Source organism: Arthrobacter sp. D5-1 (assembly GCF_017357425.1).
Classification (GTDB): domain Bacteria; phylum Actinomycetota; class Actinomycetes; order Actinomycetales; family Micrococcaceae; genus Arthrobacter.
The window spans coordinates 4,170,488-4,282,181 of the sequence record NZ_CP014571.1; the positions used below are offsets into that span (position 1 = coordinate 4,170,488).

The following is a 111,694-nucleotide window of genomic DNA, read 5'->3' on the forward strand; positions in this document are numbered from 1 at the left end:
GGCCTCAGCGCCTGAACCCAAGCACCATGAAGCCGCAGCTGCGGCAAACTTGTAACCCAGTACTAAAGGAGAACGCAATGAAGCGCACAACCCTCGCCGCAATCGCCCTTGCGGTGACTGCAGGGCTCGGACTCACCGGCTGTGCCGGCGCTGCCGGTCCCGCCGAACCGCAGGCGGCCGAAGGCAAGACCCGGCTGACCGTCTCGGTCTGGAACTACGAGGGCACCCCGGAGTTCAAGGCCCTCTTTGACGGCTACGAGGCCGCCAACCCCACCGTGGACATCGAACCCGTGGACATCCTTGCTGATGACTACCCCCAGAAGGTCACCACCATGCTGGCCGGTGGCGACACCACTGACGTGCTCACCATGAAGAACGTGATCGACTACTCCCGCTACGCCAGCAACGGCCAGCTGCAGGAGATCAACAGCGTGGTGGACAAGGTGGGCAAGGACAACCTCGCCGGCCTGGACGCGTTCGACATCGACGGCAAGTACTTCGCTGCTCCCTACCGCCAGGACTTCTGGCTCCTGTACTACAACAAGGACCTGTTCAAGGCTGCCGGCATCGAGGAGCCGAAGGACCTGACCTGGGAGAAGTACACGGAGATCGCCAAGAAGCTCACCACCGAGGCCGGTGGCAAGAAGACGTACGGCACCTACCACCACATCTGGCGTTCCGTGGTCCAGGCCATCGCAGCAGCCCAGAACGGCGCTGACCAGAACAGCGGCGACTATGGCTTCATGGAGGACCAGTACAACACCGCCTTGGACCTCCAGAAGTCCGGCACTACCCTGGACTTCGGCACCGCCAAGAGCCAGAAGACCAGCTACCGCACCATGTTCGAGACCGGCCAGGCTGCCATGATGCCCATGGGCACCTGGTACACGGCGGGCATCCTGCAGGCCAAGAAGGACGGCAAGACCAACGTCAACTGGGGCCTGGCTCCACTGCCGCAGAAGAACGATGACGGCAAGGTCACCACGTTCGGTTCGCCCACGGCCTTCGCCGTGAACAAGAACGCCACCCACTCCGATGAGGCAAAGAAGTTCATTGAGTGGGCCGCCGGTGAAGAGGGCGCCAAGGCCATCTCCAAGATCGGTGTTGTCCCGGCGCTGCAGAACGAGTCCGTCACCGCTGAGTACTTCAAGCTGGACGGCCTGCCTACGGACGAGCTCTCCAAGAAGGCTTTCGCCCCGGATCAGACCGCCCTGGAAATGCCCGTCAGCGACAAGTCTGCCGCGACGGACAAGATCCTCAACCAGGAGCACGACCTCATCATGGTCGGCGAGCGCTCCGTCAGTGATGGCCTCGCCGAGATGGGCAAGCGCGTCACCAGCGAAGTCCTGGGCAAGTAAGGCCAGGCAAGCCACTGGTTCCGGTGCTGCGTCCCTGGACGCGGCACCGGACCCGGACCTTAATTCTCCGGATCCTGAAATGGAGGAACGCCCCCGACGCCGGGAGCGGTCATCATGACTACAGAAACAATCACCCAGGCACCTGCCCCCGTGCACAGCCGCGGCAACAGGAAGCAAGCCAGGCGCAACACGCTGATCGGCTGGACGTTCATCCTTCCGAACTTCCTGGGCTTCCTGGCCTTCACCCTCATTCCAGTCGTGGCCGCTTTCGCGCTCTCCTTTATGGAATGGACCTCATTCAGCGCTCCCAAATGGGTTGGCCTGGCCAACTTCGAGCGCATGTTCGCATCCGACTCCTTCTGGATCGCGCTGCGGAACACCCTTGTCTACGCTTTGGGCCACGTCCCGCTCACCATGGCCTTGGCCCTCATCCTGGCCATGCTGCTGAACCGCAAGCTCAAGGGCATCGGCTTCTTCCGCGTTGCCATCTTCTTCCCGTACATCACCTCGCTGGTGGCCGTCGCCGTCGTCTGGAACATGTTGTTCAGCCCGGACAGCGGCCCCATCAACCAGTTCCTCGGCGCCATCGGCATCGCCAACCCGCCGGGCTGGACCTCCAGTTCCGATTGGGCCATGCCCGCTGTCATCATCACCAGTGTGTGGCGCGACATGGGCTATTACATGGTCCTCTACTTAGCCGGCCTGCAGGCGATCCCCACCGAACTGGATGAAGCCGCCGAAGTAGACGGCGCCAGTGCTTGGCAGCGCTTCTGGAACGTCACCATCCCGTCCCTGCGTCCCACCACGTTCTTTGTGGTGGTCATGCTGACGGTTTCCAGCTTCAAGGTGTTCGACCTCATTGTGGTCATGACCAACGGTGGCCCAGGCCGCTCCACCACGGTGCTGTCCCAGCTGATCTACCAGGAGGGCATCGGCGAAGGGAAGTTCGGGTACTCCTCTGCCATTTCGCTGGTCCTGTTCATCATCGTGCTGACGGTTACCGTCCTGCAGTTCAAGATCCAACAGCGGAGGGAACGCTGATGACCAACATGGCCGAAGACCTTAAAGCCACTCATGTGACGGACGCAGCACCGCTCCCAAACGGCGCACCTACTGCGGAAGACCGCCGTCGTACTGACCGTCAGCGTTCCCCGCGCGAGCAGAAGAAGCGGACCGCGAACATCGTGATCTACGGTGTCCTGGTGGTCCTGGTGGCGGCGCTGATGGTGCCGTTCATCTGGATGCTTTCCTCGTCGTTGAAGGAGAACAACCAGGTCCTCACGGTTCCCATCCAGTGGATTCCGCAGGAGTTCGTGTGGAGCAACTACACGGACATCTGGACCCGTATCCCCATGATGGGCTACCTGCAGAACTCGCTGTACCTCGCCGTGATCATCACCTGCCTGCAGGTCCTCACGGGCTCGCTGGCTGCCTACGGTTTCTCCAAGGTCCGCTTCCCGGGCCGCGACGTGCTGTTCCTCGCGTACATCGGTACTATCGCCGTTCCGTGGCAGGCCTACATGGTGCCGCAGTACATCATGATGCAGAACCTTGGCCTGACCAACAGCTTCAACGCCCTCATTCTCTTGCAGGCGTTCGGCGCGTTCGGCGTGTTCCTGATGCGCCAGTACTACATGACCATCCCGGACGAGCTCTGCGAAGCGGCCCGCATCGATGGCTTGAGCGAATACGGCATCTGGGCCCGCGTCATCCTGCCCCTGTCCAAGCCGGCCCTGGCCAGCCTTGCCCTGCTCACGTTCGTGAACACGTGGAACGACTACATGGGTCCGTTCATCTACCTCACGTCCAACCGACTCTGGACCGTCCAGCTGGGCTTGCGGTCCTTCGTGGGCCAGTTCGACGCCGAGTACGCCATGATCATGACCGGCTCCGTGATCTCCGTGATCCCGATCCTCATCATCTTCCTCATCGGCCAGCGCTACTTCATCCAGGGCATCGCGACCAGCGGGATGAAAGGATGAGTGTTGTGGCTGGGCAGAAACGACGGCGGTGGGCCGGACCGGGATTCGAAACCTTCGGGAGCATCTTCGGGTTCATCTACACGTTCCTGGCCGGCAACGCCCTGCTCGCCGTGGCCAACGCCCCGCTGGTCCTCAGCCTTTCCCTGGTGGCCGACCCCGCCGCTGCGTGGCCGTTCTTCCTGGCGCTCTCCGTCACCATTGCGCCGTCGCTCGCCGGCATCTTCGCTGCCTTCAAGGCGTTGAACGACGACGGCGGCGCGGTCAAGCCGGTTGCCGCTTTCCTTCGGGGATACAAACGCAGTTTCGCGAAGGCCGCGGTGCTGGGTGTGGGCGCTGTGGCCCTGCTTCTGTTCCTCGGCGTGGACCTGGCCGTCGTCCAGAACAACGTCCAGAACCTTCCTGGGGCTGCGCTGCTGGTGCCCGTGATCGTCGTAGCGGCCGCCGTGACGGTGAGCCTTGCCGTCACGGCGATTGCCGGCGTCGTACTTCTGCCTGAGACGAAGCTGAAAAGCATCCTCAAGGCTTCGCTTTATCTGGTGGCGCAGCGCTGGTACCTCAGCGTGGCCATGCTGATCCTGCTGGGGATCATCGTGTCCGCCTCCGTGATGCATCCGGTCCTGGGTATCGCGTTGGCGCCGGCACCGCTGCTGTTCGTGATCTGGAGCAACGCCGCGTACGCTTTCCACGCCGTGCTGCGTTCCGCGTAGACCCTGTTAGGACCTTTCTTGAGCACCTTCGCAATCGGCGATCAGGACTTCCTCCTGGACGATCAGCCGTTCCGCATCCTCTCCGGAGCCATCCACTACTTCCGGGTTCACCCCGATCTGTGGGCCGACCGGATCCATAAGGCCCGGTTGATGGGTTTGAATACCATCGAAACGTATGTGCCCTGGAATGAGCACTCGCCCGAGCCTGGTTCGTTTGTTGCCGACGGCGGGCTGGACCTGGGTCGCTTCCTGGACCTGGTTGCCGCTTCCGGGATGCACGCCATTGTCCGCCCCGGCCCCTACATCTGCGCCGAATGGGACAACGGAGGGCTGCCCGCCTGGCTGTTCACCGACCCCACCGTGGGTGTCCGCAGCAGCGAACCGGGCTACTTGGCGGCTGTCTCTTCCTATATGGAGTCTGTGCTGGCTTTGGTGGTGCCTCGACAGATCACTCAGGGCGGTCCAGTGATCATGCTCCAGATTGAGAACGAGTACGGCGCCTACGGGAACGACAAGGAGTACCTGCAGCATCTGGTGGACCTGTCCAAGCGCTCGGGTGTTGATGTTCCGCTGTTCACCTGCGACCAGCCGTTCGGGACCATGATCGAGGACGGATCATTGCCCGAACTGCACAAGACGGGAACGTTTGGTTCGCGTGTTGAGGAGCGGCTCGGCTTCTTGCGGGAGAGGCAGCCCTCGGGGCCGCTCATGTGCGCAGAGTTCTGGAACGGCTGGTTCGACAACTGGGGAACACACCACCACACCACCGACGCCGCTGCTTCCGCCGCCGAACTCGATGCTCTGCTCACCGCCGGGGCTTCAGTGAACATCTACATGTTCCACGGCGGCACCAACTTCGGCTTCAGCAATGGGGCGAACGACAAAGGCATCTACGAGCCCACCATCACCTCGTACGACTACGACGCTCCCCTCTCCGAGGACGGGCATCCGACGGCCAAGTATTTCGCCTTCCGGGACGTCATTGCCAAGCATTTCCCGGTTCCGGCCGAGGTGCCGGCTCTCCGGGCGCCCGTCCCTGCTTCAGTGGTGGCGGTTTCTTCGACGGCTCCTGCGCTCTCCGACGCCGTAGTTACGTCTTTGGTACCAGGAACCGTTCCGCCCGTCGAGGTGACGGGGCAGTACCGCGGCTTCTATTTGTACGAGGCCTCACTTCCTGGTGGCGGGGTCCTGTCATTCACAGAGGTCCGTGACAGGGCACAGTTCTTCCTGGACGGCGTGCCCGTGGGGGTGCTGAGCCGGGAACTGGGCGAGCGCTCGGTTGTCATCCCCGGTGGTGGCCGCCTGCAGGTTCTCCTTGAGGACCAAGGCCGGGTGAATTACGGGCAGAGAATCGGCGAAGCCAAGGGTTTGATCGGACCGGCGCTGCTGAACGGCGCGGAGGTTGTGGACTGGGAAGTGGGTGCCGTGGACCTGGGCTCGCTGGAGGCATTCCGGTCGGCCGCGGCGCCGCTGCCACCCGGCGATGCTGCGGCCGGCGTGGCTGGTCCGTTCGTTTCCTTTGCGACCTTTGACGCCGATGGCCCGGGAGACCGATTCCTCCGCCTCGATGGCTGGACCAAGGGTGTTGTTTTTGTGAACGGATTCAACCTTGGCCGTTACTGGAGCCGCGGACCGCAGCGCACGCTGTACGTTCCCGGTCCGCTGATCCGCGAAGGCGCCAACGAGCTCGCCATCCTGGAACTCCACGGAAGCGCGACGCGCGAGGTGGGTTTCGCCGTCGGGCCTGACCTGGGCCCCGACGAAAAGTAGCCATCTCTCACATTCCAAGCCCTTCCCGTCCGCCCTCTCTCACTTTCTCCAGGAGAGTGAGAGAGGCTTCCTTCCAAGGTGACGGGATATGAGAGAGCGTTTGCGGCATACAGAAGGGACCGGTCGATCAACCGGTCCCTTCTGTATGTTCAGCCCTGTATGTTCAGCGACTGCGTGTTCAGCGCGCGGGCGTCATTAGCCGCGGCAGAGCTCGCCGTACTTGGTGCCGGCTTCCTGGAAGGCCGAGTTGGCCTCGTCCAGCTTTGCCTGGTGCTCCGCCTTCTTGCCATCGTCGGTCGGCTCCTTCTCGGCCAGAGCATCCAGGTATCCCAGGATTGCCGTGACAACCGGCTTCATGTCGTTGGAAGCCACGGACTCGATGGGCCGGACCGCATTGGCAGCACGGTTCGCTGCAGTCTGGCTCGGGCTCTGCGGGAAGCTGGGTACCACGACGTTAACGCGGTCGCAGGTTTCCGCTGTGGTCAGCTGCTGCTGGGCGGAACAGGCGGATGCCGAGGCGATGAGCCCGGCAGCGATCAGGACAGTGGTGAGTTTCTTCATGATTCCCTCAGTGGTCGACGTCCCTTTGATTGTAATCAGAGCCGGGGCCCGGCCACGCATCGGCCACCACCCGGAGGCGAATCTCCTCTACAGCGCCGGCGTCCGGGGCGGAGTCGTGCGCCGCGAGCCCGTCGCTTCGAAAGCGGCAGCCAGCGTCAGCAGTGCCGTGTCGTCGTAGGCGCGGCCAGCAAAGGTGAGGCCTACGGGCATGCCAATGTCTGCCATCGTTCCCATCGGCACCGTGACAGTGGGGATGCCGAGGTGGCGTGGGACGAGGTTGCCGTTGGACACCCAGACCCCATTTCGCCAGCCGAGGTCCGCGGAGGCAGGGTTGACGTCCATGTCGGCTGGTCCGACGTCGGCCGCGGCAGGGAACAGGACTGCGTCCAGTCCGAGCCCGTCCATCCAGTCCTCCAGGTCAACCCGCCGGGTCTCTTCCAGTCCGCGCACTCCGCTTTCCAGCTCGGGGATCTCAGTGAATTGGGATACGCCGTATTCGCGGACATGCCGGGGATATTCGGAGATGTGGTCGTCGAATCCGGTGTAGCGGTCTGCCAGGGCGCCCTTCGGGTGCGGGAAGATCGCAGCGCCGTCAACATCGGCAAGCCTGTTGAGGGCAGGATCACCGTTGGCGCGCAGGAAATCGTCCCACGCCCAGGCCGAGAGGTCCTCGATTTCACGCTTGAGGTACGCGGAACTGACCAGGCCGCGGGTGGCGATGGTAGGCGCTCCCGGCCGGTCGCCTTCGTAATTTGAGACCACGGGGAAGTCCACCAGGACGACCTCGGCTCCCGCGGACTCAAGGTCCCGCTTGGCGGCTTCCCACAGGTCAATCACGGAAGCCCGCGTTTCGATTCGCTGCCCGGTGGGGCCACCGATGCCCGGCTGCTCGCTGGTCCCGGCGGCCGGGTCTGCGTTGATGTACATGCGCGGCACTCCGAGGCGCTTACCCCGCAACGCCAGCCGTCCGGCGTCGAGCGTTTCCGAAGCGAGCGCAACGTAAGACTCCGGCCGGACCTCAGACGATTTAGGGATCTCAACCCACGGCTGCGCGCGCCAAAAATCACCGCGGGACTCGGCGTCGTCGGCCACAATGACGTCCAGCAGCTCGAGCATGTCGGCCATGGTGCGCGTGTGCGGGACTACGACGTCCATGGTGGGGACCAATGGCCAGTTGCCGCGCACCGAGATGACGCCGCGCGAGGGCGTGTAGGCGCACAAGGCATTGTTCGACGCCGGTGCGCGGCCACTTGACCAGGTCTCCTCACCCAGGCCGAAGGCCGCGAAGCTGGCCGCCGTCGCGGTTCCGGAACCGTTGGAGGAACCGGAGCCGAAGGCGGCCGTCAGGTACTCAGCGTTGTACGGGCTTTCGGCGCGGCCATAGACGCCACGCTGCATGCCGCCGTTGGCCATCGGCGGCATGTTGGTGAGGCCGATCAACACCGCACCGGCATCCCGAAGCCGCTCGATGGTGAACGCATCCCGTTGCGCCACCAGATTCTCAAAGGCCGGCGAGCCGGCCGCGGCAGTGAGACCCTTGGCCAGATAGCTGTCCTTGGCTGTGTAAGGAATACCGTCCAGAGGGCCGCGCACAATCCCCTGCGCCCGGCGTTCATCCGAAGCCCTGGCGTCCGCCAAGGCCTCGGGGTTCATGACCACCATTGCGTTGAGCTTGATGCCATTGCGGTCATAGGCCTCGATGCGCTCGAGGTAGGCCTTGGTGAGCTGTTCGCTGGTCACCTCGCCTGCCTCCAGGGCCTCGCGCAGTTGCGCGATGGAGGCTTCTACGACGTCGAAGTTGGCCATTACGCCTCATCCCCGGCGAATTGCGCCCTGCTGAGGCGCGGCTGCTGCTGGGTGATGCAGTGGATGCCGCCACCGCGGGCCAGGATCGGTCGGGCATCCACGGTGACCACGCGGCGGCCGGGGTAGGCCTCGGCCAGGATCTCGGCCGCGAGGGAATCGGCACGTTCTTCACCGTAGCCACAGGCGATGACGCCACCATTGACCACCAGGTGGTTGACGTAGCTCCAGTCCACAAAGCCGTCTTCGTCGCGCAAAGTTTCCGGCGCAGGCAGCGGCACAATCTCGAACGGTTTGTCCGATGCATCCGTCTGGGTTTCCAGGAATGCCTGGAGCGTGCGGCTGACTTCGTAATCCGGGTGCTCCGGGTTGGTCTGGGAGTGCAGCAGGATACGGCCGGGGGTGGGCAGGGTGGCCACCATGTCGATGTGGCCGCGTGTGCCCAAGTCCTCGTAGTCGCGGGTCAGTCCGCGGGGTACCCAAATGACTTTTGTGGCGCCGATGGTGCGGGCCAGCTCAGCCTCAACTGCGGCCTTGTCGGCGAAGGGGTTCCGACCCGGATCCAGCTGCACGGTTTCGGTAATCAGCACGGTTCCTTCGCCGTCCACGTGGATGGCGCCGCCCTCGTTGACCAGCAGCGAGCTGACCAGTTCGGCACCGGACTGTTCCGCGACGAAACGGCCCATGCCGGCACTCTTCTGCCACTCGGACCACGCCGGCGCACCCCAGCCGTTGAAGATCCAGTCCACAGCACCAAGCACGCCGGGACGTTCATCGTCCAGCACAAAGGTGGGTCCGACGTCGCGCATCCAGAACTCATCCAGCGGCGCCTCAATCTGTTCGATCCCGCCGCCCAGCATCCGGGCGGCGCGTTCGCGCTCGCTCGGGTCCACCACCATGGTGACCGGTTCGAATTCCGCCACTGCGTGGGCGACGGCGGTCCAGGCCTTATACGCCTCTTCGGCCGAGGCGGCGTCGTCGCCAAGGGTCAGGCCGGTGCGGGGGAACGCCATCCAGGTGCGCTCATGCGGTGCGGTTTCGGCCGGCATTCTCCAAGCCATGGGTGACTCCTTCGTCTTCAGTGCAATCTCTTGTTGATCATACGATCAACAATGCTGAAAAGGTAATCTAGACTGGTCCTTGATGTCAAGCACTCCACAGAAGCGCGCACTCCGGAAGTCACCGGCAGAACGCGCCGCAGAAATCACCGAAGCCGCCCGCGAGCTCGCCCTCGAGGCGGGTCTCACCGCACTCACGCTGCGCAATGTTGCCGCACGCGTGGGCGTCGCTTCCGGCCTGGTGGCGCACTATCAGCCCAATATGGATGCGCTGGTCTCCAGCACATTCGCCAGCATCGTGGCCGCGGAAACCCAGGAAGTTGCAGGCCTGCTAAGCCAGCGTCCAGGCCCCTCGGAACGGCTCGGACTGCTGGTGGACACCCTCCTGGACAACAGCAGGCTCGACGTCACGGCAATCTGGGTGGAAGCCTGGACGCTGGGACGGCGCAACGAGACGCTGGCCGCCTCGGTCCGCGAGCAAATGGATGCCTGGCAGGAGGTCTTCCAAGGAGTAGTGGAGGACGGAAACGCGAGCGGAGCGTTCAACGTTTCCGATGCCGCCGCCGTCGCCTGGCAGATCCTCGGCATGGTGGACGGCCTGAATGCGCAGGCCTTGGTCCGCTGGGATGGCGTCAACGATCGCGGCACGCACCTGGCCCGCGCGGTGGAGGGGATGGTGGGCGCTGCCCCGGGCTCCCTGGCTTCGAAACCCGGCGCTTAGGGAAGCCGGTCAGCCCGCTGGTCTTCGGGAGCCGCCACACCCTGCCCTAGGCTGGAGACCATGGCGATCATTCACAAGGCAAACCTTTCCCCGTCCAAGCTCGAACTCATCGCCGGCTACCTGCCGAAGCAGCCCTGGTTCATCCAGGATGGCACGCCGGAGCTTATTGGCGCCTACCGTTTTGACGATCCCGCCGGCGAGGTCGGGATCGAGACACACGTGGTCGCCGCGGGCGATCGCATCTACCAGGTTCCCCTCAGCTATCGGGGCTACGAGCTGGCCGGCGCTGAGGAGTGGCTCATCGGCACCATGGATCACTCGGTCCTGGGCAAGAGGTGGGTGTACGACGCCTGCGCTGACCCCATTTACGTCAAGGCTCTCGCCACCGCCATTTTGACGGGCCAGGAAGAGGCCCAACTGATCGTTGACGGCGAGCCGGAGCCCCGCCCCAGCTCAGTGACGGTCAAAGGCAGCGGAAAGCTCGACGGCGGCGTCCCCGCCCTGAGTGCCTCGGCACCGGTTTCGGGCAGCGGTGTGACCATCATTGATGCCGGCGAGTTGCGGTTGAAAGTGACCCGGGTGGTTGACGTGGCAGCGGACGCTTCCGCCAACTCGGCCGCGGCTCCGGAACTGCACAGCGAGCTGACCCTCAGCGGTCAGTGGGCTGGGCTGGAGAGCCCGGTGGAGTTGGCTGCCGTAGTCCGCGACTGACCCGACTGCGCCGGTGGCATCTGTTGGACACAAGGGCTCCGGCGTAGGCTGGCTAACGGGGACATCTACGCTTGGAGGGGTGCACTATGTACAAAGCACAGAACATCATTCCCGCCGCGCAGGATCTGGCCCGGGAGTGGGTATCACACGCGGCGGACGGCACGTCGTCCCAGGCCGATGCGGTGGTGAAGTGGGCCTTGGCCCGCATCAATCATGCCGATGTTCCGTCGGTGGTTCACGGCGTCATGCTTACGCTGACGGGCAACAAGAAGGCCGCCAAGGAAGCCCAGCGCGCGGCGGCCAAAGCTGTGACAAGGACAACGCAGGCCCTGAAGCGGAACAGCCGGCAGCGCGCTCCGCGCCTGTCCGGGTGGATGATCGGCCTGCTCATCGGGGCTGTTGCCGGCGCGGGCGCTGTCCTGGCGTGGCGCATGATGGTTCCCCCGGGCGAACCTGAGCCCGTGAAGCAGCCTGAGGCTCCGGTCCAGCCGCCCGTGCCGCCGGTTCCCTAGGGGACGTCCCCGCACCAGCATCACTATCGCTGAGTGCCCGAGTCGAGTGCCCGAGTCCGCCGGGCCTGAGGGCTAAGGTACGGGTTCGCCGTCGTGCCTTCCAGACTTTCTCCGAAGCGAGGTCCCGGACAGCAACCAATACGCCCCGCCGCTGGCCAGAAGGATCCCAGCACGCCCAAAACAACAAGCTGGGTGATGATCCCGGCGATCACTATCGCAAAGCCACCTAAAACGGCCAGACTCCCGAGGATGGTGCGGGCAGCCTGTCCCCGGGGCCGGCCCGATGTCAGCTCGGATGCGAGATCCGGATCGGTCGAAGCGAGTTCCCGCTCCAGCTCTTCCAAGCTCCTGCGTTCTTCATCGGACAACGACACCGTCATCACCCTCACGATGATCGAGCCATCAGCACGCGCGCTGCTTGCCGTGCCATGCCTACATTATCTGCCCGTTTTGGCGATCAAGCCACAGGTCCAACTCAGCATGCTTACGATGGTGTGGCGGGTTACGGCCTGCTCATGCACGGACTACCTATCGCCGACGGAAAGTTGAACTCCCCATGGCACGAAGAGACTCCACCAAGGCAAACCTCAGCGGAACGGGTTCCAAACGGCGCGGTCCCGGCCGCACCCTCTGGCTCATCGCAGCAGGCCTCGTTGCCGGAATCGCCGGCGGAGCTTTCGCCGTCCGGATGCTGGCTCCGAAAACTCCAAACCCCGAACCTTCGCAGCCCGAACAGCCCGAACAGCCCGACGAGATCCTGGTCCGCGAAGAACCGGTGGAGATTTCCACCAGAATGCGGCCCGGCGAATGGACTGAAGCGTCGCTGCAGGAGCATCTTGAGGATTACCGGCGGCAGATCCGTGCCATGGGTGCCAAAGAATCGCAGATCGTCACCAACGTGGAACGGACTGAAGAGGGTGCAGCCCAGGTTGTGGTGAGCTGGGACCGAAGCCGCGCGTAGCTGGCTACTCCCCGACCCGCGGCCGCCACACCACAACGGCCTGCGATCGCGCCCGCGGCCTCTGCCCTCGGGCCAGGCTGACGACGTCGCCCGCCGCGCCTGCCGCGAAGATGCGCGCGTCCACGGGTGAGCGACGGCGGGACAATTCTTCTGTCAGCTCGGCCACCCGGTACTGCAGCGCAGCTACCTGGTTTTCGAGGTCGAGGATGCGTTTGATGCCTTCAAGCGAGACGCCGGACTGCGAGAGGCGCTGGACCTCCCGCAGTTTGTTGACGTCGTTCTGCGAGTAGCGGCGGGACTTCCCGGGCGCACGGCTGGGCGAAACGATGCCCAAACGGTCGTATTGGCGCAACGTCTGCGGATGCATATCGGCAAGCTCCGCAGCGACGGAGATGACAAATATCGGCTGGTTGACGTCGATAGCCATGACCGCCTCCTTACAACCGGGCCTTTGCGGCCAGGTCGTGACGCGGGTCGGCGTCGGTGGTGGCGGCAGCGAACGCCTTCACGGCTTCCTCCGCTTCCTTGTTCAGGTTCTGGGGGACCGCGACGTCGATGGTCACCAGCAGGTCTCCGGTGGCTTTGGACGTTTTCACGCCACGGCCCTTGACCCGGAGGGTACGGCCCGACGGTGTTCCGGCCGGAACGCGTACCTTGACGGTGTCGCCATCGAGCGTGGGAACCTCGATGGTGGCGCCAAGCGCCGCCTCCGCGAACGTGACGGGCACGTGGATGCGAATGTTGTCGCCGTCGCGGTGGAAGAAGTCATGCGGCTTCACGCTCACCGTGATGATGAGATCGCCATTGCCGGCCGGGCCAACGTTGCCCTTGCCGCGCTGACGGACCTTCTGCCCGTCCTTGATTCCGGCCGGGATCTTGACGTCGATCACGTTGCCGTTGCTTTCGCGCAAGCTCACTGTGGTGCCCTTGATGGAGCCGGCAAACGAGATGGACGTGGTCGCCGTACGGTCCGATCCCTTCTGCGGAGCCCGCTGGAATCCGGTCTGGCCGGCGCCACCGAAGCCGCCACCGAACAGGTCGGCAAACTCGGGCGGGATACCGCCGCCCGCAGGCTGACGGGCACCGGGACCACCACCAAACAAACCACCGAACAAGTCCTCGAACCCACCGTTGGCTCCCGCACCACCGCGGCCGGCACCGGCACCCGGAGCAAACCGTGCACCGCCCATGGCACGGATGGCGTCATACTGCTGCCGGTCCTCAGGACTCGACAACACCGAGTAAGCCTCGGAAATGTCCTTGAACTTCTTCTCCGCAGCAGCATCCCCCGAATTCGTATCCGGGTGGTACTGCCGGGCAAGCTTGCGGTAAGCCTTCTTAATATCCGCGTCGGACGCGTCCTTGGCAATACCAAGGATCGCGTAAAAATCCTTTTCAACCCAGTCCTGGCTGGCCAAGAGCGTTTCCTTTCAAATCAATAATGAGTACGGCCCATTCAACTCACCTCAGGCGAGCTTACAGCGGGCGCGAAACCGGATATGGGGCGGCGGTGTGGAGGGCACCGCCCCATATCCGGTGTAGCGACAAGGTGGAACCTACGCCGGGACAGCCACGATGACCTGGGCCGCACGCAGGACCCGCTCGCCTGAGCGGTATCCGGAGCGCAGTACCTGGCTGACCGTGTCAACCTCGATGTCCTCGCCGGGCTGCTGGATGAGTGCCTCGTGGATGGTGGGGTCAAATTCGACTCCGGTGTCCGCGATGCGTTCCAGTCCGTACGTCTTCAGCGCATTCTCCAGCTTGGTGGCGATGGCGGCGAAGGGGCCGTCTTCGAGGTCACCGTGCTGGCGTGCGGCGTCGACGTCGTCCAGCACCGGGAGCAGGGAGTTCAAGACGCCGATGACGGCCATCTCTCCTGCTACGGCGCGGTCGCGTTCGACGCGCTTGCGGTAGTTGACGTACTCAGCCTGAAGGCGGAGGAGGTCGTTACGGAGCTCCGCTGCCTGGGCTTCAGCCGCGGCACCGGAGGCTACCGATTCCTCGGCCGGCACCTCTACCCCGTTGAGGATTTCCTCAGCCTGGGAGAGGGCGTCGCCGTCTGTGGGAGCGGCGTTGCCGTCGGTGGGAGCCGCAGCTTCGCTGTCAGGCTGACGTGCCTCGCCGGTCTCCGGGTCAACCTTGCGGTTGTCCCGAATGACTGGCTTGCGCGGCTCGTTGCCTTCAGAGTGCTCTGCTTCGTTGCCGTGGTGAGGCATGGCTACTTCTTCGCTTCGTCTTCGTCGATGATTTCGGCATCAACGATGTCTTCGTCGTCAGCAGCCTTTTCACCGGCAGGAGCACCTTCAGCACCGGCACCCGGAGCATCAGCTGCGGCGGCCTGCGAGTAGATGGCTTCGCCGAGCTTGGTCTGCGAGGCCTGGAGCTTCTCGAACGCAGTCTTTACGGCTGCGTCGTCCGTGCCTTCCAGCGCGGACTTGAGGGCGTCGACGTCGGCCTTGACCTCGGTCTTGACCTCTTCGGGCAGCTTGTCGTCGTTGTCGGCGATCAGCTTGTCCACCGAGTAGGCGAGCTGCTCTGCGGAGTTACGGGTGTCCGTAGCTTCGCGGCGGGCCTTGTCCTCAGCGGCGTGCTCTTCGGCCTCACGAACCATGCGGTCAATGTCGTCCTTGGACAGTGCCGTGCCACCGGTGATGGTCATGGACTGTTCCTTGCCGGTGCCCTTGTCCTTGGCGGACACGTGGACGATGCCGTTGGCGTCGATGTCGAAGGTGACCTCGACCTGCGGAACACCACGCGGTGCCGGAGCGATGCCCGTCAGTTCGAACGTGCCCAGCGGCTTGTTGTCGCGGGTGAATTCACGCTCGCCCTGGAAGACCTGGATGGCCACGGACGGCTGGTTGTCGTCAGCGGTGGTGAAGGTCTCGGAACGCTTGGTGGGGATAGCGGTGTTGCGCTCGATAAGGTGCGTCATCACGCCACCCTTGGTTTCGATGCCGAGGGACAGCGGGGTGACGTCGATGAGGAGGACGTCCTTGCGTTCGCCCTTCAGGACACCGGCCTGCAGAGCGGCACCAACGGCCACAACTTCGTCCGGGTTGACGCCCTTGTTCGGCTCCTTGCCGCCGGCGAGTTCCTTGACGAGCTCGGAGACGGCAGGCATACGGGTGGAGCCACCGACGAGCACGATGTGGTCGATGTCGGAAACCTTGATGCCGGCTTCTGCGATGACGTCCTGGAACGGCTTCTTGGTGCGGTCCAGCAGGTCCTTGGTGAGGTCCTGGAACTTGGCGCGGGTCAGCTGCTCGTCCAAGTGAACCGGGCCGTCGGGGGTGACGGACAGGTACTGGAGGGAGATGTTGGTGCTGGTGGAGGAGGACAGTTCCTTCTTGGCCTGCTCTGCAGCTTCACGGAGACGCTGGAGGGCGATCTTGTCCTTGGAGAGGTCGATGCCCTTGACCTTGAGCTGGCTCAGGAGCCACTCGACGACGCGGTTGTCCCAGTCGTCGCCACCGAGGCGGTTGTCACCGGCGGTTGCGCGGACCTGGATGGTGGAGAAGTTGTCTTCGTCTTTGCCAACCTCGAGGAGGGAGACGTCGAAGGTTCCGCCACCGAGGTCGAAGACCAGGATGAGTTCGTCTTCCTTGCCCTTGTCCAGGCCGTAGGCCAGTGCAGCCGCGGTGGGCTCGTTGACAATGCGGAGGACGTTGAGGCCTGCGATTTCGCCGGCTTCCTTGGTGGACTGGCGCTCGGCGTCATTGAAGTAGGCCGGAACGGTGATCACAGCGTCGGTGACCTTTTCGCCCAAGTAGCTCTCGGCGTCGTTCTTAAGCTTCATGAGGATACGCGCGGAAATTTCCTGCGGCGTGTACTTCTTGTCATCGACGGCGACATTCCAGTCAGTGCCCATGTGGCGCTTGACGGACGCGATGGTGCGGTCGATGTTGTTGACAGCCTGGCGCTTGGCGATTTCACCAACCAGGACTTCGCCGGACTTGGAGAACGCAACGACGGACGGCGTGGTGCGGCCGCCTTCTGCGTTGGCGATAACGGTGGGCTCGCCACCTTCGAGAACAGAGACCACGGAGTTGGTGGTTCCGAGGTCGATACCTACTGCACGTGACATATCTTGTTTCCTTTCAATGGCCGATGTTGGAGATTGCACCTGGCAGTGGTCCGCTGTGCGTTTACCTGCCGGAAGCCTGCTCAACAATCGGCTAGTTGAGCGTTCTGCACTCAACTGTACTCAGCCTCAGGGTTAAGTCAATCGTAACTTGAGCGAAGTGCACTCAACTTTGAAGATTTGGCTGGGAAATTCCCCGGTATCACGGGGCGCAAGGGCTGGTTTCGCCGACGGTGAACTGTCAGACTGGCGCGATGGAGATCACTGAATACGTGCCTCCGGACGAGTTCTGGGCGATGAACGACCGGCTAGACCAAGAGGTCCGCGACGGCGTGCACCTTCTCCCACTGTTCTGTCTAGAGGCCTGGGACGCCCCCCTCACGCTGGGATCCTGGCAACTCGACGGAAGTGAGGGCAGCGTGGTGCACGGCGATGCCTTCTCGCCCACAGGCCCTCTGGTTGACGTGATCACAACAAACCAGGATCCCGGTGAGACTGCCAGAAACCGATGGCGCGCCTCGGCCGGAATCCCACACAGCTTGGATGAGCTCCATCGCCAGGACGCAACCTTCAAAGCCCTCGTGGCCGAGCGATTCACCATCACCGTTGAAGGCATCCCCGCCGATTTCACCCTCTGGCCGGGAACCACCTCGTGGCTGGCGGCCGGCTCCGTGGGCGGATTCGGCGTCGTGATTGATGCCCAAGGCACCCCGAACCCACCGAAAGCCGTCCGCCTAACCCGGGTGCCCGACGTCGAGCCCTTGCTTCAGGCCCGGCGTGCCGCACTCAAGGCGCTACGCGGCGAAGCCTAGGAGTCTCCGCGTCAGCAGGAGCGTCGAGCGGCTCCGGCTTGTACACCCACGCCACCAGCACCACGGAAATGATCATGAGCAGGAACCAAGCCAAAAGCTTGTCGATGGAGACCGCCTGCCAGCCCTCCAGCTGGTTCGGGTACAGCCATGCACGGGACCACGTGCCGATGTTCTCGGCGAACCAAATGAAGAGGGCCACCAGCAGGAAAGACACCAGAATGGGCATACGGAAGCGACGGCGGAACACCCTGAAGTGCATCACGCACCGCCCATACACAAGCACGACGGCGGCCAGCAGCACCCAGCGCGCGTCGAAGATGTAGTGGTGCGAGAAGAAGTTCACGTAGATCGCGGCAGCAACGAGGGCCGTGATCCACCGGCGGGGGTATCGATCGAAGCGGAGGTCGAACAGCCGGAAAACCCGCACCATGTAGGACCCAACGGCGGCGTACATGAACCCGCTGAACAAGGGCACGGCGCCGATCCGCAGGACGCCCTCCGCCTCATAGGCCCAGGATCCGACGTCCGTCTTGAACAACTCCATCACCGTGCCCACCACATGGAACAGCAGGATCACCCGCAGTTCCCGCAGTGTCTCCAGCTTGAAAGCGATCATCAGGACTTGAATGACGACGGCGGCAAGGGTCAGGAAATCGTTCCTGGCCAGCCCTGCATCCGAGGGATACCAGAGACGGGCCCCTATGATCACGGCGAGCAACGCAGCGCCGAACACGCACGCCCAGGCCTGCTTAAGTCCAAAGACCACAAACTCGGTGAGCCCGGCCTGCAGGCGGCCTCCCCGGAACCGGTCCAAGTAGCGGTGGGCAAGGGCGTCGATGGACTCTTCCACCGAGGTGGAACTACGCATGCGGGACCTCGGCTTCCACAACAAGCCGGCCCAGATAGTAGTCGCGGGGCCAGTGCCGGATCCTCTCCGGCAGCCGCGGATAAACACGGCCCATCATCCGCATGGTCCGCTCGAACCGGCGGGCTTGGCCGGCACTCCACTCAAAACCGAAGCCTTCACGCAGATGGTCCGGCAACAGGCCAGCGGTCAGGAAGCGTGCCAGCGGCATCACCAGCCGCAGGAACAGCGGTCCACCAGCAGGATAGAGCAGGTCCCGGGCAACCCTCAGCACTTTATCGTCGGGGTGGAGTCCGCGCACCTGATCGTCCCAGTAGGCAGCGAACGCAGCACGGTCGGCCGGCCACCTGTCCGCCGGAAGCTGCAGGGCTGTCCCGATCCGCGCGTACTCGCGGTAAATGCGGTCGGCGGTGTCGTCGTCGAGCTTTCCGTGGATCTGCTCGTAAACGGTGACAGCGGTCTCGTAGAGGGTGGCGACCACCCACAGCTGGGACTCGGCGTCGAAAGCGTTGTATCCCTTGGTGGCGCCATCGGGTTCCCGGCGAACCGGCGCGTGGGCGCGGTTGACGGCGCGACGAACGGTTTTGAGCTGCTCCTCTGACCCGTAGACCACCGCGTAGACGTACGTCATGGTGGCGCGCAGCCGGTCCATGGGACGCTCAGCGAAATTGCTGTGCTCAGCTACGCCGTGCCCTACTTTGGGGTCGGCGATTTGCAGGAGAATGGCGCGTCCGGCACCGGCGAGCAGGACGCCCTCCGCACCGATGTCTGCCAGCCCTCGAACCATCTGAATACTGTAGCGCCCTAGCCTTGGAGCCCCACCACACCCTGGAGGACGCTCAGCTGGTGGTCGAAGAGCTCATCGCGGGCGGCGAAGGTATCGCGCCCGTACTGCCCGAAAACCTCAAAACTAATGGCCCCAAACACGGACGTCCACACCAGGACGCCCCGCGCCAAGGTGGCGTCGGGCGCGGCGAGATTCATCTCGCCGCGAATGGCTGCCAGGTCCGCGGCCAACCCTTCGGGAACCACGACGGCGGGACTCACCGCGGCGTTGAGCGCGCCTGCCCGGTAGGCGGCATCGAGGATACCGACGAGCCGAACAATGACCCGGGTTCCCGGGACGGTAGTGCGCTCACCCGGGGCTTGATATCCCGGCACGGGACTGCCGAAAAGGAGGGAATAGCTGGCCGGTTCGCGGATGGCCCACGTACGCACCGCCCGGGCCAGCGCCCTGAACTGCGCTGTGAAGTCATCGTGCGCTTCGGCATTCACTGCTTCATCGACGGCGTCGCCAAGCTGGTTGTAGGCGTCGATCAGCAGGAGCGTGAGGAGTTCATCCCGATTCTCCACGTAGCGGTACACGGCAGAGGACACGACGCCGAGATCCCTCGCCACTGCGCGGAGTGAAAGGGCGGCCGCACCATGAACAGCAAGGTGTTCGCGTCCGAGCCGGATGATGTCGGCGATCGTCTGCGTGCGGGCACGTTCGCGGGGCGTGAGGGGCTTGCCCTTACCTTTGGCGGCGGCGGGTTCAGCAGAAGTCATGACCACAGCTTGCCACAATCGAGAGCGCTGTCAACAAATGAGAGCAGTGCTCTTGACATTCCGACGATGAACGCTCATTCTGATTGAGAGAGCAGTGCTCTCGCTTTGATCTTTGCGACATCAACCCCGGAAGAGGACCCCATGTACGTCGTCACAGGAGCAGGCCCCGTTGGCTACACCGTCGCGGAGCAACTGGCAGACCAAGGGCATCAGGTACGCGTTCTGACGCGCTCGGGCAGCGGTCCGGAGCATCCCCTTATTGAGCGGGTCCGGGCGGACGTCTCGGACCCTGCGCAGTTGAATCAAGCAGTGGAAGGTGCGAGCGCCGTCTTCCACTGCATCCACGGATCCGCCTACAGGGCAGCAGCGTGGGCCGCCGAACTCCCCCACGCCGAGCAAGTGGTGATGGACGCAGCGGCGGCCGCGGGCGCCGTCGTCGTCTTCCCCGAAAGTCTCTACTCGTACAGCGAGCCGGACCGGATCATGACGGAATCGAGCCCGCGGGAAGCAACCGGAGGCAAACGCGGCATTCGGACTGCGTTGCTGAAGGCGCGGCAGGCCCACGCAACCAACACGATCAGCGTGGTGGCCGGCGACTTCTTCGGGCCACGCGTGAAGACAGCTCATGCCGGCGAGCGCATGGTCACGCCGATTCTGGCGGGCAAGGCCGTGCAGTTCATCGGAGCTACGGACCAGCCCCACTCCTTCACGTACGTCCCGGACCTCGCAGCGGCCATGATTGCAGCTGCCCGGAAGCCCGAACTCTGCAACAGCGTGCTGCATGCCCCCACCGGCCCGGCTGTGACCCAACGGGAAATGGCAACCGCGCACGCTAACGCCGCTGGTGTTGCTGCACCCAAGGTGGGTGCCATACCGGGTTGGGTACTGCGAGTGGCGGGCATCTTCTCCACGGACATGCGCGAGCTGGCCGAACTCCTGTACCAGTTCGAGCGCCCGTTCGTGATGGACTCCTCGGAAAGCCAGAGACTTCTGGGGATACACCCGACTCCCCTGCCGGAAGCTGCAGCGGCAACAGTGGCGTGGTGGAAGGGTGCCGAGCGGTTGGCAAGGTAGCAGCAGTCCAGGAGCCGCGGCGGGCTAGAGTCCGTCGTCGTCATTCCAGTGCTCCTGCCAGCGCCAATCGATGGGTTCGCTGAGACGCTGGTAGCGGCATGTACTTGACCCTGCGGGTCACGGGCAACCTCATCTGGCCCATGATCATGCACGCCCTCTACGACCCCACACTCTTCCTGTCCACGGGCGGTATTGACCAGGCGGCTTCGGGACCCCAGAGCCCGCTGGTGTTGCTGGCCGGCCCGGCCAATATGGTCTACATAGTGATCGCTGTCATCGCACTGATCGTTGTGCGGGGACGGGCGCAGCCCGCGCCGCTCGCGGAGCCGGCGGCACTTTAGGGCAGGCAAAAACGGAAGCGTTCGACGGCGGGTGCGTACCGCCGTCCCAGCACGAACCAGGGCGGTAATCAACACCACCATCACGACGGCGACATACCCCGCCGCGGCTGGCATACTCAATCCCATCGCACCACCCATCCCTGAACCGACTCAACGACGGGGGCCTGAGTGCCAAACGAGAAGGACCAAGCCGGGGCTGCCGTCCAACAAGCACCTGCAGCGCAAGGGCTCAGCACTGCCGAGGTCGCCGAGCGGGTTGCCGCCGGACAAACCAACGCGTTCGTCCAGGACACCAGCCGCAGCGTGTGGAGCATTGTCCGCGCCAACGTGCTGACCCTGTTCAACGGCATCATCCTGGCCTGCTTCATTGTCCTGTTCGCGATCGGCCGCTGGCAGGATGCCCTGTTCGGGTTCAGTGCCATTGCCAACGCGGTGATCGGCAGCGTCCAGGAGTACCGGGCCAAACGTGCCCTTGACCGCCTCGCCCTCCTGAACGCCCCGCACGCCAGGGTGATGCGCAACGGCTCCGAGGCCGAAATCGATCTGGACGACGTAGTGCTGGATGACACCCTGGTCCTCCGGGCCGGTGACCAAGTGCCCGCCGACGGGCTAGTGGCCGGATCACGGGGCCTCCAAGTGGACGAGTCCATGCTGACCGGGGAGTCGGACGCCGTGGAAAAGGCCGACGGCGATCGCGTCCTGTCCGGGTCCGTGGTGGTGGCCGGGGAAGGCACAGCGGTGGTGGACCGGGTGGGCGCGGATTCCTTTGCGAATTCCCTCGCGGCCGAAGCCAAGCGCTTCTCCCTGGTGGCCTCGGAACTTCGGTCCTCCATAGACCGCGTCCTGAAATGGGTCACGTGGTTCGTGGGTCCCGTGGCGTTGTTGGTTCTGAACGCCCAGATGATTGCCCAAGGCGGGTGGGCTGAGGCTTCGGCGAGTGGCGCTTGGCGTGACGCGGCGACGGCGACCATTGCCGCCGTCGTCGCCATGGTCCCATTGGGGCTGGTGCTGATGACCAGCATTACCTTCGCCGTAGGCGCGGTGAAGCTCGCCCGGCAACAGGTCCTGGTGCAGGAGCTACCCGCCGTCGAGGGCCTGGCACGCGTAGACATCATCTGTCTCGACAAGACCGGGACGCTCACCCAAGGCGACATCATTTTCGACACCGCGTATCCCCTGACCAAACGCCCCGGTTGGGAGGCCGTGCTCTCCTGGTACGGAGTGCAGAACGATGCCAACGCAACCGCCCGCAGCCTTGCAGGGCACTTCACCACTCCGCCCCCGGACGCGCCAACAGACCGTGTGCCGTTCTCGTCAGCGCGCAAATGGAGCGCGGTGATTTTCGACGACGGAATGTGGATCCTGGGCGGCCCCGAAATGGTGTTCCCCGGGGACGATTCCACCAACCCGGAGCGGCTGCAGCTGGCCACTCAAGCCGCAGAGTTGGCCACCACCGGTCGCCGCACCCTGGTCCTGGCCCACGGAACGCCCACCGACGACGAGACCGTACCATCGGACGCCGTCCCGGTTGCGCTCCTGACTTTCAAGGAGAACATCCGCCCTGATGCTGCGGAGACGCTCACCTACTTCGCGGCACAGGACGTGGATGTCCGCATCATTTCGGGTGACAACCCGCAGACAGTAGCAGCCATAGCCCGGGAGGTCGGGCTCGATGCGCCGCACGGCTTTGACGCCCGCGAGTTGCCGGATAATGACCAGGAATTCCTGGACGTCATCAACAACAACGTGGTTTTCGGCCGGGTGACCCCGGACCAGAAGAAGCGGATCGTGGTGGCATTGAAGGCGGCCGGCCGTACGGTGGCCATGACCGGAGACGGGGTGAACGATGCCTTGGCCATCAAGGAGGCCGACATCGGTGTCGCCATGAACTCCGGTGCGGCAGCTACCAAGGCGGTGGCCCGGTTGGTGCTCCTTGACGGAAAATTCTCGCACCTGCCCAGCGTGGTGGCTGAAGGCCGGCAGGTCATCGCCAACATCGAGCGCGTCTCCATGCTGTTCTTGACGAAAACCGCCTACGCCACGTTCCTGGCCATCGCGTTCGGCATTCTCCTGCTGCCTTTCCCGTTCCTTCCCCGGCAGCTCTCAGTCACTGATGGTTTGACCATCGGCATTCCGGCGGTCTTCCTGGCCTTGCTGCCTAACGCCCAGCGTTATATTCCGGGTTTCCTCCGGCGATCCTTGACCTTCGCCGTGCCGGCGGGTGTCTCCGTGACCCTGGGCCTTGCCTCCTACGCCCGCCTCGCCGCCAATCTGCAGATTCCGGAAGCCGAAATAAGGACCGGGTCAACCCTCATCCTGACAATCATCGGCATCTGGATCCTTGTGGTGCTCTCACGCCCTGTCACGCGCTTCAAGGGGCTGGTCATCGGCGCCATGATGATCGGGCTGGTCCTGGTCTATTCAGTTCCGATCGCCCGGGACTTCCTGCAATTCACCGACCCAACGCTTCCCACGGCACTCCTGATCCTGGGAACGTCCGTAGCCTGCATCGCGCTGATTGAGATCGTCCGCTTCGTTCATCGCCGCGTTGCCTACCGGGATGCCCAGGAGGCACTGCATCAGCGGGTCTCGAAGTAGCGGCGTCCGCGTCCGACCCACAGCGGCACCAGCACGGCGACCGCGGCAATGGACTGGGAGATGACGGCCGACCAGTCTCCATCCCCGGCAATGATGAGGTCCAGCACGGCAAAGACCAGCCCCAGCAGCATGACCGCCGTTGCCCCACGGCGTGCCGCGTTGCTTCCCCGCGCCACGCCGGAGGCAAGTCCAATGACAAGCAGCCCGAACAGGATCATTCCGGCACCCAGCAAGGTGATGGGCAAGGCGATGCCGCCGGACTGGGCTTCCGGGGTGTACCGCAGGAAAATCGTCAGGATCCCGAGAAGGATCTGGGCAATGCCACCGATGTACATCAGCACCACCGAGAATGTCACCACACCCGGCCGCTGAGGGCGCTCCCCCTTGATCATGAACTGAGCATAGACGAGCCTCCCTGCGGGCAGACACCGCCCCGGGGTGGGGTGACACCTCTTGTCACACAATTAACCACGCATTCACGCCGTCCTTGGGTCCAGTCAACCCCGGTTTCCTAGGGTCGGTCTTATGGAAAAAATCTCCCGCAGGTCCCTCATCTCAGCCGGCTTGGGTGCCGGACTCGCCGCCGGTGTGTCAGCCGCCCTGCCGCAGGCCGCCGTCGCGGTTTCAACAGCGGACGACGCCGGTCTCCGCACCGATCCGTTCACGCTTGGCATCGCGTCGGGCGAACCGTGGCCCGACGGCTTTGTCATCTGGACCCGCCTGGCGGTGAACCCCGTGGCCGAGGACGGCCTGGGCAGCATGCCTTCCCGCCCCGTCGCCGTCGCCTGGGAAGTCGCGGAAGACCCGGCGATGCGCCGGGTAGTAGCCCGCGGCGTCGAACATGCCAGGATCGAAACCGCCCACTCGGTGCACGCAGAACTCAGGGGTCTCCGGCCGGGACGGGAGTACTTCTATCGTTTCCGCACCGGGCGGCACGTGAGCGAGGTTGGCCGCACTCTGACAAGTCCGGCGCCCGGCGAGACCCCCGCGGCGCTGGCCATGGCGTTCGCCAGCTGCGCCCAGTACGAGCACGGCTATTTCACGGCGTACAAGCGGCTGGCCGAGGACCACCCGGACCTGGTGCTGCACCTTGGCGACTACCTCTACGAATACAAGAAGGGCAGCTACGTGATCGGCGGCGGCAACCCGCGCGATCATGAAGGACCCGAGACCAGCACCCTGGCGGGCTACCGCCAGCGGCATGCCCAGTACAAGTCCGACGCCGATCTGCAGGCAGCGCACGCGATCGCACCGTGGCTGGTGGTGTGGGATGACCACGAAGTGGACAACAACTGGGCGGATGAGATCCCCGAGAACAACGACGCGAGCCAGCTCAACGACACCACGGAACATTTCCGGCAGCGTCGCTCGGCAGCGTTCCAGGCTTACTACGAGAACATGCCGCTGCGCCGGTCATCAGTCCCCGCCGGGTTCGACATGAAGATCTACCGCACTATCCAATGGGGCCAGCTGGCCAACTTCCACATGATGGACACGCGCCAGTACCGCGACGACCAGCTGGCGGGCGATGGCTGGCGGAAGAACGTGGCCGAACGCCTGGACGAGAACCGCACCATCACCGGCGCCGAGCAGGAGAAGTGGCTGCTGGACGGCTTCAAGAACTCCACGCAGCGGTGGGACATTCTGGGCCAGCAGGTCTTCTTCGCCGAGCGGGACCGTGACAAGGCGCCGGAAATCGACGACGTCTCCATGGATGGCTGGGACGGTTACGCCGCTTCCCGCCGCCGCATCACCCAAGGCTGGGTGGACGCAAAGGTCCGCAACGCCGTCGTACTGACCGGCGACGTTCACCGCCACTGGGCCACCGACCTCAAGGTGGATTACAAGGACCCGGCGGCAGCTGTGGTGGGCTCGGAACTGGTGTGCTCATCCATCACCTCTACGGGCAATGGCACGGGATCCACCACCGACCCCACCATGGCCTGGAACCCGCACCTGAAGTTCTACAACGACAACCGCGGCTACGTGAACACCCGCATCACCAAGGACGCCATGACCGCGGACTTCCGTGTGCTGGACTACGTCACCACACCGGGCGCTCCGGTCAGCACCAAGAAGTCCTACACGATCACCGACGGAGTCCCCGGCCTCGCCTGAGCGTGGTTCACCCAAGTAGGTGACAGCACGTGCTCCAATGAGCCCTCATTGCGACATGTGCTGTTACCTACTTGGGCTTGAATCCCAGTGACTACGGGGAACGGCGGGAGTAGCCTAGTTCCAGTTGAATTAGTGGATCTCTGTCCGGCTGGGGTTCTGCCGTGGGCCATGTGCGTTCGTCGCTGTCCGACCTCCTGGGGGTACTTTCCGACGCCGTCGCCCCTCAGCATGTAAGGTTCGACGACGGCTCCCCCACCGCCGTCGTTCCCCCACCTGACGCTCCGGTCACCGTCCGGGCCGTCACGCTCAACCGCGTGGGCAGGTCCCGGCGCGAAGGGCCTGTCCTGGACCTTGAGCTGAGGGTGGCGGTGGAATGCCACGGTCCGGAACAGCTGGACAACATGGAGCAATTGCTGCTGGCCGTGGAACTCCACAGCCAGTACTCCGTAGTGTCCAACGGCGAATTCCGGCCCGAGGAATACTCCGGGGCCATCCAGCAGGGTCTGGGGTTCCTGGTACGCATCCCGGTATCCCTCCGGTTCGAAGAACCTTCCGACCCTCCCGCCCAACCTGCCCCGGGCAAACCAGCTGCTGGCCGCCGGATCCGGGGACGGCTGGTGGACTCACACAACAAGGGCATCCCCGACGCCTATATCCATGCCCATTCATCGGCTACGGCCGCCGTCAGCGATGCGACAGGGCACTTTGAGGTTTTAGCGTCCGCTGAGGAGCTTCAACACTTCGCTGTTGCGGTGGACGGCACCGAGCGGGAAGTTTCGGCCAGCACCAAGAGACTTCCTGTCATCATTCGCTGGGTTGTCTGAAACCATTTGCCCGGCCGGGCCGGTGCCATGAAAAGATCAACCATGCGTCCGATGCAGCACTCCAGCAAACTCCAGAATGTCCGCTACGAACTCCGTGGACCCATCCTCCAAGCGGCCAAGGCCATGGAGGCCGAGGGGCATCGTATCCTCAAGATGAACCTTGGGGACACGGCGCCGTTTGGGTTGGAGGCGCCGGAGTCCGTTGTGGTGGACATGATCCACCACCTCCGCGGAGCCCAGGGGTACAGCGACTCCAAAGGCATTTTTTCCGCCCGAACCGCCATCTCGCAGTACTACCAGACCCGCGGACTGATGACCATCGGCGTCGAGGATGTTTTCATTGGCAACGGCGTCAGCGAGCTCATCTCCATGACCCTGCAGGCCTTCATGGAGAACGGCGACGAGATCCTTATCCCTGCCCCGGACTACCCTTTGTGGACCGCGGCCGTGACGCTCACCGGCGGCAACCCCGTGCACTACCTGTGCGATGAGGATGAGAACTGGTGGCCGGACATGTCCGACGTCGAAGCCAAGATCACCCCCCGCACCAAGGGCATCGTCATCATCAACCCGAACAACCCCACCGGCGCCGTCTATCCGCGCCACATTCTGGAGCAGTTCGCCGCGCTTGCCAGGAAGCATGACCTCGTCCTGTTCTCGGATGAGATCTACGAGAAGATCCGGTACGTGGACGCACCGCATATTCATACGGCGGCTGTTGCTGACGACGTCTGCGTCCTGACGTTCAGCGGGTTGTCCAAGGCGTACCGCATGCCCGGATACCGGGCAGGTTGGGTTGCCGTCACCGGCCCGTTGACGGCCACCGCGGCCTATCGGGAATCCTTGGAGCTGCTGGCCTCGCTGCGATTGTGCGCCAATGTCCCAGCCCAGCACGCCATCCAAACCTGCCTGGGTGGATACCAAAGCATCGAAGCGCTCATTCGTCCCGGCGGCCGGCTCCGCGATCAGCGGGATCTGGCATGGAAACTCCTCACCGCGATCCCGGGCGTCAGCTGCGTTCCGGCAGCCGGCGCCATGTACCTTTTCCCGAAGCTGGATCCGGAGATCTACCCCATTGAGAGCGACGAGAAGTTTGTCCTCCAACTCCTGCAGGAGCAGAAGATCCTGGTCTCACACGGCACCGCCTTCAACTGGCCCACGCCGGACCATTTCCGCTTCGTGATCCTGCCCGCCGTGGAGGACATCGAGGAAGCAGTGCGCCGGATCGACCATTTCCTCGCCGCCTACCGGAACCGCCCTGCGAACGCTCCCAAATAAGTCGCAATTAAGCGCGTTCTGATCGCTCAAAACGCGCTCTGCTGCTACTTCCTTGGGCGCCCGCGCCCCTTACCGGGCAGGGTCCACCATGGTCATGCCGGCAGGGTTGGCCTTGTCGAAGCCCGGCAGCAGTGCAGCAGCTTCTTCCAAGCCAATGGTGCGTTCGATGAGCATCTGCGGCTGGAGGGCACCCTGTTCAATGAGCGACATCATGCCCGGATAATCCACCGCAGCCATGCCGTGGCTGCCCAAGAGGTCCAGTTCCCAACCGATCACACGGGCCATGGGCACTTGCGGGTTGCCGTCGATGGACGGCAACAAGCCGATCTGCACATGCCGGCCTCGTCTGCGGAGGCTGAGGATCGCGTCGGCGCAGGTCTGTTCACTTCCGACGGCGTCCACCGCCACGTGGCTGCCTCCGCCGGAAAGGGCATTGATTGCGGCCGGAATATCCGTACCATCAGCGAGGACAGTATGTTCGGCGCCCAAGCGTGCAGCGACGGTCAGAGCCTCGGGGTTCCGGTCCACGGCAATCACTCGTGCGCCCATGGCCTTGGCGATCATCACAGCGCTCAACCCCACACCGCCCGCGCCAACCACAGTGACCCATTCACCGGCTTTCACCTGCGCACGGGCTGCCAACGCTCGGTATGCCGTGGCGAAGCGGCAACCGAGGCTTGCCGCCGTCGTATATTCAATGCTGTCAGGAATGGCAACCAGGTTGCTGTCGGCGGCGTGCAGGGCCACAAATTCGGCGAAGGAACCCCAATGGGTGAAACCGGGCTGCTGCTGGTCCGGGCAAACCTGGGCATCGCCGGCCAAGCACCATTCGCACGTGCCACATCCGCAGACGAAGGGCACGGTGACGCGGTCGCCCACCTTCCAATGCTGGACGCCTTCCCCGACCGCGTCGATGACACCGGCGAGCTCGTGACCCGGCACGTGGGGCATTGCGATGTCATCGTGGCCGGCCCAAGCGTGCCAGTCGCTGCGGCACATGCCTGTCGCCAGCACTTTCACCACCACGCCTCCAACGGGAGCCTGGGGCTTGGCTACTTCCCTGACGTCGGGCTGGGTCCGGACCTCATCAAAAACTACGGCGCGCATCGATCGACTCTAACAATGTGCCGCAGCTGTCACACTTTCGGTCCAGCATCCGACATCCCTGATGTAAGGCACCATCTCTGAAGGGACGTCAGCATGACCCGCATCAATATCGGCCGCAGCAACAAACTCGGCTACGCCGCCGTCATCGGGCTGGAAGGCTATGCCCGCAAGTCAGTCGATCCAGATCTGTATGAACTGATCAAGCTCCGCGCCTCCATACTCAACGGCTGCGGCTTCTGTGTGGACATGCACGCCACGGACGGCCGGAAGCGCGGAATTCCGGAGAGGAAGCTGCATGCCGTGGCGGCGTGGCAGCATTCGAAAGTGTTCTTCGACGCCCGCGAACAGGCCGTACTTGCCCTGACGGATGCCGTAACCCAGCTGGGCCCGGAGACAGTCACGGACGAGATTTGGAACGCTGCTGCCACCCACTTCGACGACAGCCAGATGGGCGGCCTGATTCTCGCCATCTCCACCATCAATGTGTGGAACAGGATTGCCGTCAGCACGCAGATGGAGCCGCCGGTAGATGAGAAGAACCCGATCGTCTGAAAGGTAGCGTTGGCAGCATGACTCTTGCGGTGTCAGCCACGTCGGCGTGGCAGAGTGAACGGAATCGCCTCCTCGGAATCGCTTACCGAATGCTGGGCGACTTCGGGCATGCGGAGGACGTGGTTTCCGAGGTGGCGATCGACGCCGTGCAGCGGGAACGCAAATCCGAAGCGGCCAGCGTGGATTCCTGGCCGGCGTGGCTGACAACGGTGTGTGTTCGGCGCTCTGTTGATCGGGTACGGCAACTCGCCGCAGTGCGCGAGGAGTACACCGGGCCTTGGCTGCCCGAACCAGTGGATGTGTCCAAACTTCCGGAAGAAACCATAGCCAACCGCGAACTCCTGTCCTTGACCCTGCTGCATCTGGCCGAACAATTGGCGCCTGAGGCCAGGGCGGCGCTCGTGTTGCACCGGGCCTTCGCAATGTCCGCCCCGGAAATTGCGGACATCCTGGAAAAATCCCCTGCCGCCATCCGCCAGATGATTTCACGGGCCGAACGTCGCCTGGAGATCGATCCTGAAGCCCCCGCTCCCCGGGCCAAGGATCGCGCGGCCTTGGAGAAGCTGGTTCGTGCCATCGAGCAGGGTGAAATCGACACGGTTGTCGCCATGCTGGATCGGGACGCCGTCCTCTGGGCCGACGGCGGCGGCAAGGTCAAGAGCGCCATGAACCCGCTGTTCGGGGCGGCCAGGATTGCACGGTTTTTTGCGGGCATCCTCGGCAAGGCGGTGGTTTTCGATCCTGCGCAGCCGGTACGTGCTTGGGTCATCGAGGTCAACAGCGATGCGGCCTTGGCGCTCAGGCATCATGGCCGCTCCGACATCCTGGTGATCGACACCGCCCCGGATGGCAGAATCCGTGAGCTGCGTCAGGTGTCCAACCCGGACAAGCTGACACGGGTCTCGCTGGACGGGTAGCTCAGGCGTTGCTTCCTGACCTTCTTTGGATTCCGTGTTGAGTGTTCTCAACCTGCTCTGGTTGAGTTCCCGCGGCCACTCCGGCAAACAGGGTCAGGACGCCACAGCTGCCCGGCGCCGCAGGCGTGCTACCAGCGTGGCGGCGAGTAACGCCGTCGTGATTTCCAGTCCGATGACCAGCAACAACCCGGCAGAGCCGGAGGAAACAACTGTGCCGGACGTATCACCAACGTTCGACGACGGCCTGCCGCCGTGGGCGTGGCCGGCACCGCCTGCTCCGAAGAGCAGGACAGCGTGAAGTCCCACCATGGCCACAGCGGACATGGTCACTTGATGCAGGGCACCAACCCGGCTGTGCCGCCAAATGTGGACCGTGCACGGGACGCAGACCGCCGCCAACCCGATCATGAGGATGCCCAACCAGGCGTCGTGGTGTCCCGAGACGGCGAGCCACAGGTGCACCAGGCAAGAGACAGCCGTGAGGGCCGCGCACATCCGGGGGTGCAGGACAGGCCCGGATGCCCGGACCTGTCCCGCGACGATTGCCATTATGGGTGTCCAGATGCGCTTTAGTGACAGTGCCCGGCGGGCTTGCCGTGTTCTTCGGCGGAAGCGGCGGCCTCGGCGTGGCAGCTCGAACCCGAGGCACTGGCCGGTACGTCCAACACCGGGCTGCGGTCGAAGAACCCTTCGGGGCGCAGTTTGAAGCCGACGGTGTCCACGGGCATGATCGGCCAGTCCTCCACGCGGGGGAAGTGCGTAAGGCCGAACGTGTGCCAGAGGACGATGTCCTGGCCGTCGATGTCGCGATCCTGGGCAACGTAGGCCGGCAAACCGGCACCGCCGGAGTGTTGGTTCACGAAGTCGCCCGTGGGGTAGCGTTCCTCGTCGGCGTAGCGGGTGACCCATACGTCCTTGGTGGCGAAGGCCGCGCGCTTCGCTATGGAGGAACCGGGGTCGGCCAGCAGCGTGGGCTGGTTCTCGGCGTGGAGTTTGTAGCCGACGGGTTCGCCGAGGCGGTTCTTCGATTCCGGGTTGGAAATGATCCAGGTGCGGCCCGCGCGTGCGTCTGCTTCGCGGACGGCCTCGGACTCTTTGGTGAGGACGGTGCGTTTGCGGGAGAACGCATTGCCGCGCTCATTCCCTTCGCCCATGGCTTGGCGGACCACATCTTCTTCCTCCACACGGTTGGTGAAGCCATCAATGGCCATGTCCAAGCGGGCGCTGAAGAGGTGCTGGTGGAAAGGGGCACCTAGGCCGGGAGCGAGCTGGGAGATGTTGTCCGAACCGCCCTCCGGGAAGGCGCTGGTAAACACGACGCCGGTGGCCTTGGCTTCGAATTCGATGGTGCCGTCCAGGTAGAGGTACCAGTAGAAGCCGTAATCGTAGTTGCCGATGGTGGTGAAGAAGGAGATCACCAAGCGGCGGTTGCGGCGGGTGTAGTTGATGCCGGACCAGAGGTCGGAGTGCTTGGAGAGGATGCCCCAGTCTTCCTCGTGCATGCAGATGGCGTTGCGGATTTCCCGGGGGTTGCCGAAAGCGTCGCTGATGACCGGGCTCAAGTAGGTGATGTCACCCAGGCAATCGCAACCGAGTTCCAGGGAGTTGGCGTACTGGCCCACCAGGTACTCGCCGGTGTCGAAGTAGTTCTGCCAGGACCGGATGGGAGAGGGATCGCCGTAGGGAACCACCATCTCAGCGATCGAGGCACGGTTGATGATGGGGCGCTTCTTGTCGCCATCCTTGAACGACAGGTTGTGGAGGACAACTCCTTCCCGGACATCGAAGCCGACGTCCACGCTCCACTTCTCCCACTCCACGTGATTCCCATCCGTGACCGTGAAGCTCGGACCCTCAGGCTGGGTGATGCTGATGGGCTTCTGCGTGGTGCGAAGCGGGCCCGTCAGTTCGGGATCCGTGTAATTCCCGTGCTCCGCGGGGATGGGCATCACCCCAAGATCGATGACCTGGGTGACTTCCTTGTTGACCACATCCACGTAAGCCACCAGGCCGTCCACGGGGTGGGCCCAGGCGCTGTCCTCCGGGAAGTCCTGCACAAACGCAAGACCGCGGAGGATGCGGCGGCCTTTCTCTTCGGCGTACTCAAAGACGCCCGCGGACAGCGGAGCCACGCGGACCTTTTCAACGTCCAGGTCCCGGGCTGCCAGCGCGGTCAGCCAGCGCTCATCAGTAGCGAGGAGCGTCTCGACAACCTCGAATTCTTCTTCGAGCACGGGCAGTTCGCCGGAAACCTTGGTGTCCAGTTCCTTGGCGGACACCAGCTCGCCGCGGGTCACCGAAACAAGGACGTCCGTGGGAGCTCCGCCCGAGATGTCGTGGATGAAGACGCGGAATCGGCGGTCCTCCTCACTGGCACCGCGGGAAGGGTCCACCAGCCCAAGGTAGGCGATCCGGTGTCCGTCACCAAGGAGGCCGGCGGCTTGGAGAATCCCCTGCACTTGGGAGATTTCGGCCCCTGTTGCCAGGCCGTACTGGTTTACTGTCTCAGTTGCTGTGGGCGTCATGGCTGCCTAGTGTTCCGGGACCTATGATGGGTCAGGATTTATTTTCTATAGGTGTAGAGAATAACCAAAACGTAAGATGGGTCACAAGACCTTTCTGCCAAATATTTTTTTCCGGGAGCCCACTCAGTGCCAAAGATTGTGGACCACGATCAACGACGCCTCGAACTGGTTGACGCAACGTGGCGGATCATCGCAAGGCTCGGCATGGAAGGTGCCACCATGCGGGAGATTGCCGAGGAAGCAGGCTTCGCCAACGGCGCCCTCAAGCCCTACTTCCCCACCAAGGACCTGCTGCTGACATCCGCTTTCGGCCACGTCTTCAACCGCACCAACCAGCGCATCGCCACCATGACCGAGGGGCTGTCAGGCGTCGCTGCGCTTCGCGCGTTCTGCGCTGAAGTCCTGCCCCTGGATGAGGAACGCGTCAACGAGGCCCGGATTGTGATTCCGTTCTGGCAGAAGGCGCTCAACGACGCTGACATGGCTGCGCTCCACAGCGAGTCCATGAGCCAGTGGCACACCACCATCACCGCGCACACCGCAGCAGCCCGCGCGGCCGGTGAGATCAAAGCCCCCATCGGGGACGCCGCCGTCGCTGACCACTTGCTGAACATGATGCTGGGGGCGCAGATTGTTGTGGCGTTGTCCCCCGCTGAACATTTCTCGCAGGATCTTGCGGGGCAGCTGGATAACTACCTCGCGCTGCTTGCCAGCTAGCTGGTGGCGCCCGAGGCCACCACGCCGACGCCAAGACCGGCAATCACACCGCTGCTGACACGTTCGACGACGGTGCTCACCTTGGGTCGTTTGAGCCACCGCATCGCCTTGAATGCGACGACGGCGATCATCGAGAGGTACGCGAAGGCGATCACTGCAACGACGACGCCCAGAATGAGCGAGGTACCCATGGTGTCGCCGCCGTGCGGGATGAACTGCGGGACAACGGCCAGGTAGAACAAGCCAACCTTGGGGTTGAGCAGCGTAGACAGTGCCCCTGCCCCCAGCGCGGAAAGCCTGCTGTACGGGAGGGCCGCCTCCGGTGCAGAACCGTCGGCACCTGCTTTTGCCGCTTTCCGGGATTTGATGAATGATGAGACGCCCAAATACAGCAAGTACAGGCCGCCGGCGATCTTGACCCAACGGAACAATTCCGCGGACTGCTCCAGGATGGCGGCCAGACCGACGCCCACCAACGCAGCCCAGGCAATCGCACCAACGGCAGACCCGGCAGCCGCAGCGATACCAGCGCTGGGCCGGTTCAGCGCGATCCGCAGCACGAGGAATGTGTCCGGACCGGGAGTGACGGACAGGACGAGGCAGAGACCGGCGAAGGCCGCAAGGGAAGCAAGAGTCACAAGCTCGATTATCGGGCACGGCGGCACGCACGGAAAGCGTTCGCTTCCCGTCAAAGGCTGTTCGTGCATAGACAAGGCCCAACTGCGTGACGCCGACCACACTGGAAACACCGGCGCGCGCCTCACCGGCCGCCAAGACTTACTACCCGAGCGGAGTACCAATGGAGACTTACGACGCCCTGCTGGCCTCGATCACCCCGGCCAACGGCCAGAACAGCCGCACCATCCTTGACCCTGCTACGGGTGAAGCCGTTGGCGAAGCCCCCGTGCACACCGTCCAGGATCTTGAAGCAGCCATCACCGCCGCCACGGCAGCGCAACCTGCCTGGGCTGCCCTGGGCCACGACGCCAGGTCAGCTGCGCTCATGAAAGCAGCCGACGCCGTCGAACGCTCCGCGGAAGAACTCGCCCAACTGCTCTCCCGCGAGCAAGGCAAGCCGCTGAACGGTCCGAACGCCCGCTTCGAAGTCGGCGCCTGCGCCGCCTGGCTCCGCGCCACCGCCGCTACCCCGCTCGACCCTGAAACAGTGGTGGACGACGGCGAAACCCGCGCCGAACTGCATTACCGGCCCATCGGCGTCGTGGGTGCCATTGGCCCATGGAACTGGCCCATGATGATCACCGTCTGGCAGATCGCACCGGCCCTGCGCATGGGCAACGCCGTGGTGGTCAAACCGTCCGAATACACCCCGCTGTCCGTGCTGGCACTGGCCTCGATCATCAACGAGGAGCTGCCCGAGGGCCTGCTGTCCGTGGTCTCCGGTGGCCGCGACGTCGGTGAAGCGCTGGCCTCGCACGACGCGATCGGCAAGGTCATGTTCACCGGCTCCACCGCCACGGGCAAGGCGATCATTCGATCGTCGGCCGACACGGTCAAGAGGCTCACGCTGGAACTCGGTGGCAACGACGCCGGCATCGTCCTTCCGGACTCCGACCCCAAGGCGATTGCTGAGGGCCTGTTCTGGGGTGCGTTCATCAACACCGGCCAAACCTGCGCGGCCCTGAAGCGCCTGTACGTCCACGAGTCGCAGTACGAGGCCGTGTGCTCCGAACTTGTCGCCGTGGCTCAGGCCATGCCCATGGGTAACGGCCTGGATGAGAACAACGTTCTGGGCCCACTGCAGAACCGGCAGCAATACGACATCGTGTCCCGCTTGGTGGAAGCCGCTCGCGATTCCGGTGCCCGGGTGCTGATCGGCGGCAACCCCGACGCCGACCAGCCGGGCAACTTCTACCCGACCACTCTCGTGGCGGACATCGACAACGACAACCCGCTCGTCGCCGAGGAACAGTTCGGTCCGGCACTGCCGATCATCAAATACAACACCGTTGATGAGGCAGTCGCCAAGGCGAACGCGCTCGACGTCGGACTCGGCGCCTCGGTCTGGTCCTCAGACTTGGGTGCCGCGCGCGAAGTAGCATCCCGCATCCAGGCCGGCACCGTGTGGATCAACAAGCACGGAGCCGTGGATCCCCGCGTCCCGTTCGGCGGTGCGAAGCAGTCCGGCTACGGCTTGGAGTTCGGAGCCGAGGGCCTAAAGGCACTGGGGGTCCCGCAGGTCATCAACGGCTAACCCCCGCTGCGCTTACCCAAGTAGGTGACAGATAACGTCGCAATGAGCCCTCATAGTGACGTTATCTGTCACCTACTTTTGCTTTCCCAGTGCTCCGCGCTGGCCAGAAGGCTCAACCCATGGGACGCGAGCTGCCACGGCTCTGATGCCAGCACGTTCTGTCCCGGTGGTCCTGCCAGCAGGATGGCCCAAAAGAGCGTGAACAGGCCGATCGTCGTGCCCGCAAACCTTGCAACCCGCTGTTCGTTGACAGTGTTTGTTGCGCTACTTCTGAACGCTGTCGCAGTCGTCATCGGCCGCCCCCAATCCTTGTTGCGAACCTAGGGTCGGTGGCACCCACTTGTCCAGTCACAGGGTGGACGCGGTTGGGAGGCCGGGCGCTCAGCATGTAACCATGAGCATCATGGCCCAGAAGATTGCGTACCAAGGCGAGCCCGGAGCTAATTCGGATCTCGCGTGCAAGGAAATGTTCCCTGAACTCGAGAGCGTGCCTTGCGCCAGTTTTGAGGACGCCTTCGAGCTGGTGTCCACCGGGGAAGTCGATCTGGCCATGATTCCCATTGAGAACTCCATCGCCGGGCGCGTGGCCGATATCCATGTCCTGCTCCCGCAGTCCAAGCTGCAGATCGTTGGCGAGTACTTCCTGCCGATCCGCTTCGACCTTTTGGGCATTCCGGGCAGCACCATCGAGGGAGCTACCGAAGTTCACAGCCACATCCACGCTCTGGGGCAGTGCCGCAGGATCATCCGGGAAGCGGGCCTGAAGCCCGTCATCGCCGGCGATACTGCAGGATCAGCCCGTGAGGTCCGGGACTGGAATGATCCCCGCAAGCTGTCCCTGGCTCCGCCTCTCGCCGCTGGCCTGTACGGTCTCGAAGTCCTGGCTTCCGGCGTCGAGGACGATCCCACCAACACCACCCGCTTTGTTGTCCTGGCCCGGGAACGCGAGCTCCCTACCAAGGAAGAGCTGCCCGGCCCTGCGATCACCAGTTTCGTCTTCCGGGTCCGCAACGTTCCCTCGGCCCTGTACAAAGCACTTGGTGGCTTTGCGACCAATGGCCTCAACATGACACGGCTGGAAAGCTACATGGTGGGCGACGAGTTCGCTGCCACCATGTTCCTCTCCGACGTCGAAGGCCACCCCGAAGACGCCCGTCTCCGCCGGGCCTTGGAAGAACTGGAGTTCTTCACTACCGAGGTCCGCGTTCTGGGTGTTTACGCCGCGGACGGTTACCGGGAACGGAACACCGTCACCGTCTGATCTACCCTTGATACCGGGGGAAATGCTGACGTGAAGAAGAAGTCAAAACAGTGGGATCCACGGATCCTCTACGGCGGAATGATCGCGGTCATTTTGGCCACCTTTGTGTGGATGGCCCACAGCACCTTGCTTGGGGCATCCTTGTTCTTCGCCCCAGGGGCGACTTACACCTTTCTCCTCTTTCGGGTACTGCCCCAGTCATCGCGCGCTTCCATGCTGATGCTCTGTGCATTGCCCTTGGCATCCTATTCAGCGCTTTCGTTTGAAGACGGTCTAGGGATTCCTGCCGCCGCATCGTGGTTCTTGGGTGTCATCGCCGGGGGAATTGCAAGTGGATACCCGTGGTCAGGAAGAAGGAGTCCGGCGGGGAAGAAACCCAGTGGAAGCATCGAAGCCGGCAAGGAATCCGTTGGAGGCCGGCGTCAGGCGCTAATTAATGGATCCTGCGCGGCCGTCTTGATGGGGGCCGGCCTTGCCCACTTCATCTTCCAGAGCCCGACGGCGGCAGTCGGCGCCGTTTTGGCAGGCGCCTTGATCTGCGGCTGGGCGTTGTTCCGGTTTCCACCATCGGCCGCTACCAGGAACGCACTCCTTTTGATCATCCCGGTGGAGTTCTTTTTGCTGGCATTCCTGGGAAGTAATACCAGCCAGATGGCTCTTCCGTTCGTGTGGACGTACGGTGCCCTGGCTGGTGTCCTCTTGGGAGGGAATTATTGGAGCGGCCCGCTTCGGGGCGCACCCCGGCCACCATTCAGCAGCCAGGAGAAACGGCGTCGTAAGCGCAAAAAGGTACGCCGGTCGCGGGACAAACAGAAACAGAACAAGGTGCCCGCGGGGCGCCGTTGACCATCAGGCCACCTTTTTTTGCCATCGTCGGGCGGCGGGAACCGTATTGCTCGCATGAGCACCGAACCCGCCGCCGGACAATGGCGCGACACCCTGCTGCTGGAGCGCCGCTCGCCGGTGGACGGCTAACACCTAGCGACCCACCGGTGCCTCTTCCTCGCGAAGCTCAACCGGGGCCGCCGAAGCCGAACGCCCCAGCTTGCTCGGCCACCAGATCTTGCTGCCGATGTCGTACGCGAGGGCAGGTACCAGCAAAGACCGGACCAACACGGTATCCAGCAACACACCGAACGCCACGATAAAGGCGAGCTGCACCAGGAACATGATGGGGATGACCCCAAGGGCCGCGAAGGTAGCGGCCAAGACCACGCCGGCGGACGTGATGACACCACCAGTAACAGCCAGCCCCCGCAGGATTCCCGGGCGGGTCCCATGCTTCAACGACTCTTCGCGGACACGGCTCATCAGGAAGATGTTGTAGTCCACGCCCAGTGCCACCAGGAACACGAAGCCGAACAACGGCACCGTGGCATCGGCACCCGAGAATCCGAAGACCCCGTTGAACACCCACGCCGAGACACCCATGGCGGCGCCGTAGGAAAGCACCACGGACAGCACCAGCAACACCGGCGCCACTACGGATCGCAGCAGGAGCATCAGGATGAACAGGATGACGATCAGCACAATCGGGATGATGACCACAAGGTCGCGCTGCGCCGTGGTGTTCGTGTCCAGGGCGGTGGCCGTGACTCCACCTACCAACGCGTCGGCGTCAACTTCCTTGACGGCCACCCGCAGCGACTTCACCGCCTCTTCCGCTTCAATGGAGTCCGCGGCCGAGTTCAGCGTCGCATTGATCAGGACCCTGCCCTCGCGCACGGCCGGGTCAGCAGGAGCACCGGGAGCGCCGGTGATGGGCACGTTTCCGTCGGCCAGCAGGTAGGCGTCGCCCACGCCGTCGGCGGCTTTGACCTTGTCCAGCACCTGCTGGGCGGAACCTTCCGAGGCGACCACGACGGCGGGGCTGCCGCTGCCGGCGTCGAAGTGGCGGGCCAATGCTTCCTGTCCGTCCACTGCGTCGGAAGCGGAGAGAATGACGTCCGTTTGAGGAACACCGTTGGCCTTCAACTGCATCAGGCCGGTGGAGGCCGCAAGGAGCAGGAGCACTGAAGCCACCCACACAACGCGCGGCCGCTTGGAGACCAGACGACCCGTGGCGCGCCACAGTCCCTTTTGCCCTTCAAGTCCAGTGACTATCTCAGGTTCGCGTTCGTCGTCGGGCAGCAACTTGGGCCGGAAGGGCCAGAAGGCTGCACGGCCAAGCAATGCCATCAGCGCGGGCAGGAGCGTGAGCGCAGCGAACAAAGAGCAAAGGATGCCGGCGGCGGCCACCGGGCCCAGCGCCTTGTTCGAATTCAGATCGGAGAACAGCAGGCAGAGCAGCGCGATGATCACGGTGGCCCCGGAAGCGAGGATCGGCTCAAACGATGCCTTCCACGCCGTGATCACGGCGTGCGTGCGGTTGGCGGTATGGGTCAGCGCCTCCCGGAACCGGGCCACGTACAACAGCGCGTAGTCGGTAGCCGCACCGATCACCAGAATGGACAGAATGCCTTGGCTTTGGCCGTTGAGCTGGATCCAGCCAGCCTTGGCCATGCCGAACACCAGCAAAATAGCCGCACACAGCGCAAAGACCGAGGTGAACAGCACCGCCAGTGGCAGCACCACCGAGCGGTACACCAGCAGCAGGATCACGAACACGGCTCCCAAGGCAACCAGGAGCAGGATGCCGTCGATCCCGCCGAAAGCGTTGACGAGGTCGGCGGTCAGGCCCGCGGGTCCTGTAACAAAGGCCTTCATGCCGTCGGGCGCTCCGGGCTGGACGACGTCGCGCAGTTCCTGGACTTTTTCGCGGAGTTCATCAGAGGACGCCATCGGAACGATGAACTGGACGGCTTTGCCGTCTTCCGAAGGAATGGGCCCGACGACGGCACTCCCCAGTTTGAGTGCCTCAATGTCGGCTTTCAGCTGGGCTGCTTCGCCCAGTTGGGCCGGGGTGAACGCAGCATCGCTCTCAACGATGACCACGGCGGGGATCTCTTCAGAGTCCCGGAACTTGGCCTGCCAGTCGCCCGCTTCCGTGGCTTCGGCGCCTGCGGGGAGGAACGAGGCCTGGTCGTTGGAGGAAACTTCTTCCAGCCGCCCGAAGGTAGGGCCGCCAATGCCGGCGATGCCGAGCCACGTGATGACCAGCACCACGGGGATCAGCCAGCGCAGCCAGAAAGGTACTTTCCGCGAGTTCATGAGTCCTTCTTCTGTGGGGATGCTTGTTGCCTTTATTCCATCACAGATTATCTCTATGATGGAACTATTCCAAGGGTTGGCTCCATCGGATGCCAAAATCCTTCACTGCTGGGAGTAATATCCGGAAGGCAGTAATCACCAGACAAACGCTGGCAGGAGGGCGGATATGTCGGACACACCAGCCACGCGCCCCGAGAACGCAGCCCCCCAGGAACTGGTGCGGCTCCTCCAGGACTTCACCCTCGAAGCCAACCACTACGTTGACGCAGCAGGTGGCCGGAACGACATGCACCGTACGGACCTCAACGCACTCGCCGTCATCATGCGCCACTCCGCGGCCGGCAAAGTGGTCACGCCGGGTGTTCTCCGCGCCGAACTCCGGCTCAGCTCCCCCGCCACCACGGCCTTGGTTGATCGCCTGCATGCCTCCGGGCACGTGGTGCGCGAACGGCTCGGCACGGACCGCCGACAGGTCCAGCTGCAGATGACACCCAAGGCGTATCGAGACGGAAGCGCCATGTTCATGCCACTGGCCATCCGCATGGGCAAGGCCATGGCTGCCTACAGCTCCGAGGAACTGGAGCTTGTCACCCGCTTCATGACGGACATGGTGGAAGCAACCCTCGCCGCGCGCGAGGAAGCATCCCAACCCGAGGCACCGCGCTCCACCTAAATCCACCTTCCAAGTTGTAGCGTTTCCCTATGAACGCGCAGCAGCCTGAAGATGTCTATACCCACGGACACCACGAGTCGGTTGTCCGGGCCCACGCCTCACGGACGGTCGAGAATTCGGCCGCGTTTGTGATTCCCCATCTCACCGCCGGGACTTCAGTACTCGACGTCGGGTGCGGACCGGGGAGCATCACCTGCGATTTCGCCGGGCTCGTTGCGCCAGGGCAAGTGATCGGTTTGGACCGTTCGCCGGATATCGTCGCCCAGGCCACCGAGCTGGCCACTGAGCGTGGCGTTGACAACGTGACCTTCCGGACCGGCAACATCTACGATCTCGACTTCGAGGACGAGTCCTTCGACCTCGTCCATGCCCACCAAGTCCTCCAGCACCTCACCGATCCCGTGGCCGCCTTGCGCGAGATGCGGCGGGTGGCCAAGCCCGGTGCGATCGTGGCTGTGCGCGACGCTGATTTCCACGGCATGAGCTGGTACCCGGAAGTTCCGGAGCTCGACGACTGGATGGAGCTCTACCAGAAAATCGCCCGCCGCAACGGAGCAGAACCCGACGCCGGCCGACGGCTAGTTTCGTGGGCCCAGCAGGCTGGATTCACCCAGGTGGCTCCCACCAGCAGCAACTGGCTCTACGCCACGGCGCAGCAGCGCGCCTGGCAATCCCGGGTCTGGAGCGAGCGGGTGCTGCATTCCGCATTTGCCGAGCAGGCGTTGGAGTACGGTTTCGCCAACGAAGCAGACCTCGCCCGGATCGCCGCGGGCTGGCACCGCTGGGGAGCCACCGACGACGGTTACTTCCTCATCCCCAACGGCGAGGTCATTGCGCGGGCCTGAAACTTTTGAAAAAAAATTCCCGAGCCATGTAGAAAAGTCCACCGCAGTTCCGACCCATGAGTGAAGGCACCCACAATGGGCGCCCCTCACAAGGAGTTTGAGATGAAATACATGATCATGATGTTCGGGTCTGCCGAGGGCATGATGGCGACTGCCGATCCGGAGTGGATCAAGGAAATGATCGGGTTCATGATCCAGATCGATAAGGACCTGACCGAGTCCGGTGAGCTCGTTTTCAACGCCGGGCTGGCCGACGGCAGCACCGCGAAACTCGTCAAGCAGACCCCGGACGGCGTCATCACCACCGACGGCCCCTACGCCGAGTCCAAGGAATCACTTGTGGGCTACTGGGTGGTTGATGTCGCGAGCGAGGAGCGCGCGGTGGAAATCTGTTCAAGCATTGTGAAGTACGCGCAGGTAGTTGAGCTTCGCGCCATCCCGAACGGACCGCCGGAGGTCTAGCGTTTGACCGAACCTTCACCGGAAGCACGAATCGAGGACCTGCTGCGCACCTTGGCTCCGCAGGTCCTCGGCGTGCTGGCGAGGACTCACGGCCAGTTCGATGTGTGCGAGGACGCCGTCCAGGAAGCACTCCTTGAAGCCTCCCTGCAGTGGCCAACGGCCTTGCCGGACAACCCGCGGGCCTGGTTGATCGCCGTCGCAAGCCGCCGTTTAGTGGACATCTGGCGGAGCGAAAGCGCCCGGCGCGTCCGGGAGGAACGCGCCACAGCCATCGATTTCCAAGCAGGTCCAGTCCCGGAGGCAGACGACACCCTTACCCTCATGTTCCTGTGCTGCCATCCAGCCCTGTCCGCACCATCGCAACTCGCCTTGACGCTTCGCGCAGTTGGAGGACTCACGACGGCGGAAATCGCCTCCGCCTTCCTGGTCCCGGAAGCGACCATGGGACAGCGCATCAGCCGCGCGAAACAGGGGATTCAAAAGGCGGGAGCCACTTTCAGCATGCCGCCGGCCTCCGAGCGGAAGGCGAGGCTCGGCGTCGTACTTCATGTCCTGTACCTGATCTTCAACGAAGGTTACGCGGCAAGTTCCGGTCCATCCCTCCAGCGGGAGGACCTCACCACGGAAGCGATCCGGGTGACACGCCTGCTGGTGGGCGCCGCACCGCATGAGCTTGAGGCGAGCGGCCTGCTGTCGCTGATGCTGCTCACGGATTCCCGGCGGGCGGCGCGTGCTCTGCCGGACGGAACACCGGTGCCACTGGCCGAGCAGGACCGAAGCCTTTGGAATCGGGAACAGATGGAGGAGGGCATCGCGCTGTTGTCCTCCGTGCTGGGGCGTGGGGCGGCCGGGCCATATCAACTTCAGGCGGCCATCGCTGCCGTTCACGCAGAGGCCGCCTCAGACGAAGAGACTGACTGGCCACAGATTCTAGCCCTCTACACAGTCCTTGACGCCGTCGCACCCAGTCCCGTGGTCACACTGAATCGCGCGGTAGCTGTGGCCAGGGTGCATGGGCCGGTCGCTGGCCTGGAATTGTTGGTCGGACTGGATAGGGCGCTGGGTCGGACGCACCGCTTGGACGCCGTGCGGGGCCACTTCCTGGAGATGGCCGGCTCGTACAGTGAGGCCCGCGCGGCCTACCTCTCGGCCGCCAAGAAGACCGGAAGCCTGCAGGAACGAAAGTACTTAATGGGGAAAGCAGCGCGGATGGACGAGCATTAAGCCCATATAGTCGAACCCATGGAACAGCGCATACTTGGCAAGACCGGCCGATCCGTCTCCACCGTGGGACTGGGAACCTGGCAACTCGGAGCCGACTGGGGTTCAGTCACCGAAGAAGACGCCTTTGCCGTCCTGGAAGCCTCCGTACAAGGCGGCGTCAACTTCTTCGACACTGCAGACGTCTACGGTGACGGCCGCAGTGAGCAGTTCATTGGCCGCTTCCTTCGCGCCAATCCGAACCTGGACATCACGGTCGCCACCAAGATGGGCCGTCGGGTGGATCAAGTCCACGGGAATTACGCTCTGGAGAACTTCCGGGCCTGGACCGACCGCTCTCGGCGCAACCTGCAGCAGGACACCCTGGACCTCGTTCAATTGCACTGCCCTCCCACGTCCGTGTACAGCAGCGACGAAGTCTACGATGCACTGGACACCTTGGTCAGCGAGGGCGCCATCCGCAACTACGGCGTCAGCGTCGAGCGCACGGATGAGGCACTCGAAGCCATCAGGCGCGGGAACACCGCTTCCGTGCAGATCATCCTCAATGCCTTCCGCTTGAAACCCCTGGATGAAGTGCTGCCCGCAGCCAAGGAAGGGGGCGTTGGCATTATTGCCAGGGTGCCGCTGGCCTCCGGTCTGCTGTCCGGGAAGTACACGCCGGACACCGAGTTCCCTAAGAACGACCACCGCAATTACAATCGCGACGGCTCTTCCTTCGACGTCGGCGAGACCTTCTCCGGCGTCGATTTCGCAACGGGCGTCAAGGCGGCGCAGGAGTTCAGCGGATTAGTGCCCGACGGCGTCAGCACCGCCCAGGCGGCCCTCGCCTGGGTCATCGCCCAGGATGGCGTCACATCGGTCATTCCCGGTGCGCGCTCCGCTTCGCAGGCAGCGGCAAATGCCGAAGCCGGTGGTTTGCAGGCTGTGGGGGCCGGGCTCACGGACGGTGTCCGGGACATCTACGACCGGTACTTCCGCGAAGCGATCCACCCGCGCTGGTAGTTGATGGGCCGCCGTCGGGCGCTGGCTGTTACCAGCCGCTGCGCGTCGGTGTGTGTCCCTTACGGGCTTCCTCGGGCATGGACATTTCTGCACGCAGTCCGAGGAGCCGGATGGGACGGTCCGGCTCCATTTTTCCGGTGAGGTCCAAGGCCTGCGCGAGGACTTCTTCCCTGTCGAAAGTCTCAGGAATCTTCCTGGCGTAGGTCTTGGTGAAGAACGGTGCGTAGCGGACTTTCAACGTCAGCCCAATCACGGGGCGCCCCTCCGCTGCGACGTCTTCCAGGACGCGGGCGGTCAGTTCCTTGATGGCGTCGCTGATCTGGGTGGGCTCTGTGAGGTCCTGCTGGAACATGGTCTCGCGGCCATGGGCGCGGGCGACCCACGGAGTGTCATCCACTTCGCTGGAGCCCTCACCGCGACCCAACTGCGCGTACCAAGGGCCCATTTTGGGGCCAAACTCCGGGACCAGGGCCTGGGGGTCGGTTGCGGCGAGCTCTGCCACCGTGGTGATTCCGTGCTTCGCCAGCCGTTGAGACACCTTGCTCCCCACGCCCCACAATTCCTTGGTGGGCTTTTCACCCATGACGTCGAGCCAGTTCTCCTTGGTCAGCCTGAAAATTCCTGCGGGCTTGCCAAAATCCGTGGCATTCTTGGCGCGGACCAACGTGTCACCGATGCCCACACTGCAATGCAGCTGGGTTTGCTCGAGGACGGCGGCCTGGATCTGCCGGGCATATGCGTCCGGGTCGTCAGTTTCGACGCCGACAAAAGCCTCATCCCAGCCGAGCACTTGAACCGTGGCTCCCGGCTGGGCGCGCAGCGTGGTCATCACTACGTCCGAGGCCGCCAGATATGCCTCTTGATCTACCGGCAGGATGATTGCGTCGGGCACTTTCCGGGCAGCAATCCTGAGCGGCATCCCCGAGCCGACGCCGAACGCCCTGGCTTCGTAAGATGCGGTGGACACCACAGCCCGTTCCGTGGGGTCGCCCCGGCCACCGACGATGATCGGTTTGCCCGCGAGCTCGGGCCGCCGGAGTATCTCGACAGCGGCAATGAACTGGTCCAGATCGACGTGCAGCACCCACGGGATTCCGCTCACGGCACCAGTTTGCCCTACGGCGTTGCTTCCTGACCCTCTTTGATCCGCGGGAGCTCGGAAAACAACCCATTCCAGGTGTATTCGGCCTCGTCAGTCGCCAAAAGAGGCCAGGAAGCAACGCGTCGGAAGAGCCCACCTCACCGGCATAAGCTGAGGTGTGCAATTTTCTCTCTGGCTGGCTCTGGTTGGTGCCGGCACCCTGATCAGTTTCACTCCCGGCGCCGGAGCCATCTTCACCATGAGCAACTCGCTCAATTCCGGCTTCCGTCGTTCCATCTGGGGCATTCTCGGACAACAGGTGGCTCTGGTCATCCACATCGTCATTGTTGCCTTGGGCGTCGGCGTGCTGGTTTCCAACTCTCCCGTCATCTTCAACGTCATTCGTTACGCGGGCGCCGCGTACCTTGTGTACCTCGGCATCCGGCAGTTCCTGCACAAGCCTGACCTGGACAAAGAGAAGGTGGACAGCCAAAAGAACGAGTCGGCCTTGTCCATGTTCCAGCGAGGCATTTGGGTGAACCTGCTGAACCCCAAGGCAATCGTCTTTTTCCTGGCGTTCATGCCGCAGTTCATCAGGCCGGACCAGCCGTTGCTCCAGCAATATGCCGTGCTGACCGCCACGGTCCTGGTTATCGACATTCTGGTGATGTGGTTCTTCTTCGCCCTGGCTGCGCGTTCCTTCCAGCGGTTCACCCACGACCAACGCGGCCAAACAATTCTGAACCGCATCTTTGGCTGCCTGTTCGTCCTCGTCGGCATCTTGCTGGCAGTCATCCACTAGCCACGGCGACAACGCGTGGTGCTACCGTCGAGGCCATGGAGCCGGACTGGATCGAACACCGACGCACAGACGATGGCGAGCACGTGGGATGGATGAAGCCCGTTGACGACGGATTCGTAGCAATTGACCTGCTGGGACGCCCGCGCACGGACGTTGTGGATTGGTTCACTGCCGAAGAAACACTCGATGACCTCGGCCTCCGCTACCTCGCCGACCCGCACGAGTTGCTGCTCGACGACGGCGACTGGCTGCGCGTCCGGATAGCGGAAGTCACTCCGTCCCTGGTGCGAGTGAAAAAGGAAGATTGGGGCGATATGACCGCTCCACAGATCTACTTCACCGTGTCAAACCCCGTCTCGGAAGCACAGCTTCGCCCGCTCTCCCCTGGCTAAGACGTAGATCCCCGAACCACCAGCGAGCTCTCGAGCGTCACGTGGGTTTCGTCCAGCGGCAGGCCTTCCATCAGGCCCCGCAGCTGCTCCCCCGCTTTACGGCCCAAGGGCGTTGCCGGCAGGTGCACGCTGGTGAGGCTGGGGTTGCTGGTTGCCGAATAGGGCAAGTCATCAAACCCTGCCACAGCCAGCTGCTCCGGGATCCGGACACCTTCCACCCGAGCTTCCTGCAGAACGCCATAAGCGTGCGTGTCCGTCCCGCAGACGACGGCGGTGACCCCCTCGCGCTGCCACTCCGGCCAGACGTCGGCGAACGCGGCGGCGGCAGCACCGACGTCGATCGGGGTGCTGATGACATGGCCAGGGGCCACTGAAAGTCCGCACGAAGCAGCCTCCGCAAGAAAGGCTTCGCGGCGCAACTGGAACGTGGTTGTTCCCGTCACGCCATCCACATAGGCGGCGCGGGTATGACCGGAAGACGCCAAATGCCGGGCAAGTTCCCGCGCGCCCTGGGCAACGTCAAGGTTCACGGAAGGCGCGTAGGACTCAAGGCCGGGTGCATCCAACAGGACCAACGGGCCGGCCGCGGACAGATCTTCCAGGAACTCTGCACTGGGCGCCCCCACCAGCAAACCGGCAGGGCGCAGTGCCAGAAGTTTGCGGACATCGTCAGCCTGGGGCGACTCACCAGCGTCGGTCACGGAAAGCAGCAACTGGTACTGGGACCCCAAGGATTCCCGCACCCCGGCGATCACGTTGGCGAAGAAGGGGTTGGAAACGTCCGGAGTCACCAATATGACAATCGAACTGACCCCGCGGGCCAGGGAACTGCCGATGCTGTCCACCACGTAGCCGAGTTCGGAAATGGCCAAGCGGACCCTGGAGATGTTGTCCTCAGAGACGCGCCCCTGGGTTTTTCCGTTCGCCACCAGCGAGACGGTCGCCGTCGAAACGCCTGCACGGGCGGCTACCATCGCAGCCGTCACGCGAGGTGAGCGGGGCGCGCTGCCTTGGCGCCGATCCAGGGATTCCATGCATCGATCGTATCGGTCCCATACCGCGTTGACCTGCGAGAAGGCATCAAGCGCTTGACGTTGCGAGGACAGCAGCGAACCCCGGCACAACGTTAAGCGTTTGACGTAGCCCACAAAGCAGTGCCAGAATTCCCCTGAATGCTTAGCGCCCTGCCCCGGGCAAGTTCCAGGCAGGCCCCAATGACGTGGAGAGAAACGTGGATCCCAACACCATGACACCAGCACGCAAGAAGATCATTCTTGACTGCGACCCTGGCCATGACGACGCCGTGGCGTTGCTGCTGGCGCACGGCAATCCGGACATCGAACTGCTGGCCGTAACGACGGTGGTGGGCAATCAGACCCTGGAAAAGGTCACCCGGAACGCCCTCTCGGTAGCCACCATTGCCGGCATCACCGGCGTCCCTTTCGCCGCCGGCTGCGACCGCCCGTTGGTCCGCACCATCGAAACGGCCCCCAGCATCCACGGCGATTCCGGTATGGACGGCCCGGAGCAGCCCGACTCCATCATCGAGCTGGACCCGCGCCACGCCGTCGACCTCATCATTGAAACTGTCATGGCACACGAGCCGGGCACGGTCACGTTGGTCCCCACCGCGGGCCTTACCAACATTGCGATGGCCGCCCGCAAGGAACCGCGCATCGTGGAGCGCGTGAAGGAAGTTGTCCTCATGGGCGGCGGCTACCACGTGGGCAACTGGAGCGCCGTGGCGGAATTCAACATCATCATCGACCCCGAAGCCGCACACATCGTTTTCAACGAAAAGTGGCCCGTGGTGATGGTCGGCCTCGATCTCACCCACCAGGCGTTGGCCACGGACGAGGTGGTGAACCGTATAGCTAAGATCGGCACCAAGCCGGCCAAGTTCGTCATGGAGCTCATGGACTTCTTCCAGAAGACCTACAAGGACGCCCAGGGCTTCGATTTCCCACCGGTCCACGACCCCTGCGCCGTGGCCTACGTCATCGACCCCACTGTCATGACCACCCGCAAGGTCCCCGTGGACATAGAGCTCCAGGGCAAGCTCACTCTTGGCATGACCGTTGCCGACTTCCGCGCACCGGCCCCCGAGGACTGCCACACGTCGGTCGCCGTCGACCTCGACCACAAGAAGTTCTGGGACCTGGTCACCGATGCGATTGAACGGATCGGAGAACCAACGCACGACGCCGTCGCTGCCGCCACCGCTGACGTAAACGCCACCGCAGAGGCCATCCTGGCAGGAGAGGCAAAGTAATGTCCTCCCTCGCAATCGAAGCCAAGTCCACCCGCGGCAACGTCACAGCCCTCATGGTCGCGTTGCTGGCGGCCTGCGTGGCTTTCCAGCTCAACGCCTCCATGCTTAGCCCTGCCCTGGTCACCATGGGCAACGAACTAAACACGGACCAGGCCACCATCGGCCTGTCCCAGACGTGGTTCTTCACGGCCGCAGCGCTCTTCTCGCTGTTCCTCCCGCGCCTGAGCGACATCGTGGGCCGCAAGAAGATCCTGGTCGGCATGATGCTCCTGATGGCTGTTGGTTCGGTCATCGCAGCGATGGCCCCGGACGTCACGTGGCTCTTCGTGGGCCGCATCATTCAGGGCGTCAGCGGCCCCACGGTTCCGCTGTGCCTGATCATGCTCCGCTCAGCAGTCAGCAACCCCCGCAAGTACGGCACGCTCATGGGCCTCATCACAGCAGTTAACGGCGGCGTGGCCGGCGTCGACTCGTTCGTGGGCGGCTACTTCGCCGAGAACTTCGGCTTCCGCAGCATCTTCTGGCTCATGGTTGCACTGGCCTTGGTGGCTACCGTCCTGATCGCCGTCCTTGCCGGTGAAAGCAAGCCTGCCGCCGGCACCACCATGGACTGGCTGGGCGTGTTCTTCATCGTCATCGCCGTTGGTGCACTGCTGACGGCTCTGAACGAGGGCGCCAAGCTGGCCACAGCATTCGACGCCGGGACGCTGACTCTCGCGATCGTGCTCACGGTGATCGCCGCCGTCGCGTTCTTCGCCTTCTGGACTGTGGAGAAGCGCGCCAAGCAGCCCATGGTGGAAACCGTGCACCTGCGCCACCGCTCCACCTGGGCACCCCTGCTGACTACCACTTTGACGATGACGGGCATTTTCGCAGTCATCAACGGCATCGTCCCCGCCTACGTTCAGGCTGCAGATCCGGGCTTCGGCGTGGGTCCCACCGAGATGTCGCTGATCATCCTCACCCCGTACGCCCTGCTGGGTTGGCTGTTCGGCCCGATCAGCGGCCGCCTGGCGCCCGTCCTCGGCTACACCAAGGTCTTGCGCATCGGCCTGCTGGGCAGCCTCGTGGCGTTGGCCATCATCGCGTTCTTCGGCCTGAACAACCTTCCCATGATGATCGTGGGCACAGCCTTGCTGGGCATCATGTACGCCGGTACGGTCAACATCATGCTGAACGGATTGGGCGTGGTCCTCTCGCCGCAGGGCAACCCGGGCTTCCTGCCGGGCATGAACGCGGGCGCCTTTAACCTCGGCGCCGGGCTGAGCTTCCTTGTCCTCCCGGCGGTCCTGGTGGCCACGGCATCGCTCAATGATCCCAAGGCTTCGTACCTGACCGTTGTGGTGGTGGGCCTGGCCATCACCCTCGCCGCCTTCGCCGCCTCACTGTTGATCCCCAAGCCCGTGGACGCAGAAGTGACCGAGGACCAGAAGGTGACCGCATGACCACCGCACCCAAGGCGGGAATCGTCGTCGTCGGCTCCCTGAACGCAGACCTCACCATCTACTGCGACCGTCTCCCCCAACCCGGCGAGACAGTTCACGGCAATGGTTTCGCGGTGAACCCGGGCGGCAAGAGTGCCAACCAGGCGGTGGCTGCCAGCAAGCTCGGCGGACAGGTCTGCCTGATCGGCGCAGTAGGCGAGGACCCCAACGGCACCATGCTCCTGGATTCGACAGCCAGCGCCGGAGTGGACGTGTCACGCGTCCGACGCTCCGACGTCGCCACCGGCGTAGCCGTCATTTCGGTGGACGCGAGCGGTGAGAACAGCATCATCATCTCGGCCGGCGCCAACGGTACCCTCAGGCCCTCCGACGTCACGCCGGACGCCTTCCAGGATGCGGCTGTTGTGTGCCTCTGCCTGGAAGTGGGAATCGATACGGTGACCGCCGCCGCCCAAGCAGGGCACGACGCCGGCGCAACCGTTCTGCTCAACCTCTCGCCTTACGCGGAGGTACCGGAAGTCCTGGCTGGCTTGAGCGACGTGTTGTTGGTCAATGCCCACGAGGCGTCGTTGTTCCTTGGCGCCGAAGCGGACATTCCGGACGCCGCAGCAGAAACCGAAGCGTGGGAGCCGGTCCGGAGCCAGTTCGCGGACCGCGGTCTGCAGCGGGTCCTGGTGACCCTCGGCGCACATGGCTCCGTGGTGCTGGATTCGTTGGCGGGTGGAACTGAAGACCAGATCACCCGCATTGCCCCGACACGTGTTTCAGCGATTGACACCACGGGTGCCGGAGACGCCTTCACGGGCGCTGTCGCCGCGCGTCTGGCGGCCGGGGAAACCCTCGCCGATGCCGCATCCTTCGCCTCGGTTGCCGCCGCGTTGGCTGCAACCAGGAAGGGCACGCAGGCCGCGTACCCGGGGATCGCCGACGTCGAGCAACTGCGGGACGCTTAGTCCCAGCGTCGTACCCAACTGAGTAACAGCACATGTTCCACTGAGCCCTCAGTGGAACATGTGCTGTTACCTACTTGATCTAGGCGGACTTCCGGGCTGCCCGTTGTGCTGAGCGCTCCGCTGCCTTGCGGGACAGTGCGCCATGGCCGGCCATCAGCCGGGGAACCACGACGTAAACAGCAGCGGGAACCACGAGTGCCGTGAGCAGCAGCGCGCGAAGGACCGGGTGCAGTGGCTCCATGATGGGGCCGAGGAGCAGCATGCCGATGGACACCAGCGGGAAGATGGCGAGCCAGGTAATAAGCGCCCGCATGTGAACGGAGGGTCCCTGCGGGCGGGCCGTCGACGCTGTGGGTTCTACGGCGGTTTGGGAGGTTGTTTGGGTGGTCATGGCATTCTCCAACTAAACGGTTGCTTTTGGCTTGGGATCACACTATCCCCACTCGCCCACAATTACAACCATTCAGTTGGAAACTGGTAATATGACCCTATGGCGTGGGACACAGAGCGAACCAAGGGGCTGCTGCTCCAAGCAGCCACGTCCGAGTTTTGCGCGCGCGGACTTGCAGGAGCCCGCATCGACCGCATTGCCGCAGAAGCCGGGGTCAACAAAGAGCGGATATACCAGTACTTCGGCAATAAGAATGCGCTTTTCGACGCCGTGATCGTCACCGCCCTGAGCTCCCTCATGGATGAAGTACCCATCGAAGGCAACGGGCCAGAGGCCATGGCAGACTACGCCGGCCGACTCTTCGACCACCACCAGAAAGACGCAACGGCACCACGCCTCCTGTTCTGGGAAGGTCTGGAACGCGGCGCGGAGGTTGTTGGGCTGCCGAAGCGGATGGCCAACTGCGCATCGAAGGTCAACAGCACCATCGCCGCCCTCCCCGGCATCTCCAGGGAAGACGCCGGAGACCTGCTCATCACCATCGTGAGCCTCTGCGACGCCGCACCCGTACTGCCGGCACTCGATGGACTGATGGCCGGCAATGACCCCGGCCGCGCGCAAAGGCGACGCGCCGCCGTCGTACGCACCGTTTACCTGGCCGCTGCAGCGCTGGCTGCCGAAGCCTCCAACGCTGATCCGGCCCTCATCACCCAGGCACGTTCCGCGGACTCTGTGACAGCTTTGACACAAAAAGTGACTTAGTTGTGAAGTGGCCCCTAGCCAAGAAGGGGTGCCATCAATCATGCTTGCAGAATGTACTCAACGACGAGCCCATACCGCATCATCACGGTCTGCACGGGAAATATCTGCCGCTCGCCCATGGCAGCCCTCATGCTCACCGAAGCCTTCGACGCGGAAGGGCTCGGCCAGCTCGTAGCGGTGGACTCCGCGGGCACCACAGGGTACGAGGTGGGGCATCCGATCGACCCCCGCGCCGCCCGCGTCCTCACAGCCCAGCACATCGCTTCCGAGGACCACGTAGCCCGCAAATGGCGGCATGAATGGTTCGCGGAACGGGACCTGATCCTCGCGCTGGACGTTGACCATTTCGGCTGGCTCCAAGAAGGAGCGCCGGACCGCGCTTCACTCGAAAAAGTGCGAATGTTCCGCAGCTTCGATCCCAGCATGGAAGGGCGCAGCTCCCTGGACCTGGGCATCGAAGACCCCTGGTATGGCGGCCACACCGACTTCGACAACACCTGGACGCTCATCAAAGCCGCCATCCCCGGAATCGTGGAGTACGTCAAAGCAGCGATCGCCTCCGCGGAGGCCGCCGCTGACAACGACCACCAGCAGGTAACCTCTATGACATGACCCCTGCACCCGTGATTATCGCTGTTGACGGCAGGTCCGGTGCAGGAAAAACCACACTGGCCGTCGAACTGGCGGCACGGTTGCGGCAGCACCACAAGGTTTCGCTGTTCCACTTGGAGGACATCTACCCCGGCTGGAACGGTCTTATGCCCGGCATTGAGCGCTATGTCGGCACAGTCCTGACGCCGCTCAGCTCCGGCCAGGCCGCGGAGTGGACCAGCTGGGACTGGGAACGGCATTACGACGGCGGACTGAACGTCACGCTGCCCGCCGAGATCGTGATTGTTGAGGGCGTTGGCGCTGCAGCGGACGCTGCCCGGCCCATGCTGGACGCCGTGGTGTGGGTGGAAGCGCCCGGTGACGACCGCCGTCGTCGTGCGTTGGCGCGGGACGGAAGCACCTACGAACCGTACTGGGACAGCTGGGCAGCCCAAGAGGACGAGTGGCTCTCCTCTGATCAGGTCATCGGGGCCGCCGATGTTCGCGTGCAAAACCTTGCCGACGGCAATGCGCCGGAAGATGTTCTGCAAGCTCTCATGTACCTGCCCTCAGTTGCTTCGATTTTGTCACCCGAGCTCAGTGCACGGCGTGGCCTTCAACTACGGTCCGAGCGCCTGGAAGCTGTCCCTGACGCTGCGTTGCTCTTCGAATCCCTCTATGCCCGTTCCGGCAACGCCGTCTGGCTCGATTCCTCCAACGCCTCGGCCGTCGCCGGCAGGTCCCAGGCCGCCGCACGCAGCCGCTTCAGCATCCTGGCGGACGACAGCGGCATGTACGGACAGTCGGTACGCCACGTGTCGGGGACCACGCACATCACCGCGGGCACAGCCACGGTCACCATCTCCGGGCCGTTCTTCCGATGGCTGGACACTGTCTGGGGCCGCAAGGCGGTCCGCGCGCCCCGCGGCTACGACGGCCAATTCACGCTCGGCTGGCTCGGCTACCTCGGCTACGAACTCAAGCGCGAAACCGGCGGCAATGACGTCGCCTCCCACACCCCGGACGCGGCTCTGCTCTTCGCCGGACGGGCTGTGGTTCTGGACCATCGGGAACGGACCGTCTGGCTGCTTGCCCTGGAAGCGCCCGACGCCGACGAGTGGTTGCGCGCGGCCCGCACCGCCGTCGGGGCTGCTGTGGGTGGTTCCGCTCCTGCTGCCGAATATTCCGGCGCCGCCGCATCAGGTGCCGTCCCGTCATTCGTGAGCCGGGACTCCGCAACGGACTATAAGCGCAAGATCGCGGACTCCCAGCACGAAATCAGCGAGGGAAACTCGTACGAGATCTGCCTGACCACCACTCTTGAAGCCCCCGCCGGGGATCTGGACCCGTGGCGCAGCTACCTGAACCTTCGACGCCGGAACCCGGCACCGTTCGCCAGTTACCTCCGGTTCGGCGAACTGGTGGTGGCGAGCACGTCGCCTGAACGCTTCCTCCGGATTCTGTCCGATGGCGGCATGCGCGCCGAGCCGATCAAGGGCACCCGGGGCCGCTCATCCGACGCCTCCGAGGACGCAGCTTTGCGGCACGACCTTGAGACGTCGCTGAAGGACCGCGCCGAGAACATCATGATCGTGGACCTGCTGCGCAACGACCTCAGCCACTTTGCCATCCCTGGTTCCGTGACGGTCAGCCGCTTGTGCGCGATCGAAAGCTACGCCACCGTCCACCAAATGGTCAGCACCATCGACGCCCACATGAAGCCGGGCGCACCCCGCGCGGAAGCCTTGGCTGCGGCTTTCCCCGCCGGTTCCATGACGGGAGCGCCAAAGATCAGCACCATGGACATCCTGGACCAGCTCGAGTCGGGACCCAGGGGCATTTATTCGGGCGCCATTGGCTACTTTTCCCTGAATGCGGCCACGGACCTCGCCGTGGTGATCCGTACCTTGGTGGTCAACCCTGACGCCAACGGCGGCAGCACGCTCTCCCTTGGCGTGGGCGGGGCCATCACCGCGGACTCCGTAGCCGACGACGAGTACGAGGAGATCCGAACCAAAGCGTACGGCGTGCTGTCCACGTTGGGCGCCGACTTCCCGGGCTGATTTTTTGTACAGCCAATGCCCCTAACACCGCCTCTAAAGGCGTCAGCTGTACTGAAACTACTGGAGTGTCGCGGTCAGTCTGGCCACGTTATCCACATACTTGGCCAGCGGGGGCCTATCCATCCAATCGTCCAGCATAAGCTCACGTGACACCTCGCGATACGTGGACTCTACAGCCCGCATGAGGTTCACGGTCTCGGCGCCAAGGAGCATCACCGAGACCTCCATGTTCAGGGAGAAGGAGCGCATGTCCATGTTGCTGGAACCGAGAACGGCTACCTCGTCATCAATGGTGAAGTGCTTGGCGTGGAGGACGTACGGTGCCCGGTACAGGTAAATTCGGACACCGGCTCCCAATAGGGCTTCATAGTAGGAGCGTTGGGCGTGGTGGACCAGGAACTGATCGCCCTTCTCGGAGACGAAGAGTTCCACGTCAACACCTCGCTGCGCAGCTGTGGTGATGGCGTACAGCAGGGAATCGTCCGGGACAAAATACGGGCTGCAGATGGAGATCCGGTGCTGCGCCGAGTAAATCAGCGTGTTGAACAAGCGCAGGTTGTTTTCGGTGGCGAACCCGGGGCCACTCGGCACTACCTGGGCGGTGACCTGGCCCGGCGCCGGCTGGGTAGGCAGGCGCAGCTGGTCTTCCAGCGATTCGTCGGTTTCGCTGAGCCAGTCCGTGGCGAACACCACGTTAAGCGTCGCCACGATCGGGCCTTCCAACCGGGACATGAGCTCCACCCATTTGCGGCCCACCTTGTGGTGCTTGGGGTTGTTGTAGGAAGGCTCAATCAAGTTCTGCGAGCCGGTGAACGCAATCTCGCCGTCGATCACCATGATCTTGCGGTGGTTCCTGAGGTCGGGGCGCCGCCATTGACCGTGGATAGGCAGCAGCGGCAGCATTCGCTTCCACTGGATCTTGGCCGCCTTCAGCCGGCGGATCAGCCGGCGGTAGCCCTTGACGCGCAACGTTCCGATGTGGTCGAAGAGCAGCCTGACGGTCACACCCCGTTCAGCCGCGTTCTCCAGTTCAGTGAGCAGTTCATCCGTCACGGAATCACTGCTCATGATGTAGAACTCGGCGTTGACGTAGCTCTTGGCGCCCTTGACTGCTTCAGCCATGGCTTTGATGGACTCTTCGTAGCCGGGGATCAGCTCCACCTTGTTACCGTCGACCATGGGCAACGATCCAAGCCGATGGTTCAGTTCGCCCGCCGACTTCACCCATTCCGGCCCGGAATAGACGCTGACAGGATCAGCCAGATCGGAGGTCACCGCACGAACCCGGCGGTTTACCTCCTCCTGCTGCTCCCGCCGGCGCCGCGACAGTTTGAAGTTGCCGAAGAGCAGGAACAGGACGAACCCAACAGATGGGATGAGGAACACAGCCAAAAGCCAAGCCATGGCGGTGGTGGGACGCCGGTTGCCGGGAATGACTCCCAGCAGCACAATGCGCATGATGACTTCCGCAATGACCCATGCCCCCAGCAACCAGGTCCACTCCTGGCCAAACGGAAAAGGAAAGAACACCCGACAAACCCCCACAGTTCATGAACAACAGTGACCACAGCCTATCCGGCAAAGTCCCCTCCAGTGCGTCCGCACTAAGCTGGGACCATGACTTCACCTGCCGCCACGGTCCTCGTTTTCCTGGACCCCGCCTTCGAAAATGGTCGAATTGCCGACTCGAGCCAACCGCAACTCATGGCAACGGATCTGGGTGCCACCCGCGGCGACGGCGTCTTCGAGTCACTCCTCGCTGTGCAAGGCCGACCCCGCAAAGTTCAGGCTCACCTCAACCGATTGGGCAGTTCTGCGGCAGCCTTGGACCTTGCGCTTCCTGGGCAGGATGTCTGGCGCCGCGCCATCGAGACAGCCATCAACGAATTCCGCGATGTTCACCCTGCCCCCACGCCTGAAGAGGACGAGGTAGTGGTCAAGCTGATTGTGACCCGTGGCGTTGAAGGCGCCGCCAGCCCGACGTGCTGGGTACAGGCTTCGCCCTCACCTGCAGGCAGCCGCCGTCAGCGGCAGACGGGCATCGACGTCGTACTTTTGGACCGTGGCTTCGACACTGAAGCCGGCGAGCGCGCGCCATGGCTGCTCCTGGGCGCGAAGACGCTGTCTTATGCCGTGAACATGGCCGCACTTCGCTACGCCCACAAGCAGGGTGCTGATGACGCCATCTTCACCTCCACTGACGGCCGGGTCCTGGAAGGCCCGACATCCACCGTGTTGCTGGCGCACCTTGAAACGGTCGACGACGGCGACGGTTCCGTCAGGGCGGTTCGTCGCCTCATCACTCCCCAGCTTGACAGCGGAATCCTTCCGGGCACCTCGCAGGGCGCATTGTTCGCCGCGGCGAAGGCCGCTGGCTGGGAACTTGGTTATGGCCCCTTGGAGCCGCAGGACTTGTTCGATGCCGATGCCGTCTGGCTGATCTCCAGCATCCGGCTGATCGCCCCCGTTAACCACATCAACGGCCAAGAGGTGGGCACGCCCGAGGTGCGCAAACAGCTCACTGCTGAGCTGAACCACCTGTTTGCGGGGATCGAGTAAGTCGCTTTTCTGCGGACCCGCCTTATGGAGCTCCGCATGGAACCTAACAGATAACAAGCAGAGTAATCGCTCGCGTGACTTAATGATTAGGAACTCTTAGCCTCAGCCAAGAGCCACTGGCGTGTTCAATCGCACTCCTTATCCTCCTTGAAATGGTCATTCGTCATGTGATGAATCTTGTACTCGTGTTAGTTGGATCACGTCCGGCTGGTACTACTTCAGACTTTGCTGGCTAACTTCCCGGAGGGAATATGGGACTCAGCTCCCCCACAGAAGCCGAAGCATCGGCAACCGAGGCACAGTCCCGCACTGAGGCCTCACAGACAGGATTGCGCCGGTCCATGGAGGCCCGGCACCTGGTCATGATCGCCATGGGCGGCGTTATCGGTTCAGGCCTGTTCGTCAGTTCGGGATACACGATCGCCACTGCCGGCCCCCTGGGCGCCGTCCTGGCGTTCCTCATCGGCGCCGTGGTGGTCTACCTGGTGATGGCTTGCCTCGGGGAGCTCGCTGTAGCGTTCCCCGTCTCCGGTGCCTTCCACATTTATGCCGCCAGGACCATCGGCCCCGCCACGGGATTCGCCACTGCCTGGCTCTACTGGCTTTGTTGGGCCGTAGCCTTGGGCTCGGAATTTACTGCGGCCGGCCTCCTCATGCAGCGCTGGTTCCCGGGCGTCGACGTCTGGATCTGGTGCTTCATCTTCGCCACCGTCCTGTTCACACTGAACGCCATTTCATCGCGTGTCTTTGGCGAATCGGAGTTCTGGTTCGCGCTCATCAAGGTCGCCGCCGTCGTCGGCCTGATCATCCTTGGTGGCGCCGCCCTGGCGGGCTTCCACCCTCTCGCCGCGGGCGGGTACCCCTCCTTTGGCGAGAACTTCAGCACACCGGAGGGTCTGTTCCCGAACGGTTTCACCGGCGTGTTCGTGACCTGCCTGGCCGTCTTCTATGCCTTCTCCGGCTCGGAACTTATCGGCGTTGCCGCGGGCGAAACGGCCAATCCCGGCGCGAACATCCCCAAAGCCATGCGCACCACGGTCATCCGGCTCATGATCTTCTTCGTCGGCGCGATCGTGGTCATCGCAGCCACCATTCCGTACGAACAAGTCAGCGTGGACGAAAGCCCGTTCGTCACCGTTTTCTCCATGCTCGGCATCCCATACGCCGCGGACATCATGAACTTCGTGATCATCACGGCGCTGCTCTCCGCAGGCAACTGCGGCCTCTTCTCCTGCGCCCGCATGCTCTTCTCGTTGGCTGACGAAGGCCACGCACCGCAGGTCTTCAAGAAACTCACGAAGCGCGGCATCCCCATGGTGGCGCTTTGCGTGAGCATGCTTGGCGGTCTGGCCTCCCTGATCAGCAGCGTTGTGGCACCTGCCACCGTCTACCTTGTGCTCGTCTCGGTGGCCGGCTTTGCCACCGTGGGCGTCTGGATGTCCATTGTGGCCTCGCACTTCATCTACCGCCGGACCTTCATCAAGAACGGTGGCGACCTCAGCACGCTTCCCTACAAGGCGCCCCTGTTCCCGTTGGTCCCGATCCTGGCCTTCGCTCTATGCGTGGTGTCCCTGATCGGTATCGCCTTCGACCCCAACCAGGTTGCGGCGCTGCTGTTCGGTATTCCGTTCGTGGGGGCCTGCTACGCCGTCTTCTACTTCAAGTACGGCCGACGACGGTCGCTCAAGAAGGCAGTGGACGCGTAGGCCTCCTTGTTCCGTGGCGTCCTGACTTGGTTTGGGCGCAGATCAGCCCCTGGACAACCTTTGCTGGTTGACCAGGGGCTGATTCCGTCTCAAAGAGGGTCGGGACGCCACACTCCGCGCCCGCCACCACCCGGTTTGAAACCCGGGAGCCCAGACACGCCGTGCAAGGAGGGTGTTGAACAGGCCCGGCTACCCAAAGTTGGTGGTGGAGGCACGCCCCCCCTGTTCAGTGGGCCTGTATTTTCCGGGCCTACTTCTTGGCTGCGCGGACCGGGTGCTCACTCAAAATGGACAGGCGGTTGAAGGCATTGATTCCGATGGCCGCCATGCAGAGCACACTGATCTGCTGGTCGTCGTAGTGCTGCCGGGCTTGTTCGAAGAGCTCGGGGCTGGGCCGCGATGAACTCATCCGGGTGATCTGCTCTGCAATTTCCATCGCGACCACTTCCGCGGGCTCGAAGAGCTGCACTTCCTTGTAAACAGCCACCAATGACAGACGCTGCTCCGTTTCGCCATACTTCAGGGCCCGACGATGGTGAAGGTCCAGGCAGAAGGCGCATCCATTGATTTGCGAACAGCGATAGTTGATGAGTTCAAGGGTCCGGCGTGAAATACCCAGCCGGTCAGCTTCGTCTACGAGCTGCTGGGAGTAGTGGCTAAGAGTCGCATAGAGGTCCGGCTGCTGCTTGTCCAGGTAGCCGGCCAGACGTGGTTTTGATTCCTGTTCGGGCATGGTTGGAGCTTAACGCAAAAGGGACCAGGCACCCGACGGTGAGAGAGCATCCGCCCGAAACCCGAGGGACGTGAGAGAGGGTCAGCCCCAAACCCGAGGGACGTGAGAGAGGGTCCTACTCGCGGGCCGCGGGAGTGTCGGCGGCGAGCCGGATGCCGTGCTCTGCCAGCCACACCGGGTTGAAGGCCTTGCTCATATAGTTCGTTCCGGCGTCGGGGGCTATGGCAACCACCACCGAGCCGTGAGGCGCGGCGCGCGCCACCCGAATGGCGGCGGCGACCGCGAGCCCTGAGGACGGGCCGAGCGCGAGCCCTTCCTCCTCGAGGAGCCGGTGAACGGTGGTGTAAACCTCGTCGTTGGGGATGCGGAGGAATCGGTCCACGATGGAACGGTCGAAAGCTTTGGGCCACTCGGGTTCCGGCCAGGAGTTACCCACTCCGTCCACCAGGATCTCGCCGGGATGGCCGCCGCTGTAGGCAGAGCCGTAGGGGTCGGCGCCAACAACTTCCAGGTGGCCGCCCGGGCGCAGGGCAGCTGCCTGTTCCTTCAAGAACCGCCCGTTCCCGCTGATGGTCCCGCCCGTTCCGATGCCCGCGACGAAGTGCGTGACCAGGCCACCCGTCTGCTCCCAGATTTCGGGTCCGGTGGTTTCATAATGCGCCAAGGGATTGGCGGGGTTGTCGAACTGCATGGGCCGCCACGCACCGGGCGTCTCGGCCGTAATCCGCGCTGCAACAGCCCGGGCGTTCTCCGGCGATTCCGACGGGGCATTCCAATCGGTCAGGATCACGCGGGCGCCGTAGTTGTGCAGCGCAGCGAGCTTCTCCTCGGAGATCGTGTCGCCTGTCACCACCACCACGGGATGTCCGGTCAGGTGGCCGATGAGCGCCAGGCCGATCCCGGTGTTGCCCGAAGTGCTCTCCACGATAGTGGCTCCCGGCTTCAGCTCCCCGGACCTCTCAGCCGCCCGGACCATGCTGAGTGCGGTGCGGTCCTTGATGGAACCGCCGGGGTTTTCGGACTCAAGCTTGATATGGATGGCGCTGCCCAGTCCACGGCCCAGCGAATCCAGTTTCACCAGCGGGGTGTTGCCCACTTTGTCCAGGACCGAGGCATCCAACCCATCCGGCAGCCGGGCCGCTGCGTGAGCTCCTTGCCGACGGATCGCTGTACTCACCACGCCCCACCCCCTTCCTCAGCCTCCAGTAGAACCTGATCCACGGCGCCGCGCAGTTCAGTCCGCGCCCGTTCCACAAGATCCGGCGCCGATGGCCTGTCGGCCAGTACATCAGCGAGTCGACCCACGACGACGCCTGTTCCCTTCCCGAGCGGTTGTGCAGCTCCAGCTTCGAGCAGCAGATAGGACGCCGTCAGGGCCTCGATCGTCAACAGCTTTTCCAGCACCTCCACCGACCTTTCGAGTTGCTGGAGGGCCAAGGGGGCCAGAGTTGAATGGTCCTCGACGTCGGCGGACAAGGTTGGGGCGCCAAGGGTGGCCGGGGCGGCCAGGAACTTGAGTTCGGCCAACAGCCCGGCCGCGGAGTACCACAACAGCCCGGGCAGTTCCTCTTGGGCAAGCGCGGAGGCCGGGTTGAATTCCGCTCCGGCCCCGGACTGCTCAGCCGAGGCTTGGGTCGATGCTGCTTGCAAGTGCTTGGCCCGGATGGCCCGTTGCGGCGGATACAACTTGGCGATGCGCCGCTCACTGGAAATCCCCATGTGCGCCAACGCAACCCTCAGACCTTCGAATGCGAGAGCCAGCTGCATCGGCTGGAAGTTCCCGCCGGACAGCATGAGCCCGGATTCGACATCAACCAACGGATTGTCGCCGCGACCATTCAGTTCCACCTCCAGCGCAGCACTCAACTGCGCCACCAGGGATCGAAACGCCCCGTGCGTCTGCGGTGCGGCCCGGAAGGACAATGCATCCTGCACCGACACCTCGGGCCGCACATCTTCCAACCAGCCACCACTGAGCAGGTGACGCACAGCTGCCGCCGAATCACCCTGGCCGTTTACAGCCTTGGCCGCCTGGATGGCCGGCGAAAACGGGCTGAGGTTCCCGCCGCCGTCGTACCTTGCGATGGTCTCCAGCGAGAGGGAAAGCGCGACGTCGGCCAGCCGGGCCAGCTGCTGCAATTGCAGCAACGCCAGGGTCCCGGCGCCGACGGAATACGCGTTGGCGCTCACCAAGGCAAGCGCCTCGCCGGGCGCGAGGACGAGTGGTTGAAGGCCGGCATCGGCGAGCGCTTTGGCTCCTGGAACCAAGGTGCCGTCGGCGTTGAAGGCTTCGCCCTCACCGATGGCGACGGCGGCGACGGCGGCCAGCTGGGTGAGGTCCGACGATCCCACCGACCCTTCGCGCGGGATGGCGGGCAGGACGCCGCGGTTGAGGAGTCCTGCGTAGAAGTTTGCTGTTTCGGGCCTCACACCGGAACCGCCGCGGCTGAAACCGACAAGTCGGGCCAGGATCACTGCGCGGGCAGCGGGACGGTCCAGATACGAGCCCACTCCGCTGTTGTGATACCTGACCACCTGGACCTGATAGGCCAGGAGCGACTTCTCTTCCACGGCGGTGTCCCGACCGGACCCGAGCAACGTATTGAGTCCGTAAACCCGCTGCCCGGAAGCGGCGGTGCGTTCCAGTACGTCGCGGGAGCGACCGATCAAAGACAACGCATCGTGGTTGAGTTCCACGTGAAACGCAGGGTTGGAGGCGGCCAGTGCTACGTCGGCGGCACGCACCGGAGCCGTTCCAATAACCAAGGTCGGCGGTTCGGAAGACACCATCAGAAGTCCAGGAGATTCTGCCGGAACCCGCCGTTGCCGTAACTCTTCCTTAGAAGGCCCCGCCGCCGCAGTTCAGGGGTGAGCTTATCCAGGACACCGTGCACTGTCACCGGGTCCACGAAGCCGGAGAAGAGGAACCCGTCACCACCCACCTCGGAGCCGGTCGACTCAAGATAGTCGGCAATCTCCCCCACCGTGCCGATGATCGAATCCCCCGCCCCACCGCTCCTGGCCTGCAGGATCTCGCGCAGCGTGGACCCGGGAGGCGCCGCCTTGGCGAAGTGTTCCAACGTCCCCTGGTTGCTGTTGGTGCTCAGCTCCGGGAGGGGTGCGTCCAGGTCGAACTGCTTGAAGTCGATCACCGAGAGGTAGGAGATGGAGTTGAGCTGGCTGTCGATATCGCGCTGGGTGAGCTCACGACGCTGGGCACGCAGCTCCTCGGCTTCGGCAGCAGAACCAACCACGGTGGGCTTCAGGACAAAAAGCACCTTGACGTCGTCGGGGTTCCTGCCGGCTTTGGCGGCCTCCGCGCGAATCGAGTCACGGTAGGACTTCATGCCGTCAACACCACGGGCCAACGCAATGGCCACATCAGCATGACCACCGGCGAACGCCTTGCCCCGGGGAGACGCACCAGCCTGGACCAGCACGGGTTCCTCCGGCAACGGCGCCGTGTTCAGTGGACCGCGGACCTTGAAGAAGTCACCCTGGTGATTGATCGGGTGCACCTTGTTGTGGTCGGCAAACACCCCTGCGGAGACGTCCTCAAGGACCGCGCCCGGTTCCCAGCTCCGCCAGAGCCGCCTGACGACGTCGACGAATTCCTCCGCTTTTTCATACCTAAGGTCGTGTTCAATCTGTTGGTCCAACCCGTAGTTCTGGGCGGCGAGGTCGCTGCCGGACGTGACGACGTTCCAGCCCAACTGGCCCTCGGAGAAGTGCTGCAACGTGGCCAAAAGCCGGGCGGCCGTGAAGGGCGGGTAGAACGAGGCGCTGACGGTCGGCACGATTCCCAGGTGCTCGGTGGCGGAGAGCAGGTAAGGGACCAGCGCCAGCGGATCGTGTTTCGGCGCAAAGGAGGCATGAGCCAGGGACACTTCGGCCGATCCGCCATACGTGTCCGGCACGGTGAGGGAATCCTCGATGATGAAGAGGTCCAACCCGGATTGTTCGAACGCCCGGACTGCGTCCTGGTACAGGGCTGGCTTCTTCCAGTCGTAGCCCAGGCCGTAACCGGGCGTCCCCCACCCCTGGACACCGAATCCATGGCCCACAAACCATCCAAAATGCAGCATGGGCTTGAGTGTAGAACTGCTCTGTCCGTTCACCGCGACCTGATTTCATGCGAAGTTACAGGAGGACGTACTGGGTCAATTATGCTCCCGGGGCGTCACAATTGAACGCGGCCGGAGACGGTCCGTATTTTCCACATAAGGCGTATGTCGTGTTCCACAATCAGCAGGGGTCGGGAATGATCGCTGTATGAGTGCAGCAACCTCCCGCCCCTCCGCCAAGGAGCGACTGTCCAGCGCCTGGGCCCTCAAGGGCTACAAGCGTGAATGGCTGCGGCACGATCTCGTTGCGGGCGCTGCGCTGTTTGCTTTGCTGGTGCCCGCCGGGATGGCCTATGCACAGGCAGCAGGGCTTCCCCCGGTCACCGGGCTTTACGCAACAGTGGTCCCGCTGCTGGTTTATGCGGTGGTGGGGCCCTCCCGCATTCTGGTCCTGGGACCCGACTCTGCCCTGGCCCCTATGATCGCCGCGGCCATTGTGCCGCTGGCAGCGGGAAGCAGCGAAAAATCCGTGGCGCTGGCCGGCTTGCTGGCCGTGTTGATCGGGGCGCTCATGCTTGCGGGCTCGGCACTGAAACTGGGAGCCATCACGGGCCTGCTGTCCAAACCCATCCGGCTCGGGTACCTCAACGGAATCGCACTGTTGGTGGCCCTTTCGCAACTCCCGGCGTTTCTGGGTATTGAGGCCGACGGCGACGTCTGGCAAAAGCTCGCGAAGGTTACTACCGGGTTACTTGGCGGCGAGGTCAACATCACCGCGCTGTTGTTGGGAGTGGGGTCGCTGGCGCTCATCTGGATCCCCCGGCTCCTGAAATGGAAGGTACCCGGCGTCCTGTTGGCGGTGGTTGGCTCGTGCGTGGCGACGGCGGTCTTCGGGCTCAACGACGACGTGAAGGTCACCGGGGTCCTGCCGCAGGGCCTGCCCATGCCCGCACTCGGGGGTATTGGCTGGGCCGACGCTTTGATGCTGCTCCCCGCCGCCGCGGGCATCGCGCTCATGGCTTTCGCTGACACTGGCGTGTTGTCTCAAACATTGGCAGCCAAGGAAGGGAAGAAGGTCTCCGGAAACAGGGAAATGGCAGCGCTTGGAGCAGCCAATGCCGCTACAGGCCTCCTGGGTGGATTCCCCATTTCAGGCAGTACCTCCAGGACACCGGTAGCCGTGGATGCCGGCGCAAAATCCCAGATGACAGGCGTGGTGGGCTCCGTGCTGGTACTGGCCTTCATGCTGCTGGCTCCGGGAGTAACCGAGTACCTGCCGTCGGCAACCCTGGCCGCCGTCGTCATCGCCGCGGCCATTGCCCTCGCAGATCCTGCCGGCGTCAGGCGGCTCCTGGGGCTGAGCCGCAGCGAGTCCGTGGTGATGCTGGCTGCGTTCCTGGGAGTGCTGACGGTGGGTGTCCTCCAGGGAATCGTGGTGGCCATCGCCTTGGCACTCCTGGACTTTGTCCGCAGGGCATGGGATCCGTACAGAACCGAACTCGGCGCAGAGGAAGGCCTTCCCGGGTATCACGACCTTGAACGCCACCCCGATGGCAAGCGCATCCCCGGGCTCTTGATCCTCCGGTTTGATGCACCCCTGTTCTTCGGCAACGGACAGGTCCTGGCGAGCTTCGTGAGGGAGCAACTCGACGAGGCCCCGGACGAGTCCGCGGAGCCCGTCACCCACATCATCCTTGCCGCCGAACCGATCACCGGGATCGACACCACAGCCTTGGATGACCTGGTGACCCTGGACGAATGGTTGGCCAGAAAAGGAGTGGATCTGGTGTTTGCCGAGCTCAAAGGGCCCGTGAAGGACAAGTTGATCCGCCTCGGCACGGCGGCCCGTTTTACGCCGGACCACTTCTACCCCACTGTCGGCGCGGCAGTGCGGGAGCTCAAGGACCGATAGTGGATCAGCCTCCGATTACGCAACATGACGACGGTGCAGCCGCCCGCAAGTGCAGCCCGACGCCCGTGGATGTTACGTTTTTCTTGAGTAATGAGTACCAGCGCAAAGCCCTGACTTGCTGGTCGGCAACCCTCTCTCCGGCGGGGTGCCTCAGGTGACTACTCGGCGTATCGACAACTCGAACTGCAAGCGTGACTGAGGAGCACCAGCAATGCCTGAACCCACTGAAGAAAAACTCTCCTACCGCCTGATTACAGGCCCGGATAACCGCGATTTCTGCGAGCGTATCCACAACTCCCTCGCCGAAGGCTATGTGCTCCATGGCAGCCCGGCAGCCACCTTCAACGGCACGGACGTCATCGTGGCCCAAGCCATTGTGCTGCCTGCGGCGATCGCCAATGCTGATGCCGCCGTCGCCAACGCAGTGGACCAACTTGAGAATTACGACGATGAAGAAGCGTTTGAGGGCCACGCATGAGCTACGCAGGTGACCTGACCCCACAGGACGCGTGGGCCAAGCTCGAAGAAGGCGCGATCCTGGTGGATGTGCGCACCGAGGCCGAGTGGGCCCACATCGGCATCCCGGACACCAAAGCCACCGAGAACGATCCTCTGTTCATCCAGTGGAACCTGGCTGGCGGTATCCCGAACTCCCGCTTTATCGAGGACCTGCAGCAGCAGGCACCCGAGGATGACGCCGTGGAGCTCGTGTTCATCTGCCGTTCCGGCCAGCGCTCCATCTCCGCCGCCATTGCCGCAACACAGGCCGGCTTCACGGCGTACAACGTCCTTGAGGGCTTCGAAGGCGAACCGGACCGCTACGGTGAGCGCACCGTAAACGGCTGGAAGAACCGTGGCCTGCCTACGAATCTGGGGACCGAGTAAGTGACTTTCAATCCCGACGCCGCCGGCTGGAGCCCTGACACCCAGGCCGTTCGCGGTGGCCTTGACCGCACCAATTTTCAGGAAACGTCCGAGCCCGTTTTCCTGAACTCCGGCTTTGTCTACGAATCGGCTGCCGCTGCCGAACGTGCCTTTACCGGCGAGGACGAACGCTTCGTTTACTCCCGCTACGGCAACCCGTCCGTCGCCACGTTCCAGGAGCGGCTGCGGCTGCTCGAAGGAACCGAGGCGTGCTTTGCGACAGCCTCCGGTATGTCCGCGGTCTTCACCGCTTTGGGTGCCTTGCTGGCTGCCGGCGACCGCGTGGTGGCCGCGCGCTCGCTGTTCGGCTCCTGCTTCGTGATCCTCAACGAGATCCTGCCCCGCTGGGGTGTGGAGACGGTGTTCGTTGACGGCCCGGATCTGGAGCAGTGGCGCGAAGCCCTCTCGGAACCGACCACCGCCGTGTTCTTTGAGTCGCCCTCCAATCCGATGCAGGAGATCGTGGACATCGCCGCCGTCAGCGAACTGGCGCATGCCGCCGGGGCGACTGTCGTGGTGGACAATGTCTTCGCCACTCCCCTCCTGCAGCGCTGCGGTGAGCTGGGCGCGGACGTCATCGTGTATTCCGGCACCAAGCACATTGATGGCCAAGGCCGTGTCCTCGGCGGCGCGATCCTGGGCACCAAAGAGTTCATCGATGGTCCCGTCAAGCAACTCATGCGCCATACCGGCCCTTCCCTTTCCGCGTTCAACGCCTGGGTGCTGACCAAGGGTTTGGAGACCATCGGACTGCGGGTGAACCACAGCTCGGCATCCGCTTTGAAGATCGCGGAGTGGCTCGAGCAGCAGCCTGCCATCAGCTGGGTCAAGTACCCGCTGCTCACGTCCCACCCGCAGTACGAGCTTGCCGCGAAGCAGATGAAGGCCGGCGGCACTGTGCTGACCTTCGAGCTGTCTCCTTCGGCCGGGCGCTCAGCCAAAGAGGCCGCCTTCGCCTTGCTCGATGGCCTCCGCGTCATTGACATCTCCAACAACCTGGGCGATTCCAAATCCCTCATCACCCACCCCGCCACCACCACCCACCGGGCCATGGGGCCTGAGGGCCGGGCCGCGATCGGACTCACCGACGGTGTGGTCCGCTTGTCGGTAGGACTGGAAGACGTGGACGATCTCATCCTGGATCTGGAGAAGGCCCTCAAACAGGTCTAACCTTGCTGCCATGAGCGGGAACCATCCCTATCGCCGTGCCGGAGCGGTCATCGTTGCCGGCACGGTGGTGTGGTTCGTGGGAATCTCGCCGGTCTCACGCGTCTACATCACACCGGACGATGCCGAACGCCTGCGCATGCTGACCTCCGGACGGCGCGGCTGGATCGTGGGCCAGCACCTAACCGCCGTGGGGACCGTCGCCGTGCCGGTTGGATTCGCTGCCTTTGCCCGCGCCGTTCCGGGAAAGGACGCCGTACCGGGTACGCACTCCGTCCCGGACACCGGCGCAACGCGTGGGAAAGCGAAGAAGTGGGCTTACGCTGCCGCCGCCGCGTTGCTCGCCGGCGCCCCATTCTTCGTCTCCAGCCTCGCCCGGCGGGCTTCAGACCTCGAAGGTTTTGCCTATCGCCGGGGATCCAACGCGCCCTTCCTGGCGTATTCCGGGTTGCACGTGGTGGCGTTGGCCGCCTTGGGTGGGAGTCTTCTTTCCTTACCCACAAAACGCTGGATCGGCGTCACAGCTTCGGTCAGCGCACCTATCTATGGCGCCATTCTGGTAGCCAAAAAGGACATCCCGCCGTTCTGCTTCTACTTGGTGGAGGGTCTCACGGGCGCCTACTTAATGGCGTGGGAAGAACCGACCGGCCAATCCTAAGGCCTCCTGACCCGGGTCAGCATCGGCGCGGGCTCCTTGTGCGCGTCGGCGGAGGTTCCGCGAACCGTCACCTTCGCTGCATGCCCGACGACGGCGGCCAGGGCTGCGCTGGTGGGTGGACTGCCCGGCTGGTTCTGGCTGCCGCGCTGCCTGTTGTTGTAACGCACCGCCGCTTCCCGTTGCTCGTCCGCGCCATTCCCCCGCTCCAACAGGTCTGAGATCCCCGCTTTGACCAGCTCCAATTCGCCTTGGTCATCCAGCACTGGGCTCACATAATCCACCAGCGCCCAGACGACGTCCGCCGCCGGCTGGGGCCGGAAATCACCGAAGTCCAGGAGATCTCCACGCAACCCCGCATTGCTGGCCTGCCAACTCGCCATCCGCAGGAGTGCCGTGGGCACCGCGGTGGGCTCAACGCCGTCGAGCATTTCCAAGGAAGCGGTCTCCACCAAAGCCCGAACCAGTAGCGCAATCAACGCGGCGTCCTCGGCGCGCAGGCAGACGTCGGCTACGCGGACCTCCACGGTGGGGTGGTTCCGGGAGATGCGGGCGTCGAAGTAAATCATGCCCTCATCCAGGATCACGCCTGTTTCCAACAGCCGCTTCACGATGCGTCGGTAGGCAGTGAGTGATCCGAACACGCCGGACGGTCCAGAAGTGGGCCAGCGGTTCCATGCCTGGGTGCGGTAGCTGTCGAACCCGGTGGGAAGGCCGCGCCAATAGGGTGAGTTGGCGGTGAGGGCGGTGAGCACGGCAAGTTTGTCCCGGATGTGGTCCAGCACCACCACGCCTTCCTCAGGGGATTCGACAGAGGTGTGCACGTGGAATCCGCACGTCAATTGTTCCGTGGCGATGATTCCGAAGCGATCCAGCATCGCCGCATAGCGGGGATCCGGGGTGGTGTGGGTGTTCGAATCCAGCGGAGAGGTAGCAATTGCAGCAACCCGCGCTCCGTGCTGCCGGGCTGCTTCGTTGGCCATAGCCCGGCCGCGGCGGATCTGATGCAGAAGGTCACCGTAGCTGTGGCAGGGGCGGGTCTGGGTTTCGATCTGCTCCAGCTTGAGTTCGTGGCTGAGGCTCGTTGCGGATGCGGGTTGGTGGCGGCCCGCAAGCAGCGCATCCGCGAGGGCAAGGGGCTCTCCCGTCACAGGATGGACGATGAGCAGCTCTTCCTCGACCCCGAAAGTCCGCATGCTCCATTCTGCGTCAGGAGGCCGGTGGAGGACAGTGGCTGGAAGGGCAGCGAGGGCCGCACCTTCCCGCCATCCGCACCAGAGCGAACTGGGGCGGATGGCGGGAACGGGCGCGCGGGCTAAGCGTGGAGCCTAGTCCTGGAAGTACTCGATCTTGGCGCCGATGGTGTTCAACCGCTCGGCCAGGTCCTCGTAGCCACGCTCGATCACGTAGATGTTGCGGAGCTCGGACGTGCCCCGGGCAGCGAGCATTGCCAGGAGCAAGCAGGCGGCAGGGCGCAGGGCAGGCGGGCAGCCGATTTCGGCAGCGCGCCACTTAGTGGGTCCGTTGACGTAAATCCGGTGCGGATCCAGCAGTTGCACCTGGGCGCCCAGCTTGTTGAGTTCCGTCAAGTAAATGGCACGGTTCTCGTAGACCCAGTCGTGGATCATGGTCTGGCCCTCGGCGTTGCCCGCGATCACAGCGAAGAACGGCAGGTTGTCGATGTTCAGGCCCGGGAACGGCATGGGGTGGATCTTGTCCTGCGGCGCGCGGAGCTCGGAAGGCTTGGTGGTGACGTCCACCAAACGGGTCCGGCCATTGCGTGCCATGTATTCGCCGGAGATTTCGAGGTTCTGGCCCATCTGCTCCAACGTAGCCAGCTCGATCTCCATGAATTCGATGGGAACCCGGCGGATGGTGACCTCGGAGTTGGTCACGATGCCCGCGGTGATCAGGCTCATGGCCTCGATGGGGTCCTCGGACGGGAAGTACTCGATCTCCACATCAATGGCGGAACGGCCAGTGATCTTCAGGGTGGTGGTGCCGACGCCCTCGATTTCAACGCCCAGGCCCTGCAAGTAGAAGCAGAGGTCCTGGACCATGTAGTTGGGGCTGGCGTTGCGGATCACGGTGGTGCCCTCGCGGTGCGCGGCGGCCATGATGGCGTTCTCAGTAACGGTGTCGCCACGTTCGGTGAGGACGAAGGAACGGTGGTGGTCATCGGCCGGGGGCGCAGCTACGGAGTAGAACCCGGACTTCGCTTCGACCTCAAGCCCGAACTGGCGCAGGGCCTGCATATGCGGCTCCACTGTGCGCGTTCCGAGGTCGCAGCCACCAGCGTAGGGCAGCAAATACTCACTGGTCTCGTCCAGGAGCGGCCCCAGCAGCATGATGACGCTGCGGGTACGGCGGGCGGCGTCCACGTCCATGGACCCAAGGTCCAAAACTTCGGGCCTGCGGATGCGGAGGTCACTTCCGTTGAGCCAGGTACATTCGACGCCAATGGAGGTCAGTACTTCAACAATCCTGTTGACTTCTTCGATGCGGGCCAAGCGGCGCAACGTGGTGGTTCCGCGGTTGATGAGGCTGGCGCACAAAAGCGCCACGCCGGCATTCTTGCTGCTGTTGACATCCACTTCGCCGGACAGGGTCCTGCCGCCCTCCACCCGGAGGTGGGTCATCTGTGGCTTGCCCACTTTGACGATTGATCGGCCGAATATTGCCTCAAGCCGTTCGATCATCCGGAGGCTGAGATTCTGTTTACCTTGCTCCATCCGGGCGATCGCGCTCTGGCTGGTTCCAAGCGCGGTAGCCAACTGCCCCTGCGTCCATCCTTTTTCGCCACGGGCGTTGCGGAGCAGAAGGCCTACGTGTTCAGCGGTAGGTTGCGTCATATCCAAGAAATATCACAGGTGAGCTAGAAGTCCTACACAAAACGCCGTTTGAGCGGTAAACGTCACACCATACCCGATCCGTGAGATATAGAGCACGACGGTGACCGGTCGCCGCAGGCGAACGCTTTCCCTCAGCCGCCACCGGGCAGAAGTCCCCATTGCGGCCCGGGGGACAATACCAAACCATGGAGGGAAAGCTCAGGGGGAAACATGCCTTTCTACGGCGCCGACGTCGACCAACTCAAAGCACTCTCCAAGGCCTTGGCCAACGGTGCGTCACTGCTGACCAACCGGGCCCGGGAACTCGACTCCTTGATCGGCCATGGCATGACCGGCCAAGGCGGCGGCTGGCAGGGCCAGGATGCCAAGCGTTTTGCCGCAGATTGGCAGGGCCGCCTGCGGCCGTTGCTGGAGAGGACTACGCAAGGCCTGGAAGAGGCATCACAGTCCGTGCTCACCAATGCCAACCAGCAGTCATCCGCGTCCACGGAGGGGAGTGCTGATTCAGGCAGTTCCGGCAGCAGCTCGGGCGGTTCCGGCAGCAGCTCCGCCAATTCCACCAACACCGGGAACGACGCCACCACCAAAACCTCGGCCAATCCGAACCCCGACCAGCCAACACCGCAGGAAATCCTGGACGAATACCAGGTCAGCGACGCCGAGACCACCATGTGGCCCGGGGACTGGGACCCCCTGCGCTTCGTGGTTGACCAAAGGGAGGTCACCGAGAAGGAAGCGGAACTCCTCAACGGGCTGGGTCCTTTCGAGATGAACGCCTTCAAAGACATTCATGATGACGCCTTCAGCACTGCCGACGACCGCTTCCCCAGCGCCGACCGCAACGATGACCAGAACGATGCCTTCCGTCACGCATATTGGAACGCACTCATGGTCAGGGAGTTCGGCGCGGACTGGGCGGAGGACTACGCCACGGCGCACGAGCAACTCCCCGGCAACCCCGCGCCCCGCGAAGCCATGGATCTGTACAACAATGAGGTGGGCCGCAACGTGGCCATAGCCAACCCGGATGCCAGCGCTGAGGAGCTTGCAGACTTGATCGAAGAAGCCGTGAACAACGGCGACACTGTGGTGGTGGGACAGGACCTGCTGCCCCACCCTTCCAACGAGGTCCCCATGGACCAGACCGGCGACGCCAACAATGCCGAGCCCGCCCCGGGCGAGGATCCGGAGTTCAATGACGAGTCGAGGACTACGTCGTGAGGTTCCAACGCCAATCAAACACCCGACGACGGCCGCGGACTTCCGCCGGCCGCATCACCGTCGCTGGCCGCGCCACCCTTGCTGGCCGCGCCGCCGTCGCAGGCTTGCTCACTGCCATCCTGGCCTGCGCCCTGGCCGCCTGTTCACTAGGAGGATCCGTCATGCCCGAATCGAATGAGAAGCTCAACAGCCAGGTGCTCGAGTCCGCGAAGAACGGGACGGCCTTGAAACTGGCTGACGCCACGGACTTCGAGTGGGACCAGGCGGGTTTCGTAACGGAGGGAACGCCGGCCAAGGACATCGAAGCAGCCTTCGGCGAGCCTTTGACCAAGGAGAACCGCTACACGGCGTCCCCCGCGTTGTTCGTCTTCCTTAAGGACGGGAAAGTAGCCAAGGCAATCCGCATCGTCCCGGATGCCTTCTTCGGCGCTGACGCACAAAAGAAGTATGGCCGGGACGTAGTCCTCACCCCGCCGGAGGGAAAAAAGGGATTCCTCAACTGGCGCGAGTAGCGCCAGGCACCGCGACACGAACGCCGCGCTGTTCTAGACGCGCCAGTATCCCAGGGCATCGATCCGGTGCTTGTCCACGCCCAGCGTCTTCCGCAGGTGTTTCACGATTGCGCGGGTGCTGGAGGCTTCGCAGGCGATCCAGAAGAAGTCGTGATCCACGGACACAGTCTCCGCAGTGAGCGCATCGCAGACTTCGTCAACCAATGCGGCACCGTCGCGTTTGCGCGGAACCCAGCTGACGACGTCGGACCCTGACGTCCGCACCTCAATCGAGGGGTCGGCGTCGTGCTGGTATTCAAGCCAGGCGGTCACCGGAGCCGAGCCCGCGGCCGTAACTTCCCGCTCGTCCAGCAGCGAGTTGATGGCCGGGATGGAGGCGGGATCGCCCACTACCCACATCCGGCGCGGAGCGGGCTGCGGGAACGTGAAGGAACTGCCCTGCACGGTGGCGTCGATGGTGTCGCCGGCCTGGACGGAGCGGGCCCAGTCGGCGGCAACCCCGTGGTGCATCGCGAAGTCCATGCTGAATGTGCCGTCCGCAGGGGAAGCGTTGACCAGGGTGTAGGCACGCTGGTGGGCCTTTCCGGAATCATCGAACCACAGCCGGATCCACATGGTGGGATGCAGCCCGCTTCGCTCCAGCAGTCCACCGTCGCGCACGTGCACGCGGAGGAAGTCCGGGGTGATTTCTTCCTTCCCGGTGACTTCCAGCGTGAAATCCTTGGCGCCCATGACTTTGAGCACGACGCCTTCCCAATTGCGCTTCAAGCAACACTCCTTCACGAACGGCCACGATTTGTGTACGGGGCCAAAGCCATTTATCTTGAGCTTAAGTAAGCCTAACCTAAGCTCGAAAGCGGCCAGAGATTATGACGCCTGCCCCGACGCACCTTTCTGCCCCGGCAGGCGGCCCCGGAACCTACCGTGATCAGTGGGGAATCCCCCATTTGTGGGCGGATTCCTCCGACGATCTCGCCTTCCTCCAAGGCATGAACGCAGCCACTGACCGCTCCTGGCAGATCGAGCTGGAACGGTGGCGCTCCGAGGGCCGCACAGCTGAGGTCCTGGGTGCCGACGTTGTGGTCTGGGACCGGTTCGCACGGCAAGCCCGGCTGGATGACACCGCGCGCCGCTGCTTCGAGAACCTCGACGCCGAGACTCAGCGTTGGTGCGGACAGTACGTGGCCGGCATCAACCAAGCGCTGGCAGACGGACTCCGCGGCGGCCCCGAATTCGACGAGTCCGCCTGCACGCCGGAGCCATGGAACCCGTGGACACCGCTGGGCGTCTTCCTGGTCCATCACATCCTCTTCTCCACGTTCCCCAACAAACTGTTCAGGGCCCACATCGCGCGGACATTGGGCGACGACGCCGTGAGCCTGTTCAGCATCGAGGCTCCCGTCTGGTCAGGAAGCAACGCCTGGGCCGCGCACGGCTCGACGACGGCGAGCGGCCTCCCGCTGATCGCCGGCGACCCCCACCGCCTCATGGAACTCCCCGGCGTGTACCAGCAGATACGGCTTGCCTGCCCGGACTTCGACGCCATCGGTTTCGCGTTCCCGGGTGTCCCCGGCCTCCCGCATTTCGCCCACACCGGGCATACCGCTTGGGCCATCACCAATGCCATGGCCGACTACCAGGATCTCTTCGAGGAAGAACTGCGCCGGGTCACGGACGCCACAGGGGAACGCGTCGAGGCGCGCGGAGCGGCAGGTTGGGAAACCGCCGTCGTGAGTGCCCAAACCATCACCGTCCGCGACGGTGAGCCGGTCACCGTGGAGGTCATCGAGACCGCGCGAGGTTCCGTGATCTCTGAAGCGCCCGACGGCGAGGCGCTGAGTTTGCGCTTCCCTGCCCGCGTTGAGGGGCGGCTTGGTTTTGAGGCCCTCCTGCCGCTGCTTCGGAGCCGGAGCGTCTCCGAGGTGGAAGCGGCGTTCGACGCCTGGGTGGAGCCCGTCAACAGCGTGGTGGCCGGGGACACGTCCGGAGCAGTGCGGCACTTTGTTGCCGGTCTTGTTCCGCAGCGCAATCCCGCCAACAGGAGGTTGCCTGCCCCGGCCTTTTCAGCCCGTCATGAGTGGGACGGTCAGTACGTCATCCTGCCCCGCACGGAGGTGGAGCAGTACGCCGTGAGCGCGAACGACCGCGCGGCGGGAGGTGGCGACGCCGTGGCCATGGAGTTCGCCCCCGCGCATCGGGCGTTGCGCATCCGTGGGTTGCTAGAGTCGGCTCCGGGGCCGTTGTCCGTGAATGACATGCAGGCTATCCATACGGACACGCTCCTGGGTCCGTGGCCGTTGTTCCGGTCGGTGTTGTCAGGCCTGGACGCTGATGAATTGTCCCGGGAAGCCGCGGGACTGCGTTCGCTGCTGCTGGAGTGGGACGGCCACATGGATGCCGGGAGCCATCACGCCGCAGTGTTTGCGGAGTGGCGGGGCTCATTGGTCCAGCGCCTGGCAAACCATCCCGCATTTGCCCCCTTGAACGAGCCAACGGGCTACTCGCCCTTGTTCGGACCGTGGTTGTCAGTGGCATCCCGGATCGGCTTTGCGCTTGAGACCCTGCTGGTGCGCGGCTCAGAACTCGGCATCAGCGTCGATACAGAAGCCGCCACAGCGCTTGAGGACGCTGCGTTGGAGCAGTCCGGGCTGCGCTCCTGGGGCGACCGGCACACATTGTTGGCCGTCCACGTCCTCCCCGGCCCACTCGCGTCAGCGGCACCCACGGTGGCCCTCAGCGGAGATACGGGCTGTGTGCTCTGCACCGAGAGCCTCCCCGGTGTTGACGACCGAAGCTTCCGTGGTCCAGCGGCCCGTTACATCTGGGACTTGTCCGAGCGGCGCAACAGCCGCTGGATCGTGCCCTTCGGTGCCTCCGGTACGCCCGGCCACCAACACTTTGCCGACCAACTCCCGCTCTGGACTGCAGGGGAACTCGCCCCGGTAGTCACTGACTGGCCTGAATTGATCAAAGACAATCCCTGACTCATCCTGCTCCCGCATCCCATCAGTCACGCATCAGCCCCGAAGGAAGCCATGACCACCGCCACCCAGGACTTCTCTGTCCGTACCACCGTCTACTCCGAAGACCTCGAAGGATGGGGCGCGCTGCGGCTTGTTCCGCTTGTTCCCGCCGAGGACATCGACCTCATCTTCGAATGGGTCACCCAGCCCCGCGCCAGGTTTTGGGGAATGATGGAGAATTCCCGCGAAGAAGTCCAGGGGATCTACGAATTCCTTGATTCCCTGGAGACCCACCACGCGTTCCTGGCCGTCCTTGATGGCGAACCGCTGGCCCTTTTCCAGACGTACGAACCACTGCACGACCCCGTGGGCGAGGCCTACCCCGCACGCGAGGCTGACATTGGCATGCATTTGCTCCTGGCCCCGGCCACCCGGCCCATCCCGCATTTCACTCCGAGGCTCGGCACAGCACTGATCAAGTACATGTTCAGCCTGCCCGGCAAGGACCGGATCGTGGTGGAGCCGGACTCACGCAACGCCAAGGCCCTGCGCCGTTTGGAGGCGACATGCTTCGAGTTGGGACCCATCATCCAGCTTGCCGAGAAGGAAGCCCAACTCGGATTCCTGACCCGGGCAGGCTTCGACGAGATCCAGGAACAGCAGGCTCCCTAACGCCAGACGAAGCTCCACGTTCCAGCGCCGAGTGCCGTCAGGACTGCACCCGCAGCGATGACCACACCGCCAAGGACCACCCAGGCGTCCAGAAGCGAATAGGTGGATTCGCGCGCCCAGGTCCGTTGACCGCCGCCGAAGCCGCGCGCTTCCATGGTGACTGCCAGCCGCGAAGCCCTCCTCACGGCTTGGACCAAGAGCCCAAAGCTCTGGCCCAGCGTGGCTTTCAGCCGTTGGAACGGACTGCCCTGGGAACCGACTCCGCGGGCACGGCGGGCCATGCCGATGGTCTGCCACTCCTCTGCCATGAGCCCAACCAACCTCATGGCAGCCAAGGATCCCAGGACAAAGCGGTGCGGCAACTTGGCCTTCTGGGCCAGCGCATCTGCCAAATCAGTGGGATCCGTGCAGGTCATCAGCAGGATTGCCGGTAACGCGATCGCCAAACCGCGCAGCATGAAACCCAGCCCCAGCTCAAGGGAACCTTCGCTGATGGACCAGAGTCCGACGTCGAGCAGTACAGCGCCGCTGTCCGCCGCCACAATCGCGGTACTCCAGCCGCCGATCGCAGCGGCGATGATCAGCGGCCAGGCGCGCTGCCACAGAAGCCTGAACGTAAGCCCGGCCAACGGAAACAACGCCAGCTCCGCAACCAACGCCGTGGACGCCGATACCCAGTCGATGGACAGGGCCAGCACCAGGGAAATCAGAAAAACGGACACGAACTTTGCCAAGGGGTTGGCTCGGGTCAGCAGGGCACGATTCCCGCGGAGGTTCAGTGCATCCCTCATGCTGCACCAGCTTCCTGATGCGTGGCTTCACCGTGCTGTACCGGGCCGAGCCGCAGCTCCGTTCCGCCGAGCACTGCGCTGAATTCCTGGTCGTGGGTCACGGAGACCACAGCCGTTCCGGCGTCCAGCAACTCTGAAAGGAACGACGCCAACTCCGCCCACGTGTTGGCGTCCTGGCCGAACGTAGGTTCATCGAGCACCAGGACTTCGGGGTGCGCGGCAAGCACGGTGGCCACCGAGAGCCGCCGCTTCTCACCGCCGGAAAGGGTGTAGGGGTTGGCGTCCACCAAATGCGTCAGCCGCAGCCGCTCCAACAGTTCGTCCACCCGTTCTTCGCCGTGGCCTAAATGCCTGGGCCCAAACATGAGCTCGTCCAGGACCTTGCCTGTGACGAACTGGTGCTCCGGCTCCTGGAACACCGTCCCGATCCGTGAAATCAGCTGGTCTGCTTTCCACTTGAACGGGTCAATACCGGCCCCTTTGGAAAGCTCGACGGCGGCACTCACTGTACCGTCCACCGGCGCTAAAAGGCCGGCCAACGTGAGCGCGAACGTGGACTTTCCAGCTCCGTTGGCTCCAGTGATGGTCAGTGCTTGGCCGGCCCTGACCTGCGCGGTGATTCCCGTTTGAACCGGGACGGGCGGGATGGTCTTGAAGCCCTTGCGCCGCGGCTTTTCCCGGGAAACTGCGAGGTCCTGGGCCGCGAGGAGCAGTGGGGCGGTGTGGGGTTGGCTGCGTCGTTGGCGGGTGGCCGGTACGTACCCCGGCACCCAAACGCCGGCAGCCATCAACAGGGTGCGGGCCTCGGACAGGACCTTGTCCGGCGGGCCGTCCAAAAGGACCCCGCCCGTTGCCTGGCCCGTTCCCGCCGCCGCCAGGGCACCCGGCTGCAGGACCACGATCCTGTCCACCAAGTCCTTCCACACCGACACACGGTGCTCCACCACCACCAGCGTTGCGCCGGTCTTGTCCAGGCAACGCCGAACAGCATCCCGAACCTCCAGCACTCCGGCCGGATCCAGGTTGGCCGTGGGTTCGTCCAAGAGGATCAAGCCGGGACGCATCGCGAGAATCCCCGCCAGCGCAAGGCGCTGCTTCTGCCCCCCGGAGAGCGCCGCCGTCGGGTGGTCCAATGCCAATCCGCCGCCCGCGGCGGTACGCAACCCGACGTCGTCGAGCGCTTCATGGACGCGGGCCCAGATCTCCTCTCGCGGCACGGCAAGGTTCTCCGCACCGAAAGCGACGTCGTCACCAACCCGCGACAGGACCACCTGCGTCTCGGGGTCTTGCTGCATGAGACCGGCGCGGCCCCGCTGTTCCCGCGGAGCAACGCCGTCGATCAGCAGGGAACCTGACTCGTCCGAGTCGTCTTCCTCATCCCCCAGCACCCCCGCGAGGGCGTGCAGCAGTGTGGACTTGCCGGCGCCTGAAGGCCCCAGCAGCAACACCCGCTCGCCCGGTTCAATCCGGAGGTCAAGCCCATGAATGGCGGGAGCGGACCTGCCGGCATGCCGCCAACCCCAGCCCTCGGCGGAGATGGCGGCAGGCCTCACCGGGCTGCTGTTCTTGCTGCCGCTCTGCGTGGCGGGCATCAGCTGAAGACAGGCTCCGACGCGGCCTTGCGCGATGCGAAGGAGCTCAGGACGCCGGTTTTAGCCAAGCCGCGGGTGGCAACCCAGGACAGGGCGCCGGCGATGATGGCACCCGAGATGGTGGTGAAAGTGATGTACGCCAGTTTGTCCACTGCCTCGTAGGCGATGTTCCAGCCCCACGGGAGGAAGGAGTCGTTCAGGCCGCAGAAGAGGCCCGCACCGGCACCGGCGAGGAGGGCCGTGGGCAGGTTGAACTTCTTGTACCGGAAAGCGGCGAAGATGAGCTCTGCGCCCAGACCCTGCAGGACACCGGAAATCAGGACGGTGGTGCCGTATTGGGAACCCATGATCAGCTCACCGGTGGCCGCGACAGCTTCGCAGAACAACGCTGCGCCCGGTTTGCGGATAATGAGCATTCCCAGGACTGCGGGGATCATCCAGCCACCGGCGATCAGGCCGGTGAGCGGCGGATACGTCGCGTTCATGGGGATGGATACCAGCGCGGCGCCCTGGGACCAGGCCCAGAAGATCACGCCGCCTGCGATGGCGATCAATGCCGCCACAACGATGTCTACAACACGCCAGTTATAACTGGTCTTCTTCACGTTTACCGTGGTCATTTTCTGCCTCCTGAGGTTACAGGAGGGGAAAGTGCTCCCCGGATTTCCCATCGGCCTGCGCCGCCTGGATCCGGACACTCTGAGAAGCTCGACTCCCTTGCGCCGGTACTAACCGGATCAGGTTCGAGGGTCTGCGGCTGTCCGCACTCTCAGCGCCCTCGCGTCTCCTGCATCTCTGCAAGGTCCGACGGCGGCGCTCCCCTGTCGTTATCAAATCTGCCCTGATGGGCTGGTTCAGTTTACACCTGCCCGTGTTGTGGGCGATGGTCCGATGCCGGCCGGTGGTCACAATCGGGCGATCCGGGGGCCCGTGCGTGGGGTTGCGTGCGTTGCGGGGCCCGCTCTGCACCCCTCGCGCCGGTTTTGGCCTGTACATCCGGCCCCACAACGAGACCTGAGAGAATGATCCAGCAGACTCGACCGCGGCAAAGGGGCACTTTCATGACGGACCTACCCATTCAGGATCACCCTGCCGGCGAGGGCACCATATCCGAGCCCCGGCTTGCTGCCAGTGTCATCCTGCTCCGTGATGCCCCGGGCGGGATAGAGGCGTTCGTCCAGCACCGGGTCAGCACCATGGACTTCGCCGCCGGAATGGTGGTCTTCCCGGGCGGCCGGGTGGATGCTGCGGACGAGTCAGGCTGGGACTACCCAGCGGACCTGCTTCAACGCCACGCTGCCGCCTGGCGTTCGAGTTCCATCGCCACCGGCGCCACCTCAACGCAGGCCGAAACCAACGCAGGGACGGTCCTCACCGCCGCAATCCGCGAAGTCCAGGAGGAGTCCGGGCTCAGCATCAGTGCCGCGGATCTCCGCCCTTGGGCCAACTGGATCACGCCTACGGACATGCCGAAGCGCTTTGACACCTACTTCTACGTTGCCAGGCCTTCCCCGGGAGCCGAGCCGCAGCATCAAACCACGGAGGCCTGGCAATCGTTGTGGATGCCAGTAGACGGAATCCTGGAAGCGGAAGCGGCCGGGACCCTGAAGCTGATGCCGCCCACCTATTACCTGCTCAAGGAAATCGCTGAGTTTGATTCCGTGGATGCTGCCTGGTCGGCAGAGCACCCCGTTGTTCCCGTGCTGGCCCCTGTTGGGTCCTTGGCAGCGTTCCTGAAAGAGCGCGAAAGCCGACGCTGACTCTGGAGTCGGCCCACGGACGGCTAGGCTGGGGGCATGAACCTCTTCTTCAAGCTGATCGGTGCCGGAGTAAGCCTCGGAGCGGGCTTCGTAGGCACCAAACTCGTCAACAAAGGGTGGGAAAAGGCAACTGGCAACAAACCACCCCTGGGCAACGACGACATGGAAACGAGCTTGCGTTCAGCACTGACTTTTGCGCTGATCTCAGCCTTCGTCAGCACCTTGATTCAGGTGTTGGCCAGCCGTGGCACACAGCGTGCCATTGCACGTTTCGCCAAGTCACACGACATCGTCTAGCCCGCAACCACAGACAGCAACGCGGGGTCGCTTTGCCTCCACCTGATGGAATGAACCAGTGGACGCAAGGCGACTCCGCGTTTGTGTGACCGGGACTTTTAGCGGTCGTTGCGGGGTTCTTGCCCCGCAGCCGCCCGTTGCACAACAGCCTCGAGTTCGTCCTTGGTGAGCATCTCGCGGTGGCCATGCTTGGTGCGGTAGGCGGAGCGACCCACCATATGGGCGGACACAGGTGCCGTCAACAACTGGAAAATCCATGCCACCAGCAGAACCGGCCAAACCCACCACGTTCGCATCTGCAGGCCAATAGCAGCAAGCATGAGGAACAGTCCCAGCACTTGGGGCTTGGTGGCTGCGTGCATGCGGCTCATGAGATCCGGGAATCGCAGCAAACCGATGGCGGCACCCAAGGACATCAAGGCTCCCACCACCAGGAAAACTGCGGTGACAGCATCGATCACGACATCCACGCCGGTGGCATCAGGACTCATTGTTCTGTTCCCTCCGTTCAGCCACGAAACGTGCAACGGTCACTGATCCGATGAATCCGATCACCGCGAGGGCTACCAGCAGCATCAGGTTGTTGAGGTGCCTGTTCATCGCCATGTCGATCGCCAGTGCAGCACCCAGGATGGCCAGCAAGACATCCGATGCCAGGACGCGGTCCAGCAGGGAAGGGCCGATCGCGATGCGGACAATCGCGCCCGCGGCAGCCAGGCTGAGGATCACCGCCGTGACCACAAGGATGATCTCCTTCATCGTGCTGCCCCTTCCATTCCCGGACGTACTTCAGCGTTGAGGGCTTCTACTTCTTCGCGCGTGCCCATGATCCGGATCAGCCGCGCTTCAATGATCTGGACTTCCTCGCGAATTTTGTCGATGTCCGCTTCTTCGTAGATATTGAGCGCGTGCAGGTAAAGCGTGGACGTCGACCGGTCCACCTCCACCACCAGCGAGCCCGGAATCAGCGAGATAACGTGCCCCGTGGCCGTCACCATCAGGTCCGAGTGGCTGCGCAAGGGAACGGCGACGACGGCGCTGCGCACCTTGGGTCCCTTGACCACGGCCAGGAACAACACCAGGAAGCTCGCTGCCACCACTTTGGCGAGGAACATCAGGGCGAAGGGAATGGCGCGCAGGATGTTGAACCTGCCGCTCAGTTCCACTGGTGGAAGGTAGAACAGCTTGGCTACCAGCACGGCTATCAGCGCACCGAACAGCAGGTTTCCGGGACTGAAGTCCCGCCACAATGCGCCCCAGACAATGACCAACCAAATGAGCAGCGGGAGTTCGGTGCGGAACGAAATGGGCTTACGGCTCATTTGGCATCACCCGTCTGTGTTTCCTCGGGCGGCCCAAGCGGTGGCACCTCGACCGAGTCGCCCAGAACCGAGTGGATATAGGCCGAACGATCCAGCATGATTCCTGCGGAACCGTCAGCCACCTGGAAGAGCGGACCGGCGAAGACCGTCAGCGCGACACCGAAAACTACCAGTCCCGCCGTCGAACCAACCATGGTCCGCGGCAAGACGCCCACGTTCCGGGGATTCAGGAGAGCTGGGTCCGGATACTCAGCGTCTTCGGGCTTGCGCCAGAAGGCCCTGTTCCACACGCGGGCGATGGCCAGCAGCGTCAGGAGGCTGGTGACAACGCCACCCACCACCAGCGTGATGGCCAAGGGTGTTCCCAAATCCACGCCGGCCTGCAGGAGGCCCAACTTTCCCAGGAAGCCAGAGAACGGCGGAATACCTGCGAGGTTCATGGCCGGGACGAAGAACAGCAAGGCCAGTAACGGGGAAAGCTTGGCCAAACCACCCAACCGGTCCATGGACGAGCTGCCGCCCCTGCGTTCTATGAGACCTGTGACCAGGAACAGGCTTGTCTGCACGGTGATGTGGTGCGCCACGTAGAAGACGGCGGCGCCCAACCCTGCCACGGAACTCATGGCCAGGCCGAACACCATGTACCCGATGTGGCTGACCAGGGTGAACGACAACAGACGCTTGATATCGCTTTGGGCCAGGGCACCTAGGATGCCCACCACCATGGTGAGTAATGCCACCACCATGAGTGGAACATTCAGGGTGTCGCCGGGGAACAAGAGCGTTTCCGTACGGACCATGGCGTAGACACCCACTTTGGTCAGCAAGCCCGCGAACACGGCCGTAACCGGAGCCGGCGCCGTCGGGTAGGAGTCAGGGAGCCAGAAGGACAGCGGGAACACGGCGGCCTTGATGCCGAAGGCCACCAACAGCATGACGTGGAGGAGGTTTTGGGTGCCTTGGTCCAGTTCCGCCAATTTGATGGCAAGGTCCGCCATGGTGATGGTCCCCGTGGCCCCGTAGATCATGGCGATGGCGATGAGGAACAACACGGATGACACCACTGACACCACCACATAGGTGACGCCCGCACGGATGCGCGGCCCCGTGCCGCCCAACGTCATGAGCACATAGCTCGCCGTCAGCAGGATCTCGAACCCTACGTAGAGGTTGAAGAGATCACCGGTGAGGAACGCGTTGGACACGCCCGCCACCAGGATCAGGTACGTGGGGTGGAAGATCGAGACGGGTGCTTCCTGGTCGCCGTCGGCCATGCCTTGACCGGTGGCGTAGATCAACACCGCAAGGCTCACCACGGTGGAGACAACCAACATGAGCGAGGAGAACTGGTCCACTACCAGGACCACGCCCCACGGCGGCAGCCATCCGCCCAAGGTGACCGACGTCGTCCCGCCGTCCCATACGGAAATCAACAGGAGGCACTCGAGCAACAGCGTTGCACTCAGGATGCCGATGCTCACCACACGCTGCGCGGTGTGGTGCCGGATCAGCAGGAACGCAAGAGCGGCACCCAGAATCGGCAGGAGGACAGCTAGCGGCGACAGGTTTGCGAGATTCACGCGCTGCCTCCTTCCTGGTTCGGTGCCTTGCTCGGGGTTTCGGTTGCTTCGGGGTGGGTGTGGTCCGAGGTGGTGGCAGGGGTGACGGCGAACTCCGAGGTTTCCAAGGGCACAATGGCGTCGTCCTCGGCATCGAAGCTGGGCGTCTTGGCTACGCGACGGTCCTCAAGGTCATCCTGGATTTCGTCCTGCCGTGCCAGGACCCACGTGCGGTAGATGATGCCCAGCATGAAGGCCGTCACGGCGAAGGAAATGACGATCGAGGTGAGGATCAGAGCTTGGGGCAAAGGATCGCTATAGGCGTCCGGGCTGGTTTCCTTGGTGAACAAGGGTGCCAATCCGGCGTATCCGCCGGTGGTCAGGATCAGGATGTTGGTGGCATTGGCCAGCAACATCAAGCCCAACAGCACGCGCGTCAGGCTCCGCTCCAGGAGCAAGTAGATGCCGCAGGCGTACAAAACGCCCATGACGATCAGCAGGGTCAGGTTGATGCTCATGCGGTACCTTTCCCGGATGCGGCGGATTCAGCGGCTTCGCCTGCAAGGTCGGCGGCGTCTTCCTCTGCCAGGGGCGCGCCCTGGCCCTCAAAGTGTTCATCGATTTCGGCACCGAGGCTGCGGAGAACGTCGAGTGCCAGGCCCACCACCACGATGTACACGCCGATGTCGAAGATGGTGGAGGTGACAAACTTGACGTCTCCGAAGACCGGCAGCCAGAACTCGATGATCGCGCTCTGGAACACCTGTCCGCCGAGGAAGAGCGGTACCAGGCCCGAGGCTGCCGCCGTCGCGAGTCCCGTCCCCAAGAGAGTTCCGGCGCTGACTGTCGCAGCCTCGCTCAACTCGAACCGGCCGCCCGCAAGGTACCGGATGGTCAGGGCGAGGCCCGCGGTGAGGCCACCGGCGAAACCGCCGCCCGGAAGGTTATGGCCGGCAAGGAGGAGGTAGATGGAGAAGACGATCATCGAGTGGAAAATCAGCCTGGTCACCACTTCGAAGATGATCGAGCGGCGTTCCGGAGCCAAGGTGCGGCCCGCCACCAGCCACGCGTCGCGGCTGACGTCAGTGAACTTTTTGGCCACGGCCAGCGTGGCACCGTCCCGGGAGTCACGGTCGACGCCGGTGCGGCGCCCCACGCTGCCTTCCGGCACAGCCTCCGAGGTCTTGATCCGATCGCCGCGGCTGCGGACGAAGATCAGGCTGGCCACGCCCGTGGCCGCGATGGCGAGGACTGAAATTTCGCCGAACGTGTCCCAGGCGCGAATGTCCACCAAGGTCACGTTGACGACGTTCAGCCCGCCACCGCCCTCGTACGCCAGCCGGGGGAAGTCCAAGGAAACAGGGGTGGCCACGCGTGCGCCCATGGCGTAAATCGCTACGAAGATCATGGTGATGCCGAATGCCGCACCGATGATCACGCGGATCACCCGAAGCCTGCCACCGGTCCTGTCCCGGAGCTCTGCCGGCAGGCTGCGCATGGCGAGCACGAACGCCACCAGGACGATGGTCTCCACCAGCATCTGTGTCAGTGCCAGGTCCGGAGCGCCCTGCAAAGCGAACATGAGGGCAATGCCGTAGCCCGTCACCGACACCATGAGGACCGCAAGGAAACGCTTGTTGGCCCGGACAGCGGCCAACGCACCCACCACGATTCCCGCTCCGGCAACCATTTGCAGCGGAGAGTTGGGGTCGATGAAGTAGATGCCTTCCGGCAGCGGCTTGTTGGCCGCTATCAAGGCGGCCAGCGGTACAGCGAAGGCGACGGTGAGGATGACCGTCAAGTAGAAGTAGAGCGAACCACGCTGCGTACGGCCAGTGACCCAGACAGCGATGTCGTCCAGCGCGCCGATGGTGTGCTGGTAGGCCCGGTCGCCATCAATCCAGTCCGGAACCAGGCTTTGCGCCCGGGAAACGATGTTGCGTCCGTAGAACATCGCAGCGCCTGCCACGAACGTTACCGCTGTCAGCCCCAGTGCAGGGGTGAGGCCGTGCCACAAAGCCAGGTGCCCGGCGTCGACCGCGTCCGGCCGATCGGCGAACAGCGCCGCATAAGGCTGGATCCAGGTGTCCACAGGGGCCGGCCACACTCCGTAGGCAATGGTGAGCAGGCTCAAGATGGCAGGCGCGGCCAGGAACGCGGGCTTAATGGGTTTGAACGGCGTAGGGTCAACGCCCGGTTTGCTGGCGAACGCGCCCCACATGAACCGGGCGCTGTAGGCGAACGTCAGGATGGACCCGATCACCAGGCCCACCAGAATCCAGACGCCCCAGGCAGGTGCGTCATTGCCCGTGCCGTAGTGAACGAATGCTTCGAAGACTGATTCCTTGGCAACGAAGCCAGCCAAAGGAGGCACTCCGGCCATGGACGCTGCGGCGATCGCTGCCACTACTCCAAGGGCGCGGGATGAGCGGAAGACGCCGGAAAGCTTGCGGATATCGCGCGTTCCTGACTGGTGGTCAATGATGCCAACCACCAGGAACAGCGCGGCCTTGAACAAGCCGTGGGCAAGGAGCAGCCCGAGTCCGGCCAGCGCCGCATCCGGGCGTCCGAGCCCCACCACCATGGTGAGGAAGCCGAGTTGGCTGACGGTGCCATAGGCCAGGATGAGCTTGATATCAGTCTGCCGGAGGGCCCGGTACCCACCCACAAGCATGGTGGCCAACCCGAGCCCCAGGACAACCGGCAGCCAGAATTCCGACTCGGAAAAGCCCGGCGCCAGGCGCGCCACGATGTAGATGCCGGCCTTCACCATCGCCGCTGCGTGCAGGTACGCACTGACGGGAGTGGGGGCTGCCATGGCGCCCGGCAGCCAGAAGTGGAACGGAACCAGCGCCGATTTTGTCACCGCACCGGCCAGGATAAGTACGACGGCGGCCGTCACCGCACCCTGCATGGGCCCGGTCATGAGGGCTGGGGCTTGGTCCAAAATAGCCGAGATGCGGTAGGTTCCCGCTGCCTGGCCCATGATGATGAGGCCAACGAGCATAGCGAGGCCACCAGCGGTGGTGACCATCAGTGCCTGCAGTGCGGAGCGGCGTGCTGCCAAACGGGTACGCGCGTAGCCGATCAGCAGGTAGGACAGGATGGTGGTGAGCTCCCAGAAGATGAACAGCATGAGGAGGTCATCGGAGGTCACCAAGCCGAACATGGCTCCGGCGAAGGCCAGCAATTGGGCGCCGAAGCCGCCGAGGTCCGCGTCCTTGTTCTTGAAGTACCGGGCGCAATAGACCAGTACCAGGGAACCGACTCCGAGGATCAGGAGGGACATGATCCACGCCAACGGATCCATGCGGAAGGCCAGCTCCAATTTCAAGCTGGGTATCCACGGAAGGATTTCTTCTATGCCGCCACCGGAATATACAGGGCCGTACTGGAAGATCAGCCAAATGAAGGCCGCCGCCGGTACCGCTGCCAGGACGTAGAAGGCGTTCCTGCCGAGTTTGCTGAAGATCAATGGCGCCACGGTTGCCGCTGCAAAGGTGATGGCGAGAACTGTGATCACTGTTTTCTCCGCAAAGTCAGGAACGAATTGTCAAAGTTGGAGCAGGCGGTCATACGTTGGGTTCGGTTGAGCCAGTTTATCAAGGGGGACGGACCGTTTTTCGCCAAAGAAGCGGGCTGCAGGTTACGTTTCAATCCCTGTTCTCCACATAGCGGTCTGTCATCCGCCCGCCGTTCTCCCCTCCGCTATAGCATCGAGCTATGAACGCGGCCGCAGTTCCCGAAGCCTCCCAACCGACCTCCGAGCTCGCCTCAGGACCTGTCGCCTCCAAGAAGGGCCAGATCCTTGCGTGGGCATCCTGGGACTGGGGCTCGGCTGCATTCAATGCGGTCATGACCACGTTCGTTTTCACGGTGTACCTCACGTCCAATGCTTTCGGCGGAGAAGACGCTGCCTCGGCTGCGCTGGGTGCTGCCCTGGCCATCGCGGGCCTGGCCATTGCCCTGCTCGCTCCGGTCACCGGGCAGCGTTCGGACGCCGGCGGCCGGCGCAAGCTGTGGCTCGGGGTCAACACAGCCGCCACCGCCGTGCTCACTGCGCTCTGCTTCTTTGTCTTTCCCCAGCCCGAGTTCCTGTTGCTGGGCGTTTGCCTCATCGCACTGGGCAACGTTTTCTTTGAGTTCGCCGGCGTCAACTACAACGCCATGCTGGCCCAGATCTCCACACCCAAGAACATCGGCAAGGTCAGCGGCTTTGGCTGGGCCATGGGATACCTTGGCGGAATCGTAGCCCTTCTGCTGGTTCTGCAACTGTTCGTCCAGCCGTCCTTCGACTGGTTTGGTGCCTCAACACAGGACTCCCTCAACATCAGGCTCGTGGCGGTCTTCTCTGCGCTGTGGTTCTTCATCTTTGCCCTGCCAGTGATGTTCGCCGTCCCTGAAGTTCCGGCGAGGAAGGCCACCGCTTCTTTGGGGTTCCTGGCCTCCTACAAGTTACTGATCCGCCGTATCGGCGCCATCTACCGAACCAGCCCCCACACCATCTACTTCCTGCTTTCCAGCGCAATCTTCCGCGATGGCCTCGCTGCTGTGTTTACCTTCGGCGGTGTCATTGCTGCAGGGACGTTCGGTTTCGAACTCAAGGAAGTCATCTTCTTCGCCATCTTCGGCAACGTGGTCGCTGCCGTCGGGGCCATCATCGGCGGCTTCCTGGATGACAGGATCGGACCCAAAACCGTGATCGTCCTGTCTTTGGTCGGCCTCCTCATCGCCGGCACCTTCATCCTGGTGCTGGGCAACGGCGACTACGTCTTCCTCGGTAACGAATGGCCAGGGAGCAACACCTTCTGGGTCTTCGGCCTGCTGCTTTGCCTGTTCGTAGGCCCTGCGCAATCGTCCTCGCGGGCCTACCTGGCCAGGCTTGCACCGGAAGGCGAGGCCGGCGAACTCTTCGGTTTGTACGCCACCACCGGGCGGGCGGTCAGCTTCCTGGCCCCCACCCTCTTCACCCTGTGCATCGCCATCGCCTCTCCCTTGGTTGCCGAGGGCGAAGCCCAACGTTGGGGCATCCTCGGAATCATGGTGGTCCTGCTGGCCGGCCTCCTGGTGATCCTGCCGGTCAAGCCGCCGGCGAAAGTGGAAATAGCTGTGGTCCCTGAGCGTTAACTACTAAGGACCGGCTGAAGTGCGAGGGCCGTACCGGACCGGTTCAGGACAGTTTAGGGTGGAGCTATGAACGTGGATGAGACCGAACTCCCGGGCCTTGGGGTCCGCAAGGATTTCGTCACGGCTTCGGGCCGCCGCATCGGTGTAGTAGAGCTGCGGGAAGGCGAAACAGAGCTTTTCGTCTCGACGTGGGACGATCCTGACACGTGCCAGGCGTCCATTCCCTTGACTGCCGACGAAGCGTCAACGTTGGGAAACCTCTTGGGCGGCCAGCACATTGCCATGCGCTTGGCAGAAGAGCATCGCGAGATACCCGGCATTGTCACCCGCCAGTTCTCCATCACTCCTGATTCGCCCTTCGTCAACCAGCCCATGGGCAAGGCGCAGATCCGCACCCGCAGTGGTGTCTCCATCGTCGCAATCATGCGCGAAGGCGAGGTTGTCGCCTCGCCCGCACCCGACGTCGTACTTCACACCGGCGATTTGCTCGTAGCGGTCGGCACCCAGGAAGGGCTTGACTCGGCAGCCGACATCCTTCGCAACGGCTGAGCGGGATGGACCCGCTCGCATTAGCCCTCGTTGAACTGGGGGCCGTCGTCTTCTGCCTCGGCCTCTTGGCTCGACTAGCGGGCCGAATCGGCATGTCCCCCATCCCTCTCTACCTCGTGGGTGGACTGGCCTTCGGCGCCGGCGGGTTCGTCAAGCTGGACGGCATGCACGAGTTCGCCCATCTTTCCGGCGAAATTGGCGTCATTCTCCTGCTGCTGATGCTCGGATTGGAATATACGGCCTCCGAGCTGGTTACGGGGCTCCGGCGATCATGGCAAGCCGGTGTCATGGATTTTGTCTTCAACTTCCTGCCGGGGGCGGGATTGGCCGTCCTTCTCGGTTGGGGATTGGTAGGCGCCATCGTCATGGGTGGCGTTACCTATATCTCCTCGTCAGGCATCGCGGCCAAGGTCATCACCGACCTGGGCCGGATTGGTAACCGCGAAACACCCGTGGTTCTCTCCATCCTCGTTTTCGAAGACCTGGCCATGGCCATCTACCTCCCCATCCTCACCGCCATCCTTGCCGGGGTTGGTTTCCTGGGCGGACTGCAGACCGTAGGCATTGCCCTCGCCGTTGTCACCGTGGTGTTGGTCATCGCACTCAGGCACGGCCACCGCGTCTCTCAGGCAGTTCATAGCGAGAACTCCGAGGTGTTCCTGCTGAACGTTCTGGGGCTGGCGCTTCTGGTAGCCGGCATCGCTTCTGCACTTCAGGTCTCCGCTGCCGTTGGCGCGTTTATGTTGGGCATCGCCATCTCCGGCGCAACGGCCCACAATGCCACTCGAATCCTTGAGCCACTGCGGGACCTTTTCGCGGCAATTTTCTTCGTGGCGTTCGGACTCAACACCGATCCCACGTCGATTCCACCCGTCCTCGGCTGGGCGCTTGTTCTGGCCGTCGTCACGGCAGCAACCAAAATGCTCACGGGTTTCTGGGCCGCCAAACGCGCCGGAATTGCTGTGCCCGGCCGCTTCCGTGCAGGGGCCGCCTTGATCGCCCGCGGCGAGTTCTCCATCGTCATCGCGGGATTGGCCGTCGCTTCGGGGGCAGTACCCGACGAACTCGCCGCACTCGCCACGGCCTACGTCCTCATCATGGCCATCCTGGGTCCGCTGGCCGCCCGCTTCGTGGAACCAGTGGTCAAGGCCCTCCGGCGAACCCCTGGCGCCCCGCCCCGGACCCCGGAGCGCGCCCCAGCCTAGCAACGCCCCCCACCCCTCTCCTGCGCCGAGGGGCGACGTCTCGCCCGAAAAGGCCCACCCAAAGGGTCGAGACCTAACCCCTCAACACCTAACGCCCCCAACTTCCACCCTCCCCTGCGCCGAGGGGCGACATCTCGCCCGAAAAGGCCCACCCAAAGGGTCGAGACCTAACCCCTCGATGGCCATCCACCCCGTACCAGCGCCTCGCGGATGCGGCGGACAACGCCGTCGTAGCCGCGTTCCCTTACATGCTCGGCGGTAACAACGACAGAGATCCAGCCGTTTGCCGCGAGCGCCGCCTCGCGTCGGATGTCGGACTCCTTCTGAACGGCATTTAGGTGATGGCCGCCGTCGTAATTGATCGCCACTTTGAAGTCGGGGTAGGCGAGATCCGGCCACGCCACTTCGCGGCCCGAAGGATCACGCACCACGTAGCTCAGGACAGGTTCCGGCAGGAAGTCGCGACCCATGGCCAGTCGCAGCCTCGTCTCGGGGACAGAGTCGGCGCCCACGCGGGTCAACTCCAGCGCTGCACGCGCCTTCCGAATGCCACGCATGCCGGCATGTCGATCGACTTGTGCTTTGAGATCCTCAGCAGAGCAGAGGGGAATCCTGTTATGACCGAAGCTTCGGGTTTGACTGCAGATAAAGTAGTCGGCGGCAGCGACCAAGTCCTCGAAGGCCAGCACCGCAGCTAGGTCCAGCCACGTGCGGGCGGGGCCGGTCACGGGAATCCCGCCCACAGAACTGATGTCCGACACAGAGAGCACCATTCGATGTCCCTTGACTCCCCGGCGTTGAGGCCGAAAGGCGCCGTCGGACCTCGTCAGATGAACCAGGAAATCCTGCTGGGCGTCCCACGGCAAAGGGCATCCCCACAGCATCGCAGCTGTCTCCCGACAACAGATGGCTCCCTCAGTTATGCCGGTAAGGAGGCGGGCAGTGTGCGCAGGGTCCTGTTGCTCGCCCCAAGGAACCCGGACTCCCCTGCTGGCAACGCGAAGATCGTTATTCCAGGCACGATGATCCGGGATGCCGGCCGCCCGCTGCTCGGCGAGCGTAAATGAACGGCCCCGGATCTCGATCGGGAGGGGCGTAGAAATCCTCATCAGCCATTGTTGGCATGGTTGAAGATGCGCTGAGAGGTTACCCACAGTGTGGAGGACTAGTCGAGCTGAGAAGGCCTCATCGAGGGGCGACGTCTCGACCGAAAAAGCCACCAAAAGAGGCGAGAGCTAACCCCTCGACGCAAGGGAAAGAGGCGAGAGCTCACCCCTCGGCGCGGACAGAGGGGGCAGCCGAAGCTAGATGGACGTCCGGTGGAAGTTCTGGTGGCTGCGGCTGGCGGTGGGTCCGCGCTGGCCCTGGTAGCGGTTTCCGTATTCACCGGAACCGTAGGGGTGCTCGGCCGAGGACGTCAGCCGGAAGAAGCACAGCTGGCCGATCTTCATCCCGGGCCAGAGCTTGATGGGCAGGGTGGCAACATTGGAGAGTTCCAACGTCACGTGCCCCGAGAATCCGGGGTCGATGAAGCCGGCGGTGGAGTGCGTCAGCAATCCGAGCCGGCCCAAGGACGATTTGCCTTCAAGGCGGGCAGCAATGTCGTCGGCGAGGCTGACTGTTTCGTACGTGGAGCCCAGGACGAACTCGCCCGGGTGCAGGATGAAGGGCTCGTCGCCTTCCACCTCCACCAACCGGGTCAGCTCGGGCTGTTCCTCGGCGGGGTCGATGTGGGCATATTTGTGGTTGTCGAACAACCGGAAGAACCGGTCAATCCGGACGTCCACGGAAGACGGCTGCACCATCGCGGGGTCGTACGGCTCAAGAACAATCCGTTGGGAGTCTATTTCGGCACGTATGTCGCGGTCAGAGATCAGCACAGCATCAAAAATACCCCATGCGTCCAAGTCCCCATGCATTGTCCGGGCGGCCCCGTGGGACTATAGTTCCCGGACATGTAGAACCGCGCCCGTACCTGGGGGCAACGAGTATTCGCGGGGTAATTGTGAAAAAACTGGCAGTGCCGGCTTCCATTGTGCTGGCCGGGGCGCTGGCCCTTTGCGTCGCCGCCTCCAGCCAGATCCTGCCGGCCACGGACGCGGGTCCCAGCGGCAGCACCACCCCCTCCTCCAGCGTCGAGTCCGGTCTGACGGCACCTGAGTCAAGCACGACGCCGGACGCCGCACCTTCCGCGGATACCCCCGCGGTTGGCGACGTCGTGGACCCCACGACGGTGCCAACCCCGGACACTGAAACAGCAAGCCCGATGCCGGGCAGACCCATCGCGGTAGATCCGGTGATCGAGACACCGCCTCCGGTACCGAACATCGGGCCTTCCTGGGGTCCGGATGGTCCGTCCACGGAAGGCACGTCCCCGGAAAACCCGGAAAACCCGGGCGCCACGGAACCCACCGTTCCCGATCCCGTGGAGCCGGCGCCCCCGCAGTCCTCATCGTCGGCGGCTCCGTCCCCGTCAGCACCTGCCATGGGCCCGCTCCCCTCAGGTACGCCCTCGCAGCCAGCCAGCCCAACGCCGTCGGCATCGCCTACAGCCACCCCGACGCCGTCGGTGACCCCAACCCAGACGGCTGTCCCCACGGCGCCGCCGTCCCCAACAGCGTCCGCATCACCCACGGTCACGCCGACACCAGTACCACTCCAGACGGCCCCCGCCGCACCCACGGCGCCAACCCCGTCCCCCACACCAAGCACCCCCTTCCCAGGCAAAGCCCCCAGCGGTGAGACAGATCCGGACAACGGCGCCCTTGCCCTCCTCCCGGACAGCAACACCGCCGCAATCCTGACGGTGTTCAACGCGATCAACAGCTACCGCGCATCCCTGGGCCTGGCCCCTGTGAAGTACCACGCGACAGTAGCGAGCCTTGCCCAGGATTGGTCGAACAACATCGCGACCCGGGAAGTGATCCAACACCGCGCCAATTTCTGGACCGATCCGCGTGCGCTGAATCCGAACAACGGCGCAGGTGAGGTCATTGCTGTCCGCTGGGACCGTGACGCCGCGCAGTTGGTGGAGTGGTGGAAGGGGTCCCCAGGGCATGATGCGCTGCTGCGTGATCCCCGGTTCAACGTCATGGGCATCGGTATCACCTACACGGACGGCAACTGGCAGACCACGCCCAACCGCTACACGCTGTGGGGTGTGGTGAATTTCTTTGGTTACACCTCGCTGCCGGCCGGAACCACAAATGCACCCGGCGGAACCGTCACCCCTCCCACGGATCCCATCGGAGCATGCCAGCCGGGCGACAAATACCAGCCGCCCACGGTCAATCTCAGCTCCGCCTCCATCAGGAGTGCCGCAGATCTCGTCTCCATCGCGGCGGACGGAACGGTGTATTCCTACGCTTCCTTGGGGAACGCGAAGTACGGCGCAGCCCGCAAGATCGGCATCGGTTTCACGGGGCTCAAGGAACTGTTCGTCAGCGATTGGGACCGCGACGGGGTCTTCGACCTCATTTCACAGCGCACCGACGGGGCACTCCTGGTGTATCCGGGGAGGCCGTCGGGCGGCTTCGGTTCGCCGGGAGTGCTCGGCCACGGCTGGCAGTCCTTGAACATTGCTGTGGGAAACTGGTGCGCCAACAACCGGCTGCCCCAGATTGTCGCGATGGACGCATCCGGCGGGCTGTGGCTCTACAAAAACGCAGGGATGACGTACATCCGGTCGCAGGCCGCGATCGGCACGGGAAACAAGGCCGTCCGGCTCAGCATGGTGGACTACAACGCGGATGGTTTCCAGGATCTGCTCACCGTTGAGCCCAATGGTTCCTTGCGCCTGTACCGGGGCAGCGGTCTGGCTACGCCCAAGCAGGAAGCCCGGCCCATTGTGGGCGCTGCGTGGACGGATTACTCCGGACTGCGTTCCTTGCGGGGCGTCACGGGGGCCAACACCACCGGCGTTGCGGGCCTGGGCACCAACGGAGTCCTGGAGTACTGGGACCTTACCTCAGGAAGGCTGACGACGCCCATAGCGGTGGGTGGCGGCTGGACCGGCTACAAGCTCGCCCAATAGCCGACCAGACAAAAGAGCAGAAAAATCAGTCGCGCTCACACCACCGAGCGTGACTCCATCACGGTCTTCAGCTGCTCCAACTGGGCAACTTCGCTTTCCATTGTTTTCTGGATCATGCCGTTCATCAGTTTCTGCAGTCCCTTGGGGTGGTATTCAAGGGCGAACCTGAGCCGGGTGGTTTGGCCTTCGGTGCTGAGGTAGTAGCCGCCGGTAGGACGTGCGGGTCCCGCAACGACGGCGAAGCGCACTTCCGCTCCTGGCCGGGCTTCGGTGATCTGGAAATCGGCAGCGATGGGGCGGCCGCCCGGACCATTGATGGTCTGCTGGTAGAGCGCGCCTTTGTGGCCGCGGAGACCTGATCGCAGTGAGATGCTGCGGATCCCGGACCGCCACAGGGAGTTGTTCATCCCGTCCATGAGGAATCCGTACACGGTCATGGCGTCCCGGCTGATCACCACTTCGTAGTCTGCAAATGCCACGGAAACCTCTTTCGGCGTACGGTTCGATATGTCTTAGCCCGGTTCCCCATACGCTGCAGCTAACACCTTCAGAATAGTCAGCACGCGCGGCACTGGGGCATATAAGCGGCGAGCCTTGACCGAATGGTTATCTGGCCCTTCACAAAGTTACGACTGACAGAGCATGGCACCTCGGGGTAGAGTTCCCGAGGCTGGCTAAAACCGATTTGGGGGCGTTATGCGGGTTCTGGGACATCAAGCTTTTGCAGTGAAGGCACGACGACGGGTGGCTGCGTGCGCGGTTTTCCTCGCCGTGGCAGTGGCTGGCGGAGTTGTCACCGCGGTTCCCGCCACGGCGGCAGGACCGACGGTGATTTCTGCAGCAAAAACAGCAGCAACCACAAAGGTCCCCGCCACAGCGAACCCGTTGCCGAGCGTTGACCCCATCGGTGACCCTGCCAACATTTCGGTCCTGGTCAACAAATCGCGGCCACTGAATCCGGCGAGCTACGCGCCGTCGGACCTTGTCAACGCACGTGGCTCGGGCCAGTACATGCGTGCGGAAGCTGCGGCGTGGCTCAACGGCTTGTTCCAGGGGGCGGCAGACGCAGGCACGGGCGGCTTGTCGATCGTAAGCGGCTACCGGTCCTACGCAACCCAAAACCAGGTGTATTGGGGCTATGTCAATGCTTATGGCCAGGCCTACGCGGACACTATTTCGGCCCGCCCCGGATACAGCGAGCACCAGACAGGTCTCGCCATGGACATCGGCAACGCAGCCGGCAGCTGTGGCCTGAGCACCTGCTTCGGCGATACCGCGGCCGGCAAGTGGGTAGCTGCGAATGCCCATAAATACGGTTTCATAGTCCGCTACCCCAACGGTTACACGGGCACCACGGGCTACAGCTACGAACCGTGGCACTTGCGCTACGTGGGCGTAGCCTTGGCCACCGACATGAACCGGCGCGGATTCCCGACGCTGGAGCACTACTTTGCGGGCAACACCGCCGCCGCAGCAAGCATCAAGTCCGGCGCCGACCTGGTGGCTGCCGACTCGTCGGGCCGTCTTTTGCGCTACCCCGCGACGGCGGCCGGCGGCTACGCGGGTGCAGTCCAGATCGGTTCGGGCTGGACCGGCTTGAAGCAGGCTTTCGTGGTGGACTGGGACATCGACGGCGTCTACGACATCCTGGCGCAGTGGAACAACGGCGTCCTGGGGGTCTATCGAGGTCTTCCGGGCGGTGGATTCGCCAACCAGGTGGTGGTGGGCAACGGCGGCTGGGAGCGTATGACCATCACCGTGGGTAAGTGGACGCACAAGCATGGCCGGCCCGGCGTCGTCGGATACTTCCCGGACGGTGTGCTGCGCTACTACCCCAACACCTTTGGTGGTGCGCTGAGCGCACCGCAAATCATTGGCAAGGGCTGGAACGGCATGGAACTGACCATCGCCGACTGGGAAGGCGACGGCGCCAACGACATCCTGGCCAGGACAGGTTCCGGTGCCCTGATTAATTACCGCGGTGACGGGTGGGCAGGCTTCTACGGACCGGCCACCACCGTGGGCACCGGCTGGCAGTACATGCGCGTCTTGGCCCCCAGCTTTGGGCTGACTGGCGCGGGCACCCGCGGCATCACTGCACAGACCGCCGACGGCAACCTGTACAACTACGGCCTGGGCCGGGGACAGTGGACAACGTACCGTCAGGTGGGTTCCGGATGGAACGGCCTGAAACTGTTCAAGTAGGCGGCCGACGCGCCTGTCATGAGCAGCCCCACAACTGCGCTAAGCTAGGACTCGCTCGGGGCGAAAATTCCCGGGCAGCGCGGGCGTAGCTCAATGGTAGAGCGCTAGCTTCCCAAGCTCGATACGCGGGTTCGATTCCCGTCGCCCGCTCAAGGAAAACCCCGGATCCCACGATCCGGGGTTTCTTTGCGTCCAGGGACCCAAATGCCCGACGGCGGTACTCACCAAACAAGGCCGCGCACCCGTCGACCGGAGGGTCTCACGAGCCTAAACTCATACGTACATCCACCTATCCGGGAGGTCCTCCAATGACTCTCACCGACGCTGGTGAGGCGGGCCCGCTCGCCGTCATCAACCGCCTGCTGGAAGCCACGAACAAGCACGATCTGGAAGGCCTGGCGGCCTGCTTTGCGCCGGGCTACGTCAACGAAACGCCGGCGCATCCCACCAGGGGCTTCACTGGGCGGGACACCATCCGCAGCAATTGGGAGCAACTTTTCACGGGTGTCCCTGACATCAAGGCGCATCTCCTCTCGCACAGCGTCAACGGCAGCTCCATCTGGACCGAGCTGCACCTGAAGGGTGCGTGGCGCGATGGTACGCCGCACGAAATGACGGGCGTCATCATCTTCGGCGTGGACGAGGGCATCATCAGCAGCGCGCGTTTCTATTTGGAGCCGGTGGAAAAGACGGCAGCACTGGACGATACCGCCGATCGTGTGACCCACCGCGTCACCCATGGCCGTCCGGCGGCCGAGCCGGCGCAGTGACCCAAGGGCAGTGACCGCGGCCACTGCTTTTCCGTGCGAGGTGTATCGTCAGGAGTCAGGAGCCATTTCGGTTCCGCTCTAGGGAGCAATCATGGGCGACAAATCACCGCGCCAAACCGCATCAAAGAAATCCAGTAAATCCATCAAGGAAAAACGTGCGGATAAGAGGGCTTCCGAGTCCTCCGCCACCGAGGCCGCAAAGCCCTCTACCGGCAACAAGAAGTGACCGCGCCAACCGCCCAGCTGAGCATAGGCGTCCTCGCTTCCTCGCTGAAGCCCAATGAGCGCCGCCTCCCCATCCATCCCCAGCATCTGGAGCGCATCGATCCGGAAGTGCGCCAACAGCTCAGGTTTGAATTCGGCTATGGCGAGCGGTTCGGCGTCTCTGACAGCACGCTGGAATCGCTGGTGGGTGGGCTCGGTACACGGCAGGAATTGATCGCCGGCAGCGACGTCATCCTCCTGCCCAAGCCGCAGGCCCAGGACTTGGCCGAACTCCGCGACGGCCAAACGCTGTGGGGCTGGCCGCACTGTGTCCAGGACCGGGCCATCACGCAACTGGCCATCGACAAGAAGCTCACGCTCATCGCGTTTGAGGCCATGAATCACTGGGCAGGCGACGGTGGCTTCGGCCTGCATGTTTTCCACAAGAACAACGAGCTCGCCGGGTACTGCTCTGTGCTTCACGCCTTGGCACTCACGGGTTCCACGGGCGACTACGGCCGCCGGCTGAGCGCCGTGGTCATTGGCTTCGGGGCCACTGCGCGTGGCGCCGTCACTGCACTGAATGCCCACGGCGTTCACGACGTCCAGGTCCTGACCAACCGTGGCGTCGCCGCCGTCGGGTCACCCATTCACTCGGTGCGGATTGTGCAGTTCGATCATGACAGCAACGCACCTTTCCTCAGCGAAGTCATCACGGACAAGGGGCGCAAGCCCTTGGCGCCGTTCCTGGCCGCCGCGGACATCGTGGTCAATTGCACTCTTCAGGACCCCAACGCCCCGCTGACGTACCTTCGCACGGAGGATTTGACGGAATTCCGGGCTGACAGCCTGATTGTGGACGTTTCCTGCGACGAAGGAATGGGGTTCAGCTGGGCACGCACCACCACCTTCGACGAACCCATGTTCCGTGTGGGCGGGCACGTCAACTACTACGCCGTGGACCACAGCCCGTCGTATCTCTGGAACTCAGCCAGCTGGGAAATCAGCGAAGCCTTGCTTCCTTTCCTGGACACCGTTGCGGCCGGCCCGGCCGGATGGGATGCCAACGAGACCATCTCGCGGGCCATCGAAATCCGCGACGGCGTCATCCGCAACCCGGATGTCCTGGAATTCCAAGGACGCTCAGCGGAGTACCCGCACTTGCCAACGGCATAAAGACGCTCACCAGGAAGCGCCCGCGGTCCTGCCGCGGGCGCTTCACCTGTTAATCCGTCGGGGACTGCGGCTATGCCGGTTGGGTCTCCTGCACGATCCGCAGCACCCGGCGCCGGTCACGCAGGTCCACCTTCAGGTGCAGCGAAGACTTCCGGGCAAGGACGACGGCGACCACCGCAGCGGCGATGGCCGGCACACCACCCGAAATCAGGACAGCAAGGTGCGGACCAAAGTGCTCGGCCAGCCAGCCCATCATGGGGCCGCCAATGGCCTGTCCGCCGATCAGCACCACCAGGTAGAGGCTCATGACACGGCCGCGGATGCTCATGTTGGAGCTGGTCTGCACCATTTGGTTGGCCGCAGTGAGGAACATGAGGCACCAGAATCCGGCAAGGACCATGGTGACGCTGAACCACACCATGGACGGCATCAGCGATGAGACACAGAGCATGAGACCGTACAGCCCCGCCGACGTCACTACCGACCTCAACCGCAGCTGGCGACGCCGGGTGGACGCCACCGCTCCCATCAGTGCACCGAGCGCAACCATGGCGTTCAGCAGGCCGTAGCCTCCGGCACCGGCGTCGTACACGTGGTCCGCAAAGGCGGCCAGCAACACAGGCAAGCTCATGGCGAAAACGGCCACGAACCCGGCCATCAACCACGGCCAGTAAATGGTGGGCTTGCTGAGCGCATAGTTAAGGCCTTCACGCAGCATCCCCTTTTTGCGGGGCGTCGGCTGGCTGAGGTGCAGCTGGTCCTTGCGAAGGATCAGCAGCATGGCCACAGTGGTACAGCAGGCCACAGCGTTGGCAGCGAAGGCCCAGCCTGCGCCGACAGCGGTGAGCAGCACACCCGCCAAGGCAGGCCCGATCAAGCCGCCCAGCTGGAAGGTGGTGGAGTTGACGCTGATGGCATTCCGGAGGTACTTGGGGCCGACGAGTTCGTTGACGAACACCTGCCGGGCCGGCTGGTCCAGGACCGTCACGAAGCCCAGGGCCAAGGCAATGACGTACACGTGCCAGACTTCAACGCGCTGGCTCAGGGACAGTACCGCCAACACTGCAGCCAGCACGGCCGCCGCCGATTGGCAGATGATGAGGATCTTGCGCTTGGCAAAGCGGTCGGCGATCATGCCGCCCCATGGTCCCAGGAACAGTGACGGCATGAACTGCAACGCCACCGTAATGCCGACTGCGGTGACGGAACCGGACAGCTGCAGCACCATCCAGTCCTGGGCGATGCGCTGCATCCAGATGGCGATGACGGCAATGAAGTGGCCGATCGCGAAAATCCTGAAGTTGGGGACCTTCAGGGAGATGAAAGTATGACGCCAGGGCAGCTTTTCACTCACGACGGCGAGTGGCTGGGTGACGGTGTCCGGCTGGTTGGTGTCCGGCTGGTCTGTATCCGGCAGCGGGCGAGCGGACAGGGAATCGATGACGGGCTGGCTGACGTTTGCCGCTGAAGGCGGTGGGGGTGCCAAAAGTAGTCCTCGGATCGAGAGTTTCGGTGGGATGCGTTTAACGCTATGGTTGCCAGCAGCAATTATGGAAGCGTATTGCGCCTATAACTAGCATTGCGGAATGCAATGAGCTGCTTGCAGCACAAGGGGAAACGGCGCAGTACTCCGGCCCGGCGTTGACCTGCGCTTAGAGGAGTTCCGTGTTTGAACCTGTCCAGCTCCGTTCCTTTTTGGCCGTCGCGGAAACGCTGAGTTTCACTAAGGCAGCCGAGCGGCTGGGCCTCGCACAGCCCACGGTCAGCCAGCATGTCCGCAAGCTCGAGGCCGCCGCCAAGCGCGTACTCGTGGCCCGGGATACCCGTGAAGTCAGGCTTACTGACAACGGTGATGCCATGGCTGGCTTTGCCCGCAACATCCTTGCTGCCCACGATTCCGCGGCCCGCTACTTTTCCGGCTCGGCCATGCGGGGACGCCTCCGCTTCGGGACAGCCGACGACCTCGCCATCACCGGCCTCCCCCGGATTCTCCGGGAGTTCCGGCAGCTCTACCCACAGATCAACCTCGAGCTCACTGTCAGCCAAAGCGACCAGCTGTACAAGCGGCTCAATGCCGGGCAACTGGACCTGGTGTTCGTGAAATGGGTGGCCGGAGCAAAGGAAGGCACGGTGGTCCGGCACGACAACTTCGCGTGGGTGGGCGTGGAGCAGACAGTGCTGGAACCGGGCGCCCCCGTGCCGCTGATTGCGTACCCGGCACCGAGTTTGAGCCGGAAGCTTGCCATCGATGCCTTGGAAGCGGAAGGCCGGACATGGCGGATCACCTGCAGCACCAAACAGATCAGCGGAGTGCTCGCGGCCGTCCGGGCCGGGATTGGAGTCGCCGTAATGCCGGCATCGCTGGTGCCCGAGGACCTGAAGGTCATCACCCAGCGATTCGGCCTGCCGCCGGTGGGCGACGTGGACTTCACCTTGATCCGGAATCCACTCGCCAACGCCGAGGTCATCGACGCCCTGACACAGGCCATCATGGGCCGGACGCTGAGTAAGTCGAACTAGTGGACCGGGCCGCTCGGCCGGCTGCGGTCCATGCGCCCGTTCCACCACCTCACTACCCGAAGGTCGTCCAAGGCGAAGCGGCCTTCCGGTACGGCGGCCCGGATGCGTTCGTCGTCGAAAGGAAGCCTGGGACGCAGCTCCACGGGAAGCCAGGGCGCATAGGGTGAAGGCACGCTGACCCCCTCGGCGAGCATCTGCGCCTGGGCTTTTGCCACGAGTGGCACCACCATGGTCCACTCTGTCAGCTGAGCCAGCGCGCGGATCGACCAGATGGGGGCGCGGACGAAAACAGGGTGGCCCCCCGCCATCCGGGCGATCCTGCGGACAGCCACTCCAAGTTCGAGCTCTTCGGCTCCGACAACAGCGACGATCGGGGTGGGCACGCGACCTTCAAGGGCGGCGATCAGGGTGTTGACGGCCTCTTCCACCGGTATGGGTCGAACAGTCCGCTCCCGATAACCGACCGTTGCGAAAACCGGAAAGCTGCGCACCGCACGCGTCACATGGTCCACCATGTGGTCTCCCTTTCCGTAGATCATCCCCGCCTTGAGAATCGTGTGCTCGATGCCCGACTGCCGCAGGAGCTCCTCGGCAGCCCATTTGGTCTCGTGATAGGCGGAACCACAATCCGGACGGGCGCGAAGGAAGCTCAGCATGACGATTCTTTGGACGCCCGCCCTCCGGGCAGCTTCAATGACGGCGCGGGTGCCTTCAACGTGAACCCGCTGGAAAGTCTGGTCACCGATCTCCCGGTTGATCCCCGCACAGTGGGCTACGACGTCGCAACCCGTGAAGGCCTCCGTCAAGGCTTCGACGTCGGTGATTGCGGTCCCTGTCCGACGCGAAATGATGACGGTGCCCGGCCTGTCGAGTCGTTCCGCGAGGTGACGGCCTACAAAGCCGGTACCGCCGGTAATAGCTACACGCATGATCTTGCTCCTTCGCTTATTAGCAACAAAGCTAAACTGTATATAGCAATTGTGCTATATTGCAAACATGGCAGATACAGCTTCAGAGATCTTCGCCGCCCTTGCGCACCCCACCAGGCGGCAAATACTTCAAGACCTCAAGGACGGCGAGTTGGCCGCCGGTGAGATCGCTGCGCGATTCAACGCCACGGGACCCACCGTTTCCCGGCACTTGAGCGTGCTGCGCCAGGCCGGCCTGGTCACGGAACGGCGGGATGCCAACCGCATTCTCTACTCGCTCGTTGGTGAGCGCCTGGCCCTGTCGGTGGGAGACTTCCTTTCCACGGTTTGCCCCGAGCAAATCGTGTTGCGGGAGGTCCGGAAGCGGAATCCTTCCCGCCCCTCGACCAGGACGCCGAAGGCGACCAGGACATCTGAAGTCTGAACCGGCGGCCGTAGTACGCTCACCTCATGACTCCCGCCAGGCTCGTCCAGCCGTCCGCAAAGTTCCATGAGTCCTGGCTGGAAAGCTACGACGAGTGGGGCACCCTTAACCAGGATGGCTCAGCGGCTTTTGTGGCTGCGAGATACGACCTGGATCTCCGCGACAACAGCGACTTCGCGGAGTGGGTTCACCTTCTGCACGAGTTGCCCAAGAAGGGCTTCCAACCCCCTGAAGGCCTGGCCAACCAGAGCACCATCTGGGTTGTCGATGACAACGCATACCTGGGGGCAGCCAGCCTCAGGCACTCGTTGGCCAATGACTACCTCACTGAGGTGGGAGGCAACATTGGCTACGGCATACGGCCCAGCGCGCGGGGGCGGGGGCTCGCCAAGCTTGCACTGAAAGGTGCCCTCCAGGAGGGTCGCTCCCTCGGCATGGAACGCGTGCTGGTGACGTGCAAACAGCCGAACCTGGCGTCCGCCCGCACCATCGAGGCGTGCGGCGGCGTTTCTTGAAAGCGTCCGGCCTCCGGAGAGTTTCGCTGCGGACCTCGGAGTCACCGAAGCGATCCGGCGTTATTGGATCAAGCTCTAGCCCAGCGTTCATTCTGTTCAACAGGCGATACACCCTTACTGGGTAAGCGCATTCCCGGTATCCTGTGAAGCATGATCGACCTCACCACTCTGGCTGACCTCACGCCTGGCATCTGTTCCGTGACTCTCCGCTCCCACGGGATTGACGAGGTGGTCCGCATTTCATCGAATGCGGGCCTGGCCGGCATCGAGTGGGGCACTGATGTGCACGTCAGCGATGCGGAGTCCGCGGCGCACGCAAAGGGAGCAACTGAAGCAGCGGGACTCACGGTTCTCTCGCTCGGCTCGTACTACCGCTGCGGCGCCTTCGGGGATTTCGATCGGGTCCTGGACCTCGCTACGGCACTGGGCGCCCCGCGAATCCGGGTGTGGGCCGGCGAACAGGGTTCGGCCGGCGCCGGCCAGGAACACCGGGACGCGGTGGTGAAGGACACTCAGCGGATTGCGGATCTCGCGGCCGCCCGGGGTGTCGCCATCGCGTTTGAGTATCACGGCAACACCCTCACCGACTCCCCCGCCACCACCTTGGAGTTACTGAACCGCGTGAACCATGCCAACGTCGGCACTTACTGGCAGCCCGCCGTCGGACTTTCAGACCAGCAGGCGCTGGAGTCCCTTCACGAAGTCCTCCCCCACGTGGTGGGGGTGCACTGCTTCTCCTGGGGGCCGGTTGCCGAACGCTTCCCGCTGCGGAACCGGAAGTTGCTGTGGCAGACCGTCTCTGACGTCCTGCGCGGAAACGGCAAGGACCTGGACATCATGCTGGAGTTCGTCGAGGACGACCTTCCGGACAACGTCATCAACGATGCCTCGTTCCTCCACACCATCACCTTGGGCGAGGACTGAGGCCAACTACGTAACGCGGTTACGCAGCCCAGCCCCACCGGCCGAGCCATGATGCGCAGAGCGCCGGCCACTGATCAGCCCCGGCCGTTCCCGAAGCCAGGCCAATACCGTGGACGCCGTGCGGGAAGAGGTGCAGTTCCACCGGGACACCGGCCCGGCTGAGCGCGCCGGCATAAGCAAGGCTGTGGCTGATGGTGACGGATTGGTCGTCGGCCGTATGCCAGAGGAAAGCGGGCGGCGTTCTCGGCGTGACGTGAAGATCCGTTGAGAGCTCCCGCAGGACCCCAGGGGCGGCACCCGCTCCAGCGAGGTTGTCCACAGACCCCTGATGGACCGAATTCACGAACGAAATGACCGGATAGCAGAGAATGCTGAGGTCCGGCACAGCCTCCACGGTATCCAGCGAAGGATCACCGGTGGCTACCTCCACGGACAACGTGGACGCGAGATGTCCGCCGGCTGAAAATCCCAGGACGCCAACCCTCGACGCATCCACTTGCAGTCCGTGATCGCCGTTGCGGATCCACAGCATCGCCTGCTTGGCATCCACCAACGGGGCCGGGTGCTGTTCCGGCGCCACCCGATACCGCAGCACGAATGCGTGGATTCCCAATGAAGCCAGCCATTCACCCACGGGCTCGGCCTCGTGGTCTGCCTGCTTGGCGTATCCCCCGCCGGGAAGCACCAGGATGGCCGGCGCGGCTTGGGCGGAACGCACGGCACCAGTGGAACGCTCGACGGCGGGAATCACCGTCAGCGCCCGGGGCGCCTGCGCTGGTGGCCCCGCCGTCGTCATACCTGTGATTCCACCGGAGTTTCGGTGCTGCGGCGGAGCTTGACCGCGCCACTGACGGGAGGAGTATCCGGATCTCCCGCAGCGAGCCGGCCAATATCTTCGAGCGGCAGGTGCACGGTGGACAGTGCGGGCCGGAAGTCGCGCAGGGTTTCAATGTCGTCGAAACCGGCGATGGTGGCGTCGCGGGGAATCCACACGCCCTCCGGCCGAAGGGCGGCGGTAACGCCGATGGCCATGACGTCATTGACGGCAAAGATGCAGAGGCGTTCCGCGGAGGACTTGATCCGTTCGGCAAGCGCCTGACCGGCTTCATACCCGCCGGCCCGGTTGAATCCAGTGCGGACCACCTCGGCGGCGGGCCTCCCAGCGTCCGCGAGCCCGCGCTGGAAACCGCGGACACGGTCGTCCGATGTGTAGAGACCCTCGGGTCCGGCAATGATCAGGAAAGCACCATCATGAGTGGCGGCCAATTCCGCAGCGAGGCCGGCAGCCAGTTCCTCGTTGGGGACTTTCACCACGTGGTAGCCCTCGCTCGTGGACGCGCCCACCACCGGATGGCCGACAACTCCCACATGACCGCCATTGCGGCAATAACGGTCCAGCTCGGCGGCCAGCTCGGCATTTCCTTGCTTGTCCTCAGCCCGCACGGAACGCGAACCGGCAATGACAATCGAGTCGGCGCGACGCGCAGCGAAGGCTGCGACGGCTTCCTTTTCATCCGAAGGAGCCCCGGAGGTGGTGGCCAGGAGCACCATGCGGTTCTGCTGGCGGGCAGCTTCCTGGACTCCGCGGGCGATCGCAGAGAAATAGGGATCGGCGATGTCATGGACAACCAGTCCGATCAGGCCCGAACTCGACTTGGCCAACGCCTGCGCCTGCGCGTTGGGCACGTAGCCGAGCTTGTCGGCGGCCTCGCGGACGCGTTCGGCAATGTCCTCGGCGGGCTTACGGGACGAGCCGTTGAGGACCCTGGATGCGGTGGCCAGGGAAACCCCGGCCAAACGGGCAACTTCACTCAGTGTGCTGGCGGCCACGGGGCCCTCCTTGTCTGCAAGCGTCGGGACTGGCGCTAGGGAAATTATGTCAGTCTTCCGCGAGTTATGGGAAAGCGCTTGCCAATCCGGCGAGTCATGGTGCATGATCGATGACAACGGGAATGCGCTTTCCCATACGAACTGCAAGCACCGGCTTCCGCACCGCGACCGGCACACAAGGCACTGGAGAAAACATGGGCTACGAAACAAAGACGATCCGCATCGCCATGAACGGCATCACCGGCCGTATGGGCTACCGCCAGCACCTGCTGCGGTCCATCCTCCCCATCCGCGACGCCGGCGGTTTCACCCTGGAAGACGGCACCAAGGTTCAGGTGGAGCCGATCCTCGTTGGCCGCAACGAAGCGAAGATCCGCGAACTCGCCGAACTCCACAAGGTCTCTGAATGGACCACCGACTTGGACGCCGTCATCGCCGATCCCACCGTTGACATCATCTTTGACGCTTCCATGACCAGCCTCCGCGCCGCCACCCTGAAAAAGGCCATGCGCGCCGGCAAGCACATCTTCACAGAGAAGCCGACGGCCGAGACCTTGGAAGAGGCCATCGAACTGGCACAGATCGGCAAGGACGCCGGCGTCACCGCGGGCGTGGTGCACGACAAGCTGTACCTCCCCGGCCTGGTGAAGCTCCGCCGTCTTGTGGACGAAGGCTTCTTCGGCCGCATCCTCTCCATCCGCGGCGAATTCGGCTACTGGGTCTTCGAAGGCGACGTCCAGGCTGCCCAGCGTCCGTCGTGGAACTACCGCAAGGAAGACGGCGGTGGAATGACCACGGACATGTTCTGCCACTGGAACTACGTCCTTGAAGGCATCATCGGCAAGGTCAAGAGCGTCAACGCCAAGACCGCCACGCACATCCCCGCACGCTGGGACGAGGCCGGCAAGGAATACAAGGCCACCGCAGACGACGCCTCCTACGGCATCTTCGAGCTCGAAACCCCGGGCGGCGACGACGTCATCGGCCAGATCAACTCCTCCTGGGCCGTCCGTGTCTACCGGGACGAACTGGTGGAGTTCCAGGTCGACGGCACGCACGGTTCCGCCGTCGCCGGTCTGAACAAGTGCGTTGCGCAGCAGCGCGCCCACACCCCCAAGCCCGTCTGGAACCCGGACCTGCCCGTCACCGAATCCTTCCGCAGCCAGTGGCAGGAAGTCCCCGCCAACGCTGAACTGGACAACGGCTTCAAGCTGCAGTGGGAAGAATTCCTGCGCGACGTCGTCGCAGGCCGTGAGCACCGCTTCGGCCTGCTCTCCGCAGCCCGGGGCGTGCAGCTTGCCGAACTCGGCCTCCAGTCCTCGGCAGAGCGCCGCACCATCGACATCCCGGAGATCACCCTCTAATGACGTCACTGATTCTTCCCACCGACGACGGCGGCACCCGCGAGTACCGCCTTCAGCCCGCCACCTCCTGGGTCAAGCCGACCGCTCCGCTGACGGCCCGCCGCGCCTACGCCGCAGCACACGTCATCCCCGAGGTTGCAGCCGACAACACCCCCGGCGCCCCCGCCCAGCTCGACTGGGACGCCACCCTGGCGTACCGGCACGAGCTGTGGTCCTACGGCCTGGGCGTTGCCGACGCCATGGACACCGCGCAGCGCGGAATGGGCCTTGACTGGGCAGCCACCCAGCAGCTCATCAAGCGCACGGGCGCGGAAGCCGCCTCCGTGGTGGCCGCGGGCAACGCCGCCATTACGGGCAAGTCGGTCCGCGACCTTGTTTCCTGCGGCGCCGGCACCGACCAGCTGGACATCGCTGCACTCCCTGCGGGGGCTGCAGGTATCCAGGCTGTCATCGACGCCTACCGCGAGCAGATCGCCGTCGTCAGTGAAGCCGGACCCAAGGTCATCCTCATGGCCTCCCGGGCGCTGGCCAAGGTTGCCAACGGGGCCGACGACTACCTGCACGTCTACTCGACGCTCCTTCAGGAAGTTGACCAGCCGGTCATCCTGCACTGGCTGGGCACCATGTTCGACCCCGCGCTGGCAGGATACTGGGGTTCCGACGACGTCTCTGTCGCCACCGAAACTTTCCTCAGCCTCATCCGCGAGCACTCGGACAAGGTTGACGGCGTCAAGGTCTCGCTGCTGGATGCTTCCCATGAGGTCGCCCTCCGCGCCGACCTTCCGGAAGGCGTCCGCCTCTACACCGGTGACGACTTCAACTACCCGGAACTGATCGACGGCGACGAGACGCACCACTCGGACGCCCTGTTGGGCATCTTCGCTGCCATCTACCCGGCCGCTTCGGCCGCGTTGCAGAAGTACGACGCCGGCCAAGGTGCTGAAGGGCGCGCCATCCTGGACTCCACCCGTGAGCTGGGAAAGCACATCTTCAGCGCACCCACGTTCTATTACAAGACCGGCATTGCCTTCATGTCCTGGCTCAACGGTAAGCAGCCCGGTTTCCAGATGGTGGGCGGCCTGCACTCGGGCCGCTCGGTCCTGCACCTGGCCAAGACCTTTGAACTGGCAGATCAGGCCGGCTTGCTGAAGGACCCATCGCTGGCCGCGTTCCGGATGTCTGACTTCCTGCGGATCAACGGGGTGGGAGCATGAGCGACTTTTCCCGGCTGTCACTGAACAGCGCCACCACCAAGAAATGGACCTTGTCCGAGGCCGTGGATGGTTGTGCCCGAGCCGGCATCCCCGCAATCGGACCGTGGCGTGACCGCGTGGCCGAGGCCGGACTGGACAAGGCAGCCAAGCTCATCAAGGACGCGGGCCTCCGGGTTTCCTCGCTCTGCCGCGGTGGATTCCTGACCGCAGCCGACGCTGAGGGACAGGCTGCTGCCCTGGCCGACAACTTCGAGGCTGTCCGTGAAGCCGTTGCGCTGGACACCCAGGAACTTTTCCTGGTGGTCGGCGGGCTCGCTCCCGGCGAGAAGGACGTGGTGGCTGCCCGCCAGCGCGTCGCCGACCGACTCGAGGAACTTGTGCCCTTCGCTTCCGAGAACGGCGTCCGCCTGGTGCTGGAACCACTGCACCCGATGTACGCCGCTGACCGCGCACTCATCTCCACCCTTGGCCAGGCACTCGATCTTGCCGCGCCGTACGACGCAAAGGCTGTTGGCGTCGCCGTCGACACTTTCCACGTGTGGTGGGACCCCGAGCTGAAGGCGCAGATTGACCGCGCCGGGCGCGAAAACCGCATCGCCTCCTACCAGGTGTGCGACTTCAACCTGCCGATCGCCGCCGACGCGCTGCTGTCCCGCGGCATGATGGGCGACGGCGTCATCGACTTCGCCACCATCGGCACTTGGGTCAGGGACGCCGGGTACACGGGCGATATCGAGGTTGAAATCTTCAACCAGGAGATCTGGGACGCCGACGGCGACACCGTCCTGGAGACCATGAAGCAGCGCTACGCGGAGCTCGTTCTCCCGTTCGCGTAACACCGTGGTCCTCCCGCGGATGCCCTAAGCTCCGCGGGAGGATCACTCCAAAACCAGCGGGTTCCTGCCACGGTCACGGCAGGGGCCCGCTTTTTGCTGCTACCGCGCCCTCCGTTTTGTGTCGGCTGTGAGTCGCGGAAGGAGCCGGTGAGATAGAAGGTACACAGCTGAAACATTGCGTCGATGGGAGGAAACAATGGGCACCTACGCTGGTTTTACCTGGACAAAGGCGTCCACCAAGCCACTGAAAGGACACCACCATGATGCTCTTGAAGACCCTTAACTTTTTCCTCGATGCCAGCGGCACCCACAGCGGCCCCACCGGTGATTCCAGCCCCGAGCACTACCCTGTTTTCGCCACCGAGCGCCTGACCTCCAGCGCCTGGGAAGGCTGGTGGGACGACGCCGACCAAGGCTTCCCTGCGGAAGCCTGAGCTGTCAGGTCAGGAAGCCCGCGCAGCGAGCTGAACCTTGGCCCCCGGCAGGCCGATGAAGGTGACCGAACCGCCGTCGGGCCCTTGCAGTTCAAGGCTGATGTTCCGCGATCCTTCGAGGGGTTGCACGGAGCCCACCCGGAAAACCTCACCGCTGATCCGGACGCTGTCCCCATGCCGGATGGCTTTGAGCTTCTTGTTCCTGCCGTCAGCGTTCACCGTTGATTCTCCAATGCGCTATTTCTTCTGCGGTTCGTCGCCGTGGGTTTCACGGATTTCTTCGCCATCCCGGATGACCTGGTCTTCCTTCTCCTGCATCTTGTCGCTCTTCTTGGTATCGCGCGGCGGCAACTGGATGCTTTCTTCAGCTTCAATGCCTCCCTGCAACTGGCGTCCGCGTTCCATCTCGGCATCGAACTCCGCACCGAACAACAGGGACATGTTCAGGATCCAGAGCCACAGCAGCATGATGATGACGCCGGCCAAGGCGCCGTAGGTCTTGTTGTAGTTGCTGAAGTTGGCAACGTAGAAGCCGAAGCCCAGCGACGCGAGGGCGAAGATCACCAAGGCGATCAGGGAGCCCATGCTCATCCACCGGAACTTGGGCTGCTTGACGTTGGGAGTGAAGTAGTACAGCACCGCAATAATGACGATGACTACCAGAATGAGGACCGGCCATTTGGCGATGTTCCAGACGGTCAGGAAGGTCTCCGACAAACCGATGGCTCCGCCTATGGCTTCTGCAACGGGGCCGCTCAAGACCAGCATGGCCGCTGCGAGTGCCGCACCAACTACCGCAACGATGGTAACGGCGAGCATGGTGCCCCGCAGCTTGATGAAGCCGCGGCCCTCGTCCACTTCATAGACCCGGTTCATGGCCCGGCTGAACGCCGTGGTGTAGCCCGAGGCGGACCAGAGCGCCACCAAAATACCGAAAACCAACGCGAGCCCGGCCGTGTTGGACTGCGTCAGTTCCTCGATCGGCTGGCGCATGGCGTCAACGCCGGGCCCCGGCGCGAACTGTTGGACTATATCCAGCAATGACGACGTCGTCTTGCCGGCATCTCCGAAGATGCCGATCAGGGAAACCAG

Annotated in this window: 111 protein-coding genes, 1 tRNA gene and 2 riboswitches (2 of these 114 cut by a window edge); of the genes, 65 read left to right on the forward strand and 47 right to left on the reverse strand. The window is 63.7% G+C overall.

What is annotated here, in order from left to right:
• From AYX22_RS19220 to AYX22_RS19245, 6 genes are all read left to right on the forward strand, one after another.
• Positions 1-15: the 3' end of a hydroxyacid dehydrogenase gene (locus AYX22_RS19220; protein ID WP_207595076.1), read on the forward strand. The gene continues 999 nt to the left of window position 1, outside the view; 15 of the gene's 1,014 nt are visible here — the last part of the coding sequence; its start codon lies off the left edge, out of view; its stop codon occupies positions 13-15.
• A gap of 62 nt (positions 16-77) precedes the next feature.
• Entirely contained in the window at positions 78-1,358 is a 1,281-nt protein-coding gene (locus AYX22_RS19225; RefSeq protein ID WP_207595078.1) for a sugar ABC transporter substrate-binding protein, read from the forward strand.
• Between the two features lie 114 nt (positions 1,359-1,472).
• Complete coding sequence (locus AYX22_RS19230) at positions 1,473-2,399, forward strand: sugar ABC transporter permease (RefSeq protein ID WP_207595080.1); 927 nt, start codon at positions 1,473-1,475, stop codon at positions 2,397-2,399.
• Complete coding sequence (locus AYX22_RS19235) at positions 2,399-3,340, forward strand: carbohydrate ABC transporter permease (protein ID WP_207595082.1); 942 nt, start codon at positions 2,399-2,401, stop codon at positions 3,338-3,340. Before AYX22_RS19230 ends, AYX22_RS19235 begins: the two co-directional genes overlap by 1 nt.
• Positions 3,341-3,345: 5 nt before the next feature.
• Positions 3,346-4,047, forward strand: a complete 702-nt coding sequence (locus AYX22_RS19240) for a hypothetical protein (protein ID WP_242703410.1) — start codon at positions 3,346-3,348, stop codon at positions 4,045-4,047.
• A gap of 18 nt (positions 4,048-4,065) precedes the next feature.
• Positions 4,066-5,817 (forward strand): beta-galactosidase family protein, encoded by a 1,752-nt coding sequence (locus tag AYX22_RS19245; protein WP_207595084.1) that lies wholly within the window; start codon positions 4,066-4,068, stop codon positions 5,815-5,817.
• 195 nt (positions 5,818-6,012) lie between these two features.
• On the opposite strand, the gene AYX22_RS19250 is transcribed toward AYX22_RS19245, so the two are convergent.
• The 3 genes from AYX22_RS19250 to AYX22_RS19260 form a co-directional block, all read right to left on the reverse strand.
• Positions 6,013-6,378 (reverse strand): hypothetical protein, encoded by a 366-nt coding sequence (locus AYX22_RS19250; protein ID WP_207595086.1) that lies wholly within the window; start codon positions 6,376-6,378, stop codon positions 6,013-6,015.
• Positions 6,379-6,465: 87 nt separating this feature from the next.
• The gene (locus tag AYX22_RS19255) at positions 6,466-8,184 is read right to left on the reverse strand and encodes an amidase (protein WP_207595088.1); all 1,719 of its coding nucleotides are present in this window, start codon (positions 8,182-8,184) and stop codon (positions 6,466-6,468) included.
• Positions 8,184-9,242, reverse strand: coding sequence for an agmatine deiminase family protein (locus AYX22_RS19260; RefSeq protein WP_207595090.1), 1,059 nt, complete (start codon positions 9,240-9,242; stop codon positions 8,184-8,186). Before AYX22_RS19260 ends, AYX22_RS19255 begins: the two co-directional genes overlap by 1 nt.
• A gap of 82 nt (positions 9,243-9,324) precedes the next feature.
• Between AYX22_RS19260 and AYX22_RS19265 the strand changes: the two genes are divergently transcribed.
• From AYX22_RS19265 to AYX22_RS19275, 3 genes are all read left to right on the forward strand, one after another.
• A complete protein-coding gene (locus tag AYX22_RS19265) occupies positions 9,325-9,960 on the forward strand; it encodes a TetR family transcriptional regulator C-terminal domain-containing protein (RefSeq protein WP_207595092.1) in 636 nt (211 codons plus the stop codon).
• Between the two features lie 60 nt (positions 9,961-10,020).
• The gene (locus tag AYX22_RS19270) at positions 10,021-10,671 is read left to right on the forward strand and encodes a hypothetical protein (RefSeq protein ID WP_207595094.1); all 651 of its coding nucleotides are present in this window, start codon (positions 10,021-10,023) and stop codon (positions 10,669-10,671) included.
• 86 nt (positions 10,672-10,757) lie between these two features.
• Positions 10,758-11,183, forward strand: a complete 426-nt coding sequence (locus AYX22_RS19275; RefSeq protein ID WP_207595096.1) for a hypothetical protein — start codon at positions 10,758-10,760, stop codon at positions 11,181-11,183.
• Between the two features lie 23 nt (positions 11,184-11,206).
• Here AYX22_RS19275 and AYX22_RS19280 read toward each other — a convergent pair whose 3' ends face one another.
• Positions 11,207-11,563 carry a DUF3040 domain-containing protein gene (locus tag AYX22_RS19280; protein ID WP_242703411.1) on the reverse strand — a complete coding sequence of 119 codons (357 nt, stop codon included), beginning with the start codon at positions 11,561-11,563 and terminating at the stop codon, positions 11,207-11,209.
• A gap of 176 nt (positions 11,564-11,739) precedes the next feature.
• Between AYX22_RS19280 and AYX22_RS19285 the strand changes: the two genes are divergently transcribed.
• Positions 11,740-12,144: a hypothetical protein gene (locus tag AYX22_RS19285; protein WP_207597696.1), complete on the forward strand. Its 405-nt coding sequence runs from the start codon at positions 11,740-11,742 to the stop codon at positions 12,142-12,144.
• Between the two features lie 4 nt (positions 12,145-12,148).
• Here AYX22_RS19285 and AYX22_RS19290 read toward each other — a convergent pair whose 3' ends face one another.
• From AYX22_RS19290 to dnaK, 4 genes are all read right to left on the reverse strand, one after another.
• Positions 12,149-12,571 carry a helix-turn-helix transcriptional regulator gene (locus AYX22_RS19290; RefSeq protein ID WP_207595098.1) on the reverse strand — a complete coding sequence of 141 codons (423 nt, stop codon included), beginning with the start codon at positions 12,569-12,571 and terminating at the stop codon, positions 12,149-12,151.
• 10 nt (positions 12,572-12,581) lie between these two features.
• A complete protein-coding gene (locus AYX22_RS19295) occupies positions 12,582-13,562 on the reverse strand; it encodes a DnaJ C-terminal domain-containing protein (protein ID WP_207595100.1) in 981 nt (326 codons plus the stop codon).
• Positions 13,563-13,700: 138 nt separating this feature from the next.
• On the reverse strand, positions 13,701-14,360 hold the full coding sequence (locus AYX22_RS19300; protein WP_207595102.1) for a nucleotide exchange factor GrpE: 660 nt from the start codon (positions 14,358-14,360) through the stop codon (positions 13,701-13,703).
• 2 nt (positions 14,361-14,362) lie between these two features.
• A complete protein-coding gene (gene dnaK / locus AYX22_RS19305; protein WP_207595104.1) occupies positions 14,363-16,228 on the reverse strand; it encodes a molecular chaperone DnaK in 1,866 nt (621 codons plus the stop codon).
• A 251-nt stretch (positions 16,229-16,479) separates the two neighbouring features.
• On the opposite strand from dnaK, the gene AYX22_RS19310 reads away from it, so the two are divergent.
• Positions 16,480-17,037: a hypothetical protein gene (locus AYX22_RS19310; protein WP_207595106.1), complete on the forward strand. Its 558-nt coding sequence runs from the start codon at positions 16,480-16,482 to the stop codon at positions 17,035-17,037.
• On the opposite strand, the gene AYX22_RS19315 is transcribed toward AYX22_RS19310, so the two are convergent.
• Genes AYX22_RS19315 through AYX22_RS19325 form a run of 3 tightly spaced genes read right to left on the reverse strand, consistent with a single transcriptional unit; the run spans position 17,012 to position 19,450 of the window.
• Entirely contained in the window at positions 17,012-17,905 is an 894-nt protein-coding gene (locus AYX22_RS19315) for a DUF817 domain-containing protein (RefSeq protein WP_207595108.1), read from the reverse strand. The genes AYX22_RS19310 and AYX22_RS19315 overlap by 26 nt on opposite strands.
• A complete protein-coding gene (locus AYX22_RS19320; protein WP_207595110.1) occupies positions 17,898-18,689 on the reverse strand; it encodes an oxygenase MpaB family protein in 792 nt (263 codons plus the stop codon). The genes AYX22_RS19315 and AYX22_RS19320 overlap by 8 nt, the downstream gene beginning before the upstream one ends.
• A gap of 17 nt (positions 18,690-18,706) precedes the next feature.
• Positions 18,707-19,450, reverse strand: a complete 744-nt coding sequence (locus AYX22_RS19325; protein ID WP_207595112.1) for a TetR/AcrR family transcriptional regulator — start codon at positions 19,448-19,450, stop codon at positions 18,707-18,709.
• Between the two features lie 141 nt (positions 19,451-19,591).
• On the opposite strand from AYX22_RS19325, the gene AYX22_RS19330 reads away from it, so the two are divergent.
• The 3 genes from AYX22_RS19330 to AYX22_RS19340 all read left to right on the forward strand — a co-directional run bounded on the left by AYX22_RS19330 (position 19,592) and on the right by AYX22_RS19340 (position 23,463).
• Positions 19,592-20,524 (forward strand): NAD-dependent epimerase/dehydratase family protein, encoded by a 933-nt coding sequence (locus AYX22_RS19330; RefSeq protein WP_207595114.1) that lies wholly within the window; start codon positions 19,592-19,594, stop codon positions 20,522-20,524.
• A 98-nt stretch (positions 20,525-20,622) separates the two neighbouring features.
• A complete protein-coding gene (locus tag AYX22_RS19335) occupies positions 20,623-20,865 on the forward strand; it encodes a hypothetical protein (RefSeq protein ID WP_242703412.1) in 243 nt (80 codons plus the stop codon).
• Positions 20,866-21,033: 168 nt separating this feature from the next.
• Positions 21,034-23,463: an HAD-IC family P-type ATPase gene (locus AYX22_RS19340; protein ID WP_207595116.1), complete on the forward strand. Its 2,430-nt coding sequence runs from the start codon at positions 21,034-21,036 to the stop codon at positions 23,461-23,463.
• Here the strand turns inward: AYX22_RS19340 and AYX22_RS19345 are convergent.
• On the reverse strand, positions 23,445-23,855 hold the full coding sequence (locus AYX22_RS19345) for a hypothetical protein (protein WP_242703413.1): 411 nt from the start codon (positions 23,853-23,855) through the stop codon (positions 23,445-23,447). The two genes, AYX22_RS19340 and AYX22_RS19345, sit on opposite strands and share 19 nt — an antisense overlap.
• A 133-nt stretch (positions 23,856-23,988) precedes the next feature.
• Between AYX22_RS19345 and AYX22_RS19350 the strand changes: the two genes are divergently transcribed.
• The 3 genes from AYX22_RS19350 to AYX22_RS19360 all read left to right on the forward strand — a co-directional run bounded on the left by AYX22_RS19350 (position 23,989) and on the right by AYX22_RS19360 (position 27,683).
• Positions 23,989-25,581, forward strand: a complete 1,593-nt coding sequence (locus AYX22_RS19350; protein WP_207595118.1) for an alkaline phosphatase D family protein — start codon at positions 23,989-23,991, stop codon at positions 25,579-25,581.
• Between the two features lie 161 nt (positions 25,582-25,742).
• The gene (locus tag AYX22_RS19355) at positions 25,743-26,405 is read left to right on the forward strand and encodes a hypothetical protein (RefSeq protein WP_207595120.1); all 663 of its coding nucleotides are present in this window, start codon (positions 25,743-25,745) and stop codon (positions 26,403-26,405) included.
• A gap of 42 nt (positions 26,406-26,447) precedes the next feature.
• Positions 26,448-27,683 carry a pyridoxal phosphate-dependent aminotransferase gene (locus AYX22_RS19360; RefSeq protein ID WP_207595122.1) on the forward strand — a complete coding sequence of 412 codons (1,236 nt, stop codon included), beginning with the start codon at positions 26,448-26,450 and terminating at the stop codon, positions 27,681-27,683.
• A gap of 69 nt (positions 27,684-27,752) precedes the next feature.
• On the opposite strand, the gene AYX22_RS19365 is transcribed toward AYX22_RS19360, so the two are convergent.
• Entirely contained in the window at positions 27,753-28,790 is a 1,038-nt protein-coding gene (locus tag AYX22_RS19365) for a zinc-dependent alcohol dehydrogenase family protein (protein ID WP_207595124.1), read from the reverse strand.
• Between the two features lie 93 nt (positions 28,791-28,883).
• On the opposite strand from AYX22_RS19365, the gene AYX22_RS19370 reads away from it, so the two are divergent.
• Both AYX22_RS19370 and AYX22_RS19375 read left to right on the forward strand, forming a co-directional pair.
• Entirely contained in the window at positions 28,884-29,342 is a 459-nt protein-coding gene (locus AYX22_RS19370; RefSeq protein ID WP_207595126.1) for a carboxymuconolactone decarboxylase family protein, read from the forward strand.
• Positions 29,343-29,359: 17 nt separating this feature from the next.
• Positions 29,360-30,259, forward strand: coding sequence for a sigma-70 family RNA polymerase sigma factor (locus AYX22_RS19375; RefSeq protein WP_207595128.1), 900 nt, complete (start codon positions 29,360-29,362; stop codon positions 30,257-30,259).
• A 93-nt stretch (positions 30,260-30,352) separates the two neighbouring features.
• On the opposite strand, the gene AYX22_RS19380 is transcribed toward AYX22_RS19375, so the two are convergent.
• Together AYX22_RS19380 and AYX22_RS19385 are read right to left on the reverse strand one after the other, a co-directional pair.
• Positions 30,353-30,808 (reverse strand): hypothetical protein, encoded by a 456-nt coding sequence (locus AYX22_RS19380; RefSeq protein WP_207595130.1) that lies wholly within the window; start codon positions 30,806-30,808, stop codon positions 30,353-30,355.
• A gap of 20 nt (positions 30,809-30,828) precedes the next feature.
• The gene (locus tag AYX22_RS19385; RefSeq protein WP_207595132.1) at positions 30,829-32,784 is read right to left on the reverse strand and encodes a primary-amine oxidase; all 1,956 of its coding nucleotides are present in this window, start codon (positions 32,782-32,784) and stop codon (positions 30,829-30,831) included.
• A 126-nt stretch (positions 32,785-32,910) separates the two neighbouring features.
• On the opposite strand from AYX22_RS19385, the gene AYX22_RS19390 reads away from it, so the two are divergent.
• On the forward strand, positions 32,911-33,501 hold the full coding sequence (locus tag AYX22_RS19390) for a TetR family transcriptional regulator C-terminal domain-containing protein (RefSeq protein WP_207595134.1): 591 nt from the start codon (positions 32,911-32,913) through the stop codon (positions 33,499-33,501).
• Here AYX22_RS19390 and AYX22_RS19395 read toward each other — a convergent pair.
• The gene (locus tag AYX22_RS19395; protein ID WP_207595136.1) at positions 33,498-34,139 is read right to left on the reverse strand and encodes a LysE family translocator; all 642 of its coding nucleotides are present in this window, start codon (positions 34,137-34,139) and stop codon (positions 33,498-33,500) included. The two genes, AYX22_RS19390 and AYX22_RS19395, sit on opposite strands and share 4 nt — an antisense overlap.
• Positions 34,140-34,300: 161 nt before the next feature.
• Here AYX22_RS19395 and AYX22_RS19400 point away from each other — a divergent pair, with 161 nt between their 5' ends.
• On the forward strand, positions 34,301-35,713 hold the full coding sequence (locus AYX22_RS19400; RefSeq protein WP_207597657.1) for an aldehyde dehydrogenase family protein: 1,413 nt from the start codon (positions 34,301-34,303) through the stop codon (positions 35,711-35,713).
• Between the two features lie 403 nt (positions 35,714-36,116).
• Positions 36,117-36,974: a prephenate dehydratase gene (locus AYX22_RS19405; RefSeq protein ID WP_207597658.1), complete on the forward strand. Its 858-nt coding sequence runs from the start codon at positions 36,117-36,119 to the stop codon at positions 36,972-36,974.
• Positions 36,975-37,396: 422 nt separating this feature from the next.
• On the opposite strand, the gene AYX22_RS19410 is transcribed toward AYX22_RS19405, so the two are convergent.
• The gene (locus tag AYX22_RS19410) at positions 37,397-37,576 is read right to left on the reverse strand and encodes a hypothetical protein (protein WP_207595138.1); all 180 of its coding nucleotides are present in this window, start codon (positions 37,574-37,576) and stop codon (positions 37,397-37,399) included.
• Between the two features lie 376 nt (positions 37,577-37,952).
• Entirely contained in the window at positions 37,953-40,124 is a 2,172-nt protein-coding gene (locus tag AYX22_RS19415) for an MMPL family transporter (RefSeq protein ID WP_207595139.1), read from the reverse strand.
• Between the two features lie 166 nt (positions 40,125-40,290).
• Between AYX22_RS19415 and AYX22_RS19420 the strand changes: the two genes are divergently transcribed.
• From AYX22_RS19420 to AYX22_RS19440, 5 genes are all read left to right on the forward strand, one after another.
• Positions 40,291-40,797 carry a MarR family transcriptional regulator gene (locus AYX22_RS19420; RefSeq protein ID WP_207595140.1) on the forward strand — a complete coding sequence of 169 codons (507 nt, stop codon included), beginning with the start codon at positions 40,291-40,293 and terminating at the stop codon, positions 40,795-40,797.
• A 29-nt stretch (positions 40,798-40,826) separates the two neighbouring features.
• Positions 40,827-41,642: a methyltransferase domain-containing protein gene (locus tag AYX22_RS19425; protein WP_207595141.1), complete on the forward strand. Its 816-nt coding sequence runs from the start codon at positions 40,827-40,829 to the stop codon at positions 41,640-41,642.
• Positions 41,643-41,744: 102 nt separating this feature from the next.
• Positions 41,745-42,104 (forward strand): YciI family protein, encoded by a 360-nt coding sequence (locus AYX22_RS19430; protein WP_207595142.1) that lies wholly within the window; start codon positions 41,745-41,747, stop codon positions 42,102-42,104.
• Positions 42,105-42,107: 3 nt separating this feature from the next.
• Positions 42,108-43,328 carry a sigma-70 family RNA polymerase sigma factor gene (locus tag AYX22_RS19435; RefSeq protein ID WP_207595143.1) on the forward strand — a complete coding sequence of 407 codons (1,221 nt, stop codon included), beginning with the start codon at positions 42,108-42,110 and terminating at the stop codon, positions 43,326-43,328.
• Positions 43,329-43,346: 18 nt separating this feature from the next.
• Positions 43,347-44,330, forward strand: a complete 984-nt coding sequence (locus tag AYX22_RS19440; protein ID WP_207595144.1) for an aldo/keto reductase — start codon at positions 43,347-43,349, stop codon at positions 44,328-44,330.
• A 28-nt stretch (positions 44,331-44,358) separates the two neighbouring features.
• Here the strand turns inward: AYX22_RS19440 and AYX22_RS19445 are convergent, their stop codons facing one another.
• Complete coding sequence (locus tag AYX22_RS19445) at positions 44,359-45,414, reverse strand: DNA polymerase IV (protein ID WP_207597659.1); 1,056 nt, start codon at positions 45,412-45,414, stop codon at positions 44,359-44,361.
• A 175-nt stretch (positions 45,415-45,589) separates the two neighbouring features.
• Between AYX22_RS19445 and AYX22_RS19450 the strand changes: the two genes are divergently transcribed.
• Together AYX22_RS19450 and AYX22_RS19455 are read left to right on the forward strand one after the other, a co-directional pair.
• Positions 45,590-46,213 carry a LysE family transporter gene (locus tag AYX22_RS19450; protein ID WP_207595145.1) on the forward strand — a complete coding sequence of 208 codons (624 nt, stop codon included), beginning with the start codon at positions 45,590-45,592 and terminating at the stop codon, positions 46,211-46,213.
• A gap of 35 nt (positions 46,214-46,248) precedes the next feature.
• Positions 46,249-46,605: a hypothetical protein gene (locus AYX22_RS19455; protein WP_207595146.1), complete on the forward strand. Its 357-nt coding sequence runs from the start codon at positions 46,249-46,251 to the stop codon at positions 46,603-46,605.
• Here the strand turns inward: AYX22_RS19455 and AYX22_RS19460 are convergent.
• Positions 46,602-47,639 (reverse strand): LacI family DNA-binding transcriptional regulator, encoded by a 1,038-nt coding sequence (locus tag AYX22_RS19460; RefSeq protein ID WP_207595148.1) that lies wholly within the window; start codon positions 47,637-47,639, stop codon positions 46,602-46,604. The two genes, AYX22_RS19455 and AYX22_RS19460, sit on opposite strands and share 4 nt — an antisense overlap.
• Before the next feature lie 212 nt (positions 47,640-47,851).
• On the opposite strand from AYX22_RS19460, the gene AYX22_RS19465 reads away from it, so the two are divergent.
• Genes AYX22_RS19465 through AYX22_RS19475 form a run of 3 tightly spaced genes read left to right on the forward strand, consistent with a single transcriptional unit; the run spans position 47,852 to position 51,275 of the window.
• Positions 47,852-48,877, forward strand: coding sequence for a nucleoside hydrolase (locus AYX22_RS19465; RefSeq protein WP_207597660.1), 1,026 nt, complete (start codon positions 47,852-47,854; stop codon positions 48,875-48,877).
• Complete coding sequence (locus AYX22_RS19470) at positions 48,877-50,322, forward strand: MFS transporter (protein ID WP_207595150.1); 1,446 nt, start codon at positions 48,877-48,879, stop codon at positions 50,320-50,322. The genes AYX22_RS19465 and AYX22_RS19470 overlap by 1 nt, the downstream gene beginning before the upstream one ends.
• The gene (locus AYX22_RS19475) at positions 50,319-51,275 is read left to right on the forward strand and encodes a ribokinase (protein ID WP_207595151.1); all 957 of its coding nucleotides are present in this window, start codon (positions 50,319-50,321) and stop codon (positions 51,273-51,275) included. Before AYX22_RS19470 ends, AYX22_RS19475 begins: the two co-directional genes overlap by 4 nt.
• Before the next feature lie 79 nt (positions 51,276-51,354).
• Here AYX22_RS19475 and AYX22_RS19480 read toward each other — a convergent pair whose 3' ends face one another.
• A complete protein-coding gene (locus AYX22_RS19480) occupies positions 51,355-51,666 on the reverse strand; it encodes a hypothetical protein (protein WP_242703414.1) in 312 nt (103 codons plus the stop codon).
• 99 nt (positions 51,667-51,765) lie between these two features.
• Here AYX22_RS19480 and AYX22_RS19485 point away from each other — a divergent pair, with 99 nt between their 5' ends.
• The 3 genes from AYX22_RS19485 to pabB are packed head-to-tail and all read left to right on the forward strand — an operon-like array spanning position 51,766 to position 55,082.
• Positions 51,766-52,428 carry a TetR/AcrR family transcriptional regulator gene (locus AYX22_RS19485; protein WP_207595153.1) on the forward strand — a complete coding sequence of 221 codons (663 nt, stop codon included), beginning with the start codon at positions 51,766-51,768 and terminating at the stop codon, positions 52,426-52,428.
• A 51-nt stretch (positions 52,429-52,479) separates the two neighbouring features.
• Complete coding sequence (locus AYX22_RS19490; protein ID WP_207595154.1) at positions 52,480-53,040, forward strand: low molecular weight protein-tyrosine-phosphatase; 561 nt, start codon at positions 52,480-52,482, stop codon at positions 53,038-53,040.
• Positions 53,037-55,082 (forward strand): aminodeoxychorismate synthase component I, encoded by a 2,046-nt coding sequence (gene pabB, locus AYX22_RS19495; RefSeq protein WP_207595155.1) that lies wholly within the window; start codon positions 53,037-53,039, stop codon positions 55,080-55,082. Before AYX22_RS19490 ends, pabB begins: the two co-directional genes overlap by 4 nt.
• 57 nt (positions 55,083-55,139) lie before the next feature.
• Here the strand turns inward: pabB and cls are convergent, their stop codons facing one another.
• Positions 55,140-56,612, reverse strand: coding sequence for a cardiolipin synthase (gene cls / locus AYX22_RS19500; protein WP_207595156.1), 1,473 nt, complete (start codon positions 56,610-56,612; stop codon positions 55,140-55,142).
• Between the two features lie 87 nt (positions 56,613-56,699).
• On the opposite strand from cls, the gene AYX22_RS19505 reads away from it, so the two are divergent.
• Entirely contained in the window at positions 56,700-57,641 is a 942-nt protein-coding gene (locus AYX22_RS19505) for an aminodeoxychorismate lyase (protein ID WP_207595157.1), read from the forward strand.
• Between the two features lie 251 nt (positions 57,642-57,892).
• On the forward strand, positions 57,893-59,347 hold the full coding sequence (locus AYX22_RS19510; RefSeq protein WP_207595158.1) for an amino acid permease: 1,455 nt from the start codon (positions 57,893-57,895) through the stop codon (positions 59,345-59,347).
• A 250-nt stretch (positions 59,348-59,597) separates the two neighbouring features.
• Here the strand turns inward: AYX22_RS19510 and AYX22_RS19515 are convergent, their stop codons facing one another.
• The 4 genes from AYX22_RS19515 to AYX22_RS19530 form a co-directional block, all read right to left on the reverse strand.
• Positions 59,598-60,080 carry a carboxymuconolactone decarboxylase family protein gene (locus AYX22_RS19515; protein ID WP_207595159.1) on the reverse strand — a complete coding sequence of 161 codons (483 nt, stop codon included), beginning with the start codon at positions 60,078-60,080 and terminating at the stop codon, positions 59,598-59,600.
• A 115-nt stretch (positions 60,081-60,195) separates the two neighbouring features.
• On the reverse strand, positions 60,196-61,260 hold the full coding sequence (locus AYX22_RS19520) for a cysteine synthase family protein (protein ID WP_207595160.1): 1,065 nt from the start codon (positions 61,258-61,260) through the stop codon (positions 60,196-60,198).
• Positions 61,254-62,870, reverse strand: coding sequence for an aromatic amino acid ammonia-lyase (locus tag AYX22_RS19525; protein WP_207595161.1), 1,617 nt, complete (start codon positions 62,868-62,870; stop codon positions 61,254-61,256). Before AYX22_RS19525 ends, AYX22_RS19520 begins: the two co-directional genes overlap by 7 nt.
• The gene (locus AYX22_RS19530) at positions 62,870-64,198 is read right to left on the reverse strand and encodes an NtaA/DmoA family FMN-dependent monooxygenase (protein WP_207595162.1); all 1,329 of its coding nucleotides are present in this window, start codon (positions 64,196-64,198) and stop codon (positions 62,870-62,872) included. The genes AYX22_RS19525 and AYX22_RS19530 overlap by 1 nt, the downstream gene beginning before the upstream one ends.
• Positions 64,199-64,352: 154 nt before the next feature.
• On the opposite strand from AYX22_RS19530, the gene AYX22_RS19535 reads away from it, so the two are divergent.
• The 5 genes from AYX22_RS19535 to AYX22_RS19555 all read left to right on the forward strand — a co-directional run bounded on the left by AYX22_RS19535 (position 64,353) and on the right by AYX22_RS19555 (position 68,805).
• A complete protein-coding gene (locus AYX22_RS19535; RefSeq protein WP_207595163.1) occupies positions 64,353-66,056 on the forward strand; it encodes a SulP family inorganic anion transporter in 1,704 nt (567 codons plus the stop codon).
• Positions 66,057-66,142: 86 nt separating this feature from the next.
• Positions 66,143-66,254: riboswitch (SAM riboswitch) on the forward strand.
• Between the two features lie 13 nt (positions 66,255-66,267).
• Positions 66,268-66,534, forward strand: a complete 267-nt coding sequence (locus tag AYX22_RS19540; RefSeq protein WP_144649207.1) for a DUF1737 domain-containing protein — start codon at positions 66,268-66,270, stop codon at positions 66,532-66,534.
• Positions 66,531-66,941 (forward strand): rhodanese-like domain-containing protein, encoded by a 411-nt coding sequence (locus AYX22_RS19545; RefSeq protein WP_207595164.1) that lies wholly within the window; start codon positions 66,531-66,533, stop codon positions 66,939-66,941. The genes AYX22_RS19540 and AYX22_RS19545 overlap by 4 nt, the downstream gene beginning before the upstream one ends.
• A complete protein-coding gene (locus AYX22_RS19550; protein WP_207595165.1) occupies positions 66,942-68,150 on the forward strand; it encodes an O-succinylhomoserine sulfhydrylase in 1,209 nt (402 codons plus the stop codon).
• Between the two features lie 10 nt (positions 68,151-68,160).
• The gene (locus AYX22_RS19555; RefSeq protein ID WP_207595166.1) at positions 68,161-68,805 is read left to right on the forward strand and encodes a hypothetical protein; all 645 of its coding nucleotides are present in this window, start codon (positions 68,161-68,163) and stop codon (positions 68,803-68,805) included.
• Here AYX22_RS19555 and AYX22_RS19560 read toward each other — a convergent pair.
• Both AYX22_RS19560 and AYX22_RS19565 read right to left on the reverse strand, forming a co-directional pair.
• Complete coding sequence (locus AYX22_RS19560) at positions 68,802-69,998, reverse strand: glutamate--cysteine ligase (RefSeq protein ID WP_207595167.1); 1,197 nt, start codon at positions 69,996-69,998, stop codon at positions 68,802-68,804. The two genes, AYX22_RS19555 and AYX22_RS19560, sit on opposite strands and share 4 nt — an antisense overlap.
• A 132-nt stretch (positions 69,999-70,130) precedes the next feature.
• Positions 70,131-71,654, reverse strand: a complete 1,524-nt coding sequence (locus AYX22_RS19565; RefSeq protein ID WP_207595168.1) for a UDP-N-acetylglucosamine 1-carboxyvinyltransferase — start codon at positions 71,652-71,654, stop codon at positions 70,131-70,133.
• A 210-nt stretch (positions 71,655-71,864) separates the two neighbouring features.
• Here AYX22_RS19565 and AYX22_RS19570 point away from each other — a divergent pair, with 210 nt between their 5' ends.
• Positions 71,865-72,875 (forward strand): WXG100 family type VII secretion target, encoded by a 1,011-nt coding sequence (locus AYX22_RS19570; RefSeq protein WP_207595169.1) that lies wholly within the window; start codon positions 71,865-71,867, stop codon positions 72,873-72,875.
• Between the two features lie 161 nt (positions 72,876-73,036).
• Positions 73,037-73,387 (forward strand): hypothetical protein, encoded by a 351-nt coding sequence (locus AYX22_RS19575; RefSeq protein ID WP_157731925.1) that lies wholly within the window; start codon positions 73,037-73,039, stop codon positions 73,385-73,387.
• A gap of 33 nt (positions 73,388-73,420) precedes the next feature.
• On the opposite strand, the gene AYX22_RS19580 is transcribed toward AYX22_RS19575, so the two are convergent.
• On the reverse strand, positions 73,421-74,155 hold the full coding sequence (locus AYX22_RS19580; RefSeq protein ID WP_207595170.1) for a siderophore-interacting protein: 735 nt from the start codon (positions 74,153-74,155) through the stop codon (positions 73,421-73,423).
• A 101-nt stretch (positions 74,156-74,256) separates the two neighbouring features.
• Between AYX22_RS19580 and AYX22_RS19585 the strand changes: the two genes are divergently transcribed.
• Positions 74,257-76,371 carry a penicillin acylase family protein gene (locus tag AYX22_RS19585; protein ID WP_207595171.1) on the forward strand — a complete coding sequence of 705 codons (2,115 nt, stop codon included), beginning with the start codon at positions 74,257-74,259 and terminating at the stop codon, positions 76,369-76,371.
• Between the two features lie 51 nt (positions 76,372-76,422).
• Complete coding sequence (locus AYX22_RS19590; RefSeq protein ID WP_207595172.1) at positions 76,423-77,022, forward strand: GNAT family N-acetyltransferase; 600 nt, start codon at positions 76,423-76,425, stop codon at positions 77,020-77,022.
• On the opposite strand, the gene AYX22_RS19595 is transcribed toward AYX22_RS19590, so the two are convergent.
• The 3 genes from AYX22_RS19595 to AYX22_RS19605 are packed head-to-tail and all read right to left on the reverse strand — an operon-like array spanning position 77,019 to position 80,025.
• Complete coding sequence (locus AYX22_RS19595) at positions 77,019-77,813, reverse strand: energy-coupling factor transporter transmembrane component T (protein WP_207595173.1); 795 nt, start codon at positions 77,811-77,813, stop codon at positions 77,019-77,021. The two genes, AYX22_RS19590 and AYX22_RS19595, sit on opposite strands and share 4 nt — an antisense overlap.
• On the reverse strand, positions 77,810-79,405 hold the full coding sequence (locus AYX22_RS19600) for an ABC transporter ATP-binding protein (protein ID WP_207595174.1): 1,596 nt from the start codon (positions 79,403-79,405) through the stop codon (positions 77,810-77,812). Before AYX22_RS19600 ends, AYX22_RS19595 begins: the two co-directional genes overlap by 4 nt.
• Complete coding sequence (locus AYX22_RS19605) at positions 79,405-80,025, reverse strand: ECF transporter S component (protein ID WP_207595175.1); 621 nt, start codon at positions 80,023-80,025, stop codon at positions 79,405-79,407. The genes AYX22_RS19600 and AYX22_RS19605 overlap by 1 nt, the downstream gene beginning before the upstream one ends.
• Before the next feature lie 76 nt (positions 80,026-80,101).
• Positions 80,102-80,238: riboswitch (TPP riboswitch) on the reverse strand.
• Positions 80,239-80,466: 228 nt separating this feature from the next.
• Here AYX22_RS19605 and AYX22_RS19610 point away from each other — a divergent pair.
• Together AYX22_RS19610 and AYX22_RS19615 are read left to right on the forward strand one after the other, a co-directional pair.
• The gene (locus tag AYX22_RS19610) at positions 80,467-81,165 is read left to right on the forward strand and encodes an NUDIX domain-containing protein (RefSeq protein ID WP_207595176.1); all 699 of its coding nucleotides are present in this window, start codon (positions 80,467-80,469) and stop codon (positions 81,163-81,165) included.
• Between the two features lie 36 nt (positions 81,166-81,201).
• Positions 81,202-81,462 carry a DUF4235 domain-containing protein gene (locus tag AYX22_RS19615; RefSeq protein ID WP_089596421.1) on the forward strand — a complete coding sequence of 87 codons (261 nt, stop codon included), beginning with the start codon at positions 81,202-81,204 and terminating at the stop codon, positions 81,460-81,462.
• A gap of 98 nt (positions 81,463-81,560) precedes the next feature.
• Here the strand turns inward: AYX22_RS19615 and mnhG are convergent, their stop codons facing one another.
• The 6 genes from mnhG to AYX22_RS19645 are packed head-to-tail and all read right to left on the reverse strand — an operon-like array spanning position 81,561 to position 87,866.
• Complete coding sequence (gene mnhG / locus AYX22_RS19620) at positions 81,561-81,953, reverse strand: monovalent cation/H(+) antiporter subunit G (RefSeq protein ID WP_089596422.1); 393 nt, start codon at positions 81,951-81,953, stop codon at positions 81,561-81,563.
• A complete protein-coding gene (locus AYX22_RS19625) occupies positions 81,943-82,221 on the reverse strand; it encodes a monovalent cation/H+ antiporter complex subunit F (RefSeq protein WP_089596423.1) in 279 nt (92 codons plus the stop codon). Before AYX22_RS19625 ends, mnhG begins: the two co-directional genes overlap by 11 nt.
• Positions 82,218-82,784 (reverse strand): Na+/H+ antiporter subunit E, encoded by a 567-nt coding sequence (locus tag AYX22_RS19630; protein ID WP_089596424.1) that lies wholly within the window; start codon positions 82,782-82,784, stop codon positions 82,218-82,220. The genes AYX22_RS19625 and AYX22_RS19630 overlap by 4 nt, the downstream gene beginning before the upstream one ends.
• Positions 82,781-84,364, reverse strand: a complete 1,584-nt coding sequence (locus AYX22_RS19635; RefSeq protein WP_207595177.1) for a Na+/H+ antiporter subunit D — start codon at positions 84,362-84,364, stop codon at positions 82,781-82,783. The genes AYX22_RS19630 and AYX22_RS19635 overlap by 4 nt, the downstream gene beginning before the upstream one ends.
• Positions 84,361-84,861 (reverse strand): Na(+)/H(+) antiporter subunit C, encoded by a 501-nt coding sequence (locus tag AYX22_RS19640; RefSeq protein ID WP_207595178.1) that lies wholly within the window; start codon positions 84,859-84,861, stop codon positions 84,361-84,363. The genes AYX22_RS19635 and AYX22_RS19640 overlap by 4 nt, the downstream gene beginning before the upstream one ends.
• The gene (locus tag AYX22_RS19645; protein WP_207595179.1) at positions 84,858-87,866 is read right to left on the reverse strand and encodes a Na+/H+ antiporter subunit A; all 3,009 of its coding nucleotides are present in this window, start codon (positions 87,864-87,866) and stop codon (positions 84,858-84,860) included. The genes AYX22_RS19640 and AYX22_RS19645 overlap by 4 nt, the downstream gene beginning before the upstream one ends.
• Positions 87,867-88,066: 200 nt before the next feature.
• Between AYX22_RS19645 and AYX22_RS19650 the strand changes: the two genes are divergently transcribed.
• From AYX22_RS19650 to AYX22_RS19660, 3 genes are all read left to right on the forward strand, one after another.
• On the forward strand, positions 88,067-89,470 hold the full coding sequence (locus AYX22_RS19650) for an MFS transporter (RefSeq protein WP_207595180.1): 1,404 nt from the start codon (positions 88,067-88,069) through the stop codon (positions 89,468-89,470).
• A gap of 66 nt (positions 89,471-89,536) precedes the next feature.
• Positions 89,537-90,019: a cation:proton antiporter regulatory subunit gene (locus tag AYX22_RS19655; RefSeq protein WP_207595181.1), complete on the forward strand. Its 483-nt coding sequence runs from the start codon at positions 89,537-89,539 to the stop codon at positions 90,017-90,019.
• Positions 90,020-90,024: 5 nt separating this feature from the next.
• On the forward strand, positions 90,025-91,224 hold the full coding sequence (locus tag AYX22_RS19660) for a cation:proton antiporter (protein ID WP_207595182.1): 1,200 nt from the start codon (positions 90,025-90,027) through the stop codon (positions 91,222-91,224).
• 167 nt (positions 91,225-91,391) lie between these two features.
• On the opposite strand, the gene AYX22_RS24170 is transcribed toward AYX22_RS19660, so the two are convergent.
• The gene (locus AYX22_RS24170; protein ID WP_242703416.1) at positions 91,392-91,997 is read right to left on the reverse strand and encodes an endonuclease domain-containing protein; all 606 of its coding nucleotides are present in this window, start codon (positions 91,995-91,997) and stop codon (positions 91,392-91,394) included.
• A 531-nt stretch (positions 91,998-92,528) separates the two neighbouring features.
• Positions 92,529-93,104 carry a dCTP deaminase gene (dcd, locus tag AYX22_RS19670; RefSeq protein ID WP_011776299.1) on the reverse strand — a complete coding sequence of 192 codons (576 nt, stop codon included), beginning with the start codon at positions 93,102-93,104 and terminating at the stop codon, positions 92,529-92,531.
• A gap of 140 nt (positions 93,105-93,244) precedes the next feature.
• Here dcd and AYX22_RS24175 point away from each other — a divergent pair, with 140 nt between their 5' ends.
• Positions 93,245-95,257 (forward strand): CAP domain-containing protein, encoded by a 2,013-nt coding sequence (locus AYX22_RS24175; protein WP_242703417.1) that lies wholly within the window; start codon positions 93,245-93,247, stop codon positions 95,255-95,257.
• Positions 95,258-95,292: 35 nt separating this feature from the next.
• Here the strand turns inward: AYX22_RS24175 and AYX22_RS19680 are convergent, their stop codons facing one another.
• Complete coding sequence (locus AYX22_RS19680; RefSeq protein ID WP_089596431.1) at positions 95,293-95,736, reverse strand: hypothetical protein; 444 nt, start codon at positions 95,734-95,736, stop codon at positions 95,293-95,295.
• A gap of 247 nt (positions 95,737-95,983) precedes the next feature.
• Between AYX22_RS19680 and AYX22_RS19685 the strand changes: the two genes are divergently transcribed.
• The 5 genes from AYX22_RS19685 to AYX22_RS19700 all read left to right on the forward strand — a co-directional run bounded on the left by AYX22_RS19685 (position 95,984) and on the right by AYX22_RS19700 (position 99,612).
• A complete protein-coding gene (locus tag AYX22_RS19685) occupies positions 95,984-97,462 on the forward strand; it encodes a M15 family metallopeptidase (protein ID WP_242703418.1) in 1,479 nt (492 codons plus the stop codon).
• 79 nt (positions 97,463-97,541) lie between these two features.
• Positions 97,542-97,612: transfer RNA gene (locus AYX22_RS19690), tRNA-Gly, on the forward strand.
• A 158-nt stretch (positions 97,613-97,770) separates the two neighbouring features.
• Entirely contained in the window at positions 97,771-98,232 is a 462-nt protein-coding gene (locus AYX22_RS19695; protein ID WP_207595185.1) for a nuclear transport factor 2 family protein, read from the forward strand.
• A 91-nt stretch (positions 98,233-98,323) separates the two neighbouring features.
• Complete coding sequence (locus AYX22_RS24350) at positions 98,324-98,458, forward strand: hypothetical protein (protein WP_011776304.1); 135 nt, start codon at positions 98,324-98,326, stop codon at positions 98,456-98,458.
• On the forward strand, positions 98,455-99,612 hold the full coding sequence (locus AYX22_RS19700; protein WP_207595186.1) for a N(5)-(carboxyethyl)ornithine synthase: 1,158 nt from the start codon (positions 98,455-98,457) through the stop codon (positions 99,610-99,612). Before AYX22_RS24350 ends, AYX22_RS19700 begins: the two co-directional genes overlap by 4 nt.
• Positions 99,613-99,682: 70 nt before the next feature.
• On the opposite strand, the gene AYX22_RS19705 is transcribed toward AYX22_RS19700, so the two are convergent.
• Positions 99,683-101,098 carry an MFS transporter gene (locus AYX22_RS19705; RefSeq protein WP_207595187.1) on the reverse strand — a complete coding sequence of 472 codons (1,416 nt, stop codon included), beginning with the start codon at positions 101,096-101,098 and terminating at the stop codon, positions 99,683-99,685.
• Positions 101,099-101,277: 179 nt separating this feature from the next.
• On the opposite strand from AYX22_RS19705, the gene AYX22_RS19710 reads away from it, so the two are divergent.
• Positions 101,278-102,132, forward strand: a complete 855-nt coding sequence (locus AYX22_RS19710; RefSeq protein WP_026543322.1) for a LysR substrate-binding domain-containing protein — start codon at positions 101,278-101,280, stop codon at positions 102,130-102,132.
• Here AYX22_RS19710 and AYX22_RS19715 read toward each other — a convergent pair.
• Entirely contained in the window at positions 102,129-103,061 is a 933-nt protein-coding gene (locus AYX22_RS19715) for an NAD(P)H-binding protein (protein ID WP_207595188.1), read from the reverse strand. The genes AYX22_RS19710 and AYX22_RS19715 overlap by 4 nt on opposite strands.
• A 67-nt stretch (positions 103,062-103,128) precedes the next feature.
• On the opposite strand from AYX22_RS19715, the gene AYX22_RS19720 reads away from it, so the two are divergent.
• The 3 genes from AYX22_RS19720 (at position 103,129) to AYX22_RS19730 (ending at position 104,924) form a co-directional block, all read left to right on the forward strand.
• A complete protein-coding gene (locus AYX22_RS19720) occupies positions 103,129-103,485 on the forward strand; it encodes a metalloregulator ArsR/SmtB family transcription factor (RefSeq protein ID WP_207595189.1) in 357 nt (118 codons plus the stop codon).
• Positions 103,486-103,511: 26 nt separating this feature from the next.
• The gene (locus AYX22_RS19725) at positions 103,512-104,000 is read left to right on the forward strand and encodes a GNAT family N-acetyltransferase (protein ID WP_242703419.1); all 489 of its coding nucleotides are present in this window, start codon (positions 103,512-103,514) and stop codon (positions 103,998-104,000) included.
• A 150-nt stretch (positions 104,001-104,150) separates the two neighbouring features.
• The gene (locus AYX22_RS19730) at positions 104,151-104,924 is read left to right on the forward strand and encodes a sugar phosphate isomerase/epimerase (RefSeq protein ID WP_207595190.1); all 774 of its coding nucleotides are present in this window, start codon (positions 104,151-104,153) and stop codon (positions 104,922-104,924) included.
• Between the two features lie 19 nt (positions 104,925-104,943).
• On the opposite strand, the gene AYX22_RS19735 is transcribed toward AYX22_RS19730, so the two are convergent.
• Both AYX22_RS19735 and AYX22_RS19740 read right to left on the reverse strand, forming a co-directional pair.
• Complete coding sequence (locus tag AYX22_RS19735) at positions 104,944-105,720, reverse strand: alpha/beta hydrolase (RefSeq protein WP_207595191.1); 777 nt, start codon at positions 105,718-105,720, stop codon at positions 104,944-104,946.
• Positions 105,717-106,754 carry a LacI family DNA-binding transcriptional regulator gene (locus AYX22_RS19740; RefSeq protein WP_207595192.1) on the reverse strand — a complete coding sequence of 346 codons (1,038 nt, stop codon included), beginning with the start codon at positions 106,752-106,754 and terminating at the stop codon, positions 105,717-105,719. The genes AYX22_RS19735 and AYX22_RS19740 overlap by 4 nt, the downstream gene beginning before the upstream one ends.
• A 194-nt stretch (positions 106,755-106,948) precedes the next feature.
• On the opposite strand from AYX22_RS19740, the gene AYX22_RS19745 reads away from it, so the two are divergent.
• The 4 genes from AYX22_RS19745 to AYX22_RS19760 all read left to right on the forward strand — a co-directional run bounded on the left by AYX22_RS19745 (position 106,949) and on the right by AYX22_RS19760 (position 110,602).
• Positions 106,949-108,118 (forward strand): Gfo/Idh/MocA family oxidoreductase, encoded by a 1,170-nt coding sequence (locus AYX22_RS19745; protein WP_207595193.1) that lies wholly within the window; start codon positions 106,949-106,951, stop codon positions 108,116-108,118.
• Positions 108,118-109,332 carry a dihydrodipicolinate synthase family protein gene (locus AYX22_RS19750; protein WP_207595194.1) on the forward strand — a complete coding sequence of 405 codons (1,215 nt, stop codon included), beginning with the start codon at positions 108,118-108,120 and terminating at the stop codon, positions 109,330-109,332. Before AYX22_RS19745 ends, AYX22_RS19750 begins: the two co-directional genes overlap by 1 nt.
• Positions 109,329-110,168 (forward strand): sugar phosphate isomerase/epimerase family protein, encoded by an 840-nt coding sequence (locus tag AYX22_RS19755; RefSeq protein WP_207595195.1) that lies wholly within the window; start codon positions 109,329-109,331, stop codon positions 110,166-110,168. Before AYX22_RS19750 ends, AYX22_RS19755 begins: the two co-directional genes overlap by 4 nt.
• A gap of 260 nt (positions 110,169-110,428) precedes the next feature.
• On the forward strand, positions 110,429-110,602 hold the full coding sequence (locus tag AYX22_RS19760) for a hypothetical protein (RefSeq protein ID WP_207595196.1): 174 nt from the start codon (positions 110,429-110,431) through the stop codon (positions 110,600-110,602).
• A 9-nt stretch (positions 110,603-110,611) separates the two neighbouring features.
• On the opposite strand, the gene AYX22_RS19765 is transcribed toward AYX22_RS19760, so the two are convergent.
• Together AYX22_RS19765 and AYX22_RS19770 are read right to left on the reverse strand one after the other, a co-directional pair.
• Positions 110,612-110,821: a hypothetical protein gene (locus AYX22_RS19765; RefSeq protein WP_089596442.1), complete on the reverse strand. Its 210-nt coding sequence runs from the start codon at positions 110,819-110,821 to the stop codon at positions 110,612-110,614.
• A gap of 18 nt (positions 110,822-110,839) precedes the next feature.
• Positions 110,840-111,694 carry the 3' portion of a YihY/virulence factor BrkB family protein gene (locus AYX22_RS19770; protein WP_207595197.1) on the reverse strand. Its footprint extends 222 nt past the window's final position, so the window shows 855 of its 1,077 coding nt (coding positions 223-1,077); the start codon falls outside the window, past its right edge; it ends in the stop codon at positions 110,840-110,842.

Excerpts from the sequence above, each read along its gene's own strand:
- AYX22_RS19225 (WP_207595078.1), top strand. The coding sequence starts at position 78 with ATGAAGCGCACAACCCTCGCCGCAATCGCCCTTGCGGTGACTGCAGGG.
- AYX22_RS19230 (WP_207595080.1), top strand. The coding sequence starts at position 1,473 with ATGACTACAGAAACAATCACCCAGGCACCTGCCCCCGTGCACAGCCGC.
- AYX22_RS19235 (WP_207595082.1), top strand. The coding sequence starts at position 2,399 with ATGACCAACATGGCCGAAGACCTTAAAGCCACTCATGTGACGGACGCA.
- AYX22_RS19250 (WP_207595086.1), bottom strand. The coding sequence starts at position 6,378 with ATGAAGAAACTCACCACTGTCCTGATCGCTGCCGGGCTCATCGCCTCG.
- AYX22_RS19255 (WP_207595088.1), bottom strand. The coding sequence starts at position 8,184 with ATGGCCAACTTCGACGTCGTAGAAGCCTCCATCGCGCAACTGCGCGAG.
- AYX22_RS19260 (WP_207595090.1), bottom strand. The coding sequence starts at position 9,242 with ATGGCTTGGAGAATGCCGGCCGAAACCGCACCGCATGAGCGCACCTGG.
- AYX22_RS19265 (WP_207595092.1), top strand. The coding sequence starts at position 9,325 with ATGTCAAGCACTCCACAGAAGCGCGCACTCCGGAAGTCACCGGCAGAA.
- AYX22_RS19270 (WP_207595094.1), top strand. The coding sequence starts at position 10,021 with ATGGCGATCATTCACAAGGCAAACCTTTCCCCGTCCAAGCTCGAACTC.
- AYX22_RS19275 (WP_207595096.1), top strand. The coding sequence starts at position 10,758 with ATGTACAAAGCACAGAACATCATTCCCGCCGCGCAGGATCTGGCCCGG.
- AYX22_RS19280 (WP_242703411.1), bottom strand. The coding sequence starts at position 11,563 with ATGACGGTGTCGTTGTCCGATGAAGAACGCAGGAGCTTGGAAGAGCTG.
- AYX22_RS19285 (WP_207597696.1), top strand. The coding sequence starts at position 11,740 with ATGGCACGAAGAGACTCCACCAAGGCAAACCTCAGCGGAACGGGTTCC.
- AYX22_RS19290 (WP_207595098.1), bottom strand. The coding sequence starts at position 12,571 with ATGGCTATCGACGTCAACCAGCCGATATTTGTCATCTCCGTCGCTGCG.
- AYX22_RS19300 (WP_207595102.1), bottom strand. The coding sequence starts at position 14,360 with ATGCCTCACCACGGCAACGAAGCAGAGCACTCTGAAGGCAACGAGCCG.
- dnaK (WP_207595104.1), bottom strand. The coding sequence starts at position 16,228 with ATGTCACGTGCAGTAGGTATCGACCTCGGAACCACCAACTCCGTGGTC.
- AYX22_RS19310 (WP_207595106.1), top strand. The coding sequence starts at position 16,480 with ATGGAGATCACTGAATACGTGCCTCCGGACGAGTTCTGGGCGATGAAC.
- AYX22_RS19315 (WP_207595108.1), bottom strand. The coding sequence starts at position 17,905 with ATGCGTAGTTCCACCTCGGTGGAAGAGTCCATCGACGCCCTTGCCCAC.
- AYX22_RS19320 (WP_207595110.1), bottom strand. The coding sequence starts at position 18,689 with ATGGTTCGAGGGCTGGCAGACATCGGTGCGGAGGGCGTCCTGCTCGCC.
- AYX22_RS19325 (WP_207595112.1), bottom strand. The coding sequence starts at position 19,450 with ATGACTTCTGCTGAACCCGCCGCCGCCAAAGGTAAGGGCAAGCCCCTC.
- AYX22_RS19330 (WP_207595114.1), top strand. The coding sequence starts at position 19,592 with ATGTACGTCGTCACAGGAGCAGGCCCCGTTGGCTACACCGTCGCGGAG.
- AYX22_RS19335 (WP_242703412.1), top strand. The coding sequence starts at position 20,623 with ATGTACTTGACCCTGCGGGTCACGGGCAACCTCATCTGGCCCATGATC.
- AYX22_RS19345 (WP_242703413.1), bottom strand. The coding sequence starts at position 23,855 with ATGATCAAGGGGGAGCGCCCTCAGCGGCCGGGTGTGGTGACATTCTCG.
- AYX22_RS19350 (WP_207595118.1), top strand. The coding sequence starts at position 23,989 with ATGGAAAAAATCTCCCGCAGGTCCCTCATCTCAGCCGGCTTGGGTGCC.
- AYX22_RS19360 (WP_207595122.1), top strand. The coding sequence starts at position 26,448 with ATGCGTCCGATGCAGCACTCCAGCAAACTCCAGAATGTCCGCTACGAA.
- AYX22_RS19365 (WP_207595124.1), bottom strand. The coding sequence starts at position 28,790 with ATGCGCGCCGTAGTTTTTGATGAGGTCCGGACCCAGCCCGACGTCAGG.
- AYX22_RS19370 (WP_207595126.1), top strand. The coding sequence starts at position 28,884 with ATGACCCGCATCAATATCGGCCGCAGCAACAAACTCGGCTACGCCGCC.
- AYX22_RS19375 (WP_207595128.1), top strand. The coding sequence starts at position 29,360 with ATGACTCTTGCGGTGTCAGCCACGTCGGCGTGGCAGAGTGAACGGAAT.
- AYX22_RS19380 (WP_207595130.1), bottom strand. The coding sequence starts at position 30,808 with ATGGCAATCGTCGCGGGACAGGTCCGGGCATCCGGGCCTGTCCTGCAC.
- AYX22_RS19385 (WP_207595132.1), bottom strand. The coding sequence starts at position 32,784 with ATGACGCCCACAGCAACTGAGACAGTAAACCAGTACGGCCTGGCAACA.
- AYX22_RS19400 (WP_207597657.1), top strand. The coding sequence starts at position 34,301 with ATGGAGACTTACGACGCCCTGCTGGCCTCGATCACCCCGGCCAACGGC.
- AYX22_RS19405 (WP_207597658.1), top strand. The coding sequence starts at position 36,117 with ATGGCCCAGAAGATTGCGTACCAAGGCGAGCCCGGAGCTAATTCGGAT.
- AYX22_RS19410 (WP_207595138.1), bottom strand. The coding sequence starts at position 37,576 with ATGATCAAAAGGAGTGCGTTCCTGGTAGCGGCCGATGGTGGAAACCGG.
- AYX22_RS19415 (WP_207595139.1), bottom strand. The coding sequence starts at position 40,124 with ATGAACTCGCGGAAAGTACCTTTCTGGCTGCGCTGGCTGATCCCCGTG.
- AYX22_RS19420 (WP_207595140.1), top strand. The coding sequence starts at position 40,291 with ATGTCGGACACACCAGCCACGCGCCCCGAGAACGCAGCCCCCCAGGAA.
- AYX22_RS19425 (WP_207595141.1), top strand. The coding sequence starts at position 40,827 with ATGAACGCGCAGCAGCCTGAAGATGTCTATACCCACGGACACCACGAG.
- AYX22_RS19430 (WP_207595142.1), top strand. The coding sequence starts at position 41,745 with ATGAAATACATGATCATGATGTTCGGGTCTGCCGAGGGCATGATGGCG.
- AYX22_RS19440 (WP_207595144.1), top strand. The coding sequence starts at position 43,347 with ATGGAACAGCGCATACTTGGCAAGACCGGCCGATCCGTCTCCACCGTG.
- AYX22_RS19455 (WP_207595146.1), top strand. The coding sequence starts at position 46,249 with ATGGAGCCGGACTGGATCGAACACCGACGCACAGACGATGGCGAGCAC.
- AYX22_RS19460 (WP_207595148.1), bottom strand. The coding sequence starts at position 47,639 with ATGGAATCCCTGGATCGGCGCCAAGGCAGCGCGCCCCGCTCACCTCGC.
- AYX22_RS19465 (WP_207597660.1), top strand. The coding sequence starts at position 47,852 with ATGACACCAGCACGCAAGAAGATCATTCTTGACTGCGACCCTGGCCAT.
- AYX22_RS19470 (WP_207595150.1), top strand. The coding sequence starts at position 48,877 with ATGTCCTCCCTCGCAATCGAAGCCAAGTCCACCCGCGGCAACGTCACA.
- AYX22_RS19475 (WP_207595151.1), top strand. The coding sequence starts at position 50,319 with ATGACCACCGCACCCAAGGCGGGAATCGTCGTCGTCGGCTCCCTGAAC.
- AYX22_RS19480 (WP_242703414.1), bottom strand. The coding sequence starts at position 51,666 with ATGACCACCCAAACAACCTCCCAAACCGCCGTAGAACCCACAGCGTCG.
- AYX22_RS19485 (WP_207595153.1), top strand. The coding sequence starts at position 51,766 with ATGGCGTGGGACACAGAGCGAACCAAGGGGCTGCTGCTCCAAGCAGCC.
- AYX22_RS19490 (WP_207595154.1), top strand. The coding sequence starts at position 52,480 with ATGTACTCAACGACGAGCCCATACCGCATCATCACGGTCTGCACGGGA.
- pabB (WP_207595155.1), top strand. The coding sequence starts at position 53,037 with ATGACCCCTGCACCCGTGATTATCGCTGTTGACGGCAGGTCCGGTGCA.
- AYX22_RS19505 (WP_207595157.1), top strand. The coding sequence starts at position 56,700 with ATGACTTCACCTGCCGCCACGGTCCTCGTTTTCCTGGACCCCGCCTTC.
- AYX22_RS19510 (WP_207595158.1), top strand. The coding sequence starts at position 57,893 with ATGGGACTCAGCTCCCCCACAGAAGCCGAAGCATCGGCAACCGAGGCA.
- AYX22_RS19515 (WP_207595159.1), bottom strand. The coding sequence starts at position 60,080 with ATGCCCGAACAGGAATCAAAACCACGTCTGGCCGGCTACCTGGACAAG.
- AYX22_RS19525 (WP_207595161.1), bottom strand. The coding sequence starts at position 62,870 with ATGGTGTCTTCCGAACCGCCGACCTTGGTTATTGGAACGGCTCCGGTG.
- AYX22_RS19535 (WP_207595163.1), top strand. The coding sequence starts at position 64,353 with ATGAGTGCAGCAACCTCCCGCCCCTCCGCCAAGGAGCGACTGTCCAGC.
- AYX22_RS19540 (WP_144649207.1), top strand. The coding sequence starts at position 66,268 with ATGCCTGAACCCACTGAAGAAAAACTCTCCTACCGCCTGATTACAGGC.
- AYX22_RS19545 (WP_207595164.1), top strand. The coding sequence starts at position 66,531 with ATGAGCTACGCAGGTGACCTGACCCCACAGGACGCGTGGGCCAAGCTC.
- AYX22_RS19555 (WP_207595166.1), top strand. The coding sequence starts at position 68,161 with ATGAGCGGGAACCATCCCTATCGCCGTGCCGGAGCGGTCATCGTTGCC.
- AYX22_RS19560 (WP_207595167.1), bottom strand. The coding sequence starts at position 69,998 with ATGCGGACTTTCGGGGTCGAGGAAGAGCTGCTCATCGTCCATCCTGTG.
- AYX22_RS19565 (WP_207595168.1), bottom strand. The coding sequence starts at position 71,654 with ATGACGCAACCTACCGCTGAACACGTAGGCCTTCTGCTCCGCAACGCC.
- AYX22_RS19570 (WP_207595169.1), top strand. The coding sequence starts at position 71,865 with ATGCCTTTCTACGGCGCCGACGTCGACCAACTCAAAGCACTCTCCAAG.
- AYX22_RS19575 (WP_157731925.1), top strand. The coding sequence starts at position 73,037 with ATGCCCGAATCGAATGAGAAGCTCAACAGCCAGGTGCTCGAGTCCGCG.
- AYX22_RS19585 (WP_207595171.1), top strand. The coding sequence starts at position 74,257 with ATGACGCCTGCCCCGACGCACCTTTCTGCCCCGGCAGGCGGCCCCGGA.
- AYX22_RS19590 (WP_207595172.1), top strand. The coding sequence starts at position 76,423 with ATGACCACCGCCACCCAGGACTTCTCTGTCCGTACCACCGTCTACTCC.
- AYX22_RS19595 (WP_207595173.1), bottom strand. The coding sequence starts at position 77,813 with ATGAGGGATGCACTGAACCTCCGCGGGAATCGTGCCCTGCTGACCCGA.
- AYX22_RS19600 (WP_207595174.1), bottom strand. The coding sequence starts at position 79,405 with ATGCCCGCCACGCAGAGCGGCAGCAAGAACAGCAGCCCGGTGAGGCCT.
- AYX22_RS19605 (WP_207595175.1), bottom strand. The coding sequence starts at position 80,025 with ATGACCACGGTAAACGTGAAGAAGACCAGTTATAACTGGCGTGTTGTA.
- AYX22_RS19610 (WP_207595176.1), top strand. The coding sequence starts at position 80,467 with ATGACGGACCTACCCATTCAGGATCACCCTGCCGGCGAGGGCACCATA.
- AYX22_RS19615 (WP_089596421.1), top strand. The coding sequence starts at position 81,202 with ATGAACCTCTTCTTCAAGCTGATCGGTGCCGGAGTAAGCCTCGGAGCG.
- mnhG (WP_089596422.1), bottom strand. The coding sequence starts at position 81,953 with ATGAGTCCTGATGCCACCGGCGTGGATGTCGTGATCGATGCTGTCACC.
- AYX22_RS19625 (WP_089596423.1), bottom strand. The coding sequence starts at position 82,221 with ATGAAGGAGATCATCCTTGTGGTCACGGCGGTGATCCTCAGCCTGGCT.
- AYX22_RS19630 (WP_089596424.1), bottom strand. The coding sequence starts at position 82,784 with ATGAGCCGTAAGCCCATTTCGTTCCGCACCGAACTCCCGCTGCTCATT.
- AYX22_RS19640 (WP_207595178.1), bottom strand. The coding sequence starts at position 84,861 with ATGAGCATCAACCTGACCCTGCTGATCGTCATGGGCGTTTTGTACGCC.
- AYX22_RS19650 (WP_207595180.1), top strand. The coding sequence starts at position 88,067 with ATGAACGCGGCCGCAGTTCCCGAAGCCTCCCAACCGACCTCCGAGCTC.
- AYX22_RS19655 (WP_207595181.1), top strand. The coding sequence starts at position 89,537 with ATGAACGTGGATGAGACCGAACTCCCGGGCCTTGGGGTCCGCAAGGAT.
- AYX22_RS19660 (WP_207595182.1), top strand. The coding sequence starts at position 90,025 with ATGGACCCGCTCGCATTAGCCCTCGTTGAACTGGGGGCCGTCGTCTTC.
- AYX22_RS24170 (WP_242703416.1), bottom strand. The coding sequence starts at position 91,997 with ATGGTGCTCTCTGTGTCGGACATCAGTTCTGTGGGCGGGATTCCCGTG.
- AYX22_RS19695 (WP_207595185.1), top strand. The coding sequence starts at position 97,771 with ATGACTCTCACCGACGCTGGTGAGGCGGGCCCGCTCGCCGTCATCAAC.
- AYX22_RS24350 (WP_011776304.1), top strand. The coding sequence starts at position 98,324 with ATGGGCGACAAATCACCGCGCCAAACCGCATCAAAGAAATCCAGTAAA.
- AYX22_RS19715 (WP_207595188.1), bottom strand. The coding sequence starts at position 103,061 with ATGCGTGTAGCTATTACCGGCGGTACCGGCTTTGTAGGCCGTCACCTC.
- AYX22_RS19720 (WP_207595189.1), top strand. The coding sequence starts at position 103,129 with ATGGCAGATACAGCTTCAGAGATCTTCGCCGCCCTTGCGCACCCCACC.
- AYX22_RS19725 (WP_242703419.1), top strand. The coding sequence starts at position 103,512 with ATGACTCCCGCCAGGCTCGTCCAGCCGTCCGCAAAGTTCCATGAGTCC.
- AYX22_RS19730 (WP_207595190.1), top strand. The coding sequence starts at position 104,151 with ATGATCGACCTCACCACTCTGGCTGACCTCACGCCTGGCATCTGTTCC.
- AYX22_RS19735 (WP_207595191.1), bottom strand. The coding sequence starts at position 105,720 with ATGACGACGGCGGGGCCACCAGCGCAGGCGCCCCGGGCGCTGACGGTG.
- AYX22_RS19745 (WP_207595193.1), top strand. The coding sequence starts at position 106,949 with ATGGGCTACGAAACAAAGACGATCCGCATCGCCATGAACGGCATCACC.
- AYX22_RS19750 (WP_207595194.1), top strand. The coding sequence starts at position 108,118 with ATGACGTCACTGATTCTTCCCACCGACGACGGCGGCACCCGCGAGTAC.
- AYX22_RS19755 (WP_207595195.1), top strand. The coding sequence starts at position 109,329 with ATGAGCGACTTTTCCCGGCTGTCACTGAACAGCGCCACCACCAAGAAA.
- AYX22_RS19760 (WP_207595196.1), top strand. The coding sequence starts at position 110,429 with ATGATGCTCTTGAAGACCCTTAACTTTTTCCTCGATGCCAGCGGCACC.